Genomic DNA, 113621 nt, shown 5'->3' with positions numbered 1-113621 from the left:
GCATCGAACATTTCAACGCAACCGCGGACGTGGGCAGGCTTCTGGCTGGCAGCCCGCTGGCGATATGGATCAACGAGGAGACAGGTAGGGATGGACAGCAGGGAACGACGGCAGCGGATTGAGGCATTGGCCCACCAGATCTGGGAAGCGGAGGGGCGCCCGGACGATCAGCAGCAGCGGCACTGGCACATGGCCGAGCGCCTGGTGGAGGCCGAGATTGCCGCGGCGCGCGGCGAGGAGGGCACCGATGGCCAGCCGTAAGTGGACGCAGACCTCGCGCGTGCGCGAAGGCCGGCCGTTCCCGCTGGGCGCGACGTGGGACGGGCTGGGCGTGAACTTTGCGCTGTACTCGCGGCATGCCACCCGGGTGGAGCTGTGCCTGTTCGACGCGCGCAACCGTGAAGTCGAGCGCATCGTCCTGCCTGAGTACACCAACGAGATCTGGCACGGCTACCTGCCGGACGTGCGGCCCGGGCAACGCTATGGCTATCGGGTGCACGGCCCGTATGCGCCGGAGGAGGGGCATCGCTTCAATCCCAACAAACTGTTGCTGGACCCCTACGCCAAGCAGATCGTCGGCGAGCTGAAGTGGGCGCCGCACCTGTTCGGCTACACCCTGGGCCACCGTGATGGCGATCTCAGTTTCGACCGCCGCGACAGCGCCAGCTACATGCCACGCTGCGCGGTGATCGATCCGGCCTTCAGCTGGGGTGTCGAACGTGCACCCGCAACGCCCTGGGACCGGACCGTGATCTACGAAGCGCACGTGCGCGGACTGACCATGCAGCACCCCGATGTCCCGCAGGCCGAGCGCGGCACCTTCTCTGCCCTGCGCCACGACGCGGTGGTCGACCACCTCAGCCATCTGGGGGTGACCGCCATCGAGCTGCTGCCGGTGCATGCCTACGTGGATGACCAGCAGCTGCTCGAGCGCGGGCTGCGCAACTACTGGGGGTACAACACCATCGGCTTCTTCGCGCCGCAGCCACGCTACCTGTCGCTGGGCACCGTGGCCGAGTTCAAGCAGATGGTCGCGCGGCTGCACAGTGCCGGCATCGAAGTGATCCTGGACGTGGTCTACAACCACACCGCCGAAGGCAATGAGCTGGGCCCTACGCTGTCCTTCAAGGGCATCGACAATGCCAGCTACTACCGCCTGGCCGATGATCGCCGCTATTACATCAACGATACCGGCACCGGCAACACGTTCGACCTGACCAATGCCGGCGCGCTGCGCATGGTGATGGACTCGCTGCGCTACTGGGTGACCGAGATGCGGGTGGATGGGTTCCGTTTCGACCTGGCCACCATCCTTGGCCGCGAGCGGCATGGCTTCGATGCCTCGGGCAGTTTCCTTGATGCGGTACGCCAGGACCCGATCCTGAGCCAGGTGAAGCTGATTGCCGAGCCATGGGACATCGGCCCGGGCGGCTATCAACTGGGCCAGTTCCCGCCGGGCTGGGCGGAATGGAACGACCGCTTCCGCGATACGGTACGCGCGCTCTGGCGCGGCGATGGCGGCCAGTTGCCGGAATTCGCCACGCGCTTCACCGGCTCGGCCGACCTGTTCGAACATCATGGCAGGCGGCCCTCGGCCAGCATCAACCTGGTGACGGCGCACGATGGGTTCACCCTGCACGATCTGGTGAGCTACAACGATCGCCACAACGAGGCCAACGGCGAAGACAACCGCGATGGCCACTCGCACAACCTCTCCAGCAACCACGGTGTGGAGGGCGACACCGATGATGCGGCGATCCTCTCGTTGCGTGCGCGGCAGATGCGCAACCTGCTGGCCACGCTGCTGCTCGCGCAGGGCACGCCGATGCTGCTGGCCGGCGATGAGTTCGGCCATTCGCAGCAGGGCAACAACAACGCCTACTGCCAGGACAACCCGCTGAGCTGGATCGACTGGGAGCGTGCGGCATCGCCGGCTGCACAGGCGCAGGTGGCGTTCGTACGCCGGGCGCTGTCGCTGCGCCGACGCTATGGCCTGCTGCGCAGGAACCGGTTCCTGCGTGGCGAATACGATGAAGCGCTGGGCCTGCGCGATATCGACTGGCGGCATCCTGACGGCCGCAGCATGGAGGAAGCGGACTGGCATGACGCAGGGCTGCGTGCGCTGCTGATCGTGCTGGACGGCCGCAGCCCGGACAGCGGCCTGCGCGAGCCCGGGCGGCATGTCAGCCTGGCCCTGCTGTTGAACGCCGGAGACCAGCCGCAGCGGTTCAGTGTGTCGGATGAAGCCTTGTCGTTCCGGCGCGTACTCCTGCAGACCGACGAAACGCCGTTGGAGCCGGATGAAGCAGGTGCCTGGACCCTGCCGCCGCGCAGCCTGTGCCTGCTGGCGGCAAGCAGCAGCGCCTGACGGCAGCGCGCGTACAGGCGGTGCTGCGATGACTGGCCAGCGCCGGGCCTTTGCCCGGCGCACCGCAGTCAGCCCATCAGGTAGCGCAGCAGCCCGGCCGAGGCCACGCCGATCAGCACCGTCGGCAGCATCGACAGCCGCGTGGCGGCCAGCAGGGTGATCGCCAGCGCGGCCAGGTCGGCGGGCTTGTCGGCGACGAAATCCGGAGCGATCACCGAGATCAGCACGCAGCCCGGGGCGGCTTCCATCACCGTCACCGCGCGCTTGCCCAGCGTGCGGTTGCGCAGCGCGAGGAAGCCGACGATGCGGGTCAGGTAGGTGGCGGCGGCCATCAGCACGATGGTCAGCACCGAGGACCAGTGGATCAGGCCGTTGAAGATCATGCTGCGTCCTCCGCCAGCAGCCAGGCGGCGGCCAGGCCGGCCAATGCGCCGCTGGCCACGTACCACGCACCCGGGATCAGCAGATAGGTGGCGGCGGCCACGACCAGGCTGACCAGCCACGGGCGCGCGGCCTTCATGCCCTGCCACATGCCGCGCAGCAGCACCAGGAACACGGCGGGGAAGGCCATGTCGAAGCCGTAGGCGTGGATGTCGCCCAGCAGCGGCCCGACGATCGCACCCAGCGCGGTGCAGGCCACCCAGACGGTGTAGAGGCCCGCGGAGACGCCCAGGTAATAGGCCAGGCTGAAGCCGAGCGCACGGCGGCGCGCATCGGCCACGCCCATCGCCCAGCTTTCGTCACACATGAAGAACAACGCCGGCAGCACCCGGCGGCGCGGCAGGTGCTGCAGCAGTGGGGCCAGGCTGGCGCCCATCAGCAGATGGCGGCTGTTGACCAGTGCGGTGATCGCCACGATCAGTGCGATGTGCGGTGGCGAGGTCCACAGTTCGACGGCGGCGAACTCCGAGCCGCCAGCGAAGTTGAGGCCCGTCATCAGTGGCACTTCCAGTGCGCTCAGGCCTTTCTGCGCGGCCTGCGCGCCGAGCACCAGGGCGAAGGGAATGAAACCGATCATCACCGGCACGGCGGCGCGCAGGCCGCGCAGGAATTCGGCACGCGGCGCGGTATCGCAGGTGTCGGGCAGGGGGAGGGTGGTACGGGCGTCCATGGAACGGCACAACGAGGTGGGGGTGGCCCATGCTAGCGGTCCGATCGCGAAATCGGGTTGCGTTGATGCCACTGGATTCTGGATAATTGATATTTCATGCGGCCAAAAGTGACAAGGGCGAAATCCCATGCAGTATCAGCTCGACAACCTCGATCGGCGTATCCTCGACGCCCTGCAGCGCGACGGCCGCCTGCAGAACCTGGAGCTTGCCCGGCTGGTCGGGCTGTCGCCGTCGGCCTGCCTGCGTCGGGTGCGGCTGCTGGAGGAAGGCGGCTACATCGACCGCTACGTGGCCTTGTTGAACGAGGCCAAGGTGGGCCGTGGCTTCACGGTATTCGTCCGCGTGTGGCTGCGCGGGCAGGACGAGGACACCACCAATCACTTCATCAACAGCATCAAGTCTTTCCCGGAAGTGCTTGAATGCCATCTGATGGCCGGTGACTGCGATTTCCTGCTGCGGGTGGCGGTGGCCGACCTTGATGCCTACCGGCAGTTCCAGATGCAGCACCTGAACCGGATTGCCGGGGTGCAGAACACCAAGACCGAGATTCCGATGCAGCGGATCAAGCAGACGACCCAGCTGCCGCTGTGAAGGGCGGGGTTTCCGCCCGGGTGGCGCCCGGCACCCGCAGGTAGTGCCGGCCGCCACCCGGGCGGAAACCCCAGAAGCAACAGCCGAAGCAACAGCGTGCATTCCGTTGGATGGCGGGGTGGGTCCGGTTGCAGGGGACGCCGTAGACCCTTCCATGGGGGCTTGGCCGCGGCATCCATGCCGCGGACACCCCTGCAACCAGACCCACCCCGCCTTCGACAGTTCCCCGCAATCTGCCGGAACGGCATGAACTGCTCTTGGTGGGTGTCGACCTTGGTCGACACGTTTGGGCCGGCACGGGGTCGGAGCCCGTTGCTTCGCAACGGGCTCTGACCCCAGGCGTGGATGAGGTGGTCTGTTCGATTTATTGATTCCTGATGGGTGACTGGCTTCACGTCGGCTGTAGGCGGCGGTCATCGCAATGACATGTGGCCCCGCTACGGTTTGAGCCCGCTTGCGGGTCGCGCGCGGGCCGGGTGCTGGTCCTGGTGCGCGTCCACTGCAGCTGCTGTCGCTGCCGAGGGTCATGTGTTCTACGTCAGGGGGCTGAATGGACACCATGCGGTCAGAACTTGGAAGGTGGCCATCGCCGCGTGGCTGCTGCTGTCCTTTGCCGCTGCCGGGCAGGACGGAGTTCATGCCTACGACATCCCTGCGCAGCCGCTGGAACAGGCGGTCGAGCGCTTCAGCGTCATCAGTGGGTGGTCGGTGATGTACCCGGGCGACCTGGCCGCGGGCCGCAGCAGCCATGCGCTGCGCGGCAGCCTGGAGCCGCTGCCTGCCCTGCAGGTGCTGTTGCAGGACTCCGGCATCGAGGCCGAGGTGATCGGCGAGCAGCGTGTGGTGCTGCGCCGGGGCACGCCCTTGGCGACCGGCCCCGATGTTGGTGCTGAACTCCCTGAGGCCGAGCGTCGGCGTCGCTACGGTGGCCTGCAGCAGCGCCTGCGTGCGGCGTTCTGTGACGACCCGGAGATCGCGCCCGGCCGCTACGCCGCGACGCTGCGCTTCCGCATCGACGGCGCGGGCCGGGTGCGCGAGCCCGAGCTGCTGTCCGGCAGTGGCAGTGCCCGCCGCGATGCACGCCTGCTGCAGGCGCTGCAGGGCCTGGTGCTGGCGACCGAGGCCGCCGCGCTGGCGCAGCCGGTGACCCTGCAGATCCGTCCTTCCGGCACCGACCACGACTGTGGCGGGCGCGCGCCCCTTCCATGACTTCAAGGATTCGAACATGAGCAACGGTACGGCTGGCGCAGTTGACCTGATGGACCACCTTCTGGGGGCCTACGACGAGCTGAAGCGCCGGTTGGTGCGCAAGCTGGGATCGGAGGAGCTGGCCGGTGACGCGCTGCAGGACACCTGGATGCGCCTGAGTGCGCGCCGTGACCGCCTGGACGCCGTGCAGAACCCTGCGGCCTACCTGCTGCGCATGGCGATGAATACCGTGATCGACCGCCAACGTGCCGACCATCGCCTGCTGAGCCTGGAAGAGGTGGAGACGCTGATGGACATGGCCGACCCGGCACCGGGGCCGGCGCAGGCGGCCGAACTGGACTTCGCGCTGGAGGACATGGTGGGCCTGCTGCAGCGCATGCCCGAGCGGCGTCGCCGCATCCTGCTGGCAATCCGCGTCGATGGCCTGCAGCAGCGTGACGTCGCCGATCACCTCGGCGTGTCGCTGCGGCTGGTGCAGCGTGAGCTGAAGGCGGCCCAGGACTACCTGGCCGAGCGCAGCGGGCAGGGGCGCCAGGTGCGGTTCTGAGCGGCGGCATCCGTCTACACTTTGACGCCGAGCAGAACCCCGCAGCGTGCGGGTGCGGCATGAGCCCCCATGGATCCTGACGATCACCCGCAACGCCCGCTGGATGCCGTCGAGCGCCAGGCGCACGCGTGGGTGGTGCGGCTGACCTCGGGCGAGGCTACCGCGGCCGACGGGCGCAGCTTCCGCGCGTGGTGCGAGGCTGATCCCCGTCATCGCGAAGCATTCGGCCGTGCGCGCCGGCAATGGGAGCAGGTACGCCTGGCCGGCGAGCAGCTGCCTGCCGCCGCACGCCAACCGGTCGCGCCGACGCCGGCCCAGCGCTGGAGCCGGCGTGCCTTCCTGGGCGCCGCGATTGCCGCCCCGGCCAGCCTGGCAGTGGTGGCGGCGATCCGTCCCCCGCTGGGGCTGTGGCCCTCGGTGACGGCGATGACGGCCGATTTCCACACCGGTACCGGTGAGCGGCTGCAGATCGCACCTTCGCCACAGCTGAAGATCGAGCTGGATACGCAGAGCAGCCTGCGCCGCCGTGCGGACACGGAGGGCGAAGGCTTCGAGCTGGTGCAGGGCCAGGCCGCGATCGAGACCCGGGCCGGCCTGCGCCTGGCCCTGTTCGCAGGGGCGGGCTGCGTGATTGCCGATGAAGCTGCGGTGCGCCTGGACGTGCGCAACACCCACGGCCAGGTACGGGTGACCTGCCTGCAGGGCAGCGCCCGGATCGAGCACCCGCAGGGCCGCCTGCAGCTGCAGGCGGGCCAGCAGACCCGGTACGACGAGCGCCTCAGTGGCGTGGTGGTCGAAGCCGTGGCCTCGGAAGTGAGTGCCTGGACCGAAGGCATGCTGGTGTTCCGCCGGGCGCCGCTGCGCGAGGTGGTGGAGGAGATCAACCGCTACCGCCGCGGCAAGGTGCTGCTGGGTGAATCGGCATTGGCGCGCGCCCCGGTCAGCGGCCGCTTCCGCGTCGATGATCCGGATGCGGCGCTGGAGCAGCTGCGACTGACGATGTCGCTGGATCTGCGTCGCTTTCCAGGTGGCATTGCCGTCCTTGGTTAGGTGAAGACGCTGGCCGTGCGCGCCGCGCAGGGCTGTTGCAAGCAAGGAGACGCCAAGGATGCGCAACGAGACCATCGGTGTGCTGGATCTGCGCCGCAATCTGTCGGCGTTGCTGGAAACCACCCAGCGACGGCCGTTGATGGTGCACCGCTACGGCTCGCCATGGGTATGCGTGGTATCGGACGCACAGTGGCAGCAACAGGCCGTGCTGCTGGACTTCGATCCGCAGTCGCACCCGCTGGCGATGCTGTTGCGCCTGCAGCAGCAGGTGCTGCCGCTGGCTGAAACCGGTGTGTTGCCGCCTGCGGCGCTGGCACGCGCACTGCTGCTGATGGACGTGCATGGCATCAGGGATCTCGCGCAGCTGCACGAGCAGGTGCTGCACCATCGGCTGTGGCACTGGTTCGTGGCGGGCACCCGCGGGCTGATGGACGGCTGGCAGCTGCCGGCGGTGCGCATTGCGATGGCGTCGTGGTGCGATGACGTGGACATGACAGACGCGCTGGTCGCGTTCGCCGCGCGCAGCGACGTTGCGGTACTGGCCCGCCGCTGCGGGGGTGACGCACCGCGCCTGCAGCGCGAAGCCTGCAGGCGGATGACGCTGCGATGACGTTGCCGATGAAGCACCACCCAGCGCACAGAGCGGCATTCGCGCTGTCGCTTCACCTGCCTTGCTGACGTCTTCTCCAGAGTACGACGCACCACGCGTCGCGGAGCACGGGCGACGAAGATGGCAGACAGTCGCAGGATCAGCATGCTGGAGCTGGATCGCCACCTGAGCCGGTCACTGGAGCAGGCGCGGCACACGCCCTTGAATGTGCAACGCTACGGGCACTCGTGGGTCTGGGTGCTGTCCAGTGATGCCTGGGCCGATGCGGCGCGCTGGGCGGCACTGGACAGCAGCGCGCATCCATTGGCGGCGCTGCGGCGCGCCCTTGATCTGCAGCTGCGGCCGTGGTCCGAAGCAGCCATGAACGCGCTGCCGCTTGACGCAGGCGATGTGCGGCTGCTGCAGCGTGCGGCCCTGCTGGTGGTCGTGCGTGACCTCAACAGTGCGCGGCGCGTGTACGACGATCTGCGCTATCACCAGGCCTACCGCACGTTCATCGGCCTCGACCATGGCACCGCGTGGTCGCCGATGCAGTGCGTGCGCCTGTTGCAGGCGTGCGCGCTTCCGCTGCTGCGCGGCTGCATCGACGAAACGCTGTCCAGTGTGCCGCCACACCTGCTCGAGTCGGCACGCGGGCCGGCTGCGCCGGCGCCCGCCCAGGCACATGCGCAGCGAATTGCCGGCGGATGTTTATCGTACTGACACATGCACCGCTGACCATGGCGCAGCGGTCTCTTCCAGGATGACAAGGGCGGAACAATGGCAAGGCAGGTGGGTGGTCGCAGGGCTCGGCAGCAGGGTTTCAGCCTGATCGAGATCATGGTGGTGGTGGTGATCATCGGCATTCTCGCGGCATTGATCGTGCCGCGCTTGATGGACCGTCCCGACCAGGCGCGCGTGGTGGCGGCGCGCCAGGACATCGCGGCGCTGATGCAGGCGCTGAAGTTGTTCAAGCTGGACAATGGTCGCTATCCCAGCGCCGAGCAGGGCCTGCAGGCGCTGGTGAAGCCGCCGCAGGGCAGTGGCGCGATGCCGGTCACGCCCTATCTGGATCGCCTGCCGAATGACCCGTGGGGCCATCCGTACCAATATCAGGTGCCTGGCACACATGGCGACATCGATGTGTTCTCGCTGGGTGCGGACAGCAGGCCCGGTGGCGACGCCGGGAACGCGGACATCGGCTCGTGGCAGCTGTGAGGCAGGCCGATGTCAGCCCGGATGCGGTCTGTTTCGAGTGTCCGTCAACGTGGCATGGCGGTGATCGTCGCCCTGCTGGTGGTGGCACTGGTGGCAGTGATTGCCACTGCACTGCTCACCCGGCAGTCGGCCCAGCTGCGCGGGCTGCGTGGTGACCAGCTGCGCGCACAGGTACGCATGGCCGTGGACGCAACGCTGGAACGTGCGGCGCAGCAGCTGCGTGAGGATGCAAAGGAACAGCTCACCACGGTGCGCAGCGGGCGCTGGGCGCGCCCATTGGAGCTGCAGGCGCCGTTGCCGGTGCAGCTGCAGCTGGTCGATGCGCAGTCGATGTTCAACCTGCGCAATCTGCTTGCGCATGGCAGGCCGGACCCCGAGGCGCGGCGCGCGTTCATCGCGTTGTGTGCCGGGCAGGGGCTGGGCCAGGGCGCCTGCGCATCCGCCGCGGACCACATCCAGGCGCGCATGCGCGATGGCGACATGCAGGCGCAGGCACCGCTGCCGCGCGAATCACTGATCGAACAGGCGCTGCCGGGCGCCGATCCGGTGGCATTGCAGGCGCTGGCGCGACGCACCGTGGTGTTGCCGGCACAGACCCTGGTCAACGCCAACACCAGCGACCTGCGCGTTCTGCAGGCGGTGACGCCTGCGGTCGAGCCGGCACGCCTGCAGGCGCTGCTCGGTGAGCGCGACGCTGGCCATTGGCTGCTCAATCGCGGCGACATCGCCAACCGACTCCAACTGAGCAACGAACAGATGGCGGTACTTCCCTTGGGTATCCATAGCGAGTGGTTCCTGGCTGTCGGCCGGGTGCAGGCTGACGGCAGCGCGGTTGATTTCCGCGCGCTGCTCTGGCGCGAGTACCGCGACGACGGCGTGCGTGTGCAACGCGTGTGGACGAGGATCGGCGCATGAACGCGCAGCTTCGGGTGCGCCTGCCGACGCTTGAGGGTCTGCACGCCGACAGCGCGGTGGACTGGGCGCAGCTGCACAAGGGCGAGGTGCTGGCCCACGGTTGCGCCACGCTGGCGGCGCTGGGTCTGCGGCATCCGCGGGCTGCGGTGCATGCCTGCCTCGATCCGAGCGACCTGATCCTGCTGGAACTGCAGCTGCCACCGTTGTCCGGGCGCCGCCTGCAGTTGGCGTTGCAGGGTGAGGTGGAGGCGATGTTGCTGGATGACCTGCAGGACGTCGCGCTGGCCCACGGTGCGCAGGCGGCTGACGGCACGGTTCCGGTGGCCTGGCTCGGCCAGCAGGCGGTCCTGCAGGCGCAGCAGTTGCTGGCTTCGTGCGGACTGCAGCTGCAGGCACTCCATCCGACGCCCCTGCTGCTGCCCTGGCAGGACGGACAGGCCACGCTGCAGGTCAGCGGCGAGCACCTGCTGGTGCGAAGCGGGCGCGATCGGGGGTTCGTCCAGTGGTATGGCGGACGTGATGCGTGTGCAGTCATGCAGGCGCTGGCCGTGCGCCTGCGACAGGCCGGCGTGCAGGCCGTGCAATGGATCGGCAGCGTACCGCCGGCGTGGCCGGACAGCCTGCCGGCCACCGCCGTCATGAAGGAACGGCAGGCATGTGGCCCTCTGCCGGGGTGGTCACTGCCGCTGCCCGGTGCGGGTCGGCAAGCGCCACGCCTGGCAATCGGCCTCGCGTTGGCGGCAGTGCTGCTGGCCGCGCTCGGCCTGCAGCTGCAGGTCTGGCGTTGGCGGATCGAGGGCGAGGCGCTGCAACAGGACATGGCGCGGCAGTTCAGCGCACGCTTCCCGGAGATCACCGATGTGGTGGATCCGGTGCTGCAGGCAAGGCGTGCTCTGGCGGTGCCGCCACCAGCGCCACCGTTGCCGCCGTTGCAACGGCAGGTAGCCAGCACGCTGCTGGCGGTTCCGGAACTGGCCGGGCAGGTGCGCAGCCTGCATTACCAGCCCGGCCAGCTCGACATGGAGCTGGATGCCGATGCCCAGGCATTGGCCGACGATCCGCAGCGGCTTGAGCACTGGCAGCAGGCGCTGCAGGTGCAGGGCCTGCTGCTGGCGCGCGACGCCGGTGGGCGCCTGCGGGTGAGCGGAGCGGGACAGTGACGGCCCGCACCCTGCGGCTGGGCGGGGGGCTGGCCGGCCTGCAGCAGCGCTGGCAACGCCTGCCACCGCGCGACCGGCGGATGCTGTGGGTGATGGTGGTGGCGCTGCTGGTGGCGGGCCTGTGGTCGTTGTGGCTGGAGCCACTGCTGAAGCAGCGCACGCACTGGCAGGCCGAGCTACCGCGGCGGCAGGCGCAGTCGCGCGCACTGGCACCGCTGCTGCGCGTCCGTGAGCGCCAGCAGCTGGCGCAGGGCCAGCATCCGACACTTCCTGGGCTGCGCGATGGAATCAAGACCGCCGGCCTTGCCGACGGCCTGCATATCGAAGCGCGTGACGGGCGCTGGCACCTGCAGGTGCAGGCGGTGCCCGCCGATGCGCTATGGAACTGGCTGCTGCCGCTGCTGGCCGACCCGGCCATCGAGCTGCAGCAGCTGCAACTGACACGCACAGGGGACGCGAACATGCCGGCGGCACGGATTTCCGGAAACATCGTGATGGTGGCCACTGCGGGTGCCCATCCATGAGGGCGATGCGCAGCCTTGCCTGCAGTACTGCATTGGCCCTGATCGTGGGCATGGCCCACGTGCCGGCGCCGGTGGCAGCGCAGGACACACGCGATGAGCCGGTGCAGCTGAACCTGGTGGATACCGATATCGGTGGCGTGCTGCGGATGGCGGCACGGTTCACCGGCCGCCAGTTCCTGGTCGACCCACGGGTGACCGGCAAGATGACGGTGGTCTCCGATGGCCCGGTCAGCCGTACCCAGGCCTATCAGCTGCTGCTGGGCGCGCTGCGCATGCGCGGCTTCGCCGTGGTCGAGAATGGCGGCGTCAGCCGGGTGGTGCCGCAGGCCGACGCCAAGCTGCTCGGTGGCCGGGTGGGCAGTGGCGGTGCAGGAGGCGAGGTCGCCACGCGCACCTTTCCGCTGCGCTACGAGAACGCCGCCGCGCTGGTGGCGGTGCTGCGGCCGATGATCAGCCCGGACAATCCGATCACGGCGAACCCGGGCAACAACACTCTGGTGATCACCGACTATGCCGACAACCTGGAGCGCATCGCGCGGGTGATCGCCAGCGTCGACACGCCGGCCGGCATGGACACCGATGTGGTGAAGCTGCAGCAGGGCATCGCCGTAGACGTCGCGGCGATGGTCGCGCCGCTGCTGGATGCGCAGGGCGCAGAGCCCAGCCAGAAGGTGGTGGTGATGGCCGACCCGCGCAGCAACAGCGTGCTGCTGCGTTCCAGCAGTCCCGGGCGCACCCGTCTGGCCCGGCAGCTGGTGGAGAAGCTGGACCGCGCGCAGGACGAGTCCGGCAACCTGCATGTGGTCTACCTGCGCAATGCCCAGGCCAATCAGCTCGCCGGCGTGCTGCGCGGCGTGGTTGCGGGGCAGAGCGATGCGCCGGCAGTGGGCAGCAATGAAGGCATCACGCCACTGCCTGGCGATGCAAGCCGTTCCGCACCGGCGCAGCCGTCGCAGCCACAACAGGCCAGGACCGGCAGCAATGCGCTGGAATCGCAGCGGCTGGATCCGAACCGCCGCGACCCGATCGACGCCGGGAGCACCGGCTTCAGCCAGAACGGCATTTCGGTGCAGGCGGACGTGGCCACCAACACGCTGTTGATCTCGGCGCCGGAACCGGTGTACCGCAACCTGCGCCGGGTGATCGACCAGCTTGACCAGCGCCGTGCACAGGTGCTGGTGGAAAGCCTGATCGTGGAGGTCAACCAGACCGACGCGGCCGAACTGGGCGTGCAGTGGATGCTGGGCAATGGCCGCACCTTCGGCGGCACCCACTTCGGCGGCACCAGCGGTGGCAGCGGGCTGAACACCACCGCGCGCACCACTCTGGACGTGCTGCCCAAGGATGGCCTGAAGATCGGGGTGATCGACGGCACGATCAACCTGCCCGGCGTCGGCCAGATCCTCAACATGAAGGTGCTGGCCAACGCGCTGCAGAGCAAGGGCGGTGCCAACATCCTGTCCACGCCGAACCTGATGACGCTGGACAACGAGGCGGCCAGCATCATGGTCGGGCAGACCGTGCCGTTTGTGAGCGGCCGCTACGTGACCGACGGTGGCGGCGGCAGCAACAATCCATTCCAGACCATCGTGCGCGAGGACGTGGGCCTGAAGCTGCGGGTACGCCCGCAGATTTCCGAGGGCGGCACGGTGAAGCTGGACATCTACCAGGAAGTCAGCAGCATCGATGCGCAGAGCGCGAACAGCACGGCCGGCATCATCACCAACAAGCGCGCACTGGATACCAGCGTACTGCTGGACGATGGCCAGATCATGGTGCTGGGTGGCCTGCTGGAAGACAGCGTCAGCCATGGCCGTGACGCGGTGCCGGGGCTGGGGAAGATTCCGGTGCTGGGTGCCTTGTTCCGCAGCGACACACGCAAGCGCGCCAAGACCAACCTGATGGTGTTCCTGCGTCCGCACGTGGTGCGTGACCCGGCCGCCGGCCAGCGCCTGACCCGCGACCGCTATGACTACATGCGCAACGCGCAGGCTGGCGCGCAACCGGTGCAGAGCTGGGCATTGCCGGCGCTGTCGGCACCGCAGCTGCCGCCGCAGGACCTTTCTGTACTCGGCCAGGGCAATGCGCGCGATGGCCAGGGCCAGCCGCTGCAGAACACCAGCCTGGCAGTGTTGTATCCGGCCGGTGACGGCGATGCGCAGCTGGTGCAGTTCGCACAGGGGCTGGACCCGACCCGTGCCCGCCAGGGCGTGGCGCAGGTGCGGGCGCTGGGCCTGCAGGCCTATGCCGAGGCGACGCCGGGCGAGAGTGGCCAGCGCCTGCGGGTGCGGCTGCCGCGCGACCCGGCGACGCTGGACCCGGCACTGCAGCAACTGCGCGGGCTGGGCTACACGCCGGAACTGGTGATCGGACCGTGAGCGCCGCCGCGCCACTGCCGTACGCCTGGGTGCGCAGCCATGGGGTGATGCTGTCCGAAGTTGGCGGTGAGCCTGTGCTGCTGGGTACCGTCGATACCGCAGCGTGGGCCGTGGCCGAACTGCGCCGCCGGCATGGACCGTTGCCCTTCCAGGCACTGGATGCCGCGATGTGGCAGCAGCGGTTGGCTGAGCAGTACCGTGACGGCGGCGACGCCGCTGCCGTGGTCGGTGCCGCCGAGAGCGAAGTCGATCTGGACCGGCTGATGCAGGACATGCCGGAAGTCACCGATCTGCTGGACGCGCAGGATGATGCGCCGGTGATCCGCATGATCAACGCGCTGCTGGCGCAGGCCGCACGCGATGGCGCCAGCGATCTGCACATCGAGCCGTTCGAGACCCATTCGGTGGTGCGCTACCGGGTGGACGGCACGCTGCGCGACATGGTGCAGCCACGGCGCGCACTGCACTCAGCGCTGGTATCGCGCATCAAGATCATGGCCCACCTGGACATCGCCGAGAAGCGCCTGCCGCAGGACGGGCGCATCGCGATCCGCGTGGGTGGGCGTCCGCTGGATATCCGAGTCTCCACGGTGCCGACCGGGCATGGCGAGCGCGCCGTGCTGCGACTGCTGGAGAAGGATGCCGGCCGTCTGCAGCTGCAGCGCCTTGGCATGGCCGATGACACCCTGGCCACGTTCACTGGATTGATCCGGCAGCCGCATGGCATCGTGCTGGTCACCGGCCCGACCGGTAGTGGCAAGACCACCTCGCTGTACGCCGCGTTGGGCCAGCTCGACAGCAGCACCAGCAACATCCTCACCGTGGAGGACCCGGTGGAGTACGACTTCGCCGGCATCGGCCAGATCCAGGTGAACGCGCGCATCGGCATGAGCTTCGGCACCGCGCTGCGCGCGATCCTGCGCCAGGACCCGGACACCATCATGATCGGCGAGATCCGCGACCTGGAGACCGCACAGATTGCGGTGCAGTCGTCGCTGACCGGCCATGGCGTGCTGGCGTCCCTGCATACCAACGACGCGATTTCGGCAGTGACGCGCCTGGCCGACATGGGGGTGGAACCGTTCCTGCTGGCCTCGTCGCTGCGCGGCGTGCTGGCGCAGCGGCTGGTGCGGCGGCTGTGCACCCAATGCCGGCGTGCCGAAGTGGATGGGGACGGCCGTACCGTATGGCGCGCGGTGGGTTGCGCGGCTTGTGCCAACAGCGGCTACCGGGGGCGTACCGGCATCCACGAGTTGTTCGTGGTGGACGATCGCGTGCGTACGCTGATCCATGAAGGGCAGGGTGAACCTGCACTGCGCGAGGCGGCGCGGCGTGCCGGCATGCGGACCTTGCGTCAGGACGGCCAGCGTTGGGTCGACAGCGGGGTGACCACGCTGGAAGAGATCCTGCGCGTCACCGGCGACGACTGAGGCTTGCATGGCGCTGTTCGACTACCAGGCCGCCAACGCGCAGGGCCGCATCGAGAAGGGCCAGCTGGACGCTGACAGCCCGCGCGGTGCGCGACAGGTGCTGCGCGGTCGTGGGCTGACACCCGTGCAGGTCAGCGTGGCGCGCAGTGCCGGCAGTGGCTGGGCTGCCCGGCGGCTGTCTGCCAGCGAGCTGGCCTGGGCCACGCGCCAGCTGGCCAGCCTGCTGGCCGCCAGCCTGCCGTTGGAAGGCGCCTTGAGTGCGGTGATCGAGCAGGCCGAACGCCCGCACGTGGCCCAGGCGCTCACCGCAGTACGTGCCGACGTGCGTGCCGGCCAGCGCCTGACCGTGGCCCTGGCCGCGCGGCCGCGCGATTTCCCGCCGATCTATCGGGCGCTGGTGGGTGCAGGTGAGGATTCCGGCGATCTGGCACGGGTGATGGAGCGCCTGGCCGACTACATCGAAGAACGCAATGCGCTGCAGGCCAAGGTACTGACCGCCTTCATCTACCCGGCGGCGATCAGCCTGGTGTCGGTGGCGATCGTGATCTTCCTGCTCAGCTACGTGGTGCCGCAGGTGGTGACCGCGTTCGTTCAGGCACGGCAGACGCTGCCGATGCTGACCCAGGTGATGCTGGCCGCCAGCGCGTTCGTACGCAGCTGGGGTGCGTGGGCAGGGCTGGGCATGGCTGCGCTGGTGGTGGCCTGGCGGCTGGCATTGCGGCGGCCGGAACTGCGCCTGCGCTGGGACGCGATGCTGCTGCGGGTGCCGATGGTCGGGCGCTTCGTGCTGGGTGTGAACAGTGCGCGCTTTGCCTCGACGCTGGCGATCCTGCTGGACGCCGGTGTCCCGCTGCTGCGTGCGCTTGAAGCGGCGCGGCAGACGCTTGGCAATGCGTTGCTGGCGCGCTGTGCCGATGATGTGGCTGCTCGCGTTCGCGAAGGTGCGGCACTGGGTGCTGCGTTGAAGGTACAGAAGGTCTATCCGCCGATCCTGGTGCATCTGGTGGCCAGCGGCGAGAAGACCGGTTCGCTGGCGCCACTGCTCGAACGCGCCGCGCAGACGATCTCGCGCGAGATCGAGCGTCGCGCGATGGCGCTGACCGCACTGCTGGAACCGACCATGATCCTGGTGATGGGCGGCGTGGTGTTGACGATCGTGCTGGCGGTGCTGATGCCGATCATGGAAATGAACCAGCTGGTGCAGTGATGCGCAACGCGCATCACGGGTGGAGTCGACTGCTTCCAAGCACACTTCGACAGGACCAGCGCTCCGTGCACCAGTCGACGCACAGTCGACTCTACCCGGTCGCCGTCTTCGATTCTCCACACAATCCTCCACACCTTTTTCCGATCTTCCACAGGTTTCTTAAGCGGCCTGTCATCGGCGCGGACCAGCATGGACACGTCGCCGCAGAGTGGGCTGGGAGGCCCTCGGCGGCAGCAGGCGTGTAGTGACCGTTCCTCCCTTGGTGTTTCCCTTCGCAGTAAACCCTTCAGGAGAAGATCATGAACAAGTGCAAGACCCTGGCCGCGCTGGTTGCCACCGTGCTGCTCGCTACCGTGGGCGCCGCCTCGGCGCAGACCGTGACCGGCGGCGGTGCCTCGTTGCCGGCCGACCTCTACAAGGGTTCGTCCGACAGCATCCTGCCGGCGAACTTCAGCTACGCCGTGACCGGTTCGGGCACCGGCAAGAAGGCCTTCCTGGAAAACAACTCGCTGCTGTTCTCGACCACCGGCACCGTGCACTTCGCCGGCAGCGATTCGGTACTGAGCGGCACCGAGCTGAACACCTACACCACCAACTTCAACCAGCCGACCAATGCCAACCGCTACGGCGCGCTGATCCAAGTGCCGTCGGTGGCCACCTCGGTCACCATCCCGTTCAACAAGGCCGGTTCGGCGGTGAACCTGAGCGTGGCGCAGATCTGCGGCGTGTTCTCGGGCGCGATCAGCGACTGGTCGACCATCGATGCCAACCGCAGCGGCCCGATCCAGGTGGTGTACCGCGCGGAAAGCAGCGGCACCAGCGAAATGTTCAGCCGCTTCCTGACCGCGGCCTGTGCCGCTGAGAATGCTGACACCTCGAAGCTGGTGGGCGGCAAGTTCGCCATCAAGTCGACCTTCGCCGACCTGTACAAGCGCGATGCCAACGGCAACCTGCCGGCGTTCCTGGTGGCCGCCCCGGCCACCGGCGGCACCTCGCTGTACAACACTGTCTACGCGGCTGAAGGCCGCATCGGCTACGTTGGCCCGGACGTGATCCCGAACCTGACCGATGCGACCAAGGTCGCCAAGGTCAAGGGCTTCTCGCCGGACCAGGTGAGCGTGCAGGCCACCCTGGACACCGTCGCTCCGCCGACCGGCACCGATGCAGAGAACCCCGCCAACTGGGTGCCGGTGTTCGGCAACCCGTCGGCCGGCTATCCGATCGCCGGCTACACCAACCTGGTGATCGGCCAGTGCTACAAGGATTCGAGCGTCGCCACCAGCCTGCGCGGCTTCCTGGCGCGCCACTATCCGGCGACCTACACCGTCGCGTATGAGAAGTCGATCACCGACCACGGCTTCATCCCGCTGACCAAGGCCTGGCGCGATGCGATCCGCAACCGTTTCGTGCTGGCCAGCAGCACTGCTGGCCTGAACAACCCCAGCACCTGCGCCGGCATCGGCCGTCCGCTGTAATCCGCAGCACGGGTTGAATCCTGCTTGACCCGACGCCGGCCTCTGGGCCGGCGTCGCCATTTCCACGACGGTGCCGCCGTTGCAGCGTTCGGCTGTCGGCTTCGTCTCGCGTGAACCGTCTATCAGTGGCAGGGCATGCGTTGCGTGTGCCTCCCCGATCGTCGCCGCAGCTGCGGCCCACCAGGCTGATGAGGTTCCGATGTCGCACCCGCTCCCGTCCGCTGTTCATCCGGCCGCGTCGATGCGCCGCAATCATCCGATGGCGTGGGCCATCGCGGTCGCACTGGGGAGCATGGTAGCCCCGGCCAGCCAGGCGCAGCAGGCGTTCACTCCGGGCTGGTTCGCCGATCGGGGCGCGGCCCAGGGCAGCGCGGCACAGAGTGGCCGGATGCCCAACGGCGTGCCGATCCAGTTCCAGTTGCCGGCCCAGCAGCAGGATGCGGCACGGCAGAAGCTGCAGCAGTCGATCGACAATCTTGGCACTGCGGCGCAGGCGATTGCCCTGCAGCAGCGCCTGCAGGAACAGGCCCGGCAGGCGCACCGCGAGGCTGGCTTCATCGTTGCCGATGGCCTCGGCAAGGACGGCCTGAGCGTCGACCAGAACCCGCTGACCCGTGGCTGGCTCAATGCGCGCGACGCGATCCAGTCGCAGGGCAGCGACGGGAGGGTGCAGGTCACGGTCGAGCAGACCGCGGACAAGGCGATCCTGAACTGGGAGACCTTCAACATCGGCGGCAACACCACGCTGAATTTCCTGCAGAACCCTGACTGGGCGGTACTGAACCGCGTCAACGATCCGCAGGCGCGGCCCAGCCAGATCCTGGGCCAGCTGAAGGCCAGTGGCACGGTGTTCGTGGCCAACCGCAACGGCGTGGTGTTCGGCAACAACAGCCAGGTCAATGTACGCAATCTGCTGGCGGCTGCAGCACGGATCAGCGATGCGCAGTTCCGCGACAACGGCCTGTACAGCCCCGACGCCAGCAGCAGCGCGCTCAGCGATGCATTCGGCAAGGTGATGGTGGAGCGGGGCGCGCGCATCGCGACCCATGAGCCGACCAGTGCGACGCGCGGCGGTGGCTACGTGCTGCTGGCCGGGCACAGCGTGGACAATGCTGGCCAGATCGAAGCGCGCAAGGGCCAGGTGCAGCTCGCGGCAGGTGACAGTTTCGTGATCCGGCGCGGCGTGGGTACGGCCGCCAACACCAGTTCCACCACCCGCGGCAATGAAATCGCGCCGCGCTTCATCGCTGGCAGCACGGCTGGCAGCGTGCGCAATACCGGTCTGCTGCGCGCACTCGAGGGTGACGTGACCCTGGCCGGGCGCAGCGTCGAGCAGGCCGGTGTGGCCGTGGCCAGCACCACGCTTGCACAGCGCGGCACCGTGCATCTTCTGGCCTCGGCCAGTGATGCAGGCAGCAGCGTCACGCTTGCTGACGGAGCCACCACGGCGGTGCTGATCGAGGACGATGGCAAGACCACGGTGCTGGATACGCAGCGCGACGCCCTAATCAAGGAATCGGCCGAGCAGGACGCGATCCGCGCTGGCGCGCGTTCGGCAACCTTCGATAATCTGTCCCAGCACAATGATCGCCGGGACCAGTCGCGGGTGGAGATCGTCTCGGGTGGCAACATCCATTTCAGCGCGGATTCGCTGACGGTTGCCACGGGCGGCCAGATCATCGCCGATGCGGCGGCCCGTAGCTACGTGGACGATGCCGCGCGCGTGGACGTGTCCGGCGCAGTGGGCGTGCAGGTGTCGATGGAGAGCAACAATGTCCAGGTCAAGGTGCAGGGCAACGAACTGCGCGATGCCCTGGACAACCGCGACAGCGGCAAGCTGACCAGCAGCGAAGTCTGGGTCGACCGCCGCAGGCTGGTCCACGTTCCGGCCGGTACCGGGGGCTATGAGGGTGAGCGCTGGTACGCCGCAGGCGGCCTGCTGGAAGTGGGGGGCTACCTCGACAACCAGGGGCACTCGATCGGCGAATGGGCTGCGCAGGGAGGCACCGTCCTGCTGGGCGGCAGGGAAGTGATCACGCAGGGTGGCTCACGCATCAACCTTGCCGGCGGCAGCCTGGATGTGCAGAGCGGCGTGGTCCGGCAGAGCTGGGTGCGCGGCGTTGATGGCCAGGTCTACCGTCTTGATGAGGCGCCAGCGGAGATGCTGTTCGATGGCCTGTACAGCGGCCATGAAGTGAAGCAGGAACGCTGGGGCATCACCGAGACCTTCCGTGATCCGATCGTATTCGCGGCGCAGCGGGTCGATAACGGGTACACGGTCGGCCGCGATGCAGGACGGCTGATCGTCTCCGCACCGACCGCGGTGCTGGATGGAAAGGTTGAGACTGCAACCTTCCAGGGCGCGCAGCAGAACCGCAGGCCGGATGCCGCGCTGGATGGCTATGCACAGGCGCAGACGGCGGTCGCGCGCAATGCGCAGTTGTACCTGGGGCGCTACGACGGCCAGGGCCGCAGTGGTGTGTTCGGCTCGGATGTGCGCCTGGGTGACAAGGCTCCGACGAAGACGGCGTGGTCGCTGGCGGCTCCGGTCAACGAGGAGCGGCGTGACACGGTGTGGCTGGATATCGCAGAGCTGAGTGCCCAGCAGTGGGGGCGGATCGACCTGGCGACCGCCGATCGCATCCGCATCGACCGCAGCCTTCGGCTTCAGGCCGGCGGGCAGCTCAACCTGACCGGCAGCGAGGTGGAGCTGGCAGGCGACATCGGCATTGCCGGCGGCCAGTTGTCGGCGGGCAACCTGCTGGATGTCCAGGGCCGGCCGACGGCGCTGCTGCACGATGGCCGCGCCCGCACCGTCATTGCCGACGGCACGCGGATCGACCTCTCCGGCGAATGGAGCAACGCCTCACTGGCGATGCCGCGCGACGCGAGCGGTGCCTGGACGGATGGCGGCCGCCTGAGCCTGGGCAACAGTCATGACGTGGCCGTGGGCGCCAAGGCAACGGTTGACGTCGAGGCCGGTGCTGCGCTGGACCTGCGCGGCAAGGCCCATATCGGTAAAGGCGGCAGCGTCAGCCTGCAGGCGAACAGCAGTACGGTTACGACCGATGGCAGTGGCCGGGTGCAACTGGGTGAGGGAAGCCGGTTCAGTGGTCGAGGACAGGGCGGTGGTTCTTTCTCGCTGGGGACCGGTGGCCAGGTGCGGGTGGGCGATGCGGACCTGGCGGGCGCGTCGCTGCGACTGGACCCCGGCCTGTTCGGCAGTGGCTTCGCGCAGTACGACATCAATGGCCACCACGGCGTGGAGGTGGCCGATGGCGCGCGGCTGGTCGCTGCCCTGCCAGGCCTGCGCCTGACCCAGGACGCGCCGATGGCGACCGACCGGGCGTCCGCACTGGCGGCGTGGGACGAACCGCTGTACAGCGCCGATCCGTCGAGCGGGCGCGTCAGCCAGCGCGCGGGTGCGAGCATCAGCCTGCGTTCGGAGCGCAACAGCGTGGGCGGTGACCTGCGGGTCGGCAAGGATGCACTGGTGGCGGTCGATCCAGGCCAGACGATCTCGCTGCTTGGTGCGGGCAACATCGATGTTGAAGGCACGCTGCGCGCGAAGGGCGGACGCATCCTGATCGACGATGTGCGCCCGGAGAACGCGCTGTACGCCGGGCAGCGCACCGAACGCACCTGGCGTTTCGCCGAAGGCGCGCTGCTGGATGCCGATGCAGACGCGATTTCGCTGCCCGATTCCAGCGGCCGTCTGCGCGGGCAGGTGCGCGCGGGTGGACGCATCGAGATTGGCGGGGCGCTGGACTGGGAGACCACAGCGTTCGTCGACAACCGACCACCGGAAGCCTTCGTGGTGGTCGAACGCGGTGCGCGCCTGCAGGCGCGGGGTGCGTCGGCCGAGCTGGACGTCGATGGCCAGGGCCGCGTGCGCGTGGACAGCGATGGCGGGCAGATCGTGCTGCGCTCGGCCAATGCGCTGTACCTGGACGGCGGGATGGACGCGGCCGCCAGTGGTGCCGGCGCACGCGGCGGCACCCTGGGGCTGGCCTTTGGCGGCAGCATCCATGCACGTGGCGCCAGCGAGGAGGTACTGCGGTCACGTGCGATCACCCTCAGCCAGCACAGCGCACCGGGGCAGCCACTGCCGGCCACATTGGAGTATGGCCACGCCGCGTTGTCGGTCGAGCAGCTGCAGGCTGGCGGTTTCGACAATCTGTCCGTGTTCGGTGACATCCGCGCGGTCGGCGACGTCGACCTGCGCCTGGCCCAGAGCCTGCGCATCCACGGCCAGGGTACTTCGAGCCTGGGCATGGCCGTGGATGCCGGGCCATCGTCGGGGCTGCGACTGAGTGCGCCCTACGTTCGCCTGGCGCAGGCACGCTGGCGCCAGATGCCGGGCGAGAACCTGCAGGGCACCGCCGCGGTCGCTTCGTCCGGGCCGGAAGATCACGCGCTGGCGGTGCAGGCCGGGCTGATCGACATCCGCGACGTCACCTGGCTGCCGGGTTTCAAGCATGTGGCGCTGGAAAGCCGCAGTGACGTGCGCCTGACCAACGGCATTGCCAGCAGTGGCAACACCAGCGCGTTGATGACGGCTGGTTCGATGGACGTGACCGCTGCGCGCCTGTATCCCACCACAGGCGCGGTCGGCACGCTGGTGGCCGGCGCGTCGGCGCAGACCGTGCAGACCGCTGATTACTGGTCCGATCCGGATGCCGTGCTGCGCATCCACGGCACCGGTGCGGCCACGAAGCCGGCGCCGGAATCGGCGCTGGGTACGCTTCGCCTGGTGGCCGCCACGGTGCAGCAGGGCGGCAACGTACAGGCGCCGATGGGCACGCTGCAGCTGGGTGGCCTGATCCAGAACGGAACCGTCGGCAGCCGGGTGGAACTGCTGCCAGGCAGCGTAACCTCGACCAGTGGCGCCGGCTTGTCGCTGCCCTATGGTGGCACCGTCGATGGTGTTGACTGGCGGGTCGGTACGCGCAGCCTGGGTTCGCTGACGCCGGCCGGCATCTCCTCGATGGGGGTGACACTGAAGGCCAACGAGATCGAGGTGGCGCCGGGGGCCCTGCTGGACATGTCCGGCGGTGGTGAGTTGACCGGCGCCGCCTTCGTGTCAGGACGCGGTGGCTCTGTCGACGTCCTGCGTACGGCGTTGGCCGACGCCAACCCGCGCTACGGGTTCAGTGCGTCGGGCAACCCGGTGTACGCGATCGTACCGGGACGCGCCCGGGCGTTCGCCCCCAGTGGCGAAGAAGGGTTCGCAGCTCCGGCGGTGGGCCAGCAGATCACCGTGCCGGCTGGCGTGCCCGGCCTGGCGGCCGGCACCTACACGCTGATGCCGGCAAGCTATGCGCTGCAGCCCGGCGCATTCCGGGTGGAGCTGGGCGCCACCGGCACCTCCGGCATCGTGCAACCGATTGCGACCGGCACCGGCACCTGGCGTGTGTCCGGGCAGCAGCGCACGGCGCTGGGCGCGGCAATCTCGCCGTTGCTCACCGACATCCTGCTGACTCCCGCGGCCGTGGTACGCCGGCACTCGGGCTACAACGAAACCTCCTACAACAGCTTCGCGCAATCGGTAGCTGACCGCCGCGGCGAGTCGCGTGGCTGGCAGACCATCGATGCGCTCGGGTTGACCCTTGCGCTGGGCGAAGGTGCAGGTCGTGCAGACACGCCTGCCATCCACTTCGCCGGCACCGCGCGGTTCGCGGCTGCCACCGACAAGGGGCGTGGTGGCACGCTGGCAGCCACGTTGGCGAGCCCGGCGGTCGGTTCGCTGGAGATCGTCGATGGCACCACGCAATCGCAGGCGCGTGATCGCGGCGCCACCTTCAGCGACGACGCGCTCAATGCCTTCCTGCCGGCGCGGATGATGATCGGCGGGCAGTTCAACCAGGAGGCCTCGCAGGTGGCGGTGACCGGCCAGGCGCGCAGCGTGGCGATCCGTTCCGGCGTCACCTTGAACGCACCGGAAGTGCTGGTGGCAGCGGCCTCCGGTGGCAGCGGCGTGCTGGTCGAGGCCGGTGCGACCCTCGATACACTGCCGTTCGCATCCGCCAACGCGAATGCCAGCGCGACCCTGCCTTACCAGGTCTCCGGCGGCCTGCTGGCGGTGTCCAACCAGCGCCTGAACCTGATCACCGGCACCACCGGGGTGGAGGCCGGTCCGGTGGCGATCGACATCGGCGGATGCCAGGCGGCGTGCGACGGCCAGACGCGGCTGGTTTCCGATGGCAGCATCGCGGTAGCGACCGATGGCGCGCTGCAGATGCGCGACTCGGCCAGCTATGGCACCCGCCAGCTCGGCCTGAGCATGGCGGCGCTGAACCTCGGCAGTGCCGAAGCGATCGCCCAGGCCGCTGCGGCCGGGGCGCTGCCCAGTGGCATGACCATGAACCAGTCCGTGCTGCAACAACTGCTGCGCGGCAATGATGCGACCGGCGCGCCGGCGCTGGACACGTTGAGCCTGGTCGCGCGGGAGTCTGTCAACGTGTTCGGCAGCGTCGACCTGGATGCGCGCGACAGTGCCACCGGCCGCAGTGGCCTGCAGACGCTTGTGCTCGGTGCGCAGGCCATCCGCGGCTACGGTGCGGCGACCGACCGCGCGCGCATCCTGGTGGAGACGCTGGTCTGGGACGGCTCATTGGCGGCGGGCCAGGCGCCGGGCAGCGACGCGACGGTGCCGCCGGCCGAGCCGATGGTGGACCGGCTCGGGGCCGGGCAGCTGGACATCGTCACCCGCCAGCTGCAGCTGGGGCGGGCGCCATTCAGCCGTCCCAGCTCTGAAGTACCTGCGAACCGGCAGGTGCTCGGCTTCAGTGCGCTGAACCTGAGTGCCTCGGAGCAGCTGTCGTTCTCCGCGCAGGGCACGCTGGACGTGTTCCAGCAGCGCGGCGACTATCTGGCCGACAAGGGCTGGCAGTACAGCGGAGGCAGCCTGGGTATCGATACACCGCTGTTGACGGCCGATCCCGCCGCGCAGCTGCGCGTGCGCACCGGCGGCGACTTCCGCCTGCAGGGGGGCACCGGCAGGGCGGGTGGCGATGCACTGGGCAGTGAGCTGAGCATCGACGCCAACCGGATCACGCTGGACAGCACGGTCGCGCTGGCGTCCGGACGGCTGTCGGCGAACGCGCGCCAGGGCATCACGCTTGGCAGCCGGGCCGCGCTGGACCTGGCCGGGCGCAAGGTCTCGCTGTACGACGTGGACAAGTTCAGCTGGGGCGGCGATGTCCTGCTGTCCAGCGACACGGGTGACATCCGCTCCGATGCTGCCTCCCGCATCGATGTTTCCGCACGCAACAACCGCGGCGGGCGCCTGACGGTCACCGCAATGGCCGGCCGAGCCGATCTGGCCGGTGTTCTGCAGGCTGCCGCCACTGGTCGTTACGATGCCGGTGGCACGCTGGTGCCCTATGACGGTGGCGAACTGGTGGTGCGGGCACGCCAGCTGCAGGACTTCGGCGGCCTCAACCAGCGATTGACTGCCGGCGGCGTCGTCGGCGGTCGCAGCTTCCAGATCGGTGAGGGCGATCTGCGGATCGGCGACGAAGTGAAGGCGCGCCGGGTCGACATCAGCGTCGATGCGGGCAGCCTGACCGTGGCCGGCCGCATCGATGCCAGCGGCGAGCAGGTCGGCAGCATCCGCCTGTACTCCCGCGATCAGTTGCAGGTGGACGGCACGCTGGACGCGCACGGTACCGGCCTGCGCGTGGACAGCCATGGCAAGATCATCGACAGTCCCAACCGGGCCATCATCACGCTGGGCAGCGCCGAAGGTGCCGTCGGCCTGGGCAGCGCGGCGCAGCTGGACCTGCGTGCGGGCAGCGACGTTGCCGTTGGTGGACGTCCTGGCCAGAACGATGGCACCCCGCGCGGCACGCTGAAGATCGATGTGCCGCGGCTGGGCAGCAACGACGCGGCGATTGCCGCGGCCACCGGCCTGCGCATCGATGGCGCGGCCGACATCCAGCTCAATGGTGTTCGCCGCTACGACGATGCGCCCCTGGCAACCACCGCTGACGTGCGCGGCAACCGCGCGCAGCTGGTCACCCAGCAGTGGCTGGACCAGGTGGTCGATCCGCACAGTGTGGCCTGGATCGATGGTGCGCTGGGCAACGCGGATCTGCAGCAGCGCACGCGGGCGCTGGGCGATGTCCGCCTTCGTCCCGGCGTGCAGGTGCTGGCGCGGCGCAGCGACGCCAACCCGGACGGCGACCTGACCATCGCCGGCGACATCGATCTGTCCGGCTACCGTTACGGCCCCGATGCCAACCGCGCCGATCCATCGCGGCGTGGCTTCGGCGAATCGGCCTCGCTGGTGCTGCGCGCCGAAGGCAACATCAACGTCTACGGCAGCATCAACGATGGATTCGCACCGCCGCCGTCCACGCCGGATGAGGGCGGCTGGCAGCTGTACGAGGGCCGCAATGGCAGCGCGGGGCACACCCCCTTTGGCGGTGGGCTGGTGGTGCCGGTGGACGGAGTGAAGCTGCAGCCCGGCACCGAGTTCCAGGCCGGCACCCGCCTGAACTATGACGTGCCGGTCGAATCGGTAACGCTTCCGGTCGGTACCGTGCTGCCCGCGCCGATGGTGATCTCGCAGAACCTGCGGCTGCCTGCAGGCACGGTGCTGGGTGCGGCGGTGACCACCGACTCCGGGCAGACGCTGGCCGCGGGCACCGTGCTGCAGGAGCCGCTGATGCTGGCGGCCGGTGCGCGGCTGGGAGCCGGCTTCCGCCTGCGCAGTGCGGTACAGATGGCGGCACAGGAGTGGCCCGCCGGCGCGGTGCTGCCGGTTGCGCTGCGCCTGGCACGCGAAGTCGCGCTCAAGGTGGGCGCGTACATCCCGTCGTTGACCAAGGTGGAGCTGCCCGGCGACGCGTCGGTGAATCTGAGGCCGGCCGATGCCGGCGGCAACCAGGGGCGCAACTGGGCGCTGGCGCCGATGCTGGCCGAGGGCACCACCTCCTGGGACCTGACCGTTGTTGCCGGCGCCGATGCCGGGGCAGCCGACCCACGCAGCCGGCGCTGGGGCAGCGATGGCAGCGTGGTGCTGGCCGATACCCACCAGGGCTCGATCGGCACGGTCAAGACGGAAATCATCTGGGTGGGGGATCGCGCGTTGACCGAGCAGGCATCGTTGGACTGGATCGGCGACACCTCCTATGCAGGCCGTCCGATCGCGGAGCTGGCCGACATGTTCGGCTTCACCGAAGACGAGTTCTGCGCGATGTCGGCCGACTACTGCGGCCCGGCACCCCGCCAGGTGGCCGCGCAGGGCTCGCTGGATTACTGGGGCGACGAGTCCTACGCAGGCACTCCTGCGAAGGACTTCGCCGCGATGTTTGGCATGACCGAAGACGAGTTCTGCAGCACCGCGCCCACCTACTGCGCCGGCGGCGGCACGCAGACCGAAGTGACCACTTACGGCAAGCGCGCAGGCACGCCGGCGTGGAGCGTACTGCGCACCGGCAGGGGCGACATGGAACTGCTCGCGGCCGGTGACGTCGTGATGAAGTCAGGCTTTGGCGTCTACACCGCCGGCACTCCCGCCGCGCTGGGTGGGGGCCGCGACGCTGCCTTCAATTCGCCCCGTGCAGCGGCCCCTTGGAACACCGCAGTGCTGGGACCGAACCTGGTGCCGGGCAGCTATGACGCCGCGATGGCAAGCTACCAGGCCTGGTATCCGGATCATGGTGGCAACCTGCGCGTCGAAGCCGGGCGCGATATCGTCGGCGACGCCTGGACCGCGCGCGCAGAGTCGGGCAGCAGCGATCGCGACTGGGCGCTGTACTCCAGTGCCGCGGTCGGCAACTGGCTGTGGCGGCAGGGTACCGGCGGCACCACTGGGGTGGAGCCGGTGCCGACCAGCTGGTGGGTGAACTTTGGCGCCTACACCAACGTGTCCGCTGCCGCTGGCGCCTCTCCACGGATGGTTGGTTTCACCGGCTTCGGCACATTGGGCGGGGGCAACCTGACGCTGGAGGCCGGGCGTGACGCCGGCGTGCGCGATGCGATAGGTGACGCGTTGGTCTCGACGATCGCACCGCGCTCGGGTGCGATCATTGCTGCGGTGGGATCGACCGGCCGGGTCAGCGATGGCCAGCTGCACCTGACCGGCGGCGGCGACCTGCAGCTGCGTATCGGTGGCGCGCTGAATCCGAACCTGCAGGCGACGATCTCCAGCCTCAACCCCTCCAGGGCGGGACAGAATCTCGACCTCAACGGTACCTTCAGCAACCTGCGTGGGAGCCTGCAGCTCGATGCGGGGCGCATCGGTGCAATGGGCGTCACCCTGGAAAGCTACGCGACGCTGGGTAAGCAGCGGGCGGCAGACCTGTTTGCGCCTGACGCCGCCCGCGCGATGGGCGGGCCGGTGCTGGTGCTGGGCGACGCCGCCGCGCAGCTGCAGGCGCGGGGCGATGTGGTGCTCGGCGGCGTCGCCGATGCCGGCCGGGTTCCGCTGGCCAACTACAGCGCGGTGCTGCAGAATGACGGCGCGCGCGCTGCAGGCAGTACGTGGTTCTCCCTGTGGACCGCCAACACGGCCGTGGATCTGTTCAGTGCCGGTGGTGACCTCGCGCCAGGCCTCGCCGGGCCGGAAAACGTGACGGGCAGCAATCTGTGGCGGGAGCAGGTCCAGCTTGTTGTGCGTGGCGGCGATGATCTGCTGAATTACTGGCTCTATCCTTCGCGCTTCAGCGCCATTGCTGCGCAGGGTGACATCAAGCTGGACCGGATCAGCACCACGCCGGGGACGCAGGATGTGATTCTGCTGGCACCCTCGGCGACAGGACGGCTGGACGTCCTGGCCGGCGGAGGCATCTTCGCCCAGCCTGGCGCGACCCAGATCGCGCGCTCGGCCAGTGACGCGCGCCTGCCGGGACCCTTCGACCCGGCATTCATGGCCGAGCAGGGGGATTCCGCAGGCAATGTGACCCGCTCGCGGCACAACCTGTCCGTCGACGGCAACACGGCATCGCCGGCGGGGTCGCTTCCACTGTTCGCATTCGGTCCGAATACGCCGCTGTCCACTGTGTCTGCGGCACTGGCGCCGAGCCGTTACTACGCGGTGCAGGGCGACATTATCGGTCTGGCCACCGGCGCCCGGCGCACGCTGAATCCCAACGCGGGGCAGCGCACGCAGTTGAACTGGTTCGAGGCCGCCGGCGCCGTGCAACTGCGGGCAGGCCGGGACATCCTCGGGGTGTCGATGACCGCGTTGAACACCGCGCCCACCGACATCACGGTGGCGGCGGCGGGCCGCGACATCGTGCATCTGAACGCGACCATCGCTGGCCCCGGCAACACCGAGATCAGTGCCGGCCGCCAGCTGCGCCAGGAGGATGCGGGCAGCATCGTCAGCCTCGGTGGCATCGTGCAGGGCGACACCCGTCCCGGCGCCAGCATCGCGCTGACGGCCGGCAACCAGCAGATCGATTTCGCGGCCCTGCGTGCCCGTTATCTGCACCCTGCCAACCTTGCCGATCCCGCGCAATCGCTTGCATCGCAGCCGGGCAAGGCAGTCAAGGTCTACAACCAGGAGTTGAAGCAGTGGCTGCAGCAGCGCTTCGGCGTGGCGGCCGACGGCGACGGGGCGCTGGCGGCGTTCGATGCGCTGCCGCAGGAACAGCAGCGCATCTTCCTGCGCCAGGTCTATTACGCCGAGCTGCGCGAAGGTGGACGGGAATATACCGATGCAGAAGGGCCCCGTTTCGGCTCCTACCTGCGTGGGCGCGAAGCCATCGCCACGCTGATGCCGGACAGGAATGCGGCCGGTGCGACGATCGACCGTACCGGCGATATCGTGATGTACGGTGGTTCCGGCGTGCGTACCGAGGCGGGCGGCAACATCGAGCTGATGGCACCGGGTGGGCAGATCGTGATCGGAGTGCAGGGCGTGGTGCCACCCGCCAGCGCCGGCCTTGTCACCCAGGGGCAAGGTGATATCCGGCTGTTCAGCCAGGACAGCGTGCTGCTCGGCCTGTCGCGGGTGATGACCACCTTCGGTGGCGACATCCTGGCCTGGTCGGAGCAGGGTGACATCAATGCCGGTCGTGGTTCGCAGACGACGCTGCTGTACACGCCACCGCGTCGCGTCTATGACGGCTGGGGCAATGTGATCCTGTCGCCGCAGGCCCCGGCCAGCGGTGCCGGCATCGCGACGTTGAACCCCATTGCCGAAGTACCGCCGGGCGACGTCGACCTGATCGCACCGCTTGGCACCATCGATGCGGGCGAGGCCGGTATCCGCGTCTCGGGCAACATCAACCTGGCCGCACTGCAGGTGCTCAACGCGGCCAACATCCAGGTGCAGGGCGAGAGCAAGGGCCTGCCGGTGCTGGCATCGGTCAATGTCAATGCGCTGGCCTCGGCCAGTGCGGCAGCGAACAGCGCCAGCCAGGCGGCACAGGATGTGATGCGCAAGAGCCAGGACGAGGCACGGCGCAACCAGCCGTCGGTGATCAGCGTGCAGATTCTGGGCTTCGGCAGTGGTACCAGCAGCATCGACCCGCCGGCGCGTGGCAACACTGCCAACAGCGGTTATGACGCCAACAGTGCCTTCCAGTTCCCGCAGGCAAGTCGCGACGAGGGCACGCAGCGCCGATAGGTGCCGTCCTTGGTCGGCACACGTTGCTGCCCACCAAGCTCGGCAGTAGATCCACGCCATGCGTGGATGCGACCGGGCCGAAAGAACGAACAGCATCGGGCCAGCCGCCACGGAACGGTGGCGGCCCCAGCCAGGATGGCACGGAGGGCAGGGAGCGGCCATCAGCGGTGAGGACCACCGACACGGCGCCGCCGGGTGCAGGAGCGCGCCCGGCGGCAGGCTCGGCAGTAGGTCCACGGCATGCGCGGATGCCCGGACCAGCCTCAGTGCCGACCAACGGTCGGCACCCACCAGGGCAGGCCGGGCAGTAGAAGCCGCTCGGCAGTAGATCCACGCCATGCGTGGGTGCTTTGCCTGGGAGGAATCCTAAAGCTCCAGCACGCGCCGGTAGCCCAGCGGTCCACGCCCGTCACGCAGGCCCAGCCGCAGTTCCAGCCCGGTGGCCGGCAGCACCTCGCCCTCGCTCGGCAGCATCGCCCAGCCGGCCCCGGGCTGCCAGGCGCGCACCTCGAACCGCTGCACATCCTTTGCCACTGCAATGCCTTCCGAAGGAACCGGCGCGGGCAGGGGATAGCGGTCCGTCGCCGTACCGCTGGCGCGCCACAGCGTGTTGCCTTGCCGCCACCAGCGCACCCGCTGCCAGCGCAGCCCATCACTGTCGACGCTGCGGGTGATTTCCAGCGCAAAGCTGCCATCCGGGTGCCGTTCGCCCACCAGCGAAGGCGGCAACAGTCGCTGCGGACGATCCGCCGGGCGCACCGCGCCGTTCATCAGCGCATCGTCGGCACGCATCTCGATATCGCGCTGGAACTGCTGCAGCACGCGCAGTGCCGTCGTGGTCTCGGCATCGGCCCGGCGCAGGCGCTGGTCGCTGCTGGCCACGCTGTCGAGCGCTCGCCAGCAGATCAGCGCCAGCACGCCCATGATGGTGATCGCGATCATCACCTCGATAAGGGTGAAGCCTGCTGCGGTACGCTTCATTGCGCCGCGGTCCACGGCAGCTGCATCCGCGCCAGCGACTGCCGCGGTGCATCTTCGGCAGCCACGCTGAGTTCCAGTTGCGGCTGTCCGTCACCCCCCGAGCCGATATGCTGCAGCACCAGGAAACTGCTTCGCCCCTGCACGCAGCGCAGCCGTGCATCCTGCGGCGGCTGCCCGGCCAGGCGCAGCTCCTGCCAGCGGTCCTGCGCGCACAGCAGCGCCAGGCGACGGTCGCGCAGGCGTGACTGATCGTCGGTGGCCACCGCGACCGAGCGCATGACCGCAGCCAGCGCAATCGAAACGATCGCCAGTGCGATCAGCACTTCGATCAAGGTGAATCCGCGCATGTTCCGCTTCACTGCACGACCTGCAACTGTCCGCTGCCATCGTCACGAAGACGCAGCTGGCGGCCCTGCAACGACAACGTCAGTTCCCATGCCACGCCGATCCACTCCGGGCTCAGTTCAACCGGGGTGGCCGGCTGCACCACGATGCCGGCCGGTTGCCATGACTGTGGGCGCAGCAGGTCGTCGCGTTGCACGTCCACCCAGCGGGTGCCTTCGCGCCTGCTGAACCGGTAGCCGGCGGCGTCGGCCTGCCAGCGCAGGGGGCGGCCATCGATGCGGGCCTCGTCGCGCGCCACCTGCAGGCGCTGCGCCAGTCGTTCGGCCTCCTGCCGCAGCTGGCGCGCGGGGTCGAGCAGGCTGCCCAGGCCCAGGCCGATGCCCGCCGTGCAGATGCCGATGATCACCAGCACCACCATCAGTTCCAGCAGGGTGAAACCACGCCGCACGTGCTGCATCGACGTTGCCTCCTGTCCAGGTCGATGCCTGCCAGCGTAGGCCCGCATGATGAAACAAAAGCGTCAGCGGCGGCTGCTAGCGTGGGCGGACACGAACGTGGCGATGGTGCGGAACATGGATGGCAGGCGCTGGGATCGCAATCGGATGTTGACCCTGCTGGCGGCCACCCTGCTGCTGGCGGTGGTGGCCTATTGGAGCGTCACCCTGTCTGCGGTGGCGCCTGCGGCGGCGGCCAGCGAAGCGCATGCCGATGCGCCGGCCCGGCCGCTGTTCGATGCGGTGGCCAGTCTGCCGCTGGTGCGGCTGCTGTCGCCCGGTGCGGTGCAGACCGAGGTGGTCGTGCTGGGTGTGATGGCGGGTGACCACGCGCCCCTGGCCCTGTTGTCGGTGGATGGACGCCCGCCGGAGGCTTACGCGCCCGGCCAGCGGCTGGGGCCCTGTACGGTGCTGGCCAGCATCAGCGCCAACGCGGTGGAACTGAACCAGGCTGGGCAATCGCGCAGCCTGCCGGTGCCCGCGCTGCCACCGGTGCCGAACGATGGCATCGTGCCGGCCGCTCCGCAGGGCGGCGCTCGGTAGAGCCGAGCCCGCGCTCGGCTGCCTCTGCATGGCTGTTGAACGGTGTGCAGGCGCAGCCGGGCGTGGGCTCGGCTCTGCAGATGCATGGGTTCATCGCGCCGGACGCTGCGGTACCACGGACCGCCCGAAGGCATCGCCCATGCGTTGCCGCGTGCCTTCCAGGTTGTACTGCATCAGCTGGTTGCCGGGCTGCCGCATCAGGCGTTCGGCATCCGGCAGCGCCGCTGACTTCGCCGATTTCGGCGCCGGCGCCAGCCTGCGTTGCAGGCATTCCCACGCGGGGATGCGCTCGCCGTTGACCTGTACTTCGATGCACGGCGCAGCACCGTCCTGCTTCTTCGCCTCTCCGGCCCAGGCCGATGGCAACGCCAGCAACAAGGCAAGGGCGAGGGCAGGGCGAAGGCCCGCCTTCAATGGCTCACTCATCTCGAATCTCCTGCAACAACCGACGCTCTGCAATGAAGACGTGTGGCGAGGGCAGTCTACGCCGGCGAGTGCTCTGGCGCTGTCACAAGATGACAGTGCTGTCACAAAACTGGTGGCGGTTTTGACGCGACGTGCACGTCCTGTTGGTAGACCCACGCGCCGCTCCCTGGCCACTCCCTCCGATACGACGCGATGCCTTCGATGACTCCTGTTCCGTGCCGAGCCGTCCGCTTTCCGTTGCGCCTGCATCCGCTGGTGCTGGCGCTGGCCGCGATGCCGCTGCCATTGTTCGCGCAGGAGGCAGCGCCTGCGCCCAGCGTGAACATCAATGAATACATCGTGCGCGGCAACACCGTGCTCGATCCGCGTCAGATCGAACGGGCGGTAGAGCCGTTCCTCGGCCCGGGCAGGACCCTGGCCGATGTCGAGAAGGCGCGCGATGCGGTCCACGCGCTGTACCAGCAGGCGGGCTACCAGTCGGTCTACGTCGAACTCCCCGAGCAGCAGGTCAGTGGCGGCGTGGTGCTGCTGAAGGTGCAGCAGACGCCGATCGGCCGGCTGCGCGTGGTCGGCACCCGCCACGAATCGCCCGACCGCATACGCGATCGCGTACCGGCACTGGCCGAGGGCAAGGTGCCGGACTTCGACCAGGCCCAGAAGGAACTGACCGCACTGAACGAAGGCGGGCGTCGCCAGGTGATGCCGCTGGTGCGCGAAGGCCAGGTGCCGGGCACGATGGATGTGGACCTGCAGGTCGAGGAGAAGTCGCCGTGGCGTGCCAGCGCGTCACTCAACAACGACCACAGTGCCGACACCGAGAAGCTGCGCCTGAGTGCGTCGCTGGCCTACGACAACCTGTGGAAGCGCGGGCACAGCGCCAACATCGGCGTGTACCTGGCGCCGGAAGATACAAAGCAGGCCAAGGTGTTCTCGGCCTCGTACACGATGCCGTTCGAAGGCACGCCTTGGAGCCTGGAAGCCTCCGGCTACAGATCCGACAGCCGCGTGTTGAATGCAGGCGGGCAGGTCGGTACCGGCACCGGCACCAACGTGATCGGCAACGGCCATTCGATCGGCCTCAAGCTCAACTACCGCCTTGCCGGCAGCAGCCAGTGGTGGCGCCAGCTCAGTCTCGGTGTGGATTTCAAGGACACCGAGGAAGACACGCAGATGGGCAAGGACAGCCTGAAGACACCGTTGAAGTATGCGCCGATCACCCTGGCCTTCGTCGGCGTGCGCCAGGGCGAGCAGGATCAGCTGAGCATCAACACCCAGCTGGTGGCCGGTACCCGCCGCCTGTTCGGTTACGGCAGCGACGCCACCGCGTTCGGGCAGAAGCGCTACTGGGCTGACCCGAGCTTCGTGGCCTTCAAGGCCGACGTGGCCAACACCCACACCTTCAGCAATGACTGGCAGTGGTATGCGCGTGGCTCGCTGCAGGTAACCGATGCGCCACTGGTGTCGGCCGAGCAGTTCGCTGCTGGCGGCATGTACACCGTGCGTGGCTACCTGTCGGCCGAGGCGATCGGCGACTACGGCGGCCTGGCCAGCCTGGAATGGCGCACCCCGGCGTGGTCGCTGTGGAGCGGCACCGATCTGCGTGTCTACAGCTTCGCCGACGCGGCCTACCTGCGCCTGCGCCGGCCGCTGCCCGAGCAGCGTGACAAGTACAACCTGGCCTCGGTCGGCCTGGGCACGCAGCTGCGCCTGGGTGAACACCTGCAACTGCGCCTGGACTACGCCTGGCCTTATGCCGATGGCCCGGTCACGCGCAAGGACGACCCGCGCCTGCATTTCAACATCAGCACCAGCTACTGACCCTTCCCTTGAACATGCGTTCTCCGGAGACCCTTCGCATGGACCGTTTGCTTTCCCGAGTATTGCTGCTGCTGGCCGCGCTGGTTGCGTTGCCGGCGGCTGCGGCCGATGCCAATTGGTGGCAGGCCGAATGGAAATACCGCAAGCCGATCACCGTCGACGCCGGCCCGCAGGGCGCGGGCCTGGCCGGTGACCCGGGCCGCACGCCACTGCTGCTGCGGCTGCATACCGGCAACTTCGGCTTCGACGGCACCCAGGATGCGGGCAACGACCTTCGCTTCGTCTCGGGTGATGGCCGTACCGTGCTGGCCCACCAGATCGAGCAGTTCGATCCCACGCTGGGCCTGGCCCTGGTCTGGGTGGACCTGCCGGCGGTCAGTGCCGCCGCGCCGCAGACCATCTGGATGTACTACGGCAATGAAAAAGCCCCGGCCAGCGGCAACGGCCAGCAGGTGTTCGATCCGGACTACACGCTGGTCTATCACTTTGCCGAGGCCAATGCGCCGGCACGCGACACCACCGCCTATGGCAACAATGCCGGTGCGGTGGTGCCGCCGTCGGAAGGCGCGGTGATCGGCCGCGGCGTGCAGCTGGGCGCCGGCCCGCTGCCGCTGCCGGCCAGCGCGTCGCTGGCGCAGGAAGCGGGCGCGCCGCTCACCGTTTCGGCCTGGATCAAGCCGGGCAGCAACAATGCGGCTCAAGCAATCTACGCCCGCCGTGATGGTGCTTCCGAACTGGTGCTGGGCATCGAGAACCGCGTGCCGTTCGTGCAGCTCAATGGCCAGCGCAGCACGCCGGCGCAACCGATTCCGGAAGGGCAGTGGGCGCATGTTGCACTGACGGCAGAGAAGGGCGCGTTGCAGCTGTACCTCAATGGGCGCGTAGCTGCCCAGCTGAGCGGTGCGCTGCCGGCGCTGGCCACCGCGCCGGTGGTCGGCGCCGATGCGCCGGGCGCCGCGCAGCCGCTGGCCAACTTCGAAGGTGCCCTGGACGAGTTGCGCATTTCGCGGGTGGCACGCCCGGCCGCGCTGCTGCTGGCCGACGCCACCGCTCAGGGCGCCGACTCGCGCCTGGTCAGCTACGGCGCCGACGAGCAGTCCGCCGGGCAGAGCCACTTCGCCTTCATCCTCAAGGCGATGCCGTTCGATGCCTGGGTGGTGGTCGCCATCCTCGGCCTGATGATGCTGCTGTCGTGGGCGATCATGATCGCCAAGAGCCGCCACTTCGGCCGTACCAGCAAGGCCAATGCCGTGTTCACCGAGAGCTTCGGCAAGCTGTCCGGCGTACCGCTGCGCACCCTGTCCGACATGGACCGCCAGGGCAGGGCGCCGACCGCCATGCACGATGGCTCGTTGTGGCGCATCTACCAGGTGGCCATCGATGAAATGCAGCAACGCCACCAGCGCGATGGCAACAGCGGTTACCTCAGTGGTGCCACCATCGCGGCGATCCGCGCCTCGATGGATGCAGTGATGGTGCGCGAGCAGGAAGCGATGGCGCGGCGCATGAACTGGTTGTCGACCACCATCGAAGGCGCGCCCTACGTGGGCCTGTTCGGCACCGTGATCGGCATCATGCTGGTGTTCGTGGTTGCGGCAATGGCCGGCGCGGTGGACATCAACTCGGTGGCACCGGGCATGGCCGCGGCGTTGCTGTGTACCGCCGCCGGCCTCGGCGTCGCGATCCCGGCGCTGTTCGGCTACAACTACCTGGGCGCGCGTGCCGAAGCGATTGGTGCGGACATGGCGGTGTTCATCGACGAATTCGCCGCGCGCCTGGCCGAAGAGCAGGACGGGCGCGGCCCGGCCGCGGTCCAGGGCTGAGGGGCGCGCCATGGGCCAGAAGGCGAAGTTCGGCATCAAGAAGCGCGAGAAGGGCATCAACGTGACGCCCTTCGTCGATGTGCTGCTGGTGGTGCTGGTGATCTTCATCCTGACCAGCAACGCTTCCATCCCCGGCATCGAGGTCAACCTGCCGAAGGCCAGCAACAGCGTCGCGCTGGAGAAGCCCAAGACCAAGGCGATCACCATCGACCCCAGTGGCCAGGTGTTTCTGGATGCCTACCCGGTGACGATGGCGGAGCTGGAAGACCGCCTGCGCACCGAGCGCGCGACCACGCCGGATTTCCCGGTGATCGTGCGCGGTGACGCGCAGGTGCAGTACGCCCGCGTGGTCGAGGTGCTGGACCTGCTGCGGCGCCTGGAGCTCGCCCAGGTCGGTCTGGTCACCGGCAAGGCGCAGGGCTGAGGCATGACGGCCCATCAACCCCCTCGGCCGGAGCCCGGCATGCGCGGTCGCCAGCTGCTGGTGACTGTCGCGCTGGTGCTGGCCGCGTTGCTGGTGCTCGGCATCGCCGTGTGGTGGATGCTGTTCAAGGACACCGCCAGCACCCGCCGGCCGGTGGTGCAGCCGCCGATGCTGGCGCTGCCGCCAGCGCCTCCGCCACCCCCGCCGCCGCCGGAAAAGCCGCCGGAGCCGGAAACGCCGCCGGAGGAGGCGATGCCCGAACCGGAGCCGCTGGAGCAGCCGACGCCGGCTGAAGAGCCGGCACCGACTCCGGACAATGCCGATCCGGTGACGATGAACGCCGATGCGCAGGCCGGCGGTGACAACTTCGGCATCCAGTCCGGCAGTGGTGGCGGTTCGTCCGGCGTCGGTCGCGGCGGTGCCGGCAATGCCACCTATGGGCGCTACCTCGGCTACCTGATGCAGCAGGCAATCTCGCGCGACGACAAGGTCAAGCGCCTGGCGTTCCAGCTGCAGGTGAATGTGTGGCTGGCCAGCGATGGCCGCCTGGAAAAGGTCGAGCTGGTGCGTGGCAGTGGCAACGAGGAGGCCGACGCGGCCGTGCTCGATGCACTGCGCCGCATCGGCAAGGTCGACCAGGCACCCCCACCGTCGCTTGATTTCCCCGCCCGCGTCCTGATCCAGGGCCGCCGGCCCGGGGCCTGATTCCCGACCTCCGTGATTTCCCTTCTTTCGATGAGAACCGTGATGAACGACCACGTCCGCGCACGAACCGATTCCCGCCGCCCGCGGCCGGCCCGACGGGCGCTGCTGTGCTGCGCCGTGCTGCTCAGCCTGGCCGCCCCGGCCGGTGCGATGGCCGCCGAAACCACCATGGTCAAGCTGATCAAGGGCCTTATCGCCAGCGGCGCACTGAAACCCGAAGATGGCCAGGCATTGCTGGTGCAGGCCGAGGCCGAAGCGGCGGCCGCCCAGCGCAGCGCAGCCACCGCGACCTCGGCCGCCAGTGGCGGTGTCGCCCTGGAGGCCGGCGACGTGCGCGTGCCCTACGTGCCGCAGAGCGTGCGCGACGGCATCCGTGACGAAGTACGCCAGGACGTGATGGCGCAGGCCAGGTCCGAGGGCTGGGCGGCACCGAACGAAGTGGCTGAGTGGACCAAGCGCATCAAGGTCACCGGTGACATGCGCGTGCGCAGCGAATCGCGCTTCTTCTCCGAACGCAACAGCGATATCGTGAGCAACTGGTCGTCGATCAATTCCGGCAACGGCTTCGACACCAACACCAACACCAACCTGCAGCTGCCACCACTGCTGAACACCCGCCAGGACCGCCGCAACCTGTGGCGCATCCGCGCCCGCCTGGGCATCGAGGCGACCATCGGCCAGCACACCACGGCCGGTGTGCGCCTGGCCAGCGGCAGCAGCAATGGCCCGGTGTCGACCACCGAGCAGCTGGGTGGCGGCCTGAGCAAGAAGGATGTATGGCTGGACCAGGCATGGCTGGCCTACAGCCCGGCCGACTGGGTGACGGTGCGCGGCGGCCGCTTCGGCAATCCGTTCTGGACCAGCGACACGCTGTTCTCCAACGACCTCAACTTCGATGGCCTGGCCGCCAACCTGAAGTACGACTTCGACGGCGGCGACCTCGGCCTGTTCGGCAACCTGGCGGTGGTACCGCTGGAATACACCTCCGACAGCGCGCCCAGCCAGAGCCGGGTCAAGACCCCGAACGAGAACAAGTGGCTGTCCGGGGCGCAGGTGGGCGTGAACTGGCGCTTCAATGACGACAACGCGCTGCGCGCGGCACTGGGTTACTACGACTTCAGGAACATCAGCGGCCGCCTGTCCTCGCCGTGCGCGCTGTATGCGGGCGCGGTGGGCTGCGACACCGACTGGTCGCGTCCGGCGTTCATGCAGAAGGGCAACACCCTGATGCTGATCCGCGACATCGCGCGCAATCCGCTGGATCCGGCCAATACGCCCACCCCGCAGTATGTCGGCCTGGCCTCGGCATTCCGCCTGGCCACGCTGAACCTGCGCTGGGATACGCAGCTGGCCCAGGACGTCGGCCTGCGCCTTGAAGGCGACTACATCCGCAACCTGGCCTATGACAAGCAGGCGATGTTCAGTCGCGCCAACAACGGCATCGTCAACAACTACGGTGCCGGTGGTGCCGCCAGCATCGACACCTTCCGCAGCGGCGACACGGCATGGATGCTGCAGGCCACCTTCGGTGCCACCGAGCTGAAGGAGAAGGGCCAGTGGCAGGCGCTGCTGGGCTACAAGCACATCGAGGCCGATGCGCTGCCGGATGCCTACAACGATCCGAACTTCCACCTCGGCGGCACCAACGCCCGCGGCTACTACGTGGGCGGTGCCTACGCGCTGGATGCGCGCAGCTGGATCAGCGGCAAGTGGATGGCGGCCAAGGAAGTGTCCGGTGCGCCGCTGTCGATCGACGTGTTCCAGCTGGAGTTCAATACCGGCTTCTGAGTGACGGCGTGATGCGGATCACGTAGTGCGTGGCGGGGGCGCAGCGATGCGCCCGTCTAGGGAAAGGAGACCACGCGTTGTTCAAAAGGAGGAGTGGATGAGCCGTCGCAAGCTGTTCGAGAGTCCCGAACCGTCCAGCCAGATGCTGGGTGTTGGACCGGCCTATGTTTCCGTGGAGGGCCTGCGCCAGCACCTGGCCGAGTTCCTGCTGTACGCGGGCCGGCCGGTGGTGATCATGCGCGGGCGCAGCGAAGTGGGCTACTTCCTGCCGGCGCGCTGCTGGCGCCAGCGTGACGATGATCCGCTGGCGGCCGCTGCCGCCGACCAGCTGCTGGATGCCGCCGGGTTCCAGGCCGAAGACATCCAGCAGGTGGAGCAGGAATTCAACGCGATGCGCCAGCGCACGGTGCTGCATTCACGGCGCTGAGCCCTCTGTTACGCCGCCGCCCCAAGCTCACTGGTGATGCGTGCACCTTCGCGCATCACCAGGGTCACCGGGGTCTTTTCCACCACCTCCAGCAATCGCTGCCACTGCGCATCGCTCAGCTCGGCACTGGCATGCAGCACGCGGTGCACGTGGAGGCGTCCGTCCTCGTCACGTTCCGAGCGCAGCTCGGCATGGAACTCGCCCAGGTCCCAGCCCTTGCGCTGCGCGTACATGCGCAGGGTGATGGCGGTGCACGCCGCCAGCGAGGCCAGGTACAGGTCGAACGGCGCGAAGCCCTTGCCCTGGCCGCCCAACGAGGCAGGCTCGTCCGCATCCACATCGAAGCTGCCATTGCTGATGTGGTGCAGGTAATTGTCGGCGGTCGAAACAATGCGTGCGTAGGCCATGGGGATCTCCTCTGTAGCGTCGAGCGGTGCCCGACGCGTTGGACTGTACCGTCTTGCGCGCTCAGCTGCGCTGCGAATCCAGCGGCTCGTGGTTCTTCTGCACGTCCTGCGCCTTCAGGTAGCTTTCGATCAGCAGCTGGTAGTTCGGGAAGATCTTCGTGTAGACCTCGGCCCACTGCTGGGCATCGTCGCGGTTCCAGCTGCGCTGGATCTCCGAGGCCACCGCGGCGGTGTCCATCGGCACCACGCCGGCCTGCACCACCCGGGCCAGGGTGATCTCCTCGGCCATCTTCGAATAGGTGCCCGAGGCATCGATGACCGCGAACACCTGATAGCCATCGGCAACGGCGGCAATGGACGGGAAGGCCATGCACACGCTGGTGATGGTGCCGGCAATGATCAGCTGCCTGCGGCCAGTGGCCTTCACCGCGGCAACGAATTCCGGGTTGTCCCAGGCGTTGATCTCGCCCTTGCGCGCCACGTACCGGGCATGCGGGGCTGCGTCGTGGATCTCCGGGATCAGCGGGCCGTTCGGGCCCTGCGGAACAGAGGCAGTGGTGATCACCGGCATCTTTGCCAGCGTGGCCATCCTGGCCAGCGCGGTGGCGTGGGCGCGCACGCGGGTGAACGGCATGTCACCGATGGTCTGGAACAGGCCGCTCTGATGGTCGATCAGCAGCATCGCGGTGTTGTCCGGATCGATCACCGGGCGGGCACCGTTGAAGTTGGCGGGGGTACTCATGGTCAGTCTCCTGGAAAAAGCGGGCGATGGCCCGGACGGTGCGGCGGGCCATCGCCCGCCGCTTTGAAACGATCAGTGCGCGATCTGGCCGAAGCGGCCGCTGTTGAAGTCGTTGACCGCCTGCGCGATCTCGGCCTGGCTGTTCATCACGAACGGGCCATAGCCCACCACCGGCTCGTCGATCGGCTCACCGCTGAGCAGCAGTACGGTGGCGTCGCTGTCGGCGTCGACGAACACGTCCTCGCCGCTGCGGTCGAAGGTGACCAGCTGCGCTTCGCCGACCGGCTGGCCGCCGTTGATCCGCACCGTGCCCTTCAGCACCACAAGCGCCAGCGTGCGGCCCTCGGCCACCGGCAGGTCGGTGTGGTGGCCCTGCTGCAGGCGGATGTCCCAGACATCCATCGGCGTGTGGGTGCGCGCCGGGCCGGCATGACCGTGGAAGCGGCCGGCGATGACCCGCACGCGGCCGGCGCCATCGGGCAGATCCACCGAGGGAATCTCTGCGTCGAGCAGGGTCTGGTAGCCCGGTGCGCCCATCTTGTCGCGCGCCGGCAGGTTCACCCACAGCTGGACCATGTCCAGCGTGCCGCCGCGCCTGCTGAATTCCGGCGTGTGGAATTCCTCGTGGAGGATGCCGGAGGCAGCCGTCATCCACTGCACGTCACCCGGGCCGATGGTGCCGCCGGCCCCGGTCGAATCGCGGTGGGCGACCTCACCCTCATAGACGATGGTGACGGTCTCGAATCCGCGATGCGGATGCTGGCCGACGCCACGCGGCGTATTGCTGGGGGCGAAGGTGTACGGGCCGGCGTAATCCAGCAGCAGGAACGGGCTGAGGTGCTGGCCGTGGGTGTTGTAGGAAAACATCGAGCGGGCGGGGAATCCGTCGCCCACCCAGTGCGGGCGGGGGGCGCTGTAGGTACCGGTGACACGCTTCATGGCGATCTCCTGGCCGGGGCTGCCGGCCGCTGTTCTTCGTTGCGAAGACGATATCGCCGTGACAATAAGGCCGGTAGACGCCAGTATTTGCCGTCATAGTCCTATCTGGTGAACAATGTCTGCAGGCCGTGGCCGCAGGAGATCGCCCCGTGTTCATCGCAGATATCCGCCGTTGTGACCTCAACGACCTGTTCTACTTCGCCATGGTGGTCGAGCATGGCGGCTTCTCGCAGGCCGGCCGGGCGCTGGCGATGCCGAAGTCGAAACTGAGCCGGCGCATCGCGCTGCTGGAGGAACGGTTGGGCGTGCGCCTGATCCAGCGTTCGACCCGGCGTTTCTCGGTCACCGAGGTCGGCCAGGACTACTACCGCCACTGCAAGGCCATGCTGGTCGAAGCCGAAGCGGCCGAGGAAGCCATTGCGATGTCACGTGCCGAGCCGCGCGGCACCATCCGCCTGGCGTGCCCGATCGCGATACTGCACGCGCGCATTGGCACGATGCTGGCCGATTTCCTGGCCCTGCACCCGCAGGTGACGGTGCAGCTGGACGCCACCAACCGGCGCGTCGATGTGGTGGGCGAGGGTGTGGACGTGGCGATCCGCGTGCGGCCGCCGCCGCTGGAGGACAGTGACCTGGTGGTACGCGTGCTGGCGCGCCGGGTCTGGTGCACCAGTGCCAGCCCGGCGCTGCTGCAGCGGCTGGGCATGCCGCAGGTGCCGGCCGACCTGGCGATGATGCCGACCGTGGATCTGGCATCGCCCAGCCAGCAGCATGCCTGGGAGTACACCGGGCCGGGCGATGTGCTGGCCAGCGTGCACCATCGCCCGCGGCTGGTCAGCGATGACATGATCGCGTTGCGCACCGCCGCGGTGGCCGGGGTGGGCCTGCTGATGCTGCCGCGGATGATGATCAGCGACGAGCTGGCCAGTGGCGCGCTGGTGCCGGTACTGCCGGAGTGGGTGCCCAAGCACGGCATCGTGCACGCGGTGTTCCCGTCGCGACGCGGCCTGTTGCCTGCGGTGCGTGCGCTGATCGACTACCTCGCCGAACGCTTCGAGGCGCTGGAGGAACCGTAGATCCTCCATCCACGCCATGCGTCGATGATGCTTTCGTGGCGCGGCTTGCCGCCTGCGGCCCCGCAGCCCACAATCCACGTCCGGACCGTCGCCATCACGCCCATCATTCCCCGGTCCGGCCTTGGCACCTATGTCTCCCAATGCCCTGGCGCTGGTCGAGCTGCTGATCCGCGAGCGCCGTGCGTTGTCCCGCTTCGTCGCGCGCTACCTCGACCCGGCCAGCACCGAGGACACCCTGCAGAACCTCTACCTGAAGGCCAGCAGCGTGCCCGGTGATCCACCGATCCTGGAGCCGCGCGGTTATCTGTACCGGATGGCCTACCACCACGCGCTCAACCGCAGCCAGGCCGACGCCCGCGAGCGGCGCGCCATGGCCGAGTACGCCACCGGCATGGCCGAGGCAGGCCACGACGGCGAGGCGCAGGCGCTGGACCAGGCGCAGCTGCGCGAGATCACCCAGACCATCCTGGCCCTGCCGGCCCAGGTACGCGAGTGCTTCGTGCTCAACCGCTACCTGGGCCTGAGCGAACGCGAGATTGCCGCGCGCCTGGGGATCTCCAAGAGCCTGGTCGGCAAGCATGTGCTGCGCGCAGCGCTGCTGATCCAGCAACAGCAGCGGGGAATGGGCCGATGAGCGGCGATTGCCGTGGGCAGATCGTGCCCGCCGTTGTCACAACAGGAAAGCGCACCCATTCGCGGTGCGGCAGGCCACAACCATGACCACGTCCGAACCCTCGCCGCGTCAGGCCAGGCAGGCGTTGCGCTGGGTGATACGGTGCAGTGCAGGCCCGTTGCCGGAACGCCAGCAACGCACCCTGCAGCGCTGGCTGCAGTCCGATCCGCGCCATGCGCTGGCCTGGCGCCAGCAGCAGGCCTTCTGGCAGCGGTTGGACGCTGCTGGGCCCGAGGTGCTGGCCGCGCTGCCCGAGCTGACCGCCGACCGCCAGGGGCTGCGGCCGATCGCACCGCGCCGTCGCCTGCCGTGGCTGCTGGCATCGGCTGCGGCCGTGGTGCTGATGGTCGCGGCCGCTCCGCATGCGTTGCTGCTGGCGCGCAGTGATGTGCGCAGCAGCGATGCGCCACGAGTGGTGCAGCTGGCCGATGGCAGCACGGCGGTACTCGATGCCGGCACCGCGCTGGCACTTTCGTTCGATGACCGGCAGCGCCACCTGCGCCTGCTGCGCGGCCAGGCCTGGTTCCAGGTAGCGCACGAGGCTCGCCCGTTCCAGGTCGAGGCAGCGGGCGGCCTGGTCCGTGACATCGGCACTGCCTTCAGCGTGTCGATGCTGGATACCACGGTCACCACCCAGGTCAGCGCGGGTGTGGTCGATGTGCGCCCGGGCGATGGCAGCGTGCAGCGCCTGCATGCCGGACAGGCACGCGCGTTCCGTGACGGGCACTGGCTGCAGCCGGCGCAGCTGGAAGATCCGGAGAGCATGGCGCCGTGGCGTCGCGGTGAGGTGGTCATCGACGATCTGCCCGCTGCGCAGGCCATCACCGACCTGGCGCGCTACCGTCGTGCCCCGGTCTGGGTACTGGGCGGGCAGGGCGCACGCATACGGGTCAGTGGCCTGTTCCACCTGCAGCAACCGGACACGGCCATCGTCGCCGTGGCCGCGCAGGCGGGACTGCGCGTGCAGCGCTTGCCCGGTGGTGCATTGCTGCTGTGGTGAAGCACCCGCGGAACATGGACGAACCGGTCGCATGAAAAAAACATGAAAAAACCGTGGGCAGTCGTCGCAGCCCGCTGTCTATAGAGGTATAGCCAGAGCGAAACAGCGTTTCTTCTCAAGCCAGACACACCACCGGGCACCGGACGTGTCCGTGGTCCCGCCCCGCTTGAGGAGTTCCTGTCCATGCCGTCCACGGCATCCGCCTGTCATCGTCGCGCCACCGCTCTGGCCCTGGCTGTTTCCACCGCATTGCTGCAATTGGCCTGGGTGCCGGCCGGGCAGGCGCAACCGGCGGTCGTCGCGCCGCTGCGCCAGTACGCCATTCCGGAACAGCCCCTGGCCGACGCCGTGCGTGCCTTTGGCCGCCAGGCCGATGTGCAGGTGGTGTTCCGCAGTGACCTGGTGGAAGGCCGTCGCTCCAGCGCGGTGAGCGGCGAGTACAGCCAGATGCAGGCCCTGCAGCTGCTGCTGCGTGGCAGCGGCGTGCGCGCGCAGCGTGGCATGGACGGCACCTGGAGCCTGCGTACCGCAGCGGAGGCGGGTGAAGGGGAAGGGGTGCGGGTGACCGAGACACTGGACGTGGCCGGTCGCCTGCAGTCGGAAGGGGGCGAGGCCCGCGATCGGCGCGGCTACGATGATGTGTTCGCGCTGGACATGGCCACGGCGTATTCGGGGCGCGACCGGGTGGAGCGCTACCGCGGCTCCAATCCGGCCGACGTGGTCAAGGATCTGGTCGGTGTGTTCAGCGGCGATGCGCGCAACAGTGGCGCGCTGGACATCAACATCCGCGGCATCCAGGGGCCGGGGCGGGTGCCGGTCAGCATCGACGGCGGCGAGCAGGCACTTACGGTCTGGCGCGGCTACAACGGCGTCAGCAACCGCAACTACATCGATCCCAACCTGATAGGTGGCATCCAGGTCATCAAGGGGCCGGGGCTGGTGCGCGATGTGCACAGCGGGATCGGTGGCGCGCTGGTGATCAAGACCATCGACGTCGATGACATCGTGGAAGCGGGTGAGCGCTTCGGCGGGGAGCTGAAGATCGAAGGCAGCAGCAATGCGGTGGCGCCACGCCTGCCGCGGCTGCATACCGGCGAGGACTACCGCACGGTGCCCGGGTTCCCGCAGGGCTCGCCCTCGGCACCGTATGCCGACAGCACGCTGCTGGTGCCGGTGAAGTCGCGCGGTTCGGAAGCCAATGTGTTCGCCGGCGAGGACCAGGCCTGGCGGCTGGCGCTGGGCCTGCGCGGCGAACACGTGGACCTGATGGCCGCGTATGCCTGGCGCAAGCGCGGCAACTACTTCTCCGGCACCCAGGGCACGGCGTACTACGACCAGGACCCGCGCGAGCAGTTCGAGTACAAGGGCCTGGACTACATCACCACGCTGGCGCGCTACTTCAAGCCCGGCGACGAGGTGCCCAACACCTCCAGCGAGCAGGAATCGTGGCTGCTGAAGGCGACCTGGCAGATCAACGATGACCAGCAGCTGCGCGCCACCTGGCGGCGTACGCTCTCCCACTACGGCGAGATCATGCCCTCGCGCATCCTGTCCGCGCCCGACTACGGTCGCATCCAGTGGCCGCTCAGCCGCGTCGATGCCGATGCCTGGAACCTGGAATACCACTGGCAGCCTGCCGGCAGCCGCTGGCTGGACCTGCGTGCCAACCTGTGGCGCACCGAAACCACCAGCGATACCTACACCGCTGGCGGCTTCCCCAATTTTGCCAGCAACCCCGACTGGAACCCCGGCAGCAGCCCGATCCTGCGCAATACCGCGCTGGCCAATGCCCGCAACGACCGCACCGGCCTGACCCTGAGCAACCGCTTCGCGCTGCATTCCACCCTGGACCTGACGGTGGGCGGCAACTGGCAGTTCGAGAAACTGCGCTCGGCGGACCCGTACTTTGGCGTCAGCGATGGCTGGCGCATGTACCCGCGCGCCGGGCGCCGCCAGGAGGGCGAGGGCTACCTGGTGCTGGACTGGCGGCCGGTGGATTTCCTCTCCCTGAGCGCCGGCGTGCGCTACGCGCGCTATTGGGCCTTCGATGATTTCCTGCAGGAACACCCGGAGCTGATGACCACCTCTGTGTTCCCCAAGGAGGCCCGCTACCGGGTCAACGAACTGCCCGAACGCCCGGCCAGCCTGCAGGGCGAGATCGACGCCATCGAGTCGCAGCGCGCGTTCTGGGACAGCATCGGCATGGGCTTCATCGTTGATGATCTGCTGAAGGGCCTGCTGAGCAGGTACGAGACGCCGGTGGCGGTGGAGCACAGCATTCCGTGGCTGCCGGATGCGGACGGCAACTACAGCCGTGCCAGCAACCCGTGCCTGAATGGTCAGGTGGCGGCCATTCCCGGGCTGTTGCCGGTGCAGGGCGCGCAGATCCTGTGCAGCATCCAGAGCGGGCGGTCGCAGACGGTATCCGGGCGCAACGAGCGCAGGCGCGACCATGCCTGGCTGCCGACCTTCTCGGCCACCGCGCATTTCTCGCCCAATGCGCGCGCCTATGCCCGTTACAGCGAGGCGGTGCGTTTCCCCAGCATGTTCGAGAGCACCATCGCGTTCTCCAGCAGCCTGAACCCGCTGTACCCGCTCAAGCCCGAGCACGCCTACAACTTCGAAGTGGGCTACGTGCACAACCTGTCGGCGCTGTTCGGCAACACCGCCGATGCCGACGTGAAGCTGGCCTACTACGTGCACAAGACCCGCAACGTGATCGAGCGCGACGGCAATTTCCTGTTCGACAACCTGGACAAGCAGCGCATCCGCGGCCTGGAGTTGCAGGCGCGGTTCGACAACCGGCGCTTCTTCACCGACCTGGGCATCACCCGTACGCTGGAAAACAAGGTCTGCGACGAAAGCATGGCGGTGCAGCTCGATGCGCTGGCCGGCAAGGTGCCCAACTGCGTGCAGGACGGCTTCGTCAGTGGCTACCTGCTGACCCAGGCCATTCCCCGGTTGTCGGTGAACGTGTCGCTGGGCACCCGGCTGTTCGATGAGCGCCTGGAGCTGGGCAGCCGCATCGTGCATTACCGGCGCCACCAGAACCCGGACCTGCAGGCCTACCGTGATCGCCTGTACGCCGGCAGCGGTGGCCTGATCTGGCAGAACGTGCCGTTCACCTGGGGAAACATCACCACCGTCGATGCCTACGCGCGCTGGCGCTTCAATGACCACACCAGCGTCGAGCTGGTCGGCACCAACCTCGGCAACCGCTACTACGTCGACCCGGCCACGCGCTCCACGCTGCCGGCGCCGGGGCGCACGCTGAAGCTCGGTGTCACTGCGCGCTTCTGATGACCTGCCTCGTTGTTGTACCCGTTGTTCCCTCAACCCAAGGAGTAGTTCCATGAAGATGATCTCCCGTTCCGTACTGGCCATGGCCGCCACCTTCGCCCTGGCCGGTGCCGCCCAGGCCGCCGACATCGTCGGTGCGGCCAGCCCGGCCACCGATTCGCAGCTGTACGTCAAGGTCGGTGCCTCCGAAGTCAACGGCGGCCCGCACAGCGCAGGCAAGGCCGGCATCGGCGTCGGCACCGTCTCCAACGGCAAGCCGGTCGACTTCCAGGGGCTGGCGGCCTACTCGGCCCCGACCACCGTCAACGGCGTTACCGTCCGTACCCTGGCCATGCCGATCACCGGTACGCCGGGCAGCCATTCCGGCATGGGCCACTTCAACTTCGTCAAGGTGGGCAGTGGCGATGTGTGGTTCGGCGAATGGTCCAAGGACGGCGCTGCGGGTGGCTTCAACAACCGCCAGGTGTACTTCGCTGGCGACCGCGCCGGCACCACCCTGCCCAGCGGTACCGCCACCTACGCGGTGGCCGGCCTGAACCGGTTCAATGGCAGCAACCTGCTCAGCGGTACCTTCGCGGCGAACTTCGGCACTGGCAAGCTGACCGGCGGCCTGACCGGTGGTGGCCAGACCCTGGCGATCAGCGCCAACATCAACAGCGCCGATGCATCCTTCGCCGGCACCGCCGTGGCCAACGGCTCGGTCACCGGCAACAGCCAGGGCCAGTTCTTCGGCGCCAATGCGGCCACGCTCGCCGGTATCGCCACGTTCGCCGGCAACAGCCAGTACGACACCGCCTTCGGCGGCAGCAAGAACTGATCGCCACGCCCCTGACGGGGCAGGGCAGGGACAAGCCGCGATCCGCCAGTCCCTGCTTCGGCCGCTGCATGCACCACCACGGATCGACCATGCGCCATTCCACCTTCCTTGTCGTACTGCTGTTGGCTGCCGCTGATGTGCGCGCCCAGCAGGACGATCTGCGCCGCGTGCTTGAACAGGGCAGCGAACTGCGCCACCAGCAGCAGGACCGGCAGCGCCTGCAACAGGCCGAGTCGGAGCGGCCGACCATCACCATCGACGGCAGGACGCTGCGCGTGGAGCGCAGCGTCGACGATCTCGGCCAGGCCCTCTACCTGTCACTGCAGCATCAGCAATGGCGGGTCGCCGCGGCGTTCCTCGAGGAGTACATCGAACTGCCGGGGCATGACCCGCTGCTGCGCCATTACGCGCAGGGGGCGTTGGCCCGCGTGGCCGGCGACCATCGTCGCGCGGCGAAGGAGTACGAAGCGCTGCTGGCGGCGCAGCCGGATTTCCTGCCGGCCCGTCTCGAGCTGGCACGTGTCTATGCGGAAGACCAGCGTGATCGCGATGCGGTCGCGCTGTTCACGGCCATCGCTGCAGGCATCAATGCTGATGATCCGGCCACGGCCGGCGTCCGCGCGCGCGTGGACGGTTACCTGGGTGCCCTGCAGGCGCGCCAGCGCTGGAAAGGCGCGCTGTCCGCCGGCCCCGCATGGAGTGACAACATCAACCGCAGCTCGGCCAGCCGCACCTGCCTGTTCGGCGTAGGCGACGCCTGCCTCATCGAACGGAAACTGCCCGACGCCCAGCACGCAGGGGGCCTCGACTACGACGCCAGCCTGGAACGGCGCTGGGTCCTCGACGGGCATCATGGGCTGTACGTGCGCGGTCTCGCCTTCGGTCAGGCATGGCGCGGGCACCGTGCCTACAACGAGCTCAATGCCAATGTGCAGGCAGGTTACAGCTGGCGCAGTGCGCGGCAGACCGTGCTGCTTGCCCCCGGCTATGACCTCCAGGGCTTGGGCAACCATGCGCTGCAGGGCGGCAGTGGCGTGCACGGCGAATGGCAGTACGCCCCGGATGCACGCAGCCTGCTCAAGCTGGAGGCCGACTGGAAGCGCCAGCGGTATCGTCAGCAGGGCCTGGCCAGCAATTATGACGGCGAGCTGGTATCGGTGTATGCCACCTGGTTCCGCGCGCTCAGTCCGCGCTGGACGGTCTTCGCCGGGCTGGATGTCACCGGCAGCAGCGCTGCCGACCCGGCCAACGGCTACCGCCAGCGCGGCTTGCGGCTGGGCGCGGCGCGGCAGTGGAGCGGCACCACGGCCACGGTGTTCGTGTCGCTGCGCCGCCGCGACTACGACGCCTGGAGTCCATTGCTGGAGGCGCGCAGGCAGGACGACGAACAGAACCTGATCGCCATCGTGCGCAGCGAGCGGCTGGCGGTGGCCGGGCTGGTGCCCAGCCTGGGCCTGCGCTACGCCCGCATCGACAGCAACGTCGGCTGGCTGTACAGCCACGACCGCAGCCTGCTCAGCCTGAAATGGGAGCGTGCGTTCTGAACGCGCCGCTGCAATGCCTGGGTGAACGGGCCGTGGCGGCGATCTTCATCGATCATCACGCGCCCTTGTAGCCCGTTTCGCGCATCCTGCAGGCGTTGCGGCAGAGGTGCGCCGCGTGTATCGAGGAGCGCGGGTCGTGCTGGAAGCGGGCAACAAGCCAGAGGGCCTGAAAGGGCTGCGGGTGCTGGTGGCGGAAGATGAATTCGCCATCGCGATGTTCCTGGTGGACTATCTGGAACTGAAGGGCGCGCAGGTGGTGGGACCGGCCGGTGACCTGCAGGCGCTGGGGCGTCTGGTCGATGAGAACCCCATCGATGTCGCCCTGCTGGACATCAACCTGGGGGGTGAACTGGTCTACCCCTTGGCCGACCGCTTGGCGGACGCCGGCACGCCGTTCATGTTGACCTCCGGCTACGATGACAACCTGCCCAGCCGCTTCGCTGGCGCGCCCCGCTGTACCAAGCCCTATCACATCGAGGCACTGGTGCAGCAGCTGGCACGGCTGGTGGCAGGGCCGCAGGCTGCTGCGGGCATCGCCTGATTGCGCGGCATGTCACACCGCATCCAGGGTCTCCCGGCCGTTGAGCGCCCGGCGGGCATGCCGCCGCCGCTGCAGGCGCATGCGCGCCATGACGGCATGGCCGCCCGTATTGCCCGCCACGACTGGTCAGGCACGCCACTGGGTGCGATCGAGCGATGGCCGCCGCACCTGCGCGCCACTGTCGACCTGATGCTGGCCCACGGCTTCCCGATGATCGTGCTGTGGGGCGAGCAGCTGGTGCAGCTCTACAACGATGGCTATGCCGAGATCCTCGCCGACAAGCATCCGGGCGGGCTTGGCCAGCCCACCCGCGAGTGCTGGCCTGAGGTCTGGCACATCAACGGCCCGATCTACCAGCGGGTGTGGCAGGGCGAGACCATCACCTATGAGGACAAGCTCTATCCGCTGGCGCGGCGGGGGCGGCTGGAGGATGTCTGGTTCACCATCACCTACAGCCCCATCCGCGGTGAGGAAGGGCGCATCAACGGTGTGCTTGTCACCATGTTCGAAACGACCGCCGCGCATGTCGCGCAGGCGGCCCGCGAGCGCGAGGAGCAGAAGCGCCGTGAGAGCGACCGGCGCCTGGCGCTGGCATTCAAGGTGCTGCCGGTGGGCGTCTGCATTGTCGATGCCGAAGGCCGACTGCAACTGTCCAACGACCGGATGCGGACCTATCTGCCCACCGGCAAGGTGCCGTCCACTGATCGTCCCAACCACTACCGCTGGCAGGGATGGCACCCCGACGGCTCGCGCATCGAGCCCCATGATTTCGCCATCGCCCGCGCCCTGCGGGGGGAGACGGTGGTCCCTGGCCTGGAGTTCCAGTTCATCCATGACGACGGGCGCGCCCGCTGGACACGCGTCGCCGCTGCGCCGCTGCGCGATGCAGACGGCGAGGTGACCGGGGTGTTCGCCATTGCGGTGGATATCGACGACCTCAAGCGCGCCACCGAGCGCCAGGCGGTGCTGCTGGCCGAACTGCAGCACCGGGTCCGCAACATCATGTCCACCATCCATGCCCTTGCCTGGCGGACGCGCAGCACCGTGGCCAGCGTGGACGAGTACGCCGAGCGGCTGTGCGGGCGTTTGATGTCGCTGGCGCGCACGCAGAGCTTGCTGACCCGCGGCGGCAATGCCGGGGTCTGCCTGCGCGGGATGATCGAAGAGGAAGTGTCGGCGCAGATGCCGGGCACGGGCCTGTGCGAACTGCACGGTGAGGACGTGCTGCTGCCACCGAAAGCGGCCGAGGTGCTGTCGTTGGCCATCCATGAGCTGGCGAGCAACGCGCTGCGCTACGGCGCGGCCGCGCGCGAGGCGGGGCGGATCGAGGTGTCCTGGCATCTGCAGGTGCAGGACGCAGAACCGTGGCTGGGCCTGCACTGGTGCGAGCGCCATGCCGACGTGGAGGGCTGGGAAATGCCACGCCAGCGCGGCCTGGGCCGGGCGCTGATCGAGCAGCGCGTGCCCTACGAGCTGGCTGGCAGCGGCGAGCTGCACTTTGGCCCACAGGGGCTGGATGCGTGGATCCGCTTCCCGCTGCGCGAACGCGACAGCCTGCTGCAGACCGACGCTCCGGACACCGCGCCCCTGCGGTAAAAGGGGATTTATCCCCAATTTGGCCAAATTGGGTATAGTGTCGCTCATCCACCCCGCCTGGAGCCGTGCCATGACCCTGCCGCTGGATCTGCCTGGCCTCGAGAAGGCCCCGGCCTCATCGGTGAAGACCCGGGGCTGGCCGAGCCTGATGCGCACCGTGCGCGAAAAGCAGGCGCTGGTCATCACCAACCACAACCACCCGGAAGCGGTGATCGTGGACATCCGCACCTACCAGGAACTGCTGGCCAAGGCCGCCGGCGGTGATGCCGGTGAGCGCAGCGAGGAGCTGCAGCGCCTGCGCAGCGAGTTCGACCAGACCCTGGCCGGGCTGCAGCGCGGGGAAGGGCTGGGCAAGGTGCTGGGCCAGCCGATCCGGCGCGGCCGCAAGGTCACCCTTGGCCGTCCGCTCTGATCGATGGGACGCATCCTGGCGTTGGCCGGTGTCAATGGCGCCGGCAAGAGTTCGCTGCTGGGCACCTGGCTGGACGCCGAAGGGCTGAGCTGGTTCAACCCGGACTCGTTCACCCGCCGCCTGGTCGACGCCGGCTGGCCGCTGCCGGACGCCAATGCCGAGGCCTGGCAGGAAGGCACCCGCCGCCTGCGCCAGGCCATGGCCGATGGCACCGACTTCGCCTTCGAGACCACGCTCGGTGGCAACACCATTCCGCGTCTGCTGCGTGAGGCCTGCGAGCGGCACCAGGTGGCGATCTGGTTCTGTGGGCTGGCCGATGTCGGGCTGCACGTCGCCCGTGTGGCCGCGCGGGTGGCCGCCGGTGGCCACGATATTCCGTTGGAGAAGATCCACGCGCGTTTCGATTCGGCGCGCGCAAATCTGCTGGAGCTGCTGCCGCACCTGGCCGAGCTGCATGTCTACGACAACAGCGCGCCGGCCGATGCCGACGGCTGCGTGGTGCCGCTGCCGGTATTGGCCATGGCTGCAGGCCAGCTGCATTACCCGGTCGCAGTGGCCGACCTGTTGCACACGCCGGGCTGGGCCAAGCCCATCGTGATGCGCGCGATGGAATTGGACACCCCGGGTGATTGATGCCGCACGGGGTGCGGAGTCGAACCCATGCTCGGCTGATCCCCTGGAAGTCAGCCGAGCACGGGCTCGGCTCTACAACGCCGGCTTCGCCTGCTCGGGCTCGGCAACGTCCGGCAGCGGCGGCAAGGTCGGGTCCACCGTCACCGGCACATCGCTCTTCAACAGCGCGGCTGCTTCCTTGTCGCTGCCAACCGCTGGCGGTGAACCGCGCAGCGGCAGGCCGGCGGTTTCCTTCACGAACAGCATGGTTACTAGGCCGATCACCGCCGCGCCCATCAGGTAATAGGCCGGCACCAGCGGGTCGCCGGTACGCTCCACCAGCCACGCGGTCACCAGCGGCGTGGTGCCACCGAACAGCGACACCGACACATTGAAGGCGATCGACAGCGCGCTGTAGCGCACCGGGGTGTAGAACAGCGCCGGCAGCGTGGACGGCATCGAGCTGGTGAAGCACACCAGCGCCAGCCCCAGCAGCATCAGGCCGAGGAAGATCAGCCCGTCGTTGCCGCTACCGACCAGCAGCAGGCACGGAATGGCCAGCACCAGCAGCGCGATGCACGCACCGATGATCATCGGGCGCCGGCCCAGCCGGTCACTGAACAACCCGCCGACGATGTTCAGCGGCATCATCACCAGCATCACGATGATGATCAGCAGCAGGCCCTTGCTCTCGGCATAGCCCATCGTGACGCTGAGGTAGCTGGGCATGTAGGTCAGCAGCATGTAATCGGTCACGTTGAACACCAGCACCAGGCCCATGCACACCAGCAGCTGGCGGCCATGCACCTGGAACAGCGCGCCCAGCCCCGGCCGCTCGTGCTCGCGCTTCTCGGCTTCCTCGGCGAAGGCGCGGAACGCCGGGGTTTCCTCCAGCTTCATGCGCATGTACAGGCCGAGCAGGCCCAGCGGGCCGGCCACCAGGAACGGAATGCGCCAGCCCCAGTCCAGCATCTGCTCGCTGCTCAGCAGCATGTGCAGCGCGGTGACGGTGCCGGCGCCGGCGATGTAGCCGCCCAGCGTGCCGAACTCCAGCCAGCTGCCCATCAGGCCGCGGTTGCGGTCGGTGGAATACTCGGCGATGAAGGTGGCCGCGCCCCCGTATTCGCCGCCGGTGGAGAAGCCCTGCACCACGCGCGCCAGCAGCAACAGCACCGGTGCCCAGATGCCGATGCGCTCGTAGGCGGGAATCAGGCCGATGGCAAACGTGCCCAGCGCCATCAGGATCATGGTGAACGCCAGCACTTTCTGGCGGCCGTAGCGATCACCCAGGGGGCCGAACACCAGGCCGCCCAGTGGCCGCACCAGGAACGCCACGGTGAAGGTGGCGAACGCAGCGATCACCTGCGCGGTGGGGTTGCTGGAGGGGAAGAACACCTGGCCGATGGTGACGGCCAGATAGCCGTAGACACCGAAGTCGAACCACTCCATGGCATTGCCGAGTGCGGCCGCGCCGACGGCGCGCTTGAGCATGGGCTTGTCGACGACGGTGATCTCATCGACCTTCAGGTGGCGGCGGCGTTTGAACCAGCCGAAATGGGCATGTGCATCGGGGGTGTCCTGCATGGGGGCTCCCTTGTAGGCAGAAGAGGGGAAATGAGCGGTGAGGTAGGTCCCGGAAATCGGAAACGGCGATGCAGGCGCAGGTGGCGCAGGGGCATCGGTGAGTGGCGTGGGGGCCGGAGAATGTGTGCAGGCACGGCGCCATGCGCACCGCAAAGCACCGCCGCAACGGCGGAAACGCAGCAACGGGATCACAGCGGTCGCGCAATCAGCGGCCGGCGGTCACAGCAGCGTGGGGAGTGCAGGCCGAGGGCCTGCGGGCGTCATCCGCCAGGATCCAGCGCGAGGCGGTGGAACGGCAGGGCGGGAGCCATCGTGGCAAGCGAAGCGCCGGTCGGCAGTGCTTCCCACGTAACAGGTGCGCCCGTCACGTAGTGGGTCGTGTCGATCATTCGTTCATCATAGCGGCATCGGCGTGAGCATGCAGCGAAGCGGACTGATCTGCACGCTGTGTTCCATCGCGCCTGTTCATCCGCGCGGCATGCAATGACAAGTGTTGAACGAACTCTGGCCGCAGCGCTCACGCGACGCTGTCTACGGTAGCGCTGGACGCAATCGAGAAGGAGCATCGCATGACCCGTCGCATTCCCGAAGGCACGTTGATCATCGTCGCCGATGGCGGTTCGGCCCGCGTGTTCACCAACGTCGGCAGCGAACATCAGCTGGCGTTGAAGCAGGAAGGTGAGCTGCGCCTGCAGGACATCAGCGAGCAGGGCGTCTCTGGTCAGGGCCCGGCCGGCGCGGTGCCGAAGGACATGTCCATTGCGCAGCTCAACGAGGCGACGTTCGCCAAGCAGGTGGCGGAGCAGTTGAACGAAGATGCGCTCAACAACCGCTATGCACACCTGGTGCTGGTGGCAGACCCGACCACGCTGGGCCGTATCCGCCCGCTGCTGCACAAGGAGGTCCAGGCGCGTCTGCTGGGCGATATCGCCAAGGACCTGACCAACGCCCCGCTGGTGGATATCCAGAAAGCGCTGGCGGCGTAACCGGCATGCCGTTCATGCGTGACTACCCGGCGGCGGAGCCTGCAGGCGCGGACGTGGAAGCCCAAGCGGGCTGGCAGCTGCTGGAGTTCGGTGCACCCTGGTGTGGCCATTGCCAGGCCGCGCAGCCCGCACTCCAGGCGTTTGTGGACGCCCACGATCTTGTGCATTGGAAGATCGAGGATGGCAAGGGAAAGCCGCTGGGGCGTGCGTTCAAGGTAAAGCTGTGGCCCACCGCGGTGTTGCTGCATGACGGCCAGGAAGTGGCGCGCGTGGTGAGGCCGGTCGACAGCGCCGACCTCGCCACCTTGCAGGACGCATTGCCAGATTGAGGGCAGCAATCGCTGCGTGCGGTGAGCACGGCGCCGAGCAGGCTCGGCTGCAGGGCGGGCTAGTGATAGGTCACCTTTTCCGCTTCCGCACGCAGCTTCTGCAACAGGCACCGCCCATGCTGGCTCAGCATGACCATCGCGTTGGCGATCTGCCTGGCGTCGTAGCCCATTGGCGCGGGAGGTTTCGGCTCGGGGCCGTACTGTTCGCCGATGAGGATGGCCATGCCTTCTGCACTGTTGAGGGCATGTTCGATGCGCTGGAAGAGCGACTCCATGGCCGGGCTGAGCGGACGCGTGTGTTTCATGCGGGAACTCCTTGGGTGCGAGGGCCACCGCAAGGGTGGCGGGCGATGCGTGCTTGGAACCCGGAGAGACTGAAGAAGAACTCCGATGGCCAGACGGCCACACGCAGCGCCCGCCATAGTCATGACAGGCAGATCTTCAGTTTCATCCGGGGGTTCCAATCCCGGCAGCGGGATGTCCGCCGCGGCGCAATCCTGGGCAGATCGAGGCGCTGCGCACCAATTGATGGTTTGTCTCGCTTTGTCCCGTTCGGAAGGCGCGGTCTTTCAGAAGTGCATGTCTGGACATCCATTGCCGTATCGGCACCGATCGGGAAGCGGGAGACCGGAAGGCTATGAGGTGATTCGTCGCGCGGCCATGCAATTACGTGCAAAGCATCGTGCCGGTTCCGGCGGCCGCACTGCAGCATGCGACAGGGCAGGGCCGGTGCTAGGATCCGACTACCACCTGAATCGATCCAAATGCCGATGCCCACGCTGGACCGTCGTCTCCTGATCGCTTTCGTCGCGACCGCCATGCTTGCCTCCGGGGCGGTGCTGGCGGCTCCGTCGAAATCCGCCGCCGAACGCGCCTATGGCTCGGTCGACCCGTTCATCGGTACCGGCGGGGAAGGCCATACCTACCCGGGGGCGACGGTGCCGTTCGGCATGGTCCAGCTCAGCCCGGACACGCGCATCCAGCCGCGCGAAAAGGCCTATGGCTGGGCGGCGGGCTACCGTTACGACGACAGCAGCATCGTCGGTTTCTCGCACACGCATTTTTCCGGCACCGGGCATTCGGACCTGGGCGACATCCTGCTGATGCCGTTCACCGGCAACCCCGGGCTGGAGCGCGGCGATCCGGAGAAGCCGCGCAGCGGTTACGCCTCACGGTTCCGCCACGCTGACGAGAAGGCCGAGCCGGGCTACTACGCGGTCACCCTGGACGACTACAAGGTGCGTGCCGAGCTGACCACCAGTGCGCGCGTGGGCGTGCACCGCTATGCCTTCCCCAAAGGTGCCGACGCCAAGGTGCTGCTGGACATGCGTACCAGCATGTACGACTACCCGGGCAAGGTGCTGTGGTCGCGGGTGCGGGTGCGCGCCGATGGCACGGTGACCGGCTTCCGCGAGACGCGCGGCTGGGCGCCGGGCCGCCAGCTGTTCTTCGCGATGCGCTTTTCGCGCTCGCTGGCTGGCCATGAACTGCATAACACCGAGCAGGACATCGTCTACAAGGGCTTCCCGCCGCCGGGCGAGAAGGACCCGGCGCAGCGCGCACAGATCGAGGGTCGCCAGCTGGTCGGCACGTTCGCATTCGGCAAGCTCGACGCACCGCTGGTGGTGAAGGTAGCCATCTCGCCGGTCAGTGAGGCCGGTGCCATCGCCAACCTCGACGCGGAAGTGGCCGACTTCGACTTCGATCGGGTGCGTGCGCAGGCGAAGCAGGACTGGACGCAGGCGCTGTCGGTACTCGATATCGATGCCCCCGAGCATGCGCGGCGCAGTGCCTATACCGCGCTGTACCACACGATGCTGGGGCCGACGCTGTTCATGGACGCCGATGGCCAGTACCGCGGTTCGGACAACGCGGTGCACAAGGCCGACGGCTTCACGCACTATTCGACGTTCTCGCTGTGGGACACCTACCGCGCGCTGCACCCGCTGCTGACGCTGGTGCAGCCGGAGAAGCGCAACAGCGACTTCGTCAATTCGATGCTGGCCCACCATGAGCACAGTCCGTACGGCATGCTGCCGGTGTGGTCGTTCCATGGCCTGGAAGACTGGTGCATGATCGGCTACCACGCCGTGCCGGTGATCGCCGATGCCTACGTGAAGGGCATTCGTGGCTTCGACGCCGACAAGGCATTGAAGGCGATGGTCGAGACCGCCAATTACGGCCCGTATGACGGTATCGCGCAGTACCGTGAGCTGGGCTATGTGCCGATCGACGAGGAAGGCGAAGCGGCCAGCAAGACGCTGGAGTACGCCTTTGATGACTGGACCATCGCACGCATGGCGCAGGCGATGGGCAAGGCCGATATCGCGGCCACCTTCGACAAACGCGCGGGTAACTGGCGCAACGCGTTCGACAAGGACACCGGCTTCATGCGCGCGCGCAAGCGCGATGGCAGCTTCCGTACGCCGTTCGACCCCAGCGCCAGCGGCTACGGCACCGACTACACCGAGGGCAACGCCTGGCAGTACTCGTGGTACGTGCCGCAGGACGTTGCCGGCCTGGCGGCAGCCCACGGTGGCAGCGACAAGCTGCTCGCGCGCCTGGACGAGGTGTTCAACGCCAAGGTGGATCCATCGATCTTCGAGCACATGGAAGACATCACCGGCCTGATCGGCTGGTATGCGCACGGCAACGAGCCCAGCCACCACGTGGCCTACCTCTATTCGTACGCGGGCCAGCCATGGCGCACCCAGGCGCGGTTGAAGCAGATCATGGACACCCAGTATGCCGACCGCCCCGATGGCCTGGCCGGCAATGATGACGTTGGCCAGATGTCGGCCTGGTATGTGTTCACCGCGCTGGGCTTCTACCCGGTGGCGCCGGGCTCGGGCGAGTACATCCTGGGCCGTCCGTTCCTGCCGAAGACCGCGATGCGTCTTCCGAACGGCAAGACGTTCACCATCGTGGCCGAGGGCCTGGATGACAAACACACCTATGTGGGCCGCGTGAGCCTCAACGGCAAGCCGCTGCAGCGCACCTTCCTGCGCCATGACGAGATCCTGGCTGGCGGCGAACTGCGCTTCAGCATGCAGGCCGAGCCGAACAAGGACTGGCCGGGGCAGGACGCGCAGGCGCCGTATTCGATGAGCCGGTGATGCGCACGTGGTAGGTGCCGACCTTGGCCGGCACGCTTCACGGGTGACCTGGAACCTGTAGAGCCGAGCCCATGCTCGGCTGCTTTTGGCACGGTGCCTGAGCCGAGCATGGGCTCGGCTCTACAAGGGCAATTCGACAAAGGTCAACGGAAACGCAACCCGACGCGGGCGCCACCGAGCGGCGCCGTTTCGATCATCAATATGGCGCCATGCCGCTGCGCGATCTCGGCCACGATCGCCAGCCCCAGCCCGCAGCCATCTCCCTCGCTGCTGGCCCGGTAGAACCGTTCCGTGACGCGCGCGCGCTCGGCTTCGGCGATACCTGTACCGTCATCGTCCACCCACACCTGCACGCCCTCGGCATCCCGCTGTAGTCCCAGGGTGATCACACCGGGCACGGCGCCGTAGCGCAGCGCGTTGTCGAGCAGGTTGCCCAGCGCCTCGCGCAGCAACTGCGGATCACCCTGTACCTTCACGCCGTCGTCGGGTCCGTCGTAACCCAGGTCCACGCCCGCCACCAACGCACGGTCGGCGTAGCGCTCGACCACGCCCCGTGCCAACGCGGCCAGATCCAGCGGCTGCAGCGGCAGTGCGCTGCCCTGTGGATCTTCCGAGCGGCTGAGCATCAGCAGCTGGTTGACCAGGTGCTGCAGCCGTGCCAGCCCGGCCAGCGTGCCGGACAGCGCCAGCTGCTGGGCCTGCGGATCCTGTTGGCGGAGTGAGCTCTCCAGCTCCACCTGCATTGCCGCCAGCGGCGTGCGCAGCTGGTGCGCCGCATTGCTGACGAAGCGCCGTTGCGCGGCCTGCATCGCGTCCAGCCGTTGCAGCAGTGCGTTGTAGGCTTCGACCGCCGGCCACAGTTCGCGTGGGGCTTCCTGCGCGGGCTCCAGTGGCGCCAGCGGGTCCGGACGCGGGCTGGCCAGCCGCCGCGCCACCTGGTTGGCATGGCGTGCAGCCGCGCCGGTACCGGACCAGGCCAGCCACGCGGCCAGCGCCAGGATCGCGGCCTGGAACGGGATGCTGGCCAGCAGCAGCTTGCGCTCCAGCCGGTGCCGCTTGCGCAGCGTCTCGGCCACGCGCAGGCGGATATCATGGCCCGGCCCAGCGCTGACCACGACCTCGACCATGCGCACCGGCTGCCCACGCAGGCGCGCGTCGTAGTAGACGGCATCGTCGCTGCCGGCAGCGATCGCGGGGCGGGGCAGCGCTTCGGGCAGGTCCCCATACAGGCGCCCGCCCGCAGCGTCGACCACTTCGCCATGCACTTCGTCAGCGGTATCCCAGGTGAACATGCGCGACACCGCGGGCGTGATCTCGATCGAGGCACGCCCGTCCTGCACCTTCACCAGCTCGGACAACGACATCGCCGAGTCCAGCAACCAGCGGTCATAGACCTGGCCGGCATAGAAGCGGGCCAACGCGAATGAACCGATCGCGCTGCACAGCAGCAGCACCAGCAGGGGCAGCCACAGGCGGCGCAGCAGCAGGCCACGCAGGCTGTGCACACGCTCAGTCACCACCGGCTTCCAGCCGATAGCCCAGGCCACGCAGCATGCGGATGCCGACGCCGGCGCGCGCCTGTTCCAGCTTGCGGCGCAGGCGGCTGACATGCACTTCGATCACTGACAGGTTGGCCTCGTGATCCCAGCTGTACAGCGCGTCGAACAGGCGCTGCTTGGTGACGGTGCGGCCAGGATGCTGCATCAGTGCCTCGACCAGCGACAGCTCGCGCGCGGTCAGTTCGATGCGCTGGCCTTCCACCTGCACTTCATTGCGGATGCTGTCGAAGCACAAACGGCCCAACCGCTTGTGCGCCGGTGCGTCGCTGCGGCGACGCGACAGCGCACGCAGGCGGGCTTCTAGTTCCCCCAGTGCAAACGGCTTGGCGAGATAGTCGTCGCCACCGCGGTCAAGGCCGAGGATGCGGTCCTCCACGCCATCGCGCGCCGTGAGGATCAGCACCGGCAGGGTGACGCCGTCGTTGCGCAGGCGCGAGAGCAGGTCGAGGCCATCGACGTCGGGCAATGAAAGATCGAGCACCATCACGTCATACGGCGCGCTGGCCAGTGCAGCCGGCGCGTGCAGCCCGCGCGAAAGGTGGTCGCACAGATGGCCGGCGCCCTGCAGGGCGCGGATCAGTCCATCGGCCAGGGCGGCGTCGTCTTCGATCAGCAGGATTCGCATTGCAAGCTTCGTGCAAGGTTGGGGCAAGTTTGGCGCAAGTGCGTCACCTTACCGTGACGTGCATGAATTTCTCCCGTCGTCTTGCGGCCCTGCTGGCCGCCCTTTCGTGCGCGCCTGCGGCTTCGGCGCTGTCCTTGCAGGATGCACAGCGTGCAATGGAAGCGCACAACCCGGACCTGCGCGCGGCGGCATTGGAACTGCGTGGGGTGCAGGGCGATGCGCTGACCGCTGCGTTGCGGCCAGCGGCCGAGCTGTCGATCGGCAGCAGCAAGATCAGCCCGAAGCACGGCATCGGCCCGGGGCGCTGGCAGGACAAGCGGGTGGACAGCACGCTGGGCCTGGGCTGGACCTGGGAGCGCGGTGGCAAGCGCGCATTGCGCATCCGCCAGGCGGACGCACTGCTGGAAGTGGCCGGGCTGGACATGCTCGATACCCGCCGCCGGCAGCAGGTGGCACTGCATGAAGCCTATTTCGGCCTGAAGGGCGCGCAGGAGCGGGCGCAGATTGCCGAGGCCAACCGCCAGAGTTCGGCCGAACAGATGGCGGCGGCCGACAAGCAGGTGGCCACCGGGGCGATGGCGCCGGTGGATCGCGCGCGGATGGCGGTGGACCATCTGGCGGTGGCCGATGCGGCGCGCGAGGCGGCCCTGGATCTGCGTGACGCGCGGCATGCGCTGGGCCTGCTGCTCGGCAGCGATGACAGCCGCGACCTCAGTGCCGATGACCCCTGGCCGGATGCCAGCAGCGTGGCCAAGGTGCGCGCGTTCGATCCGCAGCAGCGTGCCGATCTGCGCGCGGCACGCTCGCGCCTGGCCGCCGCCGACGCTGGCGTGGCCCTGGCACGTAGCGAGCGCCACCGCGACATCCAGCTGGGTGTGGAGGCCGAGCGCGAGCCCACCGATATCAGCGGTGTCACCTGGGGCGTGTCGTTGACCATTCCGCTGGGCGGCCCGTCGCGCGCACGCGGCGCGATCCAGCGTGCCGAGGCCGACCGGGACAGCGCCGCGCTGGAACTGCAGCTGCTGCAGCGCGAAGCACACGCTGAACTGGACCAGCTGCAGGCCAGCGTGCAGTCTGCCGCGCAGCGCCGCAGCGACTACGAGGGGCTGCAGTCCGACGCTGCGCGCAAGGCGGTGGAGGGCATCGAACTGGCCTATCGCCGTGGCGCCGCCAGCCTGACCGATCTGCTCGACGCGCGCCGCAGCTGGCGCGAGTTCGAGGCCGCGCTGATTGATGCGCGTGCCGACCATGCCATTGCCCTGGCGCGCTGGGAAGCGGCCACATCCGTTGCTGAAGGAGAGTCCCGATGAAGTCCACCGTCGCCCATCGCCCGCGGGCGCGACATGCCATGCTGCCGGCCCTGCTGGCGCTGGCCCTGCTGGGCGGCTGCGGTCGCGAACCGGCGTCGTATACCGAGGATGCGCCGCAGGTCAGTGCCGGCCAGATCCTGTTTCCGGCCGGCAGCCGCCAGCTGGATGTGCTGCGCAGCGAGCGGGTGACCGCCGGTGCCAGCGCCAGCCTGCAGCTGCCGGGCCGGGTGGTCTGGAACGAGACCCGCTCCAGCGCGCTGCGCACCCCGCTGGCGGGGCAGGTGGCGCGCATCGAGGCGCAACCGGGGCAGAAGGTGAAGGCCGGCCAGGTGATCGCCTGGATCACCTCGCCCGAGTTCGGCCAGGCGCAGGCGGACGGCGTGCGTGGCCGTGCCGAGCTGCAGCTGGCACGCCGGGAACTGGACCGCACCCGCGAACTGCACGCGGCAGGGGTGGCGTCGGGCCGTGAACTGGACGAGGCCGAGGCCAGCTTCGCCGGCAGCCAGGCCGATCACGCGCGCGCGACCGCCTTCGCCAGAGCGTATGGCAACGGCCAGCACGTCGACCAACGGCTGCCGCTGCGCGCACCCATTGATGGCGTGCTGGTGGAGCGGCGGATGAGCCCGGGCATGGCAGTCAGCCCCGACAGCGAACAGCCGCTGGCGATGATTGGCGATCCTGACCGCCTGTGGTTGCTGCTGGATGTACCGGAGAGCCTGGCCGGACGCTTGAAGGCGGGCATGCAGGTGAGCGTGCCCGGCGCCGATGGGCAGCCGCAGCAGGCGACCCTGCAGCACGTGGATGACTTCGTCGACAGCGAACGCCGCGTGGTGCAGGCGCGCGCCGAACTGGACAACCGTGCGCGCGGTTTCAAGGCGGGCCAGTACGTGCGTGCGCAGGTGGCAGTGCCGGCCGGGGGCGGTGTCTCGCTGCCCGATGCTGCGGTACTGCTCATCGACGGCAAGCAGGTGGTGTTCGTGGAGGAGGCCAAGGGCCGCTTCGCGCGCCGCGCCGTGCGTGCCGAGGAACTGGGCGATGGCCGCCTGTGGGTGCGCGAGGGCCTGGCCCAGGGCGCCAGGGTGGTGGTCGAAGGGGGCCTGTTGCTGCAGCAGCTGGTCGACAGTGCGCCCGCAGCCGCCAGCACCGGGACGGGGCATGCCGCGCCATGATCGATCGCCTGATTGCCTATTGCCTGCGCCAGCCGCTGATGGTGATGCTGGCGCTGCTGCTGTTCATCGGCGCTGGCATTGCCGCGTTCCGCGTGCTGCCGGTGGAAGCCTTTCCGGATGTGTCCGACACCCAGGTGACGGTGGTATCGCTGCACCCGGGCCGGGCCGCGGAGGAGGTGGAGCGCGAGGTGACGATGCCGCTGGAAGTGGCACTGTCCGGCATCCCGCATTCGGTGCGGGTGTTCTCGCATACGCAATTCGGCCTGTCGATGATCATCCTGACCTTCGACGACAAGGCCGACGATTACTTCGCGCGCCAGCAGGTGCTGGAACGCCTGCAGGGCGTGGAGCTGCCCGAAGGGGTGACGCCGGAGCTGGAGGCGATGAGCTCGGCGGTGGGCGAGATCTACCGGTACGTGCTGAAAGGCCCGCACCTGACGCCGACCCAGCTGCGCACCGTGCAGGAATGGACGATGGAGCGCAGCCTGCGCACCGTGCCGGGCGTAGCCGATGTGATCAGTTTCGGCGGCTTCGCGCGTACGTTCCAGGTCAAGCCGGACCTGGACAAGCTGCGTGACCGCGGCATCAGCCTGGGTGAGTTCGCCGAGGCGCTGGAGAAGGGCAGCTCGAACGCAGGCGGCGGCTACGTGGAACGTGGCCAGCAGCAGTTCCTGATCCGCGGCGTCGGTCTGATGCGCTCGCCGGCCGACATCGGCAACGTGGTCGTGGCGCAGCGCAGTGGCACGCCGATCCTGGTGCGCGACCTGGCTGGCATCGCCGATACCGGCCTGCCCCGGCAGGGCCTGGTCGGCCAGGATGACAACGACGATGCGGTGTTCGGCATGGTGCTGATGCGCAAGGGCGAGAACCCGTCCGACGTGCTCGACGCCCTGCATGCGCGCATCGCCGAGATCGAAGCGAACCAGCTGCCGGCCGGGGTCAGCATCGAGCCGTTCTACGACCGCTCGTGGCTGGTCTCGACCACGCTGAAGACCGTCTTCAGCAACCTGCTGGAAGGCGCGGTGCTGGTGTTCCTGGTGCTGTGGCTGTTCCTGTACAACGCCCGTGCCGCGCTGATCGTGGCGGCGATGATGCCGCTTGCGCTGCTGTCGACCTTCCTTGGCCTGCATCTGTGGGGCGTGCCGGCCAACCTGCTGTCGTTGGGTGCGATGGACTTCGGCATCATCATCGATGGCGCGGTGATCGTGACCGAGCACATCGTCTCGCGATTGTCGAAGCTGCCACCTGCGGCCGATCGTAAGACACGGTTCTCGACCATTCTTTCGGCAGCGTCGGAAGTGGGCCGGCCGACGTTCTTCTCGATGCTGATCATCATCGCCGCGCACATCCCGATCTTCACCCTGCAGCGCCAGGAAGGCCGCATGTTCGCGCCGATGGCGTACTCGGTGACCTCGGCACTGATCGGCGCGCTGATCCTGGCGCTGACCGTGGTGCCGTTGTTCTGTTACTGGTGGCTGCGGCGCGACCGCATGCGCGACGGCAATCCGCTGATGGACCGCCTGACCGGCTGGTACCGGCCGGTCCTGGAGCGCGCACTGGCCCGCCCGCGTGCGGTAGTGCTGACCGCGGTTGCGCTGCTGGTCGGCACGCTGGCATTGGGCACGCGGCTGGGTTCGGAGTTCCTGCCCGAGCTGGACGAAGGATCGATCTGGCTGACGGCCACGCTCGACCCGAGCACCAGCCTGGGCGAAGCGCAGCAGCAGTCGCGGCGCATCCGTGAGCTGGTCGGCACGTTCCCGCAGGTATCGACGGTGGTGGCCAAGCTGGGACGCCCGGAAGACGGCTCCGATGCCAAGGGCGCCAACCAGATCGAGGCGCTGGTGGCGTTGAAGCCGGAGAAGGAATGGCCGAAAGGCGTGGACAAGCGACAGCTGGTGAGCGATCTGCAGCGCACGCTGGAGCAGCGCATTCCGGGCCCCGAGTTCTCGATTTCGCAGCCGGTGCGCGACAACATCCTGGAGAGCATCTCGCAGATCAAGGGCCAGGTGGTGATCAAGGTCAGCGGCTCGGATCTGGACGTGTTGAACCAGCAGGCGCAGGCGATCCTCGGCCAGGTACGCGGCGTGGAGGGCGTGGAGAGCGCCTTCATCGACCGCGACGGGTCATTGCCGCAGCTGCAGATCGAGATCGACCGCGACCGCGCCGCGCGCTATGGCCTGAACGTACGCGACGTCGACGAAGTGATCGAGACCGCACTGGGCGGGCGCCAGGTCGGCGAGCTGTGGGAGGGTGACCGCAGATTCCCCATCACCCTGCGCCTGGACGATGCCGATCGTGACCTGCAGCGGCTGCGTACGGTGCCGGTTGGCATCGGCGATGGCCACACGGTGACGCTGTCCGACGTGGCCGACTTCCGCATGGCCAGCGGCGCGATCAACATCTCGCGCGAGAACGCACAGCGGGTGAAGGCGGTGAGCATCTTCATCGCCGGCCGCGACATGGGCAGCGTGGTGGCTGACATGCGCAAGCGCGTGGATGCCAGCGTACAGCTGCCGGAAGGCTATCGGCTGGAGTGGTCCGGCGAGTTCGAGAACCAGCAGCGTGCGATGAAGCGGCTGGGCTGGGTGATTCCGCTGTCGGTGCTGATCATCTTCGTGCTGCTGTTCGATGCCTTCAAGGACATCAGCAGCGCCGCGCTGATCCTGGCCAACGTGCCACTGGCGATGATCGGCGGCATCCTGGCCCTTTGGCTGACCGGCATTCCGCTGTCGGTGTCGGCGGCAATCGGCTTCATTGCATTGTTCGGGCAAGCGGTGCTGAACGGCGTGGTGATGCTCAGCCGCTTCGCCCAGTTGCGCGAGCAGGGCATGGACCTGCTGCAGTCGGTGGTGCAGGGTTCGCTGCAGCGCCTGCGCACGGTGCTGATGACCGCACTATTGGCGATGTTCGGCCTGCTGCCGATGGCCACCTCGCATGCGATCGGTGCCGAGACCCAGAAGCCGCTGGCGGTGGTGGTGATCGGTGGTCTGCTGTCGGCGATGCTGCTGACCCTGCTGGTGTTGCCGACGCTGTACTACTGGGTGCATCGCCGCCGCGAGGCCCGCATCGCGTGACCTACCTGTAGAGCCGAGCCCACGCTCGGCTGCTTCTGGCCTTTGCGCGAAGAGCAGCCGAGCATGGGCTCGGCTCTACAAGGACGTCGCGCCATGCGTGGATGCCACCTGTGCGATCTACACCATTCCGCCGTTGGCGCGCAGCACCTGGCCGTTGATCCATCCGCCATCGGCACCTGCCAGGAACCCCACCGCGCCGACGCTGTACTACTGGGTGCATCGCCGCCGCGAGGCGCGCATCGCGTGACCTACCTGTAGAGCCGAGCCCACGCTCGGCTGCTTCTGGCCTTTGCGCGAAGAGCAGCCGAGCATGGGCTCGGCTCTACAAGGGCGTCGCGCCATGCGTGGATGCCACCTGTGCGATCTATACCATCCCGCCGTTGGCGCGCAGCACCTGGCCGTTGATCCATCCGCCATCGGCACCTGCCAGGAACCCCACCGCGCCGGCGATGTCCTCCGGCATGCCCAGCCGCTCCAGGGGGTTCATCTTCGCCAACCGCTCGATCAGCTCGGGCGATTTTCCATCCAGGAACAGATCGGTGGCGGTCGGTCCGGGCGCCACGGCGTTCACGGTGATGTTGCGCCCGCGCAGCTCCTTGCTGAGGATTGCGCCCATCGTCTCCACCGCCGCCTTGCTGGCCGCATACACGCTGTAGTTCTCCAGCCGGATGCCGACCACGCTGGTGGACAGGGTGATCAGCCGGCCACCGTCGCGCACCCGTCGCGCGCTTTCGCGCAGCACGTTGAAGGCGCCCCTGAGGTTGATGCCGATCACCCGCTCGAACAGGGCGTCGTCGGTATCGGCCAGTGGTGCCAGCTGCAGCACCCCGGCGCTGTTGACCACCACGTCGATGCCGCCGAAACGGGCTTCGATGGCGTCGAACAGCTGGCGCACCGCCTGCGGATCGGACACATCGGCCTGCAGCGCGATGGCCTGCGCGCCGGCGGCGCTCAGTTCGGCCGCCAAGGCTTCGGCGTCGTCGCGGCGGCCCGCATAGTTGATCGCGACCGCGTGGCCATCGGCGGCGAGCCGACGCGAGATGGCGGCACCGATGCCACGGGATCCGCCGGTGACCAAGGCGACAGAGCGGGCGGGGGAGAGGGTCATGGTGGCTTCCACGGGGACACGCCGAAGTGGCGCAGCGCCATCTTCGCGAAATCGCGCTTTCGGATAATCCTGCATAATCCGCCAACATCATCCGGATGGCCGAACAATGGACCGCTTCACGTGCATGCGCGCCTTCGTCCGTATCGTCGAGCGCCGCAGCTTCACCCGGGCCTCCGAGGACCTGGGCCTGCCGCGGGCCACGGTGACCGACGCCATCAAGGCGCTGGAACAGCGGCTGGGCGTGCGCCTGCTGCACCGGACCACGCGGCTGGTGGTGCCGACGCTGGAAGGCGAGGCCTTCTATGGCCGTTGTCTACGCCTGATCGCCGACATGGACGACGCCGAGGCCGCCTTCCGTGACGCGCCGCCGCGCGGCCCCTTGCGCATTGAGGTGCATGGCACGCTGGGCCGGCACCTGCTGTTTCCCCACCTGCCGGAGTTCCTGCAGCGCTACCCGGAGATCGAACTGGAGGTCAGCGAAGGCGACCGCTATGTCGATCTGCTGCGCGAAGGCGTGGATGCGGCGCTGCGGGTGGGCACGCTGGCCGACAGCGATCTGGCGGCGCGCCGGTTGGCGATGCTGCGCGAGGTCACGGTGGCCGCGCCGGGCTACCTGCAGGCCAAGGGCGTGCCAGGCAGCATCGAGTCCCTGCTGGGTGGCCATGAAATGGTGGGCTATCGCTCCAGCGCCACCGGCCAGCTGATTCCGCTGGAGTTCCAGCAGGGCGGGCAGGTGCGCTACGTGCCGCTGCCGGTGCGGGTGCGTGTGTCCGGTGCGGATGCGTTCCTCGGCGCCGCGCTGGCGGGCCTGGGCATCATCCAGGCTCCGCGCTACCGGATGGACCCGTATATCGCGCGCGGGCAGCTGGTGGAGCTGTTGCCGGACGCGCCGCCGACCCCAAGCCCGTTGAGCCTGGTCTACCCGCGCAACCGCACGCCGTCCCCACGCTTGCGGGTGTTCATCGACTGGGTGGCCGGGGTGTTCGAGCAGGCCGGGGGTGCCGGCCAGCGGCCGGCACTGCCGGAGCGGCACGCGAAGCCGTCCGACCGCAGAGGGTAGTGCCGGCCGCTGGCCGGCAACCGCAATGCGCTTGATGTACCCCGGGGGTGCCGGCCAGCGGCCGGCACTACCGGGCTGCGGCGCCCGGCAGCACCAGCTCGAACACGGTGCCGGTGTCATCGGACGCAACACTCACGCTGCCGCCATGCGCCTGTGCAATCGCGCGGGTGATCGCCAGGCCCAGCCCCGCACCTTCGTGTCGGCCACGCTCGCCGCGGTAGAACCGATCGAACAGGCGCGGCAGCGCTTCGGCGGAAATCGGCGTGCCGACGTTGTGCACGCTGACCCTGCACACGCCATCGGCCTCGGCCAGCCGTACCCGCACCTCGCTGCCGGCAGCGGCGTGCTTCAACGCGTTGGACAGCAGGTTGGCAAACGCCCGGTGCAGCATCAAGCGGTTGCCTTCCACGCTCGCCACACCTTCGCGGCGCAGGGTCAACTGCCGGTCCTCGGCCAGCAGCTCGTAGAACTCGAGCAGCGAATCCACCACCCCATCCAGCGCCACCGGCTCGCGCGAAGGCAGCGCGCCCGGTGCTTCGGCCTGCGCCAGGTACAGCAGGTCGCCCACGGTCTGTGCCAGCTGCTGCAGTTCTTCGGCACACGACGCCAGCGTCTCGCGGTAGGCCTCGTTGCTGCGCGGGTGCGCCAGCACCACCTGCACCTGGGTGAGCATATTGGTGATGGGCGTGCGCAGCTCGTGGGCGAGATCACCGGAGAATTCGGTCAGCCGCGCGAAGTCCTGCTGCAGGCGTGCCAGCATGCCGTTGAGGGTCTGCGCCAGCTGCTCCAGTTCGGCCGGTGCACTGCGCGCGCTCAGGCGGCGCTGCAGCCGGCCAGCGGTGATCTGCCTTGCCTCATCGGCCAGCGTGCGCAGCGGCCGCAGCGTGCGCCGCACCACGTAGCCGCCGAGCAGGCTGCTGGCCACCGCGGCGCCGATGATGGCGATTGCCAGCAGGTGGCGGAAGCGCTCCAGGAAGTCGGCGTGACGGTTGTCATCAATGGCCAGCAGGGTCACCAGCTGGCTGCCGTCGGCCAGCGTCTGGCGCAGGTGCAGGGCATGCATGCAGCGACCATCGGTGAGGATCCAGTCGTGCCGCCGTGGCGCGGCGTCGATGGGCTGGCTGCGTGCATGCTCGCGCAGCAGTGCCGGCGCAGTGGAGAACAGTACGGTTCCGCTCCCATCAACAATGTGGAAGGCGATATCCGGATGATGGCCGAGCGCCTCTGCCAACCGCGGTCCGCGCGCGGCGGCAGGCCCATTGTCAGCGAGGTCGCGGATCAACGCGACCTTGTTTTCCAGTTCGATGAAGTCCTGGGCAACAAGATCATGGCGGGCGCTGACATAGATCGCCACGCCCAATGCGGCCAGCACCAGCGTGGCCACGATGGCGAACAGCAGTGTCAGCCGTACCGCGATGGAACGACGCAGGCTCATCCGCTGTGCACGGCACCGTCGTCCGGCGCCTCCAGCACATAGCCCATGCCGCGCACGGTGACGATCAGCTTGGCATCGAAGTCATCGTCGATCTTCGCGCGCAGGCGGCGGATCGCCACGTCGATCACGTTGGTGTCGCTGTCGAAGTTCATGTCCCACACCTGCGAGGCGATCAGCGAGCGTGGCAGCACTTCGCCCTGGCGACGCGCCAGCAGCTCCAGCAGGGTGTATTCCTTCTGGCTGAGGGCGATGCGCTGGCCGCCGCGTTCGACCCGGCGGCGCAGGGTATCCACCACCAGGTCGGCGATGATGATGCGCTCGGCCTGCGGCTGTGCCTGGCCGCGACGCAGCAGGGTGCGTACCCGCGCCAGCAGCTCGGCGAAGGCGAACGGCTTGGCCAGGTAGTCATCGGCGCCCAGTTCCAGGCCCTGCACGCGGTCGGCGATGCTGCTGCGCGCGGTCAGGAACAGCACCGGTGTCTGCCACCCTCCGGCGCGCAACCGCGACAGCACGTTCCAGCCATCCAGGCCGGGCAGCATCACATCGAGAATGATCAGTTGGTACTCGCCGCTGCCGGCCAGGTGCAGCCCGTCGACGCCGTTGCAGGCGAGATCGACCACGTAGCCGGCCTCGATCAGGCCCTGGCGCAGGTAGTTGCCGGTCTTGGGTTCGTCTTCGACGATCAGCAGTTTCATGATGCGCCCATCATCGCAGCTTGCACGTGGGCTGGCTGCGCAGGCTCACGCCAACGGGTCCAGAGTACCAAGCACCGCCACGCAGGCCAGCACCAGCACGGCCAGCACCGACTCGCAGGCCAGGCTGTGGCGCAGGGAACGCAGCGGCCGCGGTTGCCAGCCGTCGCGGATGGAGGTGGCCAAGGCCGGTACCAATCGCCAGCGATGCAGCGCCGCCAACCCCAGCATGCCGACCACCAGGGCCAGCTTGAGCAGCAGCCAGCGCCCATGCGCGGTACCGGTCAGGGTCTGCACGGAACCGCCGAGATCGACATAGGTATAGGTGCCGGTCATTGCCAGCAGGGCGACGATGACCGTGCCCGGCAGGGCGAAGCTGTGCGCGGCCCGCCACAACTCGTAGGTGCGCTCGCGCAGGCGCAGGCCCTGTGGACGCAGCGCCAACTGCAGGATGGCGGCGATCGCGCCGACCCAGGCACCGGCGGCCAGCAGGTGCACGATGCCGGCCAGCAGCCGCAAGGTGCCGCCGAACCCATCGCCCGCAGCGGCGTGGCCGTTCCAGGACAAGCTGGCCAACGCCGTGGCAGACAAAGCGAGCAGGGCCACGCGGCGCAGGCCCGGCAGCGGCGTGGCGAATGCCAGCAGGGGCAGCATCGCCAGCACCGCCACGGTACGCAGCAGGCCGGCTTTACCCACCGACGTACCGGTGAGGAACCAGTGCGCCGTTGCAGGGTCGATGTCGGCCGGTGCGATGCCGAGCACACCGGTCAGGCGGGTGATGGCATCGGTGACCACCACGGCCAACGCGATCAGGGCGAGCGCCAGCGAGACGCCGCGCGGCAGCCCCGGACGGACGAACAGCATCCGCCCGAACAGCAGCATCAGCACCAGGTACAGTGCCAGCCGCAGCGCATACGGCGAGAGCTCGGCCACGATGGCAGCCTTATTTCACGGTGAAACGGTACGTGCCAGTGATCGGGTGGCTGTCCTGGCCCACCGCGCGCCACTGCAGTGCGTAGCTGCCTGCCGGCAAGGGCTTGGCGAAGCGTGCGCGCAGGGTGTGGCCATCTTCGGAGAGCTCCTGCGCAGTGGTGGGCATGGCCATCTTCATGCGGCCATGGTCCATGCTCAGTTCGATGCGGGTGGCACGCGGCATCACCTTCTCGCTGAACTGCAGCTCGATCTGGCTGGCCGGCGCCACGGTCGCGTCGACGGCCGGCGTCGAGCGCACCAGGCTGGGATGGGCCAGGGCCAGGGGCGCAACCGCGAGGCCGGAGACGAGGACAACAAGGGCGGTGGAGCGGAGCAGGGGACGGGCCATGCGTGGGACACCTGTGGAAGACATGGGCCACAGGGTGGAGGGCAGCGCCTTTCGCTGCCCTGACCCCTGCATTACCGATCTGTAATGTTCCGTCCGCCGGCCGCTGGCCGGCATCACAGCGCTGCCAGCGGCCCTTGCATGCGATGGAAACTGCCATCGGTGGCGGTGAACCAGGCCAGCGAATGCCCGCCCGCGAAGTCATCGACATGCACGACCGTAGCGCCATCGGCTTCCTGCCACGAAATGGCATAGACCCCGTCGCTGATCCGCTGCCACTCACAGGCGGCTTCGCCCTGCGCACCGGCATAGGCGCCAGAGACGATGGCGTACTGCACGTGGCGGCCATCGGCGCTGTAGACATTGTCGGCGGCCAGGCCGTCATAGCTGACGCGGAAGCGGCGGCCGGCGAACACGGGAAGGTCAGCGGCGGTGTTCATCGGATTGCCACCGGGTTGATGTTGACCTGGGTCGAACCGACGTACAGCGGCTGGCCGAGCACGAACAGGAATTCCCAGGCCTTGTCGCGCACCAGGGCACGGCTGTCGATCAGCTCCAGGTTGTAGATGCCACGCTTGGCCAGCATGTACTGGTTGATCGGGAACTCCTCGGCACCGTTTGAGTTCGGGTAGACCTCCGAGGCCCAGGTGTCGCCACCGAAGGCGACGATGCCCTGGTCGGCCAGCCACTTCGCCGCCTCCATGCCGATACCCGGTTCCACTTCCAGGAACTGTTTGTCGTCCTTGCCGATCAGTTCCAGCCAGCCGGTGTTGAACAGCACCACGTCGCCCTTGCGCAGGCGCAGCCCCTGCTTCTTCAGCACGGCCTGGATGTCGGCCACGGTGAACTCGGTGCCGCCGGGCACGATCGCCTTGCCGTAGTACGTGGTCATGTCCAGCACGACGCCACGGGTGACCATCGGCGGCACCTTCTCGACGCCAAGCTTGCGCACCCCGTCCACGGTGACGAAGTCGGCGGCCTTGTTGCCGTTGTAGTAGACGTTGTCGATGCCGATATGGCCGATGCCGTTGAGCTGGGTGCCAACGCCGGTCCAGGCGTTCACCAGTTCATCGTTGAAGGTGAACTTGTTGGGGCCCAGCGACTTGCCAGCCTGCTGGCCGACCTGCACGTTGTACAGGCGGAAGCTGCGGTGGCGGAACGCGGGCAGGTTCTTGTCCACCGGCACCGCCAGCGGATAGGTCTTGCCGGTCCTGACCAGCGAGACCGCGTGCTTGACCACGTCGGCGGTCAGCAGGTTGGCCGCGCCAATCTCGTCGTTGGCGCCGTAGGCAGAGGGGTACCAGTCCTCGGCGGTGGCCTGGAAGGACAGCGGCAGGGTGGCCAGCGCTAGCGCAGCCAGGGTCTTCATCTTCATGGCAAAGCTCCGGTAATTGTCAGGCCGTCGCGGGGGCGGCAAGCGGGGCATGCGGCGCAGCGGCGCCGGCGTGGGCCGGGAAGTGCGGCAGCACGTACTCGGCGATTTCGTGGAAGGTTTCGGCCAACGGCCGTTCGTTGCGGCGGAACTGCAGGCCGATGTGGTCGACACCGGCCGCCTGCATGGCGTGCAGCTCGGCCAGCAGGGCGTTGCGGCCGCCGCGCAGGCCGAAGCGCCAGCGCTGCAGAGGAGCATCGGCATCGGCCACCAGGTCCAGGTGGATGAAGCTGGCATAGGGCTTGTTGCCGGCCACGGCGCGCCAGGCCGCCACGCGTTGTACATGGTCCTGCGGCGTGCCCGGGTAGGCCAGGCAGCCATCCATGTGCTGGCCGATCCACGCCGGTTGCTGCTGGGCCAGGCCGGCCACGAACAGCGGCAGGGCCGGGCCATCCGCGGGCAGCACGTCCAGGCCCTGCGGCAGGTGCGCGGCAGCGCCTTCGCGCAGCAGTGCGATGTGCTCGCGGAAGCGGCTGCCACGGCTGTCGAAGTCGCGGCCGAACAGCGGGTACTCCACCGGGCGGTCGCCACTGGCCACGCCCAGCAGCAGGCGGTCACCGCTCAGCCGCTGCACGCTGCGTGCCGACTTCAGGGTCAGCAACGGCTCGCGGATCGGCAGCACCACCGCGCCGGTACCCAGCAGGATGTGCTCGGTGATGCCGGCCAGGTAGCCGAGGTAACTGAACACCTCGAACACCTGTGCGGCATCGCCGAAGGCCGGGTCGTACACGGGCACGTCGCGTACCCACAGCGCACGGAAGCCAAGGCGGTCGGCCAGCCGTGCCAGCTCCGCATGGCGCTGCAGGTCCGGTTCGCCGGGCAGGCGTCGCGCGGCGCGTCGTGCCTGTTCGCCCAGCGGCGTCCAGTCATTGTCCAGCGGTGCTTCGATGCCGATGCTGAAACCACCGGCCTGCAGCCGCGTCAACGCACTGCCCATGGCGAGGCTCCTCAGTCCCAGGCCGGGGCCAGGCCGGGCGGATCGACTTCGCGGCCGTTGCGGTCAAGCGCGGCGATCGCGGCCATGTCATCGGCATCCAGCTGCAGGTCCTGGGCAAGCAGGTTGCTGGCCAGGTTCTCGCGCTTGGTCGAGGACGGGATGACCGAGTAACCCCGCTGCAGCGCCCACGCCAGCGCGACCTGGGCGACGGTGGCCTGGTGCTTGTCGGCGATGGCGGCCAGCACCGGGTCCTTCAGCACCTTGCCGTAGGCCAGGGTCATGTAGGAGGTGACGGTGATGCCTTGTTCCTGCAGGAAGGCAGTCAGTGCCGGGTTCTGCAGGTAGGGGCTCAGTTCGATCTGGTTGGTGGCGATCTCGCCGGCGCCGACCACCTCGATGGCCTGCCGGGTCAGTTCGATGTTGAAGTTGGACACACCGATCTGACGGGTCAGGCCCAGCGATTTGGCTTCGGCCAGCGCGGTCATGTACTCGCGCAGTTCAACGCCATTGCCCGGCGCCGGCCAGTGGATCAGCAGCAGGTCGACGTACCCGGTGCGCAGCTTGGCCAGGCTGTCGCGCAGGCTCGGGATCAGCTTGTCGGCGGCGTAGTTGTCCACCCAGATCTTGGTTGTCAGGAACAGCTCGTCGCGCGGGACGCCGGATTCGGCGATGGCCTGGCCGACCTCGGCTTCGTTGCCGTAGATCTGCGCGGTATCGATCGCACGGTAGCCGACGTCGAGGGCGTTGCGCACCGAATCGATGACGGTCTGGCCGGTCAGGCGGAAGGTGCCGACGCCAAAGGAAGGAACGCTCATGATGGACTCCAGGGACTTCGTTGAGAGCCGGTGGGCTCGGGACAGGGCGAAGTGTGGGCGCTTTACATTTGTTGATTAAGCCGTGTATACGGGAAACGCTTTTGCGCCGAGGTAAAAAATGAAAACCACCCTGGATGAGCTGAAGGCCTTCGTGGCCGTGGTCGACAGCGGTTCGATCACTGCCGCGGCCGAAGAGCTGGAGCTGACCATCTCCGCCACCAGCCGCACCCTGGCGCGGCTGGAGGACAAGCTGCAGACCACGCTGCTGCGGCGGACCACGCGGCGGCTGGAGCTGACCGAGGAGGGAGCCGCATTCCTGGAGTACGCGCGCACGATCCTGGCCACGGTGGACGAGGCCGAGGAACAGATGGCCGCGCGGCGGCTGCAGCCGGTCGGGCGCCTGCGCGTAGACGCCGCCACGCCGTTCATGCTGCACGTCATCGTGCCGTTGCTGGAGGGCTTCCGCGAGCGCTACCCGCAGGTGGAGCTGGAGCTGAATTCCAATGAAGGCATCACCGACCTGATCGAGAAGCGCACCGACGTAGCGTTCCGCATTGGCGTGCTGCGCGATTCCACCCTGCATGCGCGGCCCATCGGCCACAGCCGCATCCGCGTGGTGGCCAGCCCCGAGTACCTGCGCCGGCGTGGCACGCCCACGCGGGTGGAGCAGCTGCGCGAGCACGACCTGCTTGGCTTCACCCAGCCCAGTTCGTTGAACGAATGGCCGCTGCAGGATGCCGATGGCGGCCCTTTCGTGATTGAGCCGGCGATTGCTTCATCCAGTGGCGAGACACTGCGGCAGATGGCGGTGACCGGGCTGGGCATCGCCTGCCTGTCCGACTTCCTGACCCGACAGGACCGGCGTGACGGACGCCTGGTGCAGTTGTTCGCCAGGCAGACGCAGGAGGTGCGCCAGCCGATCAACGCGGTGTACTACCGCAACACCGCGCTGGCCGCGCGCATCACCTGTTTCGTCGACCACGTGACGCAGACGCTCGGCCAGCGTCCGTTTGACGAATAAGGCGGCGTAGAGCCGGGCGCTGGCCGGCTGCCGGGTCTCTGGGGCTGCCGGCCAGCGGCCAGCACTACCGGCTGTGTATCACCTGATGCGTGGCCCATGTACGGATGGGTAGAGCCGGCCGATGGCCGGCTGCCGGGTCCCGGGGCTGCCGGCCAGCGGCCGGCACTACCAACTGTGTATCACCTGTTGCGTGGCCCATGCATGGATGGGTAGAGCCGGCCGCTGGCCGCCTGCCGGGTCTCTGGGGCTGCCGGCCAGCGCCCGGCACTACCAGCTGCGTATCCCCTGATGCATGGCCCATGCATGGAGGGGGTAGAGCCGGCCGCTGGCCGGCTGCCGGGATCCGGCAGCTGCCGGCCAGCGGCCGGCACTACCGGCGGTTGTGCAGCGCGCGGCGGTTGCCGATGTGCGCGCATGCCAGCAGCACGCCACCACCAGCTGTCGCCACGCCATGCCAGAGCAGTGATTCCTTCGGCAGGTACAGCGAGGCCGGCAACAGCAGGAGGGCGCCGACGCAGGCCAGCCTTGCAGGTCGCCAGCGCCCATGCCGGTGAGCCCCGGCCAAGGTGCTCGCCAAGGCCAGCGACGAGGCCAGCAGCGCAAACACCCATTCCCAGCGCGACATCATCAGCAGCACCGTCATCGCGCGATGGCCGGGGTGCTGGAACGAGCGCAGCGCCATCATCGCTGCCGGCACGAAGGCCAACAGCAGGGGCAGGGCGATGCAATGGGCGGCGCAGGCCAGGGACAGCCAGGCCCCGGCTAGATCGAAGCGGGGGTGCCAGCGTGCCGAAGCTGGCGGCTGGGCCAGGGCCCTTGCAGGCGTCGTGGGGATGTGGTCCATAATGTTACATAGTAACAATCGGAGCCTCTCCCATGAAGCGTTCTGCTGCTCTTTTCCTGCTGCTGGCTGCCAGCGCTGCACAGGCCCATGATGTCCGCCAGCTCGGTGCGCACGTACACGGCCAGGCCACCGTTGATCTTGCGCTTGACCAGCAGACGCTGGAATTCGCCCTGCAGGCGCCCGGCATCGGCATCCTTGATTTCGAGCGGCCGCCGGCCAATGCAACCGAGCAGGCCGCGCTGGCGCGTGCGACTGCGCTGCTGCAAAGCGGCAGCTGGGTCACCTTGTCCACCGCTGCGGGCTGCCGCCTTATCGCGAACGATGCCAGGGCCGAGGGCTTCGACGCGATGGCTGCCGCGCCGCCGCCCGGTCAGCATCGCCACGCAGGGTTCAGCGCAACCCTGCGGTACCAGTGCACCAAGCCTGCCGGGTTGCGGGCCATCGTCGTGCGCCTGCCCGCAGTATTCCCGGGCCTGCACGAAGTGATCGTCAACAGCACCACCGCCCATGGCCAGAACCGCAGCGTGTTGACTGCGGACAATCTGCGCGTGGTGCTGGCACCGTGAGCATGCGACCGGTGATTGCGCTGGATAGCGTGCAGTTCGGCTATGGCCGGCGGCTGGTGCTGGACGTGCCGCGGCTATGGATCGAGCAGGGCAGCAGCGTGCTGCTGCGCGGAATCAGTGGCGGTGGCAAGAGCACGCTGCTGGGCCTGCTGGCGGGCGTGCTGCTGCCCGGCAAGGGCCGCATCGAGGTCGCCGGCCACGCGCTGCAGGCGATGCGTGGTGCCGCGCGGGACCGCTTCCGCGCCGACCACCTGGGCGTGATCTTCCAGCAGTTCAACCTGCTGCCGTTTCTCAGCGTGCGCGACAACATCGCACTGGGCCTGCGCTTCTCGCGCCTGCGCAGTGCGCGCATCAGCGGGCCGTTGAATGCCGAGATCGCGCGACTGCTGCAGGCCCTGCAGCTGGACCCCGGGCTGATGCAGCGCCGCGCCGGCACGCTCAGCGTCGGCCAGCAGCAACGCGTGGCGGCGGCACGCGCGCTGATCGGCCGCCCGGCGTTGCTGCTGGCTGATGAGCCGACCTCGGCGCTCGACCGCGACGCGGCGACCGCCTTCCTGCAGCTGATGTCCGCGCAGTGCGAGGCGGCCGGCACCACGGTGCTGGTGGTCAGCCATGACGACAGCCTGCAGTCGTTGTTCGACCGCACGATCGCCTTGTCCGAGATCAACCAGGCAGGTGCCGACCATGCTTGAGCTTGCCTGGGCCAGCCTGCGCAGCCGCGCGTTTAGCGTGGGCCTGACCGTGCTGGTCATCACCCTCAGCGTGGTGCTGTTGCTGGGTGTCGAACGCGTACGCACGCAGGCGCACGAAGGTTTCGCCAGCACCGTATCGGGCACCGACCTGATTGTCGGTGCGCGTTCGGGACCGGTGAACCTGCTGCTGTACGCGGTGTTCCATATCGGTGACCCGACCAACAACGTGTCCTGGCAGTCCTACCAGGCGCTGTCCGCAATGCCGCAGGTGAAGTGGGCGGTGCCGCTGTCGCTGGGCGATTCCTGGCGCGGCTACCGGGTAGTGGGTACCACTGGCGGCTACTTTGAACACTATCGTTATGGTTCCGGTCATGCGCTTGCCTTTGCACAGGGGCGGCCCTTTGATGATCTGTATGACGCGGTGATCGGCGCGGAGGTGGCACGCGCGCAGAAGGTCGGCCTCGGCGACGAGATCGTGCTGGCGCACGGCACCGGCGCGGTCACGCTGGCCACGCATGCCGACAAGCCGTTCCGGGTCTCCGGCATCCTGCAGCGCACCGGCACGCCGGTGGATTCGTCGCTGCTGGTCTCGCTGCCGGCGATCGAGGCCATCCACGTCGACTGGCGCTCGGGTGTGCAGCTGCGCAGCCAGAGCGTCAGTGCCGAGCAGGCGCGCCACCTCGATCTGACCCCGACCAGCATCACCGCTTTCATGCTCGGCCTTAACTCGCGCATCGCCACCTTTTCGGTGCAGCGCAGGATCAACGAGTATCCCGAAGAGGCGATGCTGGCGATCCTGCCCGGGGTGACGCTGCAGCAGCTGTGGCAGTCGCTGGGCACGGCCGAGCGCGCCCTGCAGCTGATCAGCGCGTTGGTGGTGTTGCTGGGCATGGTCTCGCTGGTGGCGTTGCTGGTCTCGACGCTGCAGCAGCGGCGGCGCGAGATGGCGATCCTGCGTGCGACCGGCGCGCGGCCGGGTTACATCGCCGGCCTGCTGGTAGTGGAAGCGGTGGCGACCAGTGCCGTGGCCTGCGCGCTGGCGTTGGCGCTGCTGGTGGCCGCCAGCATGGCCGGACGCGGCTGGGCCCTGGCCACGTTCGGCCTGTCCATCACCCATGTCTGGCCGGATGGCCGCGAGCTGGCCTGGGTGGCGGGTGTGTTGGCGATCAGCGCGGTGGCCGGGCTGGTGCCGGCGTTGCTGGCCTACCGGCGCACCTTGGCCGATGGTCTGTCGCCGGGAGGCTGAGCATGCGCTGGATGCTGTCATTGCCGATGGTGCTGGCGCTGGCAGCCTGCGAGCGGCCGGTGGATACCGGTGTGCAGGCGTTGCCACCTTCGCCGGTTGTCGACCACGCTGGCGCTGCGGATGCGGCGGAGCAGGAACTGGACTGGTTGCAGATGATGCCCAAGGACGAGCTGGCCGCGCTGGAGCGTGGAGAGGGCCCGGAGGTGGAGCACAACGGCAACCGGCGCATGCCGCAGTTCGGCACGTTCCGTACCGTGGATACGGTGCTGCAGCGTCCGGTGCGCCTGCCCGGCTACGTGGTGCCGCTGGCCACTGCGCAGGACGGGCGCCTGACCGAATTCCTGTTCGTGCCGTACTACGGCGCCTGCATCCACGTACCACCGCCGCCACCGAACCAGATCGTGCACGTGGCGCTGCCGCGCCCGATCGCCATGCCGGACATGTACTCGCCGTTCTTCCTGGCCGGCACCCTGCGTGCCGAGCGGCTGGATGATGATCTGGCCGGTTCCGCCTACACCATGCGCGATGCCCAGCTGAGGCCCTATGAACCGTAGCGCAGTGTTGCTGCTTGGATGCGTCTGGTTGGCAGGCTGCACGTCATCGGGCGGTGATGCCGTGGTGGCCACGCCGCACGACAAGCCGTTGCCCTCCGCCGCGCCCGAAACGCCCATCGACCGCTGGGACGCGCTGCGGCCGGACGAAGTGACCTACCAGCGCCCGCCCCCGCAGATCGGCTTGTCACGCAATGGCATGGACGGGGTGGGCGGCCTGATCGACGACACCGGCTCGGGCACGCCACCGGGGCAGGAAATCGACCATTCCAGCCCCGACCGCGCCAAGCAGTTCGGCTCTTCGCGCGTGGTCGACGCTGTCGACGGTCGCGCGGTGGATCTGGATGGCTACGTGGTACCGCTGGGCACCAATGATGCCGGGCTGGTCGATGAGCTGCTGTTCGTGCCGTTCTACGGTGCGTGCATCCACGTGCCGCCGCCGCCACCGAACCAGATCATCCATGTGACCCTGGCCACGCCGATCGCGCTGGGCGATCTTTGGGACCCGTACCGGTTGGCCGGCCGCCTGCAGGTGAAGCGCTTCGATGCGGACATTGCCAGCGCGTCCTACGATGCCGCAGCGGCCACGCTGACGGCGATCCACAACTGATGCGCATGCGCTGGATCATGGCTACCGGGGTGCTGGTGGGCGCAGTCGTGCTGCTGGTGTGGTGGCAGCGGCAGCGCGCACCCACCGCGCCGCCGGTGGTCGCGTTTCCGGCACCGGCGTTCGACGCCAGCCAGCGCATCGAACAGCGTTTGGGTAACGACCACGCGTTCCGCAACGACGTGCTGTTCCTGCTTGCGGCAACAGTGCGCGACCGCTGCCAGCCAGCGCAGGCGGGGCTGCTGGCGCGCATGGCCAATCGTGCATCGCTGCCGGTGCTGGCGGCAGTCAGCGCGGTGACCCAGCAGGAGCCATCGCTGGACCGGCCGATCTACCAGTACATCCAGCACCGCGCCGACGCGACCCAGTGCGGCCAGCCGCTGCAGATGCCGTTGGCCGGTGGGCGAAGCATGACCGTGGACATCGAACAGTACGCGCGCACATTCCCGGACAGCTACTTCGACCCGCAGCGCAGCAGTGAACCCCGGGATTTTGGTGGACGGTCGTTGCAGCAGCGCGCTGGCAACGCCTGCAACAGCGTGGTGTATTCGGTGCTGCCGCTGGGTGGCACCGACTGGCGGTGCAGCAGCCTGCGCGCGAATGCCCGCGCGCGGGTGCGCGGCCTGTGCGAGGACGAGCTGCGGCGCCAGCATGGTGACATTGGTGGCGAGCTGGACGCCGCCGTGGGGCAGGGCATGCAGAGCGCGGTGGTGTCGGCGATTGCCGCGCTGCCGGAGGACTGCCGGTAAACGTTCATCAGTAGAGCCCGTTTCAGTAGAGCCAGGCCATGCCTGGCTGGGGGCGCAGTCGAGCAAGCCCGCCTCTACAAAAGCTGAATCGGTCGGCTTTAAAGATCATAACTGTACAGGATATCCGGTATAGTTATCGCCGTACTCCACCCCCACCAGGTTCTCCCATGGCTTTGTCCCAGCCCTTGGCCGGTGCTCCGGCCCTGTCGCGTGCCCGTCGCTGGGCACTGTTGTTCACCGTCGCCGCCGGCCTGCTGCTGGTCACGCTCGACAACTCCGTGCTCTACACCGCCCTGCCCACGCTGACCGAGGAACTCTCGGCCAGTGCCGGCCAGGCACTGTGGATCATCAACGCCTATCCGCTGGTGATGGCCGGCCTGCTGCTGGGTGCGGGTACGCTGGGCGACCGCATCGGCCACCGCCGCATGTTCCTGATCGGCCTGGTGGTGTTCGGCGTGGCATCGTTGGCAGCGGCGTTCGCCGACACCGCAGGGCAGCTGATTGCCGCGCGCGCCTTGCTGGCGGTCGGCGCGGCCGCGATGATGCCGGCCACGCTGGCGCTGATCGGCCTGAGCTTCCACGAAGCGCGCGAACGCAACATCGCCATCGCGATCTGGGGTTCGGTGGCGATCGTCGGTGCGGCACTTGGCCCGATCATCGGTGGCTGGCTGCTGCAGCATTTTTGGTGGGGCTCGGTGTTCCTGATCAACGTGCCGGTGGTCGTGGTCGCGTTCGTGGCCACGCTGCTGCTGGCACCGGAAGGCCAGCGCGACCCCTCGCGACCGTGGGACCTGATTTCGTCGCTGCTGGCTCTGGCTGCACTGTCCGGCTTGGTGCTGGCGATCAAGTCACTGATCGCTACGCCGCCGTCGTATGCGCTGGGTGCAGGCGCGCTGCTGCTGGCCGCCATCAGTGGTGCGGCGTTCGCGCGCCGCCAGCAGCAGCTGCCGCACCCGCTGCTGGACTTCGCGATCTTCCGCAATCCGGCGTTCCTGGCCGGCACGCTGTCGGCGGTGTTCACCCTGTTTGCGATGGCCGGCCTGCAGCTGGTCACTACCCAGCGCTTCCAGCTGGTGGCGGGCTTTTCTCCGCTGCAGGCGGGCCTGCTGGTGTCGGTGGCCGCGCTGGGCAGCCTGCCCAGTGCGCTGCTGGGCGGCAGCATCCTGCACCGGGTGGGCCTGCGCCCGCTGATCTGTGGCGGCCTGGCCGCAGGTGCGCTGGGTGTCGGCGTGGTGGCATTCGGCTTCCCGCACGGCCTCGGCTGGGTGGTCGCCGGCATGGCGATCACCGGCTTCGGCATGGGTTCGGCCATCTCGGTGGCGTCCACCGCCATCCTCAACAACGTACCGGCGCACCGTGCGGGCATGGCCTCGTCGGTGGAAGAGGTGTCCTACGAGTTCGGCGGCCTGCTGGCGGTGGCGATGCTGGGCAGCTTGAGCGCGGCGATGTATGGCGCATTCCTGCCGGTCTCGGCCGACATGCCCGCGCTTGCACGGGAAGGCTTCACCCAGGCGCTGCACGTGGCACGTGAAAGCGGGCAGGGCGAGTGGTTCGCACTGGCCACGACCGCGTATGACCGCGGCTACCAGATCGTGCTGCTGGTGATCACGGTGGTGCTGGCGCTGGGCGCGTCGATCATCGCGCGCCTGCTGCGCGGGCGCGTCGGCAGCCGCGAGGGTGCGGCCGATCGCGTAAAATGACGCGATGAGAACCAGCAAGCGCGACCGCATCCTCGACGCCGCCGTCAACGTGATCAATCGTGATGGCGTGCGCGCAGTGACCTTCGAGTCGGTGGCGGCCGAGGCCAAGCTGACCCGCGGCGGCCTGCTGTACCACTTCCCGTCGCGCGAGGCGCTTCTGCGCGGCATCGACGAGCACCTGGTGCAGGCCTGGGAGACGTCGATGGAGACGCTGCTGGGCAAGCGTGCAGACGAAGCCTCGGCGCTGGAGCGTTACCAGACCTTCGTGCGCGTCTCGGCGCAGAGCGCTACCCGTGCCGAGCTGATGTTCATGCTCGAATCGGCCGACCCGGACGCCGATGAGCGCCCGTGGGGGCCGGCGGTACGGCGTTGGGCGCCGTTGCCGCCGTCGGCCGGGCAGAGCGACCCGGCCGCGCTCGACAATTTCGTGGCACGGCTGGCCGCCGACGGCCTGTGGATCTACGAGGCGATGTACGAGGGGCAGCTGGATGAAAGCGTGCGCGCCCAGGTGGCCGAACGGATCGCCGGGCTGCTGGCGAAGCCCGATGGAACGTCCAGTTGAGCGGGCAGCCGGCGCGCCGACATCGCCCGTGGTAGAGCCGACCGCCGGTCGGCTGTCCTTCGGTCAGGCCACGGAAATGCCGCTTCGATCGCCCGTGGTAGAGCCGACCGCTGGTCGGCTGCTCTTCGGTCAGGCCACGGAAATGCCGCTTCGATCGTCCGTGGTAGAGCCGACCGCTGGTCGGCTGCTCTTCGGTCAGATCACGAAAATGCCGCATCGGTAGAGTCGATCGTTAGTCGACTGCCCTTCGGTCGGACAACGAACCTCCCGCGCGTCGCGCGATAGTCGACCAGCGGTCGACTCTGCCCCCTCGCCTTTACCCAGCCTGCGCGGCGCCCGCGGCCAGCCATGCCCTCGGCGAAGCCCCCAACCGCTTGCGGAACGCCTTCGACAACGATGCGGTATCGGCAAACCCCACCTCGATCGCCACCTGCTTGACCGCCACGCCGGCCCGCAGCTGCGCGCAGGCCAGGCTCAGCCGCCAGTCCAGCAGGTAGCTGGCTGGCGTTGCCTGCATCACGTCCTTGAACACGGCCGCGAACGCGCTGCGCGACATGCCGGCGGTCGCGGCCATGCGCGGCAGCGTCCATTCGTCCTGCGGTGCCTGGTGCATCGCCACCAGCGTGCGTGCCATCCGCGCATCGGACAGCCCCCGCATCAACCCGTGGCTGACGCCGGCTGCATCCGGGTGGTCGACCACCCAGCGCAGGATCTGGATCAGCGCCACCTCGAACAGGCGGTTGGTCAGCAGCCGTGACCCGCAGCGCTGGCGATCGGCTTCGGCGAACAGCAGCTGCAGGGTGTCATCCAGTTCGGTGATCGCGGCCAGCGGCACCACCATCACCGGTGGCAGCGACTGCACGATCGGATTGCGCGCGCCACCATCGAAATCCAGCGTGGCACAGGTGAAATCCGGGCCGTCCAGCGGAGCGTTGAAGAACACATGGTGCAGCGGCTGCGGATACAGCAGGAGGCTGGGTGTATCGATCTTCAAGCGGGGCAGCGCGCTATCGCCCCCAGGATGACGGACTTCCATCTCACCCTGGCGCAGGATGTGCAGGAACGCACGACCGGGCTGCGGCTCGAAGACATGCTGCCCGCACAGCGGGCCACTGTGGAACAGCGCCGCCTGCACCCGGAAGCGTTCCAGCAGCGAGGAGAGTCGATCTGGCGCAGGGGTGGCGGTGCGCACGCTCATGGACGTATGGACAACATATGTGGCGAATTGAGGATGTTGCGTCCAGGGAGTCTACCTAGGATGAGCGGGTCGTCCAATCCCGGGCGCTTTCCCAAGGAGATCCACCATGTCCCGTGTCCCCCTGATCGATGCCGCCAACACCACCGCCGACCGCCAGGCCCTGCTGGGCCAGGTCCACGCCGCCTTCGGCGCCACCCCGGCCATGTTCCGCGCCGTGGCCAACTCGCCGGCTGCCCTGCAGAGCATGTGGGGTTCGTTCGGCGCGCTGGGCGGCGGTCGCCTGTCGCCGCTGCTGGGCGAGCAGATCGCCGTGGCCATCGCCAACCGCAACGCCTGCGCGTACTGCTTGGCCGCGCACACGGCATTGGGCCGCAAGGCCGGCGCCAGCGGTGAGCAGATGGCTGCCGCGCAGATCGGCCAGTCCAGCGACCCGGCCACTGCGGCGGCGCTCGACTTCGCGTTGAAGGTGGTCGAGCAGCGTGCGCAGATCGCCGACGGCGACGTGCAGGCGCTGCGCGCGGCCGGCTTCGATGATGAGCAGGTCGTCGAGATCCTCGCGCATGTGGCGCTCAACCTGTTCACCAACTACGTCAACGTGGCGTTCGACGTGCCGGTGGACTTCCCGAAGGTCGCGCTGCGCTGAGGCGTACCGGGCCGGGGGACGCAGTGCTCCCGGCCATCCTCAGCGGGCGTGGCCGTCGTGCGCCTGCAGCCGCTCTGGATGCGTATACACATTGAACCCGCTTTCCCGCGCGAACCCGACCAGGCACAGGCCGGCGCTGCGGGCCAGATCGATCGCCAGCGCGGTCGGCGCGGACACTGCCGCCAGCACGCTGGCGCCGGCGCGCACTGCCTTGCTCACCATCTCGTAGCTGGCCCGGCTGGAAATCACCAGCAGGCCGCCTTCGATGGCGTGTTCGTTGTGGTGCAGGGCGCCGATCAGCTTGTCCAGTGCATTGTGGCGGCCGACGTCCTCGCGTACCCAGCCGATGCGCCCACTGGCGTCGGCCCAGGCCGCGGCATGGATCGAGCCGCTTGCCGCATTCATCGGCTGGTGCTGCGCCAGGCTGGCCAACGCCCGCTGCAGGGCGGTGGCGGAATAGCTGCGGCGTTCGCGGATCTGCGGCAGTGGGCGCAGCACTTCTTCCAGCTGGCGCGTGCCGCACAGGCCACAGCCACCACGGCCGGGCAGCAGGCGTCCCTTGTCGGGGTCGAGGTTTGCGCCGGGCGCAGCCTCGTCCACGGTCATCTGCAGCTCGATGCCTTCCAGCTGTGGGTGGATATCGATCGACAGCAGCTGCGAGGGCGCGCTGATCAGGCCTTCGCTGAGCGAAAATCCGAGTGCGAAGTCCTCCAGATCACAGGGTGTGGCCATCATCACGGCAAAGGCGGCATCGTTGTAGCGCAGCGCCATCGGCACTTCCTCGGCCACCACGTCGACCTGCTGCTGTTGCGTGCCGCCGCGCCAGCGCTGCAACGGGCGTTGGGCAGTGCCGGCAGGCGGGGTGTGCGGCGGGATCGAATCAGGCATGCAGCGCGTCCGGACAAGGGAGAAACGCGGGCGGGCCACCGCCTGCGGTTTCGAGGATAGCGCAGTGGTCGCGCGCAGACGCGGCTGTAACCGTTGCCATGGCAGGTTGTGCTGAAATCAGCCTGTGCCCTCTGGCGAAGCGCCGTGGGCCGTGCTTGACTGTGCGGCTGGTCGTGCCACTGAATGCACCTCCGGGCCGCGTTGTGCCGTTCGTTGTTGCGTTCCTTCCGCCAGGTTCCCGAACATGTCCGAGCAGAAACCGCCGCGTTACAAGCCCTACAACCAGCCCGCCGGAGGCTGGGGTGCCGCCGGCGCCACGGCCAAGGTGCTGCTGCAGCAGAGTGTGATCGGCAAGGGATCGAAGGCATTGCTGGCGATGAACCAGCCCGGTGGCTTCAAGTGCCCCAGCTGCGCGTTCCCCGATGCCGACGAACGCAAGAAGCTGGAGTTCTGCGAGAACGGCGCGAAGGCACTGGCCTGGGAAGCCACCCAGTTCCGCGCCGGCCGCGAACTGTTCGCCCGGTACACCGTGACCGAGCTGATGGCGCAGACCGACTACTGGCTGGAGATGCAGGGCCGGCTGACCGAGCCGATGCGCTACGACGCAGCCACCGACCACTACGTGCCGTGCAGCTGGGACGATGCCTTCGCGCTGATCGGCCGCCACCTGCAGGCGCTGGACAGCCCGCACCAGGCCGAGTTCTACACCTCCGGCCGCACGCCCAATGAAGCCGCGTTCCTGTATTCGATCTTCGTGCGCGAGTTCGGCACCAATAATTTCCCGGACTGCTCGAACATGTGCCACGAGCCGACCAGCCGTGGCCTGCCGCCGGCCATCGGGGTGGGCAAGGGCACCATCGTGCTGCAGGATTTCGAGCATGCCGAGGCGATCTTCGTGATCGGCCAGAACACCGGTACCAATTCACCGCGGATGATGAGCAACCTGGTCGAGGCGCGTAAACGCGGCATCCCGATCGTGGCGGTCAATCCGATGCCCGAGCGTGCGCTGATCCGCTTCGCCGAGCCGCAGGACGTGGTGCAGATGGCCACGTTCGGTTCGACCGAGATCACCAGCGAGTTCGTGCATATCCGCATCGGCGGCGACCTGGCCCTGATCAAGGGCATGATGAAGGTGATGTTCGAGCGTGAGGCACAGGGCGAGCGCGTGCTCGACCATGATTTCCTGTCGGAACACACGGTGGGCCTGGAGGCGCTGCGCGAAGACGTGATGGCGCAGGACTGGGACCAGATCGTGCAGGTGTCCGGCATTTCGCAGGCGCAGATCCGCCGATGCGCGGAGATCTACATCCGCTCCAAGGCCACCGTGATCTGCTACGGCATGGGGCTGACCCAGCACCAGTATGGCTCGCGCCTGCTGCAGCAGGTCGCCAACCTGCTGTTGCTGCGTGGCAACTTCGGCAAGCCCGGCGCCGGCATCGGACCGATCCGTGGGCATTCCAATGTGCAGGGCGACCGCACCGTCGGCATCGACGAGAAGCCCAAGCCGGCCTATCTGGACCGCGTGCAGCAGGTGTTCGGTTTCGACCCGCCGCGTGAGCACGGCCATCACGTGGTCGAATCCATCGAGGCGATGCTGGACGGCAGCGCCAAGGTGTTCATCGGCCTGGGTGGCAACTTCATCCATGCCGTGCCCGATACGCCGCGTGCGTATGAGGCGATGCGCGGCCTGGAGCTCACCGTGGGCATCGCCACCAAGCTCAACCGCGGGCACCTGGTCCATGGCCGCGATGCACTGATCCTGCCGGTGGTGGCGCGCTCGGAACGCATCGTTACGCCGGCCGGCGAGCAGTTCGTCACCGTCGAAGACGCGATGTCGAATGTAACCGCGTCGCGCGGGGTACTGGAGCCGGTCAGTGCCGAGGTGTTGCCCGAGGTCGAGATCGTCTGCCGGATGGCACTGGCCACGCTGCCGGACAGCAGGGTTGACTGGGCCGGCTGCATGCACGACTACGCGCCCATCCGCGAGCTGATTTCCGCGGTGTATCCGGAGATCTACACCGGCTTCAACGAGCGCATCCAGCAGCCACACGGTTTCCATCTGGACATTCCGCCGCGCCGCCGGGTGTGGCCCACGCCCAATGGCAAGGCCAACATCCTGGTGATGCCCGGCCTGGACGTGGACGATCCGGTGCACGATCCAGACATGTTGCGGTTGGCCACCGTGCGCTCGCATGATCAGTACAACACCACCATCTACAGCTACAACGATCGCTATCGCGGCGTGTACAACGATCGCATGGTGCTGTTCATGAATATCGAGGACCGGCTGGCGCGCGGGCTGGAGAAGGAAGCGCTGGTCAGCCTGGAGACGATCAGCGGCGATGGCGTGCAGCGCCGCATCGAGGGCCTGACGGTGCTGGACTACCCGATGCCGCGCGGCGCGCTGGCCGGTTACTACCCGGAACTGAACCCGTTGCTGCCGCTGGACTACTACGACCGGATCAGCGGCACACCCGCAGCGAAGTCGATCCCGGTGCGGATGCGGGCGATGGCGGCGGCGATTGCGTGACGCGCATCGGCTATCATCGCCGGGTGAACCTGCCTGGCCTGCTGCTGCGATGGATGCTGCTCGTCGCCCTGGTGCTGAATGCACCGGCGCTGGCGCTTGGCTCGTCTTCGTACGGCGGGTCGGCCAACCAGGATCACTGCGCTGCACCGCACGCGGCTGCGCTGGCGGCAGCCGGCTGCTGCGATGATGCGGCCCGGGCGGCCTGCCAGAGCGGTGAGTGCGAATGCCCGCCAGCCTGCCTTGGCATGCTGGCCACGTTGAGTGGAACGCCCGCCTCGCCGTGGCGTGAGGCGCCTGTAGCTGCCCGTTCCCAGCAACGCGCATCGCCGCCGATGCCGGACCCGTTGCGTCCCCCCATCGTGTGATGTCCTGCAGGCGCTCAAGCGCCTGCCATGACTGTTCGGCTCTTTCTCGCCTCTGCCTGCGCCTTCGATGCGCGGGCGGCGGGCCGCGTTGCCCGCCTCAGCAAAGGAATCACTCAATGAACCGTTCTCTCTCCCTCGGCCTGCTGCTGGGCACCGTGCTGGCCACCACCGCCTGTGCACGTGCCGCCGAAGAATCCGCCGCCGCACCGGTCGCCAGCAAGGCTCCGGTGGCACCGATCCAGGCCAGCCCGGCCAAGGTCGATCCGGCCCTGCCGGTGGCCATCGTGCACAAGACCGCCAGCTGTGGCTGTTGCGGTATCTGGGTCGACCATCTGAAGGCCGCGGGCTTCCAGGTGGACGTGCGCGATACCGATGACATGAATCCGATCAAGGTCCGCCTGGGCGTGCCGGTCGGCAAGGCCTCCTGCCATACCGCCGAGATCGGCGGTTATGTGGTCGAAGGCCACATCCCGGCCGAGGACATCAAGCGCCTGCTGGCCGAACGCCCGGCCGCACGCGGGCTGGTGCTGCCCGGCATGCCGGCCGGTTCGCCGGGCATGGAAATGCCGGATGGTTACGTGCAGTCGTACACCGTCGAGCTGGTGCGGACCGACGGCAGCACCGAGCCGTTTGCCCAGCACGGGCAGGGTGGCTGATGGAAGGCGGGTGCCGGTCGTCCTGACCGGCACCTTTCGAGGCGTCTTGTGTAGGGCTGAGCCTATGCTCGGCTGTGTTTGGCCGGCAAGCCGAGCATGGGCTCGGCTCTACAGGATCAGCGTGCCGTGGCTGTTTCCTTGGCCAGCTGTGCGTCGAACTTCTTCTCGGCCGCATCCGCGTAGGCCTTGCAGGTCAGGGCGTTGGCTCCGGCCTCTGCACCCGCGGCATAGTTCCAGTTGCTGGCGCCCGGATGCGGCGTCAGCAGCAGGTCGCAGGGCAGGGCGCGCACCGTAGCGAAGCTGCGCCGGTAGTCCTCGACCAGGCGGGGATAACGGGCGTTGCCCTGCAGCTGGTAGCCCGGCGCACTCAGGCTGTCGGCGTAGGCGATGCGCACCGGTTGGCCATCGCGGGTATCGGTCCAGGTCCAGGCGGTGCTGCCTGGGGTGTGCCCCGGCATGAAGTGCGCGGTGAACGCGATGCCGCCTACAGTGACCCCTTCGCCATCCATGATGATGCGGTCGGCGCTGGCCGGCGGAAAGGTGATGCTGTCGCCAAAGTGCAGATCGTTGCTGCCGCCGCGCGCCAGCAGCACCGCCGATTCGGCGTTGGCCGCTACGCTGGCGCCGGTACGGCGCTTCAGTTCCGCCACTGGCCCGGCATGGTCGGCGTGTGCGTGGCTGAGCAGGATCAGCCGTAGATCCTGTGCTGCCACCCCGCGTGCCTTCATGTTGTCCAGCAGGTGACCGGCCACCTGCGGCATGCCGCCGTCGAGCAGTACCGCACCGTCGGCGGTCTGCACCAGCAGCGCGGTCAGGTTCTCGGTGCCGATCTGCCAGGTGTGGTCGGCAATCTGCAGCGGTGCCATCGGCTGCAGCCACGAGGCGTCCACGGTGTAGGCCTGCAGCTGCGGCAGCGGTGCGTCGGCGGCAGTCACATCAAAGGCAAGTGTGGCAGTCAGGGCAAGGGTCGTCAGGCAAAGGCGCATGGCGGAGAGGTGTCTGGGCAGGGTCGGATGAAACTAGCACGCGGGCGGGGCGGACCGTTTCGCGAATAATTCATGGCTGCAATAAGGTGCGCCGCAGCCTGCCCAGGGATTGTTCGCTGGCCATGGATTGTGAATCCACCTCCACGGGCTGGAGCGCAGAATCGGCCGGGGCTAGCCTGCTACCAGGCTCAAGGAGGTGGACCATGCACGTGCTCATGGTGATGCTGGGTGGCGTACTGCTGCTGGGGGTATTCGTGCTGTTTGGCCATCTCTGGAGCACGGGCACCTCGCAGCTGCCCACGGCGCTGATCGCCTTCATCGCCACCTGGCTGCTGGTGGCCGTGGCCAACATGTGGGTAGGGGTCAGCAAGGCCGGCTACGCGGTACGCGAGGAGCTGCCGATCCTGTTGCTGGTGTTCGCCGTGCCGGCGCTGCTGGCCGGTTTCCTGTACTGGCGCCTGGCGCGCTGAAGGAGTTCCATGAGTACCCGACTGCGCCTGCCCGCGCTGCGCCACCGCGATGGCCATCATGCCCGCGTGACCTACGAAGAACTGTTCTTCGACCTGGTCTACGTGTTCGCGGTCACCCAGCTCAGCCACCATCTGCTGCACCATATGGACCTGGCCGGCGTGCTGCAGACCCTGGTGCTGTGGTTCGCGGTCTGGCTCGGCTGGCAGTACGCGTGCTGGGTCAGCAACTGGTTCGACCCGGAGGCGCCGCGCATCCGGGGCCTGATGTTCGCCACCATGCTGCTGGCGTTGTTGATGTCCTCGTCCATTCCCGAGGCGTTCGCCGATCGTGCGTGGATCTTCGCCGGGGCGTACGCCACGATGCAGGTCGGACGCACCGCGTTCGTGCTGCTGGAAGTCGGCCGCAACCATACGTTGGCGCCGAACTTCCGCCGCATGCTGGCCTGGGTCAGCGTGTCGGCCTGCTTCTGGCTGGCCGGCGCGGCGGCCGAGGGCCACCTGCGGCTGGCACTGTGGGCGATGGCGGCGGCCTGCGAATACATCTCGCCGATGTTCGGCTTCGCGTTCCCGGGCATGGGCCGGTCGCACACCCGCGACTGGACCATCGAGGGCGGTCACCTGGCCGAACGCTGCCAGCTGTTCGTCATCGTCGCACTGGGCGAGACGTTGCTGGCCACCGGGGGCGTGCTAAGCGACGTCGAGCACTGGAGCCTGCAGGTGATCTCGGCGGTGCTGGCCACCTTCGCTGGCACGATTGCCATGTGGTGGCTGTACTTCGGCATCTCCAGCCGCGATGCCACAGAGGCCATCACCCACGCCGAAGACCCGGGCCGGATGGGCGCCAATTTCCATTACGTGCATGCCCTGCTGATCGCCGGCATCATCGCCACCGCGGTGGGCAACGATCTGGTCATGGACCATCCGGCGGCGGCCGTCACCACGGTGTACGCCACGGTGATGGTGGCGGGCCCGCTGATCTATCTGCTGGGCAGTGCCCTGTACAAGCACGTGGTCTATGGGCGCGCGCCGCGCTCGCACCTGCTGGGCGCCGCCGCACTACTGATGCTGGGCCTGGTGTTGCCCTGGATGCACCTGCTGGCCGCCGGATGGCTGACCAGCCTGGTGCTGCTGGGCGTGGGGTTGCTGGATGCGCGGCTGAAGCGGCGCACCCGGCCGTTGCCGGGCTAGAACCCGCCGCCGGTCTTGAAGTCACCGCCGCCGCTGATACCACCGCCGCTGTGGAAGCTGCTGCCGCTGGAACTGGAGCTGGAGCTGGAGCTCGAACTGGAGCTCGAACCCGAGCCGGAACTGCTGGAACCGCCCGAAAGCAGGTCGAACAGGCCGCCAGAGGAGCGGGTGGTGCTTCGGCTACTGGTGGTGCTGAAGAAGGATGCGGCGACGGTGGCCGGCGCGGCGGCCCGGTAGCTCGGCGCCTCGTAGGCCTGGCGCTCGATGTCTGCTGCCGCCTGGTAGCTCCTCCGCGCCGCCTGCAGGCTGTCCAGGCGCTTTTTCAGCACGGCCATTTCGCGGGTGTGCTCGCCTACCATCCCATCGATCTCGCCCAGGCGCAGGCGACTGCGATGGATGTGCTCGAGCACGGCATCGTCCTCGCCGGAGGCGGTGGCGGCCACGCGCCGGTACAGGTCGTCCATGCTCTTGGCCGACAGCGTGCGCGCCAGCGCGGTGAGCAAGGCGCTGCCTTCGGCATCGGTCCAACTGCGGAAGCCGTCGATCTGTGCCTGCTTGGCATCCACGGTCTGACGATGCAGCTGCTCGGCCAGCAGCGCCTGCGCTACTGCGCCCTGTGCCGTCTGCAGCTGCTGGCGCAGCGGGTCGCCACCGGCGCGGGCGAGGGCGGCATCGCGGGCCTGCTGTACCGGTTGGCGGGCCGCCTCCACGTCGTCGCGGGCGCGTCGGGCATGTTCCTGCAGATAGGGCGGAAGCTCGACCAGCGTGGCGTACTCGCGACGGGCACGGTCAAAGCCGCACAGTTCGGCCAGCCAGCCGTCGACGGTGCGCACCAGTGGCCAGCCGCGGTAGGCCGTGCTGCCGTAGCTGCGCCGGTGCAGGTACATGAAGATCGGGTCGGCCTGATAGGCGCCGGCCTTGGCGTCATGCTCCGATTGGGCAGAGGAAGCCATGCGCTCGACCGTGTCGGCACGCGCCACGGCCAGCTGCAGGTCGTCCTGCAGCGCCCTGTAGGTAGGTTCCGCTTCCAGCGTGGTGTCCACCTGGTCCTGCAGGGCCTGCCAGCGTCCGCCGGCGGCGTCGCGTGCGGCAACGGCCTCCTGCGACCGCTGCTGCAACGACTGCTCGATGTCCAGCAGCGCCTGCAGTTCGTCGTCCAGCACCGCCGCTTTGCGGTCACGGCGCTGCAGATCGGCGCTGGACTGCTGCAGCAGGTCCCGAGCCAGCATCGGCGGCGCATCGTTTGCGGCCTCGGCCTGCAGGCGCGCCAGGGCGTTGAAGTCGTCGCGGACCCGCCCGTGCAGCGCTTCCTGTTCCTTGATCAGCTCCCGGCACTGGTCGCCACGCGCGGCCAGTTGTGCCTGCACCTGGCCGATATCGGTTTCGACATCGGCAATCGCGTCGTTCAGGTCTCTCATGTCAGTTCCTTACCCATCACCATTGGGTGATGTAGCCACCGGTGGCGGGCATGCGGAACCGCGGCGACAGGCTGCCGCGCGGCTTGCTGCCGATCTGGTCGTCTTCGATGATGCCGTTGTCCTGCTTGTCGGCGGCAACCCGGTTGTAGGTGGCCTCGGGCACGCGTACGGCAAACACCGAGACCCGTTCCTCCTTGCCGGTTTCCTCGTTGCGGATCGGCAGTTCGGCAGCATTGCCGGCCTCGTCCAGCGCTTCGGTCACCAGATAGTAGTTGCGGCCACCATTGGCCTTCTCGTTGTAGCGCCAGACGCCGGTGCGTTCATCGTCACGGTTGACGATGCGGTAGACCAGGGTCTGCGACAGCAGCCCCACCAGCTGGCTGACCTCGTCCAAGGCCGGCCCGGCTTCGGCCAGCGTCTCGACCCGGATCAGGCGGGCGGCCTGCTCCAGCGCACGTTCGAAGCGCTTGCGGTCTTCGCCGGCGACACCGGTGGCGAGGCCGTCGGCCTTGAGCTGGGCCAACCGCTCGTTGAGCGCGGCCAGCGTGGCGGCGCTGCCGATCAGCTCCTTCAGGGTCGCTACCGCCTGGCCGGCCGCGGCGATGTCGCCCGCGCGCAGTGCCACGTCGCCGCCGGTGTAGGCGCGTGCGCGCGCCTGCTCTGCATCCGGCGCGAGGCGTGCCGCCTTTGCAGCGGCGTTGGTGGTATCCAGCAGCTCGCTGGCCTCGATCGCCTGGCCGAGGATGTTCACCCGCTCGGTCAGCGGCGGCAGGGTTTCCCTGGCATTCGCCAGCAGCTGCGCGGCGGCCTGCCGATGCTGCTCAACCTGCGCGGCGGCCTGCTCGCCGGTGGCACTGCCACCACTGCTGAGCCGGGTGAGCTTGTCCTTGCGCACCAGGGTCGGCTGTGCGGCCAGTGCGGCGGGAACCCCGGCGAAGCGCCGCTGTGCTTCGGCCAGCGCGGCCTGTGCGCCTTCGGCCAGTGGCTGCAGGCGCCCACCGCTGGCCGTGGCACGTGGCAGCAGCCCCTGCAGGGCCTGTTCCTGTGCCGCCAGCAGGGCGCGCGCTGCAGCAGCCTCCTGTTGCTGCGCGGCCACCTTGTCGTTCAGCACCTGCACGTTCTTCTGCACGTTGCTCTCGTGCACGAACGCTCCGAAGCTGCGTGCCATGACCAGCAGCATGCCGAGCACCAGCAGCAGGAAGGCCGCCAGCAGCGCCCACTTCAACAGGCGGGCCCGATCGATCCAGCGCCGCGCCAGCCACGCCTTCCAGCCACGCGGCGCGGTGTAGAGGTAGCGCTGGTCGCGCTGGGCCTGGATGCCGGCCTCGAGGATCTCGTCGGAGACCTCGATGCCCTGCGAGCGGTACAGCTCAAGCAGGCGCTGCTTCAGCGTCGCCTTGTCGTGGCCGCTGTCGGCCAGCGCCTTCATTTCGGCGTTGCGGTAGCGCAGCTGGTCGACCACATCCATGGTCAGCAGCGCAGCCTGCAGCTCGGCAGGGGCCATCGTCGCACTCACCTCAGCGCGACTCCGGGCTCGGCGGCGCCTGCAGCAGGGCGGCGAAGCGCTGCTTGCCCTGTTCGACATACTCGGCGATCTCGGCCGAGTCGCGGGTCGCCTGGCCGCGCAGCTGCTCGATCTCCCGCAGCGAGGTCTCCTGGAAGCGCACCACCGCATCGACCAGCTTGCGCACCGAATCGACGCCGATGGTGGCGCCGTAGCCGGCCTTCAGGCCCTCGTGCAGCACGTCATCGCCAATGTTGGCCACCGCTTCCAGGCCCTTGGAGGTGCCCTCGGTCATCGCATTGAGCGCCTGCGTGGACTCATGCAGGCCCATCTGCGTGGTGAAGGCCAGGTTCAAGGCGGTGAAGCTGGTTTCATTGGTGGAGAAGAACACCACCGAGCGCTCGTTGACGCGGCGCTTGATCTCGTGCGACTGGTGCACGCGCAGCATGATCGCCTCGGAGGTGGCGTAGTTCACCTGCAGGTTCTCGGCCAGGTCCTTGGCCAGCTGGTAGCGCGACTCCTCGGCCTGGTTGTTGCGCAGGGCCTCGTCGCGGGCCATGACCAGGCGGCCGGTGTCGGCGGCATCGGCGGCCGGATCGGCCGACTCCACGCGCTGCTGCGCCTGCTTCAGCGCCTCGCGGGCATCGGCCAGCGCCTGCTCCTGCAGCTTCAAGAGCTCATGGGCCTGGATCTCGGCATCCTTGATCGACAGGCGGAAGTCGCCGTACATCTCCAGCACGCGCGACTCGCGCTGCAGCTGCTCGGCCGAATCGCGGCTGACTTCCAGGAATGTGCGGCGGATCTTCTCGAACCGGCTCGGGATGTCGCCGCGGGTGACCTTCATCCACAGGTTCTGCAGGCGCTCGCCCATGTCGATCCTGCCGTCGCGCACCTGCTCGACCATGGTGCTGGCATCGTCACGGATGCTGTCGAAGGCGCGGATGATCTCGGTATAGCGGTCGGACACCTTGGCCGAGCTGATTTCATCACGCATCACGGCATTGAAATGCCCGGACTGCTGCAGCACGCGGGCAATGGCCACCACGCGGCCCTGGTCAAGGGTGGACAGCTGCGAGACCAGCGCGATGGCCGGTGCGTTGTTGTCCTGGGGAGCGGCCAGGCCCAGGCTGCGCAGCGTGGCCATGGCGCGGTCGAGGTACTTGATCGGCGCGGTAGCGGCCGGCGTGGCAAGGAGGGTGTTCTCGGACATTTCGACGGCTCCGGTCAGGGCAGGCAATGAGGAACCTGCCGCGCGGAACGGGCAGGTTGCTGCGAAACGAAGGGGAAGGGGAGCGGCAGCCGTGCGGCGCACGACAGGCGGGCCCGGTCAAGGGCCGACGGCCCGGTATGGGCGAGGGTGGTGTCCTGTTCAAGCATGGCGCATTCCCTGCAGATCGCCCCCCTGGCGATTCCGTCCCATTGTAGCGGCGGTGATGGGCAGGTGAAGCCCCACCGATGGCAGGGTGGAGTAGCGTTGGCGCACGCTCATCGGTTGCGGCAAGCGAGGGCTTCGTGCAGAACGTACCGCAATGGTTGCTCTGGTCGGGACTGTCCGCCGTGTTCGCAGCGCTGACTGCGCTGTTCGCCAAGGTCGGCGTCAAGGGTGTCGACCCGGACCTGGCCATGGCCATCCGTACCCTGGTGGTGGCGGCGGTGATCCTGCCGCTGGTGATGGTCACCGGCAAATGGTCCAATCCATTGCTGCTGCCGGGGCGGACCCAGCTGTTCCTGGTGCTGTCGGCGCTGGCCACCGGTGCGTCGTGGCTGTTCTACTTCCGCGCACTACAGAGCGGTGAGCTGGCCAAGGTGGCCGTGGTGGACAAGTTCAGCGTGGTGCTGGCGATCGTGCTGGCCTATCTTCTGCTGGGCGAGCGGCCCAGCCTGCGGGAGTGGAGCGGCATCGGCCTGGTGCTGGCCGGGGTGATCGTGCTGGCCACGAAGAAGTAGCAGCGTTGAACCGACCAGAGGGGAGAGCAGGATGCAGGGCGAAGCACACGGTACGTTTGAAGTGGATCTGCGGCCGATCGGTGGCAATGACGGCCCAATTGCGGTGATGTCGATCAACAAGACCTTCGCCGGCGACCTGCACGGCAGCAGCGTCGGCCAGATGCTGGCCTTCCGCACGCCGGTGCAGGGCTCGGCCGGCTACGTGGCGATGGAACGGGTAACGGCCACGCTGGCCGGGCGCCAGGGTGGGTTCACCCTGCAGCACAACGGGTTGATGACCCGTGGCACGCCGCAGCTGAGCGTGGTGGTGGTGCCCGATTCGGGCAGTGAAGGACTGTTCGGCCTGAGCGGCACACTGGAGATCACCATCAGTGAAGGCCGCCACGACTACCGGCTGGTCTACAGCCTGCCGGACGAGATCTAGCGGAGTTCCGCTGCCATCGCCGCGAGCCGGGCGACGGTATTGAGATTGCGCGCCGTGCCCTGTGCCGAGCCGGGAATGCGCAGGCGCGAGTCGGCCATGCCGGCGCCGTAGTGGATGAAGATCTCGCGCGTGCCGAGTGCAAGCTGTTCGTCGCGCCGGCCGGTCACGCCATCAAGCGGGTCGGCAGGCAGGCTGCCGTCGAGGAACAGGGCGACCACACGGTTGCCGGCGGCCTGCGGAAACGGATTGCGTGCCACCACGCCTGCGATCTCGCTGGCCGAACGCACCAGTACGCCCACCGGCTTGCCGGCATATTCCTGGAGCCGCTGGCCGAGGGCCTGGCGCACGCCCGTTTCGTCGAGCGAGCTGCGCAACACCACATTGCCGCTGGCGATGTACGTGCGGACATCGGCGAAGCCTGCGTCCTCGCACATCGCCACCAGTTCGCGCATCGGCAGCTTGCCGGTGCCGCCGACGTTGACTGCGCGCAGCAAGGCGACGTGGACGTTCATGGCGTCCCCGCCTGCAGGCGGTCGTACATGCGCACCAGGTCGACCAGGGTGCGCGCGCCCATCTTGCGCATCACCTGCGCGCGGCGCACCTTCACCGTGATCTCGCTGACGCCGAGGTCGCCGGCGATCTGCTTGTTGAGGCGGCCACGCACCACGCCATCAACCACCTCGCGCTCACCCGCGTTGAGCGTGTTCCAGCGCTGCTGCAGGGCATCGAGCGCCTCGCCCTCGCGGCGGCGCTGGCGGTCGATCTCGATGCCCTTGTGGATCGCATCCAGCAGTTCCTGGTCGCGAAAGGGCTTGGTCAGGAATTCGATGGCACCGTCCTTGATCGCGTTGACACCCATCGCGATGTCGCCGTGGCCGGTGATGAACACCACGGGGAGCTGCAGGCCATGGCTGCCCATCGTGCGATGGAATTCAAGACCGCTCTGGCCGGGCATGCGCACGTCCAGCACCAGGCACGCCGGCGCGTCTTCCAGGTCGTGCTCGAGGAAGGCTTGGGTGGAGGCGAAGGCCCGCACCTGCAGGCCCATCGAGGCCAGCAGGTCTTCCAGCGCCGCGCGCACCGACGGATCGTCGTCGACCACATAGACAATGGGCGCCGGATCGGCGATGGGTGCAGTGGGCTTACGCATGGTGGACATCCGTGGCGACGGGCAGGTCGAAGACGAAGCAGGCACCGCCGCCTGCCGGTCGTTCGGCGCGGATCTGGCCGTCGTTCGCCTCGATCATCGAGCGGCTCAGGCTGAGGCCCAGCCCCAACCCGTGCGACTTGGTGGTCCAGAACGCGTCGAACACGCGCTCGGGATGCTCGGCGGGCAGGCCGACGCCACGATCGCGTACGCTGAGGCTGACCCGTTGGCCCTCACGCCGGGTCAGCAGCGACAGACGCCGGTCGCCTGCGGGTACGGCTTCCATTGCATCCACCGCATTGAGGATCAGGTTGCCGATCACCTGCTGCACCTGTACGCGATCGGCCTGCACCGGCGGCAGGTCGGCGTCCAGCAGCAGGGCCACGGCCACGCCATGCTGGTCCAGTTCGCTGCGCGACAACGCCAGCATTTCCTCCACCGCCTGGTTCAGGTCGAAGGCGCGCCGTTCCGGTGCCGCGCCCTGGGTCAGGCCGCGGATGCGGGCGATCACATCGCCGGCACGGTGCGCATCGGCCAGGATGCGGGCCACGGTCTGGCGTGCCTTGTCCACGTTCGGCGGGTCCTGCGCCAGCCAGCGTTGGCAGGCTTCGGCGCTGCTGGCGATGGCCGCCAGCGGCTGGTTCACTTCGTGGGCGATGGAGGTGGTCAGCTCGCCTACGGTGGAGGCGCGCGCTACCCGCAGCAGACGGCCCTGTGCTTCCTGCACGGCGGCCTTGGCCGCTTCCATGTTCAGTGCGAGGTAGGTGGTGATGCCGATCACCAGCATGCCGATCACCGAATTGACCAGGCCGATGCGGTAGGTGCCGAAGCGGGTCAGGAAGAAACTCAGCCCGGTCAGTCCGATGCAGGCGATGGCAAGGGAGATCAGCCCGCGCGCGCCCAGCACGCGCGATGCCGCGAGGATGACCGCTGCGTAGAAGCAGGCAGCAGCTACCGCGTAGTCGGTGATGGTGTCGATCAGGAAGATCGCCGCCATCACGACGATCAGGGCCAGCAGCACCAGCGGGCGGCGGGGCGACAGCGATGGCATCGGGACGGCTCCCTGGCGTGGGGTGAAAGGATAGCAAAGCCGCCATCGGCAGATGCCGATCTTGGTCGGCAGGCTCTTGTGCTGTGGGTGCCGACCGTTGGTCGGCACAAGCCAGAACGATGCCCGGTAGTGCCGGCCGCTGGCCGGCAACTGCACGGTGTTGCCGGAGCTCATGAGGTTGCCGGCCAGCGGCCGGCACTACCGCAGGGATGGACACGGTCTCTGAAGGTTCTCTGCCGACCAAGGTCGGCACCTACCAAAGCGGTGCACGGTGTTGCCGGCCAGCGGCCGGCACTACTCCTCCAGGCTGGCGTTCCAGAATCCCTGCAGCACACCGGGCGTGGTCGCCAGCGTCGCAAGTACGGCGTCCAGTTCGCCGGCATCCACCGTGGTGGCATACAGCACCGCTTCGATCTCCACATCGCGCTCACCGAACGGGCGCTGGTCCACCGCGCGCACCGGGTAATGCGCCTGCTCAAGCAGCAGCAACAGCTGGTCCAGCACCTCGGCCTGCTGCTCGCGCTGGCAGACCACGTTGATCGCATAGGTCGCCTCGCTGAACGCTTCCGGCAGCGGCTGCCGCTGGATGCGGTTCACCACCGGCCGCAGCAGGGTATTGGCGGCCAGCACGAAGACGGCGGCCAGCACCGCTTCCGGCAGCAGCTTGATACCTGCACATGCTCCCACCGCCGCCGATCCCCACAGGGTGGCGGCGGTGTTCAGGCCGGACACCTGCGCGCCGTCCTTCATGATCGCGCCGGCGCCGAGGAAGCCGACGCCGGAGATCACATAGGCCACCACATGCAGCGGCGAGGGTGGTCCGCCGTACAGGTCATGGAAGCGCACCGCCAGATCAACGAACACTGCCGCACCCACCGCCACCAGCGTATTGGTACGCAGGCCGGCGGTGCGTTGCCGCAGCTGCCGCTCCAGGCCGATGACCGTGCCCAGCACGAACGCCACCGACAGGCTGATCAGCGAGCTGAGCGTGGCGCCGGCGTTGAACGCCGGCAGGTTCGGATTGATGTCCATTGTGTTTCTCCCTGGACAAGCGGCGGGCGCTTACTGCCAGCCGTAACGACGGATGTAGAACTTCTTCAGCGCGGTGGTCAGCACCGCATAGCCGAACAGGATCGCCACCAGGAACGGCCAGTAGCCGGCCGGCAGCGCCTGCAGCTTGAAGTAGCCGGCCAGCGGGCTCATCGGCAGGGCCACGCCGATGGCCATGATCAGGCCGGTCATCAGCAGCAGTGGCGGCGCGGCGATGCTCTGCAGGAACGGCACCTTCGGCGTGCGGATCATGTGCACGATCAGGGTCTGGGTCAGCAGGCCGACCACGAACCAGCCGGACTGGAACAGGCCCTGGTCGGCCGGCGTGCGTGCATCGAACACGTACCACATCAGCGCGAAACAGCTCAGGTCGAAGAGCGAGCTGATCGGCCCGAAGAACACCATGAAGCGGCCGATGTCCGCCGGGTTCCACTTCAGCGGCTTGCGTACCAGTTCCTCATCCACGTTGTCGAACGGAATGGCGATCTGCGAGATGTCATACAGCAGGTTCTGCACCAGCAGCTGCAGCGGCAGCATCGGCAGGAACGGCAGGAAGGCCGAGGCCACCAGCACCGAGAACACATTGCCGAAGTTGGAGCTGGCGGTCATGCGGATGTACTTCAGCATGTTGTTGAACGTGCGCCGGCCCTGGATGACGCCTTCCTCCAGCACCATCAGGTTCTTTTCCAGCAGGATGATGTCGGCCGCCTCCTTGGCGATGTCCACCGCGCTGTCCACGCTGATGCCGATATCGGCTGCGCGCAGCGCCGGCGCATCGTTGATGCCGTCACCGAGGAAGCCGACCACCTTGCCCTGCGCCCGCAGCTCGCGTACCAGCCGCTCCTTGTGCAGCGGCGTCAGCCGGGCAAACACGCGATGGTGGTGCAGCGCCCGCGACAGCGCGCCGTCGTCCATGCGCTCGATCTGCGGGCCGGTCAGGATGGTGTCCGCGTCCAGCCCCACCTGTGCGCAGACACGGGCGGTCACCAGTTCGTTGTCGCCAGTGAAGACCTTGACCTCGACACCGTGTGCGGCCAGCGCCTGCAGCGCCTGCGCAGCCGACTCCTTCGGCGGGTCCAGGAAGGCCACGTAGCCGACCAGCGTCAAACCGCACTCGTCCGCTTGCGAGTAGGCGCTCTGACTGGCCGCGGTCTCCTTCATCGCCACCGCCACCACGCGCAGGCCCTGTTCGTTCAGTTCCTCGGTGGTCTGCCGCACCCGCGCCAGGCGGCGCTCGTCCAGTGGCATGTCCTGGCCGTTCTCGCGCACGGTGCTGCACACCGCCAGCATCTCTTCCACCGCGCCCTTGCAGATCAGCTCATGGTGGTCCTCGCGCTCGGACACCACCACCGACATGCGGCGGCGCTCGAAGTCGAACGGGATCTCATCCACCTTGTGGTAGTCCTGCGACAGCCGCAGCGAACTCTGCAGCTCCACGTGCTCCAGCACCGCGCGGTCCAGCAGGTTGATCAGCCCGGTCTGGAAGTGGCTGTTGAGGTAAGCGAACTTCAGCACGTCTTCCGAATCGTGACCGAACACATCGGTGTGGCGCTCCAGCGCGATCCTGTCCTGGGTGAGCGTGCCGGTCTTGTCGGTGCACAGCACTTCCATCGCGCCGAAGTTCTGGATCGCATCCAGGCGCTTGACGATCACCTTGCGCCGCGACAGCAGCACCGCACCCTTGGCCAGGGTGGAGGTGACGATCATCGGCAGCATTTCCGGCGTCAAGCCCACCGCTACCGACAGCGCGAACAGGAACGCCTCGGTCCAGTCACCCTTGGTCCAGCCGTTGATCAGCAGCACGAACGGCACCATCACCAGCGCGAAGCGGATCAGCAGCCAGCTGACACTGTTGACGCCGGCCTGGAACGCGGTGGGCGCACGGTCGGTAGCGGTGCTGCGCTGGGCCAGCGTGCCGAAGTAGGTGCGGTTGCCGGTGGCCAGCACCACGGCGGTGGCGGTGCCTGACACCACGTTGGTGCCCATGAACAGCAGGTTGTGCTGCTCCAGCAGGCCGGCCAGGCCGTCGCCCGGGTGCGCGAACTTCTCTACCGGCAGCGATTCGCCGGTCATCGCGGCCTGGGCGACGAACAGGTCCTTGGCGGTCAGTACGCGGCAATCGGCCGGAATCATGTCGCCGGCCGACAGCACGATGTGGTCACCGGGCACCAGCTCACGGATCGGCAGGTCCAGCAGGCGTGCCGGGCGACGGCTGTGCAGGTGCGCACCGAAGTACTGGTCGGCTACATCGGCGGCCTCGGTGCCCGGATTGCGGCGCAGCACGCGCGCGGTGTTGCCGACCAGTGCCTTCAGACGCTCAGCCGCACGGTTGGAGCGGCCTTCCTGCACGAAGCGGATCAGCGTGGACAGCAGTACCATCGCACCAATCACGATCGTGGCCTTGATGTCCTCGGTCAGCCAGGACACCGCCGCCAGTACGGTCAGCAGCAGGTTGAACGGATTGCGGTAGCACTGCCACAGGTGCCGCCACCACGGCAGCGGCTTTTCGTGATCCACCTCGTTGGGGCCGAGCGTGGCCAGCCGCTCCTCGGCTTCATGCGGGCTCAGGCCATCGGCATGCGAATCCAGCGTCGCAAGCAGCTCGGCTTCTTCCTGCTGGGCAAGGGTGACCAGGCCGGTGGTAAGCGCGAACGGCGCCGCTTCGGCGCTGCCCGGGCCAAAGCCGGCTTCGGGCATCGCACGACGGCGGAACAGGTTGCCTGCGCGACGGCTGCGCAGGAAGGCGTTGAACCAGGCGTTGAGCAGGCTCATGGGACGCTCCTCGAATGTCAGAGCCGGCCGCAGCCGGAACACGAACGGAATGGGTGAGACAGTTCAGGCGTGGCGCATCGCCAGCACCGCCGGCGACCACGGCTGCATGTGCAGGCGCTGGCTGCCACCAATGCACAGCGGCTTCATCGCATCGCGCAGCGGGTAGGGCAGATGGCGCAGCACGGTGATCCGCTCGCTGATCGGCAGCAGCGACAGCGCGTCGGCCACCACGCGCGGCGAACCGAGCGACAGCGAACGGGCAAACATGACCGGGCCGTGCTGCAGCAGCTGGCTGCGCAGGGCGGCAACATCGCGCTCGCCGATCAGGCGGCGCAGGGTGATGTAGAGGATCTTGTAGGACATGGGGGTGATCTCCAGGCAGGCGGCACCTGGCGGTCCCCCGTCACTCAGGCAGGCAGGGACCGGCGGGCAGGCGCCAGGAACAGGCAACAAGCGGGCATCCGGGGCGCGGTGCGCCCGGCAGGGTCGGGGTCCATCTGCGTCTCCATGAGGGGAGGGGGCCAGCCAGGGTTGCCCTGGCCAGTGGCGCTATTGTCCGCCCCTGAATGGGGCAGGCCTAGAGGCCCGTGGGTTAGCCCGGCTATACCTTGGTATAGCCGGGCGTATGCGGTGCCGATCGAGGGTTCAGTGGTGGGTCAATGCGCGCCGCTGGTCTGCTTGCAGACGTCGTACTCGCCACGGGTCAACGTCTTGTCACGGTCGGTATCGCAGGCATGCAGGCGCTCGGCCCAGTCGGGTGCCACGGCATCCACTTCGGCCAGCGTGACGATGCCGTCCTTGTCCTTGTCCAGCGACTCATACGGCGGTATCAGCTTCACTTCGGTGACGTCCTCGGCGGCGGTGGCCTTGCTCGCCTCCTGGGTTCTGGAACAGGCGCCCAGCAGCAGGCCGATGGTGATGACGAGGACAGCAGGAACGTAGCGAATACCGGTCATGACAGGCTCCAGAAGTGGGGACGCGGGCCATGGGGGTGGATGGCCACGGCCGGATATTCGGCCCGGGTCCGTAAGCGAGCTGCGAAGAACCGGCGGGGTCGCCATGCAGCGGTGGGCGCCCGTTCACCCGCACGCCCCATGCGTGCGCCAGCCGCCGATGCTGTTCCAGGGCGTGCCGTCGCGATGTGCAACGGGCCAGACCGCCGCGGCCGAGTGCGCGGACAGGATTTCCGGGTTGACCTGGGCGGAGCCACTTTGCGAGGTCGGAAATATCTGACCTTTTTTGCAAGTTGTTGCATGGCCTGATTGTAAAGATGCCGTGAAACTAATCGCTCACCTCTCCCCGCGGGTTCGTCATGCAACGCGCACTCCTTCTCCTCCTGCTGGCCCTGTTCGCCAGCAGTGCCCAAGCCACGACACCACAGATCAATGTGGGCCTCCTGTTCGATCATCTTGCGCCAGCGCAGAGCAACCTGCTCAAGCGCATACGCAATACCGGTGATGTGACCGCATACGTGCGCGTTGAGGTCACCCAGATGCACTTCGATGCAGACGGCAAGGTTGTCGAAACGCCAGTGGACACCGTGGCGCTGGTACGCAATGCACCTGGCGCGCACGGGGTGATCGCCAGCCCCAGCCGCCTGATCATTGCCGCCAACGGCCAACAGGCGACGCGCCTGGTCTATCGCGGTGACCGTGATGAGGAGCGCTACTACCGGCTCCGCTTCATTCCGGTGGTGCCCAGCGCCGAGGAATTCTCACTCAGCGATGCGCAGGTGCAGGAGATCACCGGGCTGACCTCGGCAGTTCGCGTGTTCACCGGCTACGGCACCATCCTGTTCGTGGCACCGCGGAACACGCGCTATGACACCCGTGTGCAGGACGGTCACGTGCACAACGGTGGCAACGCCACGGTGGTGCTGGACAACCTGCGGTACTGCGAGCGAAACAGTCCGGATGCCTGCACGCCCGGCATCATCGTCCATGTCCGGCCCGGGCGAACCTATGCGCTGCAGGCCGACGACAGCCGGTTCGCCCGCTACGACCTGAGGGAGGGCGACGACCGCCGCAGCATCGACTCGCGCCGCTGATCGTCCGCCCATCTCCCCTTTCTGCAACGTCCCCACCGGGTTCGCCAGGCGCCCGGCGGGGAGGCTGTGTCTTCGTCCTGGCGTCGTATCCCATCGTATCCATCCACCGATCCCGGAGCATTTCCATGTCCCTGAAGAAGTACGCCCTGGCTGCAGCCGCTGCAGCCCTCATCGCACCGGCTGTCAGCCTGGCAGCCACCGAATCCAAGTCGATCACCGTCAACGTGACCGCCGACGTCCCGAACACCGCTGGCCTGCAGGTGTCCACGCCTGACGGCTGGGAAGGCCTGCCGCAGAACCTGCCGTGGGACACCGCGCGCGAAACGCTGGGCGAACTGACCGGGCGCGTCATCAACATCAAGTCGCCGGCTGCCATCACCGCCTACCTGACGTCGCCGGCACAGATGGCGTCGGCCGCAGACGTCGTGGACCTGGTGGTGAAGCTGGACAACGTGGAGGTTCCGGCAACCGCCGCCGCCAAGATCACCGTCGCCAACGCGGCCCAGGCCGCCGCCGGCAAGTCGCTTGCCTTCGCCATTGCGCCGACCGCGCCGTCGGGTGGCTACAAGCAGGGCAGCTACGGTGGCCAGTTCCACATGATCTTCGAAAGCGACATCACCCCCTGAGTTCCTTCAGGCACCCCGCCGCATCCGATGATGCGGCGGGGACGCCGGAACAGCGTCCATGCTCTCGTCCTCCAACCACCGTCGATTCCGCCTGGCCCAGCTCGCGACCGCGATCGGTGCCGTGGTCCTTGCCACGTCAACGCAGGCGGCCGGCCTCGCGCCGGGCGAGCTGCCCAGCCTGCAGCAGCAGCGCGAACGCATGCCGGCCGAATTCCGCGAGCACCTGTTTGGCAACCCGCTCACCGTGCGCGTGGAGCTGGATGGGCAGTATCTGGGTGACGCCGAGGTTCTGCTGCACGAAGACAACCGGGTGCAGGTGATCGGCTTTGGCGACAGCCACGAAAGCCGGTTGGCACAGACCGAGCGTGCCCGTTGGGGCGAGCAACTCGCTGAACCGATGGCGCTGGGCGTATGCAGGCATCAGTGCCGGGGCATGGCAGCGCTGCACTACAGTCTGTCCAACTCGCTGCTGAGTGTACTGACGCCTGCCGGCGCGCAGAAGGAGGGGCGCCACATCGCCTTGCCGGACGCGGGCAGCCGGGGGCTGATCGTGCGCAACAGTCTTGCCGTGCACGGCGGCCAGGAACAGCAGGCCACCGTACGCTACAGCGCTGAACTGCGCGGCAGTGCCGGCCACTGGAGCACGGTTGGCAGCTACCAGTACTACGCCCAGCCCGGCAGCAGCGAGCACTACCTCAGTGCCCTGTATGCCCAGCGCGAACTGGGCGATCATTTCGTTCGCGCCGGCTACTTCCTGCCCACCTTCGAGGGCATTGTGCGCCAGCCCCGGGCACCGGGTACGCAGAACGATACGGCGCTGGGCCTGATGTTCGGATCCTCGGACGTACTGCTGGCCGATACGCGAAGCCCCAGTGTCTACCCCGTCTATGTCACCGCCAGCGGCGAAGGCGTGGTGGAGATCTATCGCGACGGGAACCTGCTGTCCACGCAGGCCGTCAAGCCCGGCATCCAGGAAATCGATACGCGCCGACTACCCGGCGGCATCTACGATGTGGAACTGCGGGTGGTCCAGGACGGTCGAGAAGCGTCCCGCGAAAGCGCCTCCATCCACAAGCCCAGCCGCTGGCAGGATCCCAGCCGCCGCTGGCGCTACAGCGCATTCGCAGGGCAGCAGCGCGGGCTGCTGGCCAGCGCCGGAAGCACCCGCGAGGGCGGTGCCGCGGCGGGTGCCGTGGTCAATTACCTGTTGCATTCCCGTGCGGTGGCCGGGGCCACCGTGCAGCGGATCGGCGCGCGGCATGCGGCGGGTGTGTCGATGGACTGGCAGGCCAGTGACCGCTTCAGCACCTACACCAATGTCTATACCTCCAGCGACGCCGGGCGCGGCGTGGACCTGCAGGGCCTGTACCGCTATCGTGCCGGCTCGGTGGTGGCCAACCATGCGCGCGGTTGGGTGGAGCAGCGCGAGCGCGTCGTGGCGGACGCGAGCAGCGCACCACGCTGGGAGACCCGCGGCGGCTGGCAGGACACAACGGCCGTCTCGATCACGCATCGTTTCGGGCACCGCGACACTGCCAGCCTGCGCGTGGCCCGCAGTTCGGGCTTCACCCGCGGGACCGGCATCGATGTCTCGTACGGGCGGCGGGAGACGGTGTTCGGCAAGCACGATGTCAACTGGCGCGTTTCCGCCTATGACCGCCCCGGCGCCCGCTACACAGGCTACCGGCGGCAACGCGGCATCGACCTGACGGTCAGTGTCTCGCTGGGCAGCGATCGACGCAGCTACAGCGGCAGCCTGGGCAGCCGCACCGGCGATGCCGGTCGCCGCGATACCTATGTGACCGCTACCGCCACCCAGCGCGTGGACGGAGCGGTGCTGCAGAGCGTGAATGGCACGGTCACCGCCGAACGGGGCGGGCTGGGCGCAGGCGCGGGTGCCTCGCTGCAGAGCGCGTTTGTGGAAGGTGACATGCAGGTCTACCGCGGCGCGGCGTCGGGCCGCATCAGCGGCACCGCCAACCTCGACAGCACCCTGGTCATTGGCGGTGGGCGCGCCGCCGTGCTGGGGCAGGGGCGCGGCAGAAGCGCCGACACCGGGCTGATTGTCGATGTCCGCAGCGATTATCCCGATCTTGCCCTGCGTGCGGACGACAGCCACGGCGGCGGCGTTGCGCTGCGCCCGGGCCGCAACTTCGTTCCGGTGGCCGCGTATCGCGCAGGCCACGTGCAGTTCGACTTCCAGGGGCGGCATGCGCCGTCGGCAACGCTGCAGCCCTCGGTCGTCAGCTATCACCTCAACAAGGGGGGCGTGATGCATGCCACGCTGGACGTGCTGCGCACCTTCACCGTCATGGGCCAGGTACTGGATGCAGACGGCAACGGTGTGCGCGGCGTGCAGGTGATCAACCACGCCGGCCGCAGCGTCAGCCAGGAGGACGGCTTCTTTACCCTGGAACTGAGCGCCCGTGCGCCGGTGGTGGAGTTGCGCTACCCCAACCTGGTCAGCTGCACGCTGACGATGGAGGAGGGGCGCTACCCCAGGGAAGGAGATGTGTTGATGGTGGGGGCGACGGGATGCCCGCCGTCGATCGCGAGAACCGAGGAGCATACGAAATGAGAATCCGCTCGCTGATGGCGGCGCTGCGAGGCGCAGGGCTGGTCGTGATTGGGCTTGGCGCGGCCGCAAGTGCATGTGCGGCAGAAGTGCTGGTCACGGCAGAGTTTGCCCCGTCAGCCCTGGACCCGGGCCGGATGGTCTTCCGGAACACGACGCCCCCTGGCGAATACTGCACCTGGCAGCCACAGTTCTGCACGGATGATGGCTCGTACTCTGTCGACGTTCCGTTGCAATGGAGCAAAACCTATGAGCACAACGGCGACGTTCGAAAACGCTTCTATCTTGGATTACCGGCTCCTCGTACTGTCATGTTGCGAAACACCGACACGGGAGGCGAGGCAGAGGTCCGCATTGCGATCGCAACCGTTAGCGGTCGTATGACGCCAGGCGGCGGAACCAGCCCAGTATTTACACGGCAGGTGCGTGGAGGGTGTAGCTACGTTTACACCGGCAGTTTCGTGACCTATGTCAGGTTTGGATGGACCGTCAAGAATCCTGACATGCCGGTGCCGTGCAACTCACAGGGCGACACCCCTCTGCCGCAGCCGGCCGATTACTCGATGACCTGGTTCGGTCTGGGACTGCTCATCACGGCACCTTCGCCCCTGTCTCTGATCGACGGTATCTATGAAGGCGAGTTGACGTACACTGCGGGGGGCGCGGGCAGCGACATCGACTTTGGTGATGACGTCACGACCGAACCGATCACCTTGAAGTTCCGCTTCACGGTGTCGCACCAGTTCCAGGTGCGTTTCCCAAGCGACAATCCCCAGGTGCACCTGGCGCCGGAGGCAGGTTGGGCGCAGTGGACCGATCAGGGCCGTGCCCCGACACGCCTCTTTCAGGAGCTGCCATTCCATCTGACCAGCTCAACGGACTTCAGCATGAAGCTGCGCTGTGAGCACGACGCAGGCAATCGCTGCGGCATTCGCAACCACGCGCTTGGGGAGGTTGTACCGGTGGATGTGGACGTCACCCTGCCCGGCATGCGCAATCTGCGCGATGGGCGCCCGGCGCAGGACACACCGCTGTTACCCGACGACGCACAGGCGCCGCGCTTCACGCCGGATGGCTATCTGATGCAGCGGCGGTCGACCTTGCGGTTCACCGCAGGGCGGGACGCCGTAACAGAGATGCTGAAGGCGCCAGGCTCGCATTGGGAAGGCAACATGACCGTGGTGTTTGACGCCAACCCGTAGTCGCACGCAGGAGTGTGTTGCGGGGGTGCCGGCCAGCGGCCGGCACTACCCCAGGCGTTCAGAACCGGTCGGCAAAGGCATCCGTCGCCCGCACCAGCGCATCGACCGTGGCCGGCTCGTTGGCGCTGTGGCCGGAGGTCACCATCTCCAGGCGCGCTTCCGGCCAGGCCTTGGCCAGGTCCCAGGCGCTGCGCGGCGGGCAGATGATGTCGTAGCGCCCCTGCACGATCACGCCGGGCAGGTGGCGGATGCGATCGATGTTGCGCAGCAGCTGGTCCGGCTCCAGGAAGATGCCGTTGCGGAAGTAGTGCGCTTCAATACGGGCCTTCGCCAGCGTATCCAGCGGATCATCGGTGGATTCGGCATCCACGTCGTGCTGCAGGGTGGCCGCATTGTCTTCCCAGCCCAACCAGGCCTGCGCGGCTTCGATACGGGTTGCTTGATCCGGGCCATCCATGCGCGTCCAGTAGGCCGCGATCATGTCGCCACGCTCGGCTTCCGGGATATAAGCCTCGTAGCGGTCCCAGCGCTCCGGGAAGATCCAGCGCGCACCGCCATCGGCCTCGGCGAACCAGCGGTTCTCGATCTCACGACCGAGGAACACGCCACGCACGATCAGGCCGGTGGCGCGTTCCGGATGCGCCTGCGCGTAGGCCAGCGACAGCGTGGAGCCCCAGGAGCCGCCATAGACCAGCCAGCGCTCGATGCCCAGGTGCTCACGCACCTTTTCGATGTCCGCCACCAGGTCCTGCGTGGTGTTGTCGCGCAGCTCGCCGAACGGCGTGGAACGGCCGCTGCCGCGCTGGTCGATCAGCACGATGCGGTAGCGCGCCGGGTCGAAGAAGCGCCGATGGGTCGGCGAGATACCGGCGCCCGGGCCACCGTGCAGGTACACCACCGGAATGCCCTCCGGCGTGCCGCACTCTTCGATATGCAGCGTGTGCAGATCGCTCACCGGCAGGGCGAATTCGCGGTAGGGCTCGATGGCCGGGTACAGGGTGCGCATGGCGGGTGTCTCACAAGCAGGGGCGGCCAGCATAGCGCCGCCATCTACGGCTTGCAGTGGCGGGCTCCTGCGCGGCGCTGGAAATGCGCTGGCCGATGCGCATAAGCTTCCGCGATGCAAGCGACCACGACCGGGACGTCCACGTTCAACCTCAGCCTCGGCAGCGGCGCGCGCGAGCTGTTGAAGTGGATCGCGCTGCTGGCCATGACCGGCGACCACGTGGCCAAGGTGGTCTTCGGGGGCTACGTGCCGGTGGTCAGCGAACTGGGGCGTATCGCCTTCCCGCTGTTCGCGCTGGTGATGGCTTGCAACCTGGCCCAGCCGGGCGCCGACCTGCGCAAATCGATGCGCCGGCTCGCGCTATGGGGGCTGATCGCGCAGCCGTTGCACGCACTTGCGTTCGGTTCCTGGCTGCCGCTCAACATCCTGCTCGCCTTCACCCTGGCGGTGGTGGCCGTGCATGCGCTTGCGAACAATCGGCCTGTGCTGCTGTTGCTGGCTGCCGGCGTGCTGCCGATGTTCGTGGACTACCAGTGGGCCGGCGTTGGCGCCGTGCTGCTGGCTTGGATCGCGTTCCGGCATCGGGCGTGGTGGCCGCTGCTGGTCGCGCTTGCGGCGGTGTGCTGGGCCAACCACAACGGCTGGGCGGTGCTGGCCGTTCCGGTGGTGCTGCTGGCCGCGCGGGTGCCGTGGCAGCTGCCGCGCTGGCGCTGGCTGTTCTACGGCTACTACGTGGGGCATCTGGCGGTGCTGGCGTTGATTGCCCATCTGCTTGTGTAATGTCGGAACTGGCGTGTCGCGCGTCTTGAAAGCCGGATGCGGTCAAGGAACGCGTGGTGCCGATGCGGGTGGGGAACGCCGCCGTTGGCGTGGCGCAAGTTGTTGAATCTTCGGCTCGATTGTCGATATGCGACAATGCTGCCACTGCGTGAACGTTGCTGTCTTGGCACTTGGGTTGTTGGCGCCTGCCACCCCGTTGTGCACATGATGGGGTGCCACCGAAAAAGGGTGGCCGGGGCCTGGAAACCCCGTTGAGTAAGTGCTGTTTTACG

The 113621-nt window shown here is 68.0% G+C and carries 101 protein-coding genes and 1 pseudogene (1 of these 102 only partly in view); 64 read left to right on the top strand and 38 right to left on the bottom strand.

Features of this window, described 5'->3' with window-relative positions:
* The 3 genes in view from treY to glgX are tightly spaced (each overlapping or abutting the next) and all read left to right on the top strand, a layout consistent with a single transcriptional unit that may run on beyond the window.
* Positions 1–122, top strand: partial view of a malto-oligosyltrehalose synthase gene (treY, locus tag AC5P8R_RS06855; protein WP_495223164.1) — the 3' end only. The gene continues 2452 nt to the left of window position 1, outside the view; 122 of the gene's 2574 nt are visible here — the last part of the coding sequence; its start codon lies off the left edge, out of view; the stop codon is at positions 120–122.
* Complete coding sequence (locus AC5P8R_RS06850; protein ID WP_014647380.1) at positions 91–261, top strand: DUF2934 domain-containing protein; 171 nt, start codon at positions 91–93, stop codon at positions 259–261. Before treY ends, AC5P8R_RS06850 begins: the two co-directional genes overlap by 32 nt.
* Positions 248–2368, top strand: a complete 2121-nt coding sequence (gene glgX / locus AC5P8R_RS06845) for a glycogen debranching protein GlgX (protein ID WP_164165876.1) — start codon at positions 248–250, stop codon at positions 2366–2368. The genes AC5P8R_RS06850 and glgX overlap by 14 nt, the downstream gene beginning before the upstream one ends.
* Positions 2369–2436: 68 nt before the next feature.
* Here the strand turns inward: glgX and AC5P8R_RS06840 are convergent, their stop codons facing one another.
* Complete coding sequence (locus AC5P8R_RS06840) at positions 2437–2751, bottom strand: AzlD family protein (RefSeq protein ID WP_014647378.1); 315 nt, start codon at positions 2749–2751, stop codon at positions 2437–2439.
* Positions 2748–3479: an AzlC family ABC transporter permease gene (locus tag AC5P8R_RS06835; RefSeq protein ID WP_049439472.1), complete on the bottom strand. Its 732-nt coding sequence runs from the start codon at positions 3477–3479 to the stop codon at positions 2748–2750. Before AC5P8R_RS06835 ends, AC5P8R_RS06840 begins: the two co-directional genes overlap by 4 nt.
* Positions 3480–3606: 127 nt before the next feature.
* Between AC5P8R_RS06835 and AC5P8R_RS06830 the strand changes: the two genes are divergently transcribed.
* The 15 genes from AC5P8R_RS06830 (at position 3607) to AC5P8R_RS06760 (ending at position 30356) form a co-directional block, all read left to right on the top strand.
* Positions 3607–4071, top strand: coding sequence for an Lrp/AsnC family transcriptional regulator (locus AC5P8R_RS06830; RefSeq protein WP_005413654.1), 465 nt, complete (start codon positions 3607–3609; stop codon positions 4069–4071).
* Positions 4072–4599: 528 nt separating this feature from the next.
* The gene (locus tag AC5P8R_RS06825; protein WP_495223163.1) at positions 4600–5280 is read left to right on the top strand and encodes a TonB-dependent receptor; all 681 of its coding nucleotides are present in this window, start codon (positions 4600–4602) and stop codon (positions 5278–5280) included.
* 16 nt (positions 5281–5296) lie between these two features.
* Complete coding sequence (locus AC5P8R_RS06820) at positions 5297–5827, top strand: RNA polymerase sigma factor (protein WP_032961748.1); 531 nt, start codon at positions 5297–5299, stop codon at positions 5825–5827.
* A gap of 69 nt (positions 5828–5896) precedes the next feature.
* Positions 5897–6877 (top strand): FecR family protein, encoded by a 981-nt coding sequence (locus AC5P8R_RS06815; RefSeq protein WP_495223162.1) that lies wholly within the window; start codon positions 5897–5899, stop codon positions 6875–6877.
* A 58-nt stretch (positions 6878–6935) separates the two neighbouring features.
* Positions 6936–7487: a hypothetical protein gene (locus AC5P8R_RS06810; protein WP_495223161.1), complete on the top strand. Its 552-nt coding sequence runs from the start codon at positions 6936–6938 to the stop codon at positions 7485–7487.
* A 144-nt stretch (positions 7488–7631) separates the two neighbouring features.
* Positions 7632–8189, top strand: coding sequence for a hypothetical protein (locus tag AC5P8R_RS06805; protein WP_495223160.1), 558 nt, complete (start codon positions 7632–7634; stop codon positions 8187–8189).
* A 57-nt stretch (positions 8190–8246) separates the two neighbouring features.
* The gene (gene gspG / locus AC5P8R_RS06800) at positions 8247–8684 is read left to right on the top strand and encodes a type II secretion system major pseudopilin GspG (protein WP_046430971.1); all 438 of its coding nucleotides are present in this window, start codon (positions 8247–8249) and stop codon (positions 8682–8684) included.
* A gap of 9 nt (positions 8685–8693) precedes the next feature.
* Complete coding sequence (gene gspK, locus AC5P8R_RS06795; RefSeq protein ID WP_041863511.1) at positions 8694–9599, top strand: type II secretion system minor pseudopilin GspK; 906 nt, start codon at positions 8694–8696, stop codon at positions 9597–9599.
* Positions 9596–10759 (top strand): type II secretion system protein GspL, encoded by a 1164-nt coding sequence (gspL, locus tag AC5P8R_RS06790; protein ID WP_046430969.1) that lies wholly within the window; start codon positions 9596–9598, stop codon positions 10757–10759. Before gspK ends, gspL begins: the two co-directional genes overlap by 4 nt.
* Positions 10756–11283, top strand: a complete 528-nt coding sequence (locus AC5P8R_RS06785) for a type II secretion system protein M (protein WP_046430968.1) — start codon at positions 10756–10758, stop codon at positions 11281–11283. Before gspL ends, AC5P8R_RS06785 begins: the two co-directional genes overlap by 4 nt.
* Positions 11280–13661 carry a type II secretion system secretin GspD gene (gene gspD / locus AC5P8R_RS06780; RefSeq protein ID WP_088375455.1) on the top strand — a complete coding sequence of 794 codons (2382 nt, stop codon included), beginning with the start codon at positions 11280–11282 and terminating at the stop codon, positions 13659–13661. The genes AC5P8R_RS06785 and gspD overlap by 4 nt, the downstream gene beginning before the upstream one ends.
* Positions 13658–15091 (top strand): type II secretion system ATPase GspE, encoded by a 1434-nt coding sequence (gene gspE / locus AC5P8R_RS06775; RefSeq protein ID WP_495223159.1) that lies wholly within the window; start codon positions 13658–13660, stop codon positions 15089–15091. The genes gspD and gspE overlap by 4 nt, the downstream gene beginning before the upstream one ends.
* Positions 15092–15098: 7 nt before the next feature.
* Positions 15099–16298, top strand: a complete 1200-nt coding sequence (gspF, locus tag AC5P8R_RS06770; RefSeq protein ID WP_046430964.1) for a type II secretion system inner membrane protein GspF — start codon at positions 15099–15101, stop codon at positions 16296–16298.
* A gap of 299 nt (positions 16299–16597) precedes the next feature.
* Positions 16598–17773 (top strand): substrate-binding domain-containing protein, encoded by a 1176-nt coding sequence (locus tag AC5P8R_RS06765; protein WP_495223157.1) that lies wholly within the window; start codon positions 16598–16600, stop codon positions 17771–17773.
* A gap of 199 nt (positions 17774–17972) precedes the next feature.
* Positions 17973–30356, top strand: a complete 12384-nt coding sequence (locus AC5P8R_RS06760; protein ID WP_495223156.1) for a putative filamentous hemagglutinin family protein — start codon at positions 17973–17975, stop codon at positions 30354–30356.
* Positions 30357–30722: 366 nt separating this feature from the next.
* Here the strand turns inward: AC5P8R_RS06760 and AC5P8R_RS06755 are convergent, their stop codons facing one another.
* The 3 genes from AC5P8R_RS06755 to gspH are packed head-to-tail and all read right to left on the bottom strand — an operon-like array spanning position 30723 to position 32139.
* Positions 30723–31337 (bottom strand): prepilin-type N-terminal cleavage/methylation domain-containing protein, encoded by a 615-nt coding sequence (locus tag AC5P8R_RS06755; protein WP_495223155.1) that lies wholly within the window; start codon positions 31335–31337, stop codon positions 30723–30725.
* Positions 31334–31684 carry a type II secretion system minor pseudopilin GspI gene (gene gspI / locus AC5P8R_RS06750; protein WP_204302090.1) on the bottom strand — a complete coding sequence of 117 codons (351 nt, stop codon included), beginning with the start codon at positions 31682–31684 and terminating at the stop codon, positions 31334–31336. Before gspI ends, AC5P8R_RS06755 begins: the two co-directional genes overlap by 4 nt.
* Before the next feature lie 8 nt (positions 31685–31692).
* A complete protein-coding gene (gspH, locus tag AC5P8R_RS06745; protein WP_495223154.1) occupies positions 31693–32139 on the bottom strand; it encodes a type II secretion system minor pseudopilin GspH in 447 nt (148 codons plus the stop codon).
* A gap of 103 nt (positions 32140–32242) precedes the next feature.
* Here gspH and AC5P8R_RS06740 point away from each other — a divergent pair, with 103 nt between their 5' ends.
* Positions 32243–32719, top strand: a complete 477-nt coding sequence (locus AC5P8R_RS06740) for a general secretion pathway protein (RefSeq protein WP_014647359.1) — start codon at positions 32243–32245, stop codon at positions 32717–32719.
* A 90-nt stretch (positions 32720–32809) separates the two neighbouring features.
* Here the strand turns inward: AC5P8R_RS06740 and AC5P8R_RS06735 are convergent, their stop codons facing one another.
* Positions 32810–33145 carry a hypothetical protein gene (locus AC5P8R_RS06735; RefSeq protein ID WP_014647358.1) on the bottom strand — a complete coding sequence of 112 codons (336 nt, stop codon included), beginning with the start codon at positions 33143–33145 and terminating at the stop codon, positions 32810–32812.
* Positions 33146–33346: 201 nt separating this feature from the next.
* On the opposite strand from AC5P8R_RS06735, the gene AC5P8R_RS06730 reads away from it, so the two are divergent.
* From AC5P8R_RS06730 to AC5P8R_RS06705, 6 genes are all read left to right on the top strand, one after another.
* Complete coding sequence (locus AC5P8R_RS06730; protein ID WP_495223153.1) at positions 33347–34963, top strand: ShlB/FhaC/HecB family hemolysin secretion/activation protein; 1617 nt, start codon at positions 33347–33349, stop codon at positions 34961–34963.
* A 38-nt stretch (positions 34964–35001) separates the two neighbouring features.
* The gene (locus tag AC5P8R_RS06725; RefSeq protein ID WP_014647356.1) at positions 35002–36786 is read left to right on the top strand and encodes a DUF2341 domain-containing protein; all 1785 of its coding nucleotides are present in this window, start codon (positions 35002–35004) and stop codon (positions 36784–36786) included.
* A gap of 10 nt (positions 36787–36796) precedes the next feature.
* The gene (locus AC5P8R_RS06720) at positions 36797–37210 is read left to right on the top strand and encodes an ExbD/TolR family protein (RefSeq protein WP_005409874.1); all 414 of its coding nucleotides are present in this window, start codon (positions 36797–36799) and stop codon (positions 37208–37210) included.
* A 39-nt stretch (positions 37211–37249) separates the two neighbouring features.
* The gene (gene tolA, locus AC5P8R_RS06715; RefSeq protein ID WP_329890562.1) at positions 37250–37915 is read left to right on the top strand and encodes a cell envelope integrity protein TolA; all 666 of its coding nucleotides are present in this window, start codon (positions 37250–37252) and stop codon (positions 37913–37915) included.
* A 42-nt stretch (positions 37916–37957) separates the two neighbouring features.
* Entirely contained in the window at positions 37958–39703 is a 1746-nt protein-coding gene (locus AC5P8R_RS06710) for a putative porin (protein WP_169412803.1), read from the top strand.
* A gap of 97 nt (positions 39704–39800) precedes the next feature.
* Positions 39801–40130 (top strand): hypothetical protein, encoded by a 330-nt coding sequence (locus AC5P8R_RS06705; protein ID WP_005409871.1) that lies wholly within the window; start codon positions 39801–39803, stop codon positions 40128–40130.
* An 8-nt stretch (positions 40131–40138) separates the two neighbouring features.
* Here the strand turns inward: AC5P8R_RS06705 and AC5P8R_RS06700 are convergent, their stop codons facing one another.
* The 3 genes from AC5P8R_RS06700 to AC5P8R_RS06690 all read right to left on the bottom strand — a co-directional run bounded on the left by AC5P8R_RS06700 (position 40139) and on the right by AC5P8R_RS06690 (position 42218).
* A complete protein-coding gene (locus AC5P8R_RS06700; protein ID WP_495223151.1) occupies positions 40139–40537 on the bottom strand; it encodes an OsmC family protein in 399 nt (132 codons plus the stop codon).
* A gap of 61 nt (positions 40538–40598) precedes the next feature.
* Positions 40599–41279, bottom strand: coding sequence for a hydrolase (locus AC5P8R_RS06695; protein ID WP_126412391.1), 681 nt, complete (start codon positions 41277–41279; stop codon positions 40599–40601).
* 72 nt (positions 41280–41351) lie between these two features.
* Positions 41352–42218: a pirin family protein gene (locus AC5P8R_RS06690; protein WP_014647351.1), complete on the bottom strand. Its 867-nt coding sequence runs from the start codon at positions 42216–42218 to the stop codon at positions 41352–41354.
* Between the two features lie 149 nt (positions 42219–42367).
* Between AC5P8R_RS06690 and AC5P8R_RS06685 the strand changes: the two genes are divergently transcribed.
* The 10 genes from AC5P8R_RS06685 (at position 42368) to AC5P8R_RS06640 (ending at position 53810) form a co-directional block, all read left to right on the top strand.
* The gene (locus AC5P8R_RS06685) at positions 42368–43294 is read left to right on the top strand and encodes a LysR family transcriptional regulator (RefSeq protein WP_495223149.1); all 927 of its coding nucleotides are present in this window, start codon (positions 42368–42370) and stop codon (positions 43292–43294) included.
* Between the two features lie 130 nt (positions 43295–43424).
* Positions 43425–43928: an RNA polymerase sigma factor gene (locus AC5P8R_RS06680; RefSeq protein WP_014647349.1), complete on the top strand. Its 504-nt coding sequence runs from the start codon at positions 43425–43427 to the stop codon at positions 43926–43928.
* An 82-nt stretch (positions 43929–44010) separates the two neighbouring features.
* Entirely contained in the window at positions 44011–44967 is a 957-nt protein-coding gene (locus tag AC5P8R_RS06675) for a FecR family protein (RefSeq protein ID WP_049439509.1), read from the top strand.
* Between the two features lie 183 nt (positions 44968–45150).
* Entirely contained in the window at positions 45151–48267 is a 3117-nt protein-coding gene (locus AC5P8R_RS06670) for a TonB-dependent receptor (RefSeq protein ID WP_495223148.1), read from the top strand.
* 52 nt (positions 48268–48319) lie between these two features.
* Positions 48320–49084: a Slam-dependent surface lipoprotein gene (locus AC5P8R_RS06665; RefSeq protein WP_014647346.1), complete on the top strand. Its 765-nt coding sequence runs from the start codon at positions 48320–48322 to the stop codon at positions 49082–49084.
* An 89-nt stretch (positions 49085–49173) separates the two neighbouring features.
* Complete coding sequence (locus AC5P8R_RS06660) at positions 49174–50628, top strand: surface lipoprotein assembly modifier (RefSeq protein WP_495223146.1); 1455 nt, start codon at positions 49174–49176, stop codon at positions 50626–50628.
* A gap of 136 nt (positions 50629–50764) precedes the next feature.
* Positions 50765–51169: a response regulator gene (locus AC5P8R_RS06655; protein WP_014647345.1), complete on the top strand. Its 405-nt coding sequence runs from the start codon at positions 50765–50767 to the stop codon at positions 51167–51169.
* A gap of 9 nt (positions 51170–51178) precedes the next feature.
* Positions 51179–52765 carry a sensor histidine kinase gene (locus AC5P8R_RS06650; RefSeq protein ID WP_046430927.1) on the top strand — a complete coding sequence of 529 codons (1587 nt, stop codon included), beginning with the start codon at positions 51179–51181 and terminating at the stop codon, positions 52763–52765.
* 70 nt (positions 52766–52835) lie between these two features.
* The gene (locus AC5P8R_RS06645) at positions 52836–53177 is read left to right on the top strand and encodes a type II toxin-antitoxin system prevent-host-death family antitoxin (RefSeq protein ID WP_014647343.1); all 342 of its coding nucleotides are present in this window, start codon (positions 52836–52838) and stop codon (positions 53175–53177) included.
* A 3-nt stretch (positions 53178–53180) separates the two neighbouring features.
* Entirely contained in the window at positions 53181–53810 is a 630-nt protein-coding gene (locus AC5P8R_RS06640) for an ATPase (protein WP_032962597.1), read from the top strand.
* A gap of 72 nt (positions 53811–53882) precedes the next feature.
* Here AC5P8R_RS06640 and proP read toward each other — a convergent pair whose 3' ends face one another.
* Entirely contained in the window at positions 53883–55373 is a 1491-nt protein-coding gene (gene proP, locus AC5P8R_RS06635; RefSeq protein ID WP_046430926.1) for a glycine betaine/L-proline transporter ProP, read from the bottom strand.
* 569 nt (positions 55374–55942) lie between these two features.
* Between proP and AC5P8R_RS06630 the strand changes: the two genes are divergently transcribed.
* Complete coding sequence (locus AC5P8R_RS06630) at positions 55943–56359, top strand: host attachment family protein (RefSeq protein ID WP_495223145.1); 417 nt, start codon at positions 55943–55945, stop codon at positions 56357–56359.
* Positions 56360–56364: 5 nt separating this feature from the next.
* Positions 56365–56688, top strand: a complete 324-nt coding sequence (locus AC5P8R_RS06625) for a thioredoxin family protein (protein ID WP_053495407.1) — start codon at positions 56365–56367, stop codon at positions 56686–56688.
* A 59-nt stretch (positions 56689–56747) separates the two neighbouring features.
* On the opposite strand, the gene AC5P8R_RS06620 is transcribed toward AC5P8R_RS06625, so the two are convergent.
* The gene (locus tag AC5P8R_RS06620; protein ID WP_046430922.1) at positions 56748–56993 is read right to left on the bottom strand and encodes a hypothetical protein; all 246 of its coding nucleotides are present in this window, start codon (positions 56991–56993) and stop codon (positions 56748–56750) included.
* A gap of 459 nt (positions 56994–57452) precedes the next feature.
* On the opposite strand from AC5P8R_RS06620, the gene AC5P8R_RS06615 reads away from it, so the two are divergent.
* Complete coding sequence (locus tag AC5P8R_RS06615) at positions 57453–59804, top strand: GH92 family glycosyl hydrolase (RefSeq protein ID WP_014647336.1); 2352 nt, start codon at positions 57453–57455, stop codon at positions 59802–59804.
* Between the two features lie 143 nt (positions 59805–59947).
* Here the strand turns inward: AC5P8R_RS06615 and AC5P8R_RS06610 are convergent, their stop codons facing one another.
* Positions 59948–61321 carry a sensor histidine kinase gene (locus AC5P8R_RS06610; RefSeq protein ID WP_014647335.1) on the bottom strand — a complete coding sequence of 458 codons (1374 nt, stop codon included), beginning with the start codon at positions 61319–61321 and terminating at the stop codon, positions 59948–59950.
* Positions 61314–61988, bottom strand: a complete 675-nt coding sequence (locus AC5P8R_RS06605; RefSeq protein WP_014647334.1) for a response regulator — start codon at positions 61986–61988, stop codon at positions 61314–61316. Before AC5P8R_RS06605 ends, AC5P8R_RS06610 begins: the two co-directional genes overlap by 8 nt.
* 62 nt (positions 61989–62050) lie before the next feature.
* Between AC5P8R_RS06605 and AC5P8R_RS06600 the strand changes: the two genes are divergently transcribed.
* Genes AC5P8R_RS06600 through AC5P8R_RS06590 form a run of 3 tightly spaced genes read left to right on the top strand, consistent with a single transcriptional unit; the run spans position 62051 to position 67541 of the window.
* Positions 62051–63298 (top strand): TolC family protein, encoded by a 1248-nt coding sequence (locus AC5P8R_RS06600; protein ID WP_495223143.1) that lies wholly within the window; start codon positions 62051–62053, stop codon positions 63296–63298.
* Entirely contained in the window at positions 63295–64467 is a 1173-nt protein-coding gene (locus AC5P8R_RS06595) for an efflux RND transporter periplasmic adaptor subunit (protein ID WP_495223142.1), read from the top strand. The genes AC5P8R_RS06600 and AC5P8R_RS06595 overlap by 4 nt, the downstream gene beginning before the upstream one ends.
* On the top strand, positions 64464–67541 hold the full coding sequence (locus AC5P8R_RS06590; protein WP_164232586.1) for an efflux RND transporter permease subunit: 3078 nt from the start codon (positions 64464–64466) through the stop codon (positions 67539–67541). Before AC5P8R_RS06595 ends, AC5P8R_RS06590 begins: the two co-directional genes overlap by 4 nt.
* A 117-nt stretch (positions 67542–67658) precedes the next feature.
* Here AC5P8R_RS06590 and AC5P8R_RS06585 read toward each other — a convergent pair.
* Together AC5P8R_RS06585 and AC5P8R_RS06580 are read right to left on the bottom strand one after the other, a co-directional pair.
* Positions 67659–67736, bottom strand: a pseudogene (locus AC5P8R_RS06585) (3-ketoacyl-ACP reductase); the annotation flags it as partial.
* A gap of 169 nt (positions 67737–67905) precedes the next feature.
* The gene (locus AC5P8R_RS06580) at positions 67906–68649 is read right to left on the bottom strand and encodes an SDR family oxidoreductase (protein WP_053495180.1); all 744 of its coding nucleotides are present in this window, start codon (positions 68647–68649) and stop codon (positions 67906–67908) included.
* Positions 68650–68755: 106 nt separating this feature from the next.
* Between AC5P8R_RS06580 and AC5P8R_RS06575 the strand changes: the two genes are divergently transcribed.
* Positions 68756–69709, top strand: a complete 954-nt coding sequence (locus tag AC5P8R_RS06575; protein ID WP_495223141.1) for a LysR family transcriptional regulator — start codon at positions 68756–68758, stop codon at positions 69707–69709.
* Positions 69710–69776: 67 nt separating this feature from the next.
* Here AC5P8R_RS06575 and AC5P8R_RS06570 read toward each other — a convergent pair whose 3' ends face one another.
* From AC5P8R_RS06570 to dkgB, 8 genes are all read right to left on the bottom strand, one after another.
* On the bottom strand, positions 69777–71144 hold the full coding sequence (locus AC5P8R_RS06570; RefSeq protein WP_495223140.1) for a heavy metal sensor histidine kinase: 1368 nt from the start codon (positions 71142–71144) through the stop codon (positions 69777–69779).
* Complete coding sequence (locus AC5P8R_RS06565) at positions 71141–71839, bottom strand: heavy metal response regulator transcription factor (RefSeq protein ID WP_046430894.1); 699 nt, start codon at positions 71837–71839, stop codon at positions 71141–71143. Before AC5P8R_RS06565 ends, AC5P8R_RS06570 begins: the two co-directional genes overlap by 4 nt.
* Before the next feature lie 45 nt (positions 71840–71884).
* On the bottom strand, positions 71885–72769 hold the full coding sequence (copD, locus tag AC5P8R_RS06560; protein ID WP_495223139.1) for a copper homeostasis membrane protein CopD: 885 nt from the start codon (positions 72767–72769) through the stop codon (positions 71885–71887).
* A gap of 10 nt (positions 72770–72779) precedes the next feature.
* The gene (gene copC, locus AC5P8R_RS06555; protein WP_495223138.1) at positions 72780–73157 is read right to left on the bottom strand and encodes a copper homeostasis periplasmic binding protein CopC; all 378 of its coding nucleotides are present in this window, start codon (positions 73155–73157) and stop codon (positions 72780–72782) included.
* Positions 73158–73270: 113 nt separating this feature from the next.
* On the bottom strand, positions 73271–73594 hold the full coding sequence (locus tag AC5P8R_RS06550; RefSeq protein ID WP_169411111.1) for a MoaF-related domain-containing protein: 324 nt from the start codon (positions 73592–73594) through the stop codon (positions 73271–73273).
* Positions 73591–74529, bottom strand: coding sequence for a cyclase family protein (locus AC5P8R_RS06545; RefSeq protein ID WP_495223137.1), 939 nt, complete (start codon positions 74527–74529; stop codon positions 73591–73593). Before AC5P8R_RS06545 ends, AC5P8R_RS06550 begins: the two co-directional genes overlap by 4 nt.
* A 19-nt stretch (positions 74530–74548) precedes the next feature.
* A complete protein-coding gene (locus AC5P8R_RS06540; RefSeq protein WP_495223136.1) occupies positions 74549–75523 on the bottom strand; it encodes a TIGR03571 family LLM class oxidoreductase in 975 nt (324 codons plus the stop codon).
* 11 nt (positions 75524–75534) lie between these two features.
* Positions 75535–76338, bottom strand: coding sequence for a 2,5-didehydrogluconate reductase DkgB (gene dkgB, locus AC5P8R_RS06535; protein ID WP_495223134.1), 804 nt, complete (start codon positions 76336–76338; stop codon positions 75535–75537).
* Between the two features lie 118 nt (positions 76339–76456).
* Between dkgB and AC5P8R_RS06530 the strand changes: the two genes are divergently transcribed.
* Positions 76457–77359: a LysR family transcriptional regulator gene (locus AC5P8R_RS06530; RefSeq protein ID WP_289213776.1), complete on the top strand. Its 903-nt coding sequence runs from the start codon at positions 76457–76459 to the stop codon at positions 77357–77359.
* Positions 77360–77729: 370 nt separating this feature from the next.
* On the opposite strand, the gene AC5P8R_RS06525 is transcribed toward AC5P8R_RS06530, so the two are convergent.
* Positions 77730–78203: a MerC domain-containing protein gene (locus AC5P8R_RS06525; RefSeq protein ID WP_495223133.1), complete on the bottom strand. Its 474-nt coding sequence runs from the start codon at positions 78201–78203 to the stop codon at positions 77730–77732.
* A gap of 32 nt (positions 78204–78235) precedes the next feature.
* Here AC5P8R_RS06525 and AC5P8R_RS06520 point away from each other — a divergent pair, with 32 nt between their 5' ends.
* The 8 genes from AC5P8R_RS06520 to AC5P8R_RS06485 all read left to right on the top strand — a co-directional run bounded on the left by AC5P8R_RS06520 (position 78236) and on the right by AC5P8R_RS06485 (position 84876).
* Complete coding sequence (locus tag AC5P8R_RS06520; protein ID WP_495223132.1) at positions 78236–78769, top strand: ZrgA family zinc uptake protein; 534 nt, start codon at positions 78236–78238, stop codon at positions 78767–78769.
* Positions 78766–79461, top strand: a complete 696-nt coding sequence (locus AC5P8R_RS06515) for an ATP-binding cassette domain-containing protein (RefSeq protein ID WP_495223131.1) — start codon at positions 78766–78768, stop codon at positions 79459–79461. Before AC5P8R_RS06520 ends, AC5P8R_RS06515 begins: the two co-directional genes overlap by 4 nt.
* Positions 79454–80707 (top strand): ABC transporter permease, encoded by a 1254-nt coding sequence (locus tag AC5P8R_RS06510; RefSeq protein ID WP_495223130.1) that lies wholly within the window; start codon positions 79454–79456, stop codon positions 80705–80707. Before AC5P8R_RS06515 ends, AC5P8R_RS06510 begins: the two co-directional genes overlap by 8 nt.
* 2 nt (positions 80708–80709) lie before the next feature.
* Complete coding sequence (locus AC5P8R_RS06505) at positions 80710–81261, top strand: DUF3299 domain-containing protein (RefSeq protein ID WP_495223129.1); 552 nt, start codon at positions 80710–80712, stop codon at positions 81259–81261.
* Complete coding sequence (locus AC5P8R_RS06500; protein WP_495223128.1) at positions 81251–81868, top strand: DUF3299 domain-containing protein; 618 nt, start codon at positions 81251–81253, stop codon at positions 81866–81868. The genes AC5P8R_RS06505 and AC5P8R_RS06500 overlap by 11 nt, the downstream gene beginning before the upstream one ends.
* Complete coding sequence (locus tag AC5P8R_RS06495; RefSeq protein ID WP_495223127.1) at positions 81868–82614, top strand: hypothetical protein; 747 nt, start codon at positions 81868–81870, stop codon at positions 82612–82614. The genes AC5P8R_RS06500 and AC5P8R_RS06495 overlap by 1 nt, the downstream gene beginning before the upstream one ends.
* Positions 82615–82781: 167 nt before the next feature.
* The gene (locus AC5P8R_RS06490) at positions 82782–84314 is read left to right on the top strand and encodes an MFS transporter (protein ID WP_495223126.1); all 1533 of its coding nucleotides are present in this window, start codon (positions 82782–82784) and stop codon (positions 84312–84314) included.
* Positions 84315–84318: 4 nt separating this feature from the next.
* On the top strand, positions 84319–84876 hold the full coding sequence (locus AC5P8R_RS06485) for a TetR/AcrR family transcriptional regulator (protein WP_049420776.1): 558 nt from the start codon (positions 84319–84321) through the stop codon (positions 84874–84876).
* Between the two features lie 316 nt (positions 84877–85192).
* Here the strand turns inward: AC5P8R_RS06485 and AC5P8R_RS06480 are convergent, their stop codons facing one another.
* Complete coding sequence (locus tag AC5P8R_RS06480; RefSeq protein WP_495223125.1) at positions 85193–86074, bottom strand: AraC family transcriptional regulator; 882 nt, start codon at positions 86072–86074, stop codon at positions 85193–85195.
* Between the two features lie 106 nt (positions 86075–86180).
* On the opposite strand from AC5P8R_RS06480, the gene AC5P8R_RS06475 reads away from it, so the two are divergent.
* Positions 86181–86717, top strand: coding sequence for a carboxymuconolactone decarboxylase family protein (locus tag AC5P8R_RS06475; protein WP_014647309.1), 537 nt, complete (start codon positions 86181–86183; stop codon positions 86715–86717).
* 39 nt (positions 86718–86756) lie between these two features.
* Here the strand turns inward: AC5P8R_RS06475 and fdhD are convergent, their stop codons facing one another.
* Positions 86757–87605 carry a formate dehydrogenase accessory sulfurtransferase FdhD gene (gene fdhD, locus AC5P8R_RS06470; protein ID WP_014647308.1) on the bottom strand — a complete coding sequence of 283 codons (849 nt, stop codon included), beginning with the start codon at positions 87603–87605 and terminating at the stop codon, positions 86757–86759.
* A gap of 244 nt (positions 87606–87849) precedes the next feature.
* On the opposite strand from fdhD, the gene AC5P8R_RS06465 reads away from it, so the two are divergent.
* The 3 genes from AC5P8R_RS06465 to AC5P8R_RS06455 all read left to right on the top strand — a co-directional run bounded on the left by AC5P8R_RS06465 (position 87850) and on the right by AC5P8R_RS06455 (position 91156).
* Complete coding sequence (locus tag AC5P8R_RS06465) at positions 87850–90135, top strand: FdhF/YdeP family oxidoreductase (protein ID WP_180834605.1); 2286 nt, start codon at positions 87850–87852, stop codon at positions 90133–90135.
* 23 nt (positions 90136–90158) lie between these two features.
* Positions 90159–90500 (top strand): hypothetical protein, encoded by a 342-nt coding sequence (locus tag AC5P8R_RS06460; RefSeq protein ID WP_046430909.1) that lies wholly within the window; start codon positions 90159–90161, stop codon positions 90498–90500.
* A 116-nt stretch (positions 90501–90616) separates the two neighbouring features.
* The gene (locus AC5P8R_RS06455) at positions 90617–91156 is read left to right on the top strand and encodes a DUF411 domain-containing protein (RefSeq protein WP_014647305.1); all 540 of its coding nucleotides are present in this window, start codon (positions 90617–90619) and stop codon (positions 91154–91156) included.
* Positions 91157–91272: 116 nt separating this feature from the next.
* On the opposite strand, the gene blaL1 is transcribed toward AC5P8R_RS06455, so the two are convergent.
* Complete coding sequence (gene blaL1, locus AC5P8R_RS06450) at positions 91273–92142, bottom strand: L1 family subclass B3 metallo-beta-lactamase (RefSeq protein ID WP_495223124.1); 870 nt, start codon at positions 92140–92142, stop codon at positions 91273–91275.
* A gap of 203 nt (positions 92143–92345) precedes the next feature.
* On the opposite strand from blaL1, the gene AC5P8R_RS06445 reads away from it, so the two are divergent.
* Both AC5P8R_RS06445 and AC5P8R_RS06440 read left to right on the top strand, forming a co-directional pair.
* Complete coding sequence (locus tag AC5P8R_RS06445) at positions 92346–92612, top strand: hypothetical protein (protein ID WP_014647303.1); 267 nt, start codon at positions 92346–92348, stop codon at positions 92610–92612.
* 9 nt (positions 92613–92621) lie between these two features.
* Entirely contained in the window at positions 92622–93800 is a 1179-nt protein-coding gene (locus AC5P8R_RS06440) for a low temperature requirement protein A (RefSeq protein ID WP_164232916.1), read from the top strand.
* Here AC5P8R_RS06440 and AC5P8R_RS06435 read toward each other — a convergent pair.
* Genes AC5P8R_RS06435 through AC5P8R_RS06425 form a run of 3 tightly spaced genes read right to left on the bottom strand, consistent with a single transcriptional unit; the run spans position 93797 to position 97932 of the window.
* Positions 93797–95218 (bottom strand): coiled-coil domain-containing protein, encoded by a 1422-nt coding sequence (locus AC5P8R_RS06435; RefSeq protein WP_495223123.1) that lies wholly within the window; start codon positions 95216–95218, stop codon positions 93797–93799. The two genes, AC5P8R_RS06440 and AC5P8R_RS06435, sit on opposite strands and share 4 nt — an antisense overlap.
* A gap of 16 nt (positions 95219–95234) precedes the next feature.
* Positions 95235–96722 (bottom strand): DUF6384 family protein, encoded by a 1488-nt coding sequence (locus AC5P8R_RS06430; protein WP_014647300.1) that lies wholly within the window; start codon positions 96720–96722, stop codon positions 95235–95237.
* A 13-nt stretch (positions 96723–96735) separates the two neighbouring features.
* On the bottom strand, positions 96736–97932 hold the full coding sequence (locus tag AC5P8R_RS06425; RefSeq protein WP_046430850.1) for a hypothetical protein: 1197 nt from the start codon (positions 97930–97932) through the stop codon (positions 96736–96738).
* A gap of 302 nt (positions 97933–98234) precedes the next feature.
* On the opposite strand from AC5P8R_RS06425, the gene AC5P8R_RS06420 reads away from it, so the two are divergent.
* Both AC5P8R_RS06420 and AC5P8R_RS06415 read left to right on the top strand, forming a co-directional pair.
* The gene (locus AC5P8R_RS06420) at positions 98235–98669 is read left to right on the top strand and encodes an EamA family transporter (protein ID WP_014647298.1); all 435 of its coding nucleotides are present in this window, start codon (positions 98235–98237) and stop codon (positions 98667–98669) included.
* Positions 98670–98700: 31 nt separating this feature from the next.
* On the top strand, positions 98701–99093 hold the full coding sequence (locus tag AC5P8R_RS06415; protein ID WP_014647297.1) for a DUF3224 domain-containing protein: 393 nt from the start codon (positions 98701–98703) through the stop codon (positions 99091–99093).
* Here the strand turns inward: AC5P8R_RS06415 and AC5P8R_RS06410 are convergent.
* The 7 genes from AC5P8R_RS06410 to AC5P8R_RS06380 all read right to left on the bottom strand — a co-directional run bounded on the left by AC5P8R_RS06410 (position 99090) and on the right by AC5P8R_RS06380 (position 106069).
* A complete protein-coding gene (locus AC5P8R_RS06410; protein ID WP_169411094.1) occupies positions 99090–99605 on the bottom strand; it encodes a DUF1697 domain-containing protein in 516 nt (171 codons plus the stop codon). The two genes, AC5P8R_RS06415 and AC5P8R_RS06410, sit on opposite strands and share 4 nt — an antisense overlap.
* Positions 99602–100243 (bottom strand): response regulator transcription factor, encoded by a 642-nt coding sequence (locus AC5P8R_RS06405; protein WP_014647295.1) that lies wholly within the window; start codon positions 100241–100243, stop codon positions 99602–99604. Before AC5P8R_RS06405 ends, AC5P8R_RS06410 begins: the two co-directional genes overlap by 4 nt.
* Entirely contained in the window at positions 100236–101291 is a 1056-nt protein-coding gene (locus AC5P8R_RS06400) for an ATP-binding protein (RefSeq protein WP_169411092.1), read from the bottom strand. The genes AC5P8R_RS06405 and AC5P8R_RS06400 overlap by 8 nt, the downstream gene beginning before the upstream one ends.
* 294 nt (positions 101292–101585) lie before the next feature.
* Positions 101586–102323 (bottom strand): MgtC/SapB family protein, encoded by a 738-nt coding sequence (locus AC5P8R_RS06395; RefSeq protein ID WP_012511185.1) that lies wholly within the window; start codon positions 102321–102323, stop codon positions 101586–101588.
* Positions 102324–102353: 30 nt separating this feature from the next.
* Positions 102354–105113 carry a magnesium-translocating P-type ATPase gene (mgtA, locus tag AC5P8R_RS06390; RefSeq protein WP_495223121.1) on the bottom strand — a complete coding sequence of 920 codons (2760 nt, stop codon included), beginning with the start codon at positions 105111–105113 and terminating at the stop codon, positions 102354–102356.
* Between the two features lie 63 nt (positions 105114–105176).
* On the bottom strand, positions 105177–105476 hold the full coding sequence (locus AC5P8R_RS06385; RefSeq protein WP_005413574.1) for a hypothetical protein: 300 nt from the start codon (positions 105474–105476) through the stop codon (positions 105177–105179).
* Positions 105477–105769: 293 nt separating this feature from the next.
* Complete coding sequence (locus AC5P8R_RS06380; RefSeq protein ID WP_014647292.1) at positions 105770–106069, bottom strand: EF-hand domain-containing protein; 300 nt, start codon at positions 106067–106069, stop codon at positions 105770–105772.
* A gap of 356 nt (positions 106070–106425) precedes the next feature.
* Between AC5P8R_RS06380 and AC5P8R_RS06375 the strand changes: the two genes are divergently transcribed.
* From AC5P8R_RS06375 to AC5P8R_RS06360, 4 genes are all read left to right on the top strand, one after another.
* Positions 106426–107160 carry a hypothetical protein gene (locus tag AC5P8R_RS06375; protein WP_014647291.1) on the top strand — a complete coding sequence of 245 codons (735 nt, stop codon included), beginning with the start codon at positions 106426–106428 and terminating at the stop codon, positions 107158–107160.
* Positions 107161–107285: 125 nt separating this feature from the next.
* Positions 107286–107786 carry a CS1 type fimbrial major subunit gene (locus AC5P8R_RS06370; RefSeq protein WP_046430838.1) on the top strand — a complete coding sequence of 167 codons (501 nt, stop codon included), beginning with the start codon at positions 107286–107288 and terminating at the stop codon, positions 107784–107786.
* A 58-nt stretch (positions 107787–107844) separates the two neighbouring features.
* Positions 107845–110364, top strand: a complete 2520-nt coding sequence (locus AC5P8R_RS06365) for a TcfC E-set like domain-containing protein (RefSeq protein WP_495223120.1) — start codon at positions 107845–107847, stop codon at positions 110362–110364.
* Positions 110361–111563, top strand: a complete 1203-nt coding sequence (locus AC5P8R_RS06360; protein WP_495223119.1) for a hypothetical protein — start codon at positions 110361–110363, stop codon at positions 111561–111563. The genes AC5P8R_RS06365 and AC5P8R_RS06360 overlap by 4 nt, the downstream gene beginning before the upstream one ends.
* A gap of 58 nt (positions 111564–111621) precedes the next feature.
* On the opposite strand, the gene pip is transcribed toward AC5P8R_RS06360, so the two are convergent.
* The gene (gene pip, locus AC5P8R_RS06355; RefSeq protein WP_495223117.1) at positions 111622–112569 is read right to left on the bottom strand and encodes a prolyl aminopeptidase; all 948 of its coding nucleotides are present in this window, start codon (positions 112567–112569) and stop codon (positions 111622–111624) included.
* 114 nt (positions 112570–112683) lie between these two features.
* Here pip and AC5P8R_RS06350 point away from each other — a divergent pair, with 114 nt between their 5' ends.
* Complete coding sequence (locus AC5P8R_RS06350; protein WP_014647286.1) at positions 112684–113349, top strand: TraX family protein; 666 nt, start codon at positions 112684–112686, stop codon at positions 113347–113349.
* The last annotated feature ends 272 nt before the right edge of the window (positions 113350–113621 follow it).

The organism is Stenotrophomonas sp. YJH_SMC_73 (genome assembly GCF_059370155.1).
Note: the sequence above shows the minus strand (reverse complement) of the source record. Positions and strands in the feature narration are given on the sequence as shown.

Coding starts and splice junctions, on each gene's coding strand:
- AC5P8R_RS06690 (WP_014647351.1), bottom strand. CDS start 42,218: ATGAAGCGTGTCACCGGTACCTACAGCGCCCCCCGCCCGCACTGGGTG.
- AC5P8R_RS06835 (WP_049439472.1), bottom strand. CDS start 3,479: ATGGACGCCCGTACCACCCTCCCCCTGCCCGACACCTGCGATACCGCG.
- AC5P8R_RS06525 (WP_495223133.1), bottom strand. CDS start 78,203: ATGGACCACATCCCCACGACGCCTGCAAGGGCCCTGGCCCAGCCGCCA.
- AC5P8R_RS06665 (WP_014647346.1), top strand. CDS start 48,320: ATGAAGATGATCTCCCGTTCCGTACTGGCCATGGCCGCCACCTTCGCC.
- AC5P8R_RS06730 (WP_495223153.1), top strand. CDS start 33,347: ATGACTCCTGTTCCGTGCCGAGCCGTCCGCTTTCCGTTGCGCCTGCAT.
- AC5P8R_RS06375 (WP_014647291.1), top strand. CDS start 106,426: ATGCAACGCGCACTCCTTCTCCTCCTGCTGGCCCTGTTCGCCAGCAGT.
- AC5P8R_RS06395 (WP_012511185.1), bottom strand. CDS start 102,323: ATGGACATCAATCCGAACCTGCCGGCGTTCAACGCCGGCGCCACGCTC.
- pip (WP_495223117.1), bottom strand. CDS start 112,569: ATGCGCACCCTGTACCCGGCCATCGAGCCCTACCGCGAATTCGCCCTG.
- AC5P8R_RS06765 (WP_495223157.1), top strand. CDS start 16,598: ATGAACAAGTGCAAGACCCTGGCCGCGCTGGTTGCCACCGTGCTGCTC.
- AC5P8R_RS06650 (WP_046430927.1), top strand. CDS start 51,179: ATGTCACACCGCATCCAGGGTCTCCCGGCCGTTGAGCGCCCGGCGGGC.
- AC5P8R_RS06620 (WP_046430922.1), bottom strand. CDS start 56,993: ATGAAACACACGCGTCCGCTCAGCCCGGCCATGGAGTCGCTCTTCCAG.
- AC5P8R_RS06370 (WP_046430838.1), top strand. CDS start 107,286: ATGTCCCTGAAGAAGTACGCCCTGGCTGCAGCCGCTGCAGCCCTCATC.
- AC5P8R_RS06755 (WP_495223155.1), bottom strand. CDS start 31,337: ATGAAGCGTACCGCAGCAGGCTTCACCCTTATCGAGGTGATGATCGCG.
- AC5P8R_RS06520 (WP_495223132.1), top strand. CDS start 78,236: ATGAAGCGTTCTGCTGCTCTTTTCCTGCTGCTGGCTGCCAGCGCTGCA.
- AC5P8R_RS06625 (WP_053495407.1), top strand. CDS start 56,365: ATGCCGTTCATGCGTGACTACCCGGCGGCGGAGCCTGCAGGCGCGGAC.
- gspK (WP_041863511.1), top strand. CDS start 8,694: ATGTCAGCCCGGATGCGGTCTGTTTCGAGTGTCCGTCAACGTGGCATG.
- AC5P8R_RS06350 (WP_014647286.1), top strand. CDS start 112,684: ATGCAAGCGACCACGACCGGGACGTCCACGTTCAACCTCAGCCTCGGC.
- AC5P8R_RS06615 (WP_014647336.1), top strand. CDS start 57,453: ATGCCGATGCCCACGCTGGACCGTCGTCTCCTGATCGCTTTCGTCGCG.
- gspF (WP_046430964.1), top strand. CDS start 15,099: ATGGCGCTGTTCGACTACCAGGCCGCCAACGCGCAGGGCCGCATCGAG.
- glgX (WP_164165876.1), top strand. CDS start 248: ATGGCCAGCCGTAAGTGGACGCAGACCTCGCGCGTGCGCGAAGGCCGG.
- AC5P8R_RS06400 (WP_169411092.1), bottom strand. CDS start 101,291: ATGCCATCGCTGTCGCCCCGCCGCCCGCTGGTGCTGCTGGCCCTGATC.
- AC5P8R_RS06575 (WP_495223141.1), top strand. CDS start 68,756: ATGGACCGCTTCACGTGCATGCGCGCCTTCGTCCGTATCGTCGAGCGC.
- AC5P8R_RS06410 (WP_169411094.1), bottom strand. CDS start 99,605: ATGAACGTCCACGTCGCCTTGCTGCGCGCAGTCAACGTCGGCGGCACC.
- AC5P8R_RS06760 (WP_495223156.1), top strand. CDS start 17,973: ATGTCGCACCCGCTCCCGTCCGCTGTTCATCCGGCCGCGTCGATGCGC.
- AC5P8R_RS06485 (WP_049420776.1), top strand. CDS start 84,319: ATGAGAACCAGCAAGCGCGACCGCATCCTCGACGCCGCCGTCAACGTG.
- AC5P8R_RS06680 (WP_014647349.1), top strand. CDS start 43,425: ATGTCTCCCAATGCCCTGGCGCTGGTCGAGCTGCTGATCCGCGAGCGC.
- AC5P8R_RS06495 (WP_495223127.1), top strand. CDS start 81,868: ATGCGCATGCGCTGGATCATGGCTACCGGGGTGCTGGTGGGCGCAGTC.
- AC5P8R_RS06510 (WP_495223130.1), top strand. CDS start 79,454: ATGCTTGAGCTTGCCTGGGCCAGCCTGCGCAGCCGCGCGTTTAGCGTG.
- AC5P8R_RS06710 (WP_169412803.1), top strand. CDS start 37,958: ATGAACGACCACGTCCGCGCACGAACCGATTCCCGCCGCCCGCGGCCG.
- AC5P8R_RS06430 (WP_014647300.1), bottom strand. CDS start 96,722: ATGGCCCCTGCCGAGCTGCAGGCTGCGCTGCTGACCATGGATGTGGTC.
- AC5P8R_RS06695 (WP_126412391.1), bottom strand. CDS start 41,279: ATGAGTACCCCCGCCAACTTCAACGGTGCCCGCCCGGTGATCGATCCG.
- AC5P8R_RS06425 (WP_046430850.1), bottom strand. CDS start 97,932: ATGTCCGAGAACACCCTCCTTGCCACGCCGGCCGCTACCGCGCCGATC.
- AC5P8R_RS06440 (WP_164232916.1), top strand. CDS start 92,622: ATGAGTACCCGACTGCGCCTGCCCGCGCTGCGCCACCGCGATGGCCAT.
- AC5P8R_RS06360 (WP_495223119.1), top strand. CDS start 110,361: ATGAGAATCCGCTCGCTGATGGCGGCGCTGCGAGGCGCAGGGCTGGTC.
- AC5P8R_RS06850 (WP_014647380.1), top strand. CDS start 91: ATGGACAGCAGGGAACGACGGCAGCGGATTGAGGCATTGGCCCACCAG.
- AC5P8R_RS06735 (WP_014647358.1), bottom strand. CDS start 33,145: ATGAGTGAGCCATTGAAGGCGGGCCTTCGCCCTGCCCTCGCCCTTGCC.
- AC5P8R_RS06815 (WP_495223162.1), top strand. CDS start 5,897: ATGGATCCTGACGATCACCCGCAACGCCCGCTGGATGCCGTCGAGCGC.
- AC5P8R_RS06550 (WP_169411111.1), bottom strand. CDS start 73,594: ATGAACACCGCCGCTGACCTTCCCGTGTTCGCCGGCCGCCGCTTCCGC.
- AC5P8R_RS06540 (WP_495223136.1), bottom strand. CDS start 75,523: ATGGGCAGTGCGTTGACGCGGCTGCAGGCCGGTGGTTTCAGCATCGGC.
- AC5P8R_RS06630 (WP_495223145.1), top strand. CDS start 55,943: ATGACCCGTCGCATTCCCGAAGGCACGTTGATCATCGTCGCCGATGGC.
- AC5P8R_RS06670 (WP_495223148.1), top strand. CDS start 45,151: ATGCCGTCCACGGCATCCGCCTGTCATCGTCGCGCCACCGCTCTGGCC.
- AC5P8R_RS06805 (WP_495223160.1), top strand. CDS start 7,632: ATGCTGGAGCTGGATCGCCACCTGAGCCGGTCACTGGAGCAGGCGCGG.
- AC5P8R_RS06705 (WP_005409871.1), top strand. CDS start 39,801: ATGAGCCGTCGCAAGCTGTTCGAGAGTCCCGAACCGTCCAGCCAGATG.
- AC5P8R_RS06455 (WP_014647305.1), top strand. CDS start 90,617: ATGAACCGTTCTCTCTCCCTCGGCCTGCTGCTGGGCACCGTGCTGGCC.
- AC5P8R_RS06365 (WP_495223120.1), top strand. CDS start 107,845: ATGCTCTCGTCCTCCAACCACCGTCGATTCCGCCTGGCCCAGCTCGCG.
- AC5P8R_RS06415 (WP_014647297.1), top strand. CDS start 98,701: ATGCAGGGCGAAGCACACGGTACGTTTGAAGTGGATCTGCGGCCGATC.
- AC5P8R_RS06810 (WP_495223161.1), top strand. CDS start 6,936: ATGCGCAACGAGACCATCGGTGTGCTGGATCTGCGCCGCAATCTGTCG.
- AC5P8R_RS06640 (WP_032962597.1), top strand. CDS start 53,181: ATGGGACGCATCCTGGCGTTGGCCGGTGTCAATGGCGCCGGCAAGAGT.
- AC5P8R_RS06475 (WP_014647309.1), top strand. CDS start 86,181: ATGTCCCGTGTCCCCCTGATCGATGCCGCCAACACCACCGCCGACCGC.
- mgtA (WP_495223121.1), bottom strand. CDS start 105,113: ATGAGCCTGCTCAACGCCTGGTTCAACGCCTTCCTGCGCAGCCGTCGC.
- AC5P8R_RS06380 (WP_014647292.1), bottom strand. CDS start 106,069: ATGACCGGTATTCGCTACGTTCCTGCTGTCCTCGTCATCACCATCGGC.
- AC5P8R_RS06740 (WP_014647359.1), top strand. CDS start 32,243: ATGGTGCGGAACATGGATGGCAGGCGCTGGGATCGCAATCGGATGTTG.
- AC5P8R_RS06435 (WP_495223123.1), bottom strand. CDS start 95,218: ATGAGAGACCTGAACGACGCGATTGCCGATGTCGAAACCGATATCGGC.
- AC5P8R_RS06385 (WP_005413574.1), bottom strand. CDS start 105,476: ATGTCCTACAAGATCCTCTACATCACCCTGCGCCGCCTGATCGGCGAG.
- blaL1 (WP_495223124.1), bottom strand. CDS start 92,142: ATGCGCCTTTGCCTGACGACCCTTGCCCTGACTGCCACACTTGCCTTT.
- AC5P8R_RS06530 (WP_289213776.1), top strand. CDS start 76,457: ATGAAAACCACCCTGGATGAGCTGAAGGCCTTCGTGGCCGTGGTCGAC.
- AC5P8R_RS06645 (WP_014647343.1), top strand. CDS start 52,836: ATGACCCTGCCGCTGGATCTGCCTGGCCTCGAGAAGGCCCCGGCCTCA.
- gspD (WP_088375455.1), top strand. CDS start 11,280: ATGAGGGCGATGCGCAGCCTTGCCTGCAGTACTGCATTGGCCCTGATC.
- gspI (WP_204302090.1), bottom strand. CDS start 31,684: ATGCGCGGATTCACCTTGATCGAAGTGCTGATCGCACTGGCGATCGTT.
- proP (WP_046430926.1), bottom strand. CDS start 55,373: ATGCAGGACACCCCCGATGCACATGCCCATTTCGGCTGGTTCAAACGC.
- AC5P8R_RS06720 (WP_005409874.1), top strand. CDS start 36,797: ATGGGCCAGAAGGCGAAGTTCGGCATCAAGAAGCGCGAGAAGGGCATC.
- AC5P8R_RS06595 (WP_495223142.1), top strand. CDS start 63,295: ATGAAGTCCACCGTCGCCCATCGCCCGCGGGCGCGACATGCCATGCTG.
- AC5P8R_RS06830 (WP_005413654.1), top strand. CDS start 3,607: ATGCAGTATCAGCTCGACAACCTCGATCGGCGTATCCTCGACGCCCTG.
- AC5P8R_RS06660 (WP_495223146.1), top strand. CDS start 49,174: ATGCGCCATTCCACCTTCCTTGTCGTACTGCTGTTGGCTGCCGCTGAT.
- AC5P8R_RS06405 (WP_014647295.1), bottom strand. CDS start 100,243: ATGCGTAAGCCCACTGCACCCATCGCCGATCCGGCGCCCATTGTCTAT.
- copC (WP_495223138.1), bottom strand. CDS start 73,157: ATGGCCCGTCCCCTGCTCCGCTCCACCGCCCTTGTTGTCCTCGTCTCC.
- dkgB (WP_495223134.1), bottom strand. CDS start 76,338: ATGAGCGTTCCTTCCTTTGGCGTCGGCACCTTCCGCCTGACCGGCCAG.
- gspL (WP_046430969.1), top strand. CDS start 9,596: ATGAACGCGCAGCTTCGGGTGCGCCTGCCGACGCTTGAGGGTCTGCAC.
- AC5P8R_RS06675 (WP_049439509.1), top strand. CDS start 44,011: ATGACCACGTCCGAACCCTCGCCGCGTCAGGCCAGGCAGGCGTTGCGC.
- AC5P8R_RS06725 (WP_014647356.1), top strand. CDS start 35,002: ATGGACCGTTTGCTTTCCCGAGTATTGCTGCTGCTGGCCGCGCTGGTT.
- AC5P8R_RS06820 (WP_032961748.1), top strand. CDS start 5,297: ATGAGCAACGGTACGGCTGGCGCAGTTGACCTGATGGACCACCTTCTG.
- AC5P8R_RS06465 (WP_180834605.1), top strand. CDS start 87,850: ATGTCCGAGCAGAAACCGCCGCGTTACAAGCCCTACAACCAGCCCGCC.
- AC5P8R_RS06445 (WP_014647303.1), top strand. CDS start 92,346: ATGCACGTGCTCATGGTGATGCTGGGTGGCGTACTGCTGCTGGGGGTA.
- tolA (WP_329890562.1), top strand. CDS start 37,250: ATGCGCGGTCGCCAGCTGCTGGTGACTGTCGCGCTGGTGCTGGCCGCG.
- AC5P8R_RS06565 (WP_046430894.1), bottom strand. CDS start 71,839: ATGAAACTGCTGATCGTCGAAGACGAACCCAAGACCGGCAACTACCTG.
- AC5P8R_RS06590 (WP_164232586.1), top strand. CDS start 64,464: ATGATCGATCGCCTGATTGCCTATTGCCTGCGCCAGCCGCTGATGGTG.
- fdhD (WP_014647308.1), bottom strand. CDS start 87,605: ATGCCTGATTCGATCCCGCCGCACACCCCGCCTGCCGGCACTGCCCAA.
- AC5P8R_RS06500 (WP_495223128.1), top strand. CDS start 81,251: ATGAACCGTAGCGCAGTGTTGCTGCTTGGATGCGTCTGGTTGGCAGGC.
- AC5P8R_RS06700 (WP_495223151.1), bottom strand. CDS start 40,537: ATGGCCTACGCACGCATTGTTTCGACCGCCGACAATTACCTGCACCAC.
- AC5P8R_RS06505 (WP_495223129.1), top strand. CDS start 80,710: ATGCGCTGGATGCTGTCATTGCCGATGGTGCTGGCGCTGGCAGCCTGC.
- AC5P8R_RS06480 (WP_495223125.1), bottom strand. CDS start 86,074: ATGAGCGTGCGCACCGCCACCCCTGCGCCAGATCGACTCTCCTCGCTG.
- AC5P8R_RS06580 (WP_053495180.1), bottom strand. CDS start 68,649: ATGACCCTCTCCCCCGCCCGCTCTGTCGCCTTGGTCACCGGCGGATCC.
- AC5P8R_RS06545 (WP_495223137.1), bottom strand. CDS start 74,529: ATGAAGATGAAGACCCTGGCTGCGCTAGCGCTGGCCACCCTGCCGCTG.
- gspH (WP_495223154.1), bottom strand. CDS start 32,139: ATGCAGCACGTGCGGCGTGGTTTCACCCTGCTGGAACTGATGGTGGTG.
- AC5P8R_RS06490 (WP_495223126.1), top strand. CDS start 82,782: ATGGCTTTGTCCCAGCCCTTGGCCGGTGCTCCGGCCCTGTCGCGTGCC.
- gspG (WP_046430971.1), top strand. CDS start 8,247: ATGGCAAGGCAGGTGGGTGGTCGCAGGGCTCGGCAGCAGGGTTTCAGC.
- AC5P8R_RS06570 (WP_495223140.1), bottom strand. CDS start 71,144: ATGAGCCTGCGTCGTTCCATCGCGGTACGGCTGACACTGCTGTTCGCC.
- AC5P8R_RS06605 (WP_014647334.1), bottom strand. CDS start 61,988: ATGCGAATCCTGCTGATCGAAGACGACGCCGCCCTGGCCGATGGACTG.
- AC5P8R_RS06600 (WP_495223143.1), top strand. CDS start 62,051: ATGAATTTCTCCCGTCGTCTTGCGGCCCTGCTGGCCGCCCTTTCGTGC.
- AC5P8R_RS06840 (WP_014647378.1), bottom strand. CDS start 2,751: ATGATCTTCAACGGCCTGATCCACTGGTCCTCGGTGCTGACCATCGTG.